Annotated in this window: 103 protein-coding genes (1 of these 103 only partly in view); 51 read left to right on the top strand and 52 right to left on the bottom strand. The window is 63.5% G+C overall.

Annotation, left to right across the window (positions count from 1 at the left end; translation table 11 throughout):
* Window positions 1-188 precede the first annotated feature (188 nt).
* A complete protein-coding gene (gene cbiB, locus NKH22_RS00005; RefSeq protein WP_023706117.1) occupies window positions 189-1,166 on the bottom strand; it encodes an adenosylcobinamide-phosphate synthase CbiB in 978 nt (325 codons plus the stop codon).
* Here cbiB and cobD point away from each other — a divergent pair.
* Both cobD and NKH22_RS00015 read left to right on the top strand, forming a co-directional pair.
* A complete protein-coding gene (gene cobD / locus NKH22_RS00010; protein ID WP_023707848.1) occupies window positions 1,165-2,220 on the top strand; it encodes a threonine-phosphate decarboxylase CobD in 1,056 nt (351 codons plus the stop codon). The two genes, cbiB and cobD, sit on opposite strands and share 2 nt — an antisense overlap.
* Complete coding sequence (locus NKH22_RS00015) at window positions 2,217-2,726, top strand: tyrosine phosphatase family protein (protein ID WP_023706115.1); 510 nt, start codon at window positions 2,217-2,219, stop codon at window positions 2,724-2,726. The genes cobD and NKH22_RS00015 overlap by 4 nt, the downstream gene beginning before the upstream one ends.
* 9 nt (window positions 2,727-2,735) lie before the next feature.
* Here the strand turns inward: NKH22_RS00015 and NKH22_RS00020 are convergent, their stop codons facing one another.
* Complete coding sequence (locus tag NKH22_RS00020; protein WP_023706114.1) at window positions 2,736-3,539, bottom strand: creatininase family protein; 804 nt, start codon at window positions 3,537-3,539, stop codon at window positions 2,736-2,738.
* Window positions 3,540-3,592: 53 nt separating this feature from the next.
* Window positions 3,593-3,976: a RidA family protein gene (locus NKH22_RS00025; protein WP_023670775.1), complete on the bottom strand. Its 384-nt coding sequence runs from the start codon at window positions 3,974-3,976 to the stop codon at window positions 3,593-3,595.
* A gap of 255 nt (window positions 3,977-4,231) precedes the next feature.
* Here NKH22_RS00025 and NKH22_RS00030 point away from each other — a divergent pair, with 255 nt between their 5' ends.
* From NKH22_RS00030 to NKH22_RS00060, 7 genes are all read left to right on the top strand, one after another.
* Window positions 4,232-5,236 carry an ABC transporter substrate-binding protein gene (locus NKH22_RS00030; RefSeq protein WP_023670774.1) on the top strand — a complete coding sequence of 335 codons (1,005 nt, stop codon included), beginning with the start codon at window positions 4,232-4,234 and terminating at the stop codon, window positions 5,234-5,236.
* Window positions 5,237-5,238: 2 nt separating this feature from the next.
* On the top strand, window positions 5,239-6,063 hold the full coding sequence (locus NKH22_RS00035) for an ABC transporter ATP-binding protein (protein ID WP_352908633.1): 825 nt from the start codon (window positions 5,239-5,241) through the stop codon (window positions 6,061-6,063).
* Window positions 6,050-6,901, top strand: a complete 852-nt coding sequence (locus tag NKH22_RS00040) for an ABC transporter permease (protein ID WP_023670772.1) — start codon at window positions 6,050-6,052, stop codon at window positions 6,899-6,901. The genes NKH22_RS00035 and NKH22_RS00040 overlap by 14 nt, the downstream gene beginning before the upstream one ends.
* 198 nt (window positions 6,902-7,099) lie before the next feature.
* Window positions 7,100-8,401 carry a cytosine deaminase gene (locus NKH22_RS00045; protein ID WP_352543077.1) on the top strand — a complete coding sequence of 434 codons (1,302 nt, stop codon included), beginning with the start codon at window positions 7,100-7,102 and terminating at the stop codon, window positions 8,399-8,401.
* Complete coding sequence (locus NKH22_RS00050) at window positions 8,401-9,804, top strand: FAD-binding oxidoreductase (RefSeq protein ID WP_352908968.1); 1,404 nt, start codon at window positions 8,401-8,403, stop codon at window positions 9,802-9,804. Before NKH22_RS00045 ends, NKH22_RS00050 begins: the two co-directional genes overlap by 1 nt.
* A 286-nt stretch (window positions 9,805-10,090) precedes the next feature.
* Complete coding sequence (locus tag NKH22_RS00055; RefSeq protein ID WP_023833852.1) at window positions 10,091-10,672, top strand: NAD(P)H-dependent oxidoreductase; 582 nt, start codon at window positions 10,091-10,093, stop codon at window positions 10,670-10,672.
* On the top strand, window positions 10,672-11,253 hold the full coding sequence (locus NKH22_RS00060; RefSeq protein ID WP_023818027.1) for an NAD(P)H-dependent oxidoreductase: 582 nt from the start codon (window positions 10,672-10,674) through the stop codon (window positions 11,251-11,253). The genes NKH22_RS00055 and NKH22_RS00060 overlap by 1 nt, the downstream gene beginning before the upstream one ends.
* 170 nt (window positions 11,254-11,423) lie before the next feature.
* Here NKH22_RS00060 and NKH22_RS00065 read toward each other — a convergent pair whose 3' ends face one another.
* From NKH22_RS00065 to NKH22_RS00085, 5 genes are read right to left on the bottom strand one after another with little or no spacing between them, the layout of a single operon-like run.
* Window positions 11,424-13,871 (bottom strand): GcvT family protein, encoded by a 2,448-nt coding sequence (locus NKH22_RS00065; RefSeq protein WP_352908635.1) that lies wholly within the window; start codon window positions 13,869-13,871, stop codon window positions 11,424-11,426.
* On the bottom strand, window positions 13,868-15,049 hold the full coding sequence (locus NKH22_RS00070; RefSeq protein ID WP_352908637.1) for a pyridoxal phosphate-dependent aminotransferase: 1,182 nt from the start codon (window positions 15,047-15,049) through the stop codon (window positions 13,868-13,870). Before NKH22_RS00070 ends, NKH22_RS00065 begins: the two co-directional genes overlap by 4 nt.
* Complete coding sequence (locus tag NKH22_RS00075; RefSeq protein WP_352908638.1) at window positions 15,049-15,948, bottom strand: homocysteine S-methyltransferase family protein; 900 nt, start codon at window positions 15,946-15,948, stop codon at window positions 15,049-15,051. The genes NKH22_RS00070 and NKH22_RS00075 overlap by 1 nt, the downstream gene beginning before the upstream one ends.
* The gene (locus tag NKH22_RS00080; RefSeq protein WP_023690994.1) at window positions 15,945-18,398 is read right to left on the bottom strand and encodes a GcvT family protein; all 2,454 of its coding nucleotides are present in this window, start codon (window positions 18,396-18,398) and stop codon (window positions 15,945-15,947) included. Before NKH22_RS00080 ends, NKH22_RS00075 begins: the two co-directional genes overlap by 4 nt.
* Before the next feature lie 16 nt (window positions 18,399-18,414).
* Window positions 18,415-18,957 carry a helix-turn-helix domain-containing protein gene (locus NKH22_RS00085; RefSeq protein WP_023690995.1) on the bottom strand — a complete coding sequence of 181 codons (543 nt, stop codon included), beginning with the start codon at window positions 18,955-18,957 and terminating at the stop codon, window positions 18,415-18,417.
* A 282-nt stretch (window positions 18,958-19,239) separates the two neighbouring features.
* On the opposite strand from NKH22_RS00085, the gene NKH22_RS00090 reads away from it, so the two are divergent.
* A complete protein-coding gene (locus NKH22_RS00090; protein ID WP_023690997.1) occupies window positions 19,240-19,944 on the top strand; it encodes a nitroreductase in 705 nt (234 codons plus the stop codon).
* 18 nt (window positions 19,945-19,962) lie between these two features.
* Here NKH22_RS00090 and NKH22_RS00095 read toward each other — a convergent pair whose 3' ends face one another.
* The 5 genes from NKH22_RS00095 to NKH22_RS00115 form a co-directional block, all read right to left on the bottom strand.
* Entirely contained in the window at window positions 19,963-21,405 is a 1,443-nt protein-coding gene (locus NKH22_RS00095; RefSeq protein WP_023690998.1) for an MFS transporter, read from the bottom strand.
* Between the two features lie 153 nt (window positions 21,406-21,558).
* Complete coding sequence (soxG, locus tag NKH22_RS00100; protein WP_050586999.1) at window positions 21,559-22,176, bottom strand: sarcosine oxidase subunit gamma family protein; 618 nt, start codon at window positions 22,174-22,176, stop codon at window positions 21,559-21,561.
* Window positions 22,169-25,180: a sarcosine oxidase subunit alpha gene (locus tag NKH22_RS00105; RefSeq protein WP_352908641.1), complete on the bottom strand. Its 3,012-nt coding sequence runs from the start codon at window positions 25,178-25,180 to the stop codon at window positions 22,169-22,171. Before NKH22_RS00105 ends, soxG begins: the two co-directional genes overlap by 8 nt.
* Complete coding sequence (locus tag NKH22_RS00110; protein ID WP_352908643.1) at window positions 25,177-25,473, bottom strand: sarcosine oxidase subunit delta; 297 nt, start codon at window positions 25,471-25,473, stop codon at window positions 25,177-25,179. Before NKH22_RS00110 ends, NKH22_RS00105 begins: the two co-directional genes overlap by 4 nt.
* 11 nt (window positions 25,474-25,484) lie before the next feature.
* On the bottom strand, window positions 25,485-26,744 hold the full coding sequence (locus NKH22_RS00115) for a sarcosine oxidase subunit beta family protein (protein WP_023670368.1): 1,260 nt from the start codon (window positions 26,742-26,744) through the stop codon (window positions 25,485-25,487).
* Window positions 26,745-27,062: 318 nt separating this feature from the next.
* Here NKH22_RS00115 and NKH22_RS00120 point away from each other — a divergent pair, with 318 nt between their 5' ends.
* From NKH22_RS00120 to NKH22_RS00185, 14 genes are all read left to right on the top strand, one after another.
* A complete protein-coding gene (locus tag NKH22_RS00120; protein WP_023700342.1) occupies window positions 27,063-29,552 on the top strand; it encodes a mechanosensitive ion channel family protein in 2,490 nt (829 codons plus the stop codon).
* A 144-nt stretch (window positions 29,553-29,696) separates the two neighbouring features.
* Entirely contained in the window at window positions 29,697-29,960 is a 264-nt protein-coding gene (locus tag NKH22_RS00125; RefSeq protein ID WP_023670370.1) for a hypothetical protein, read from the top strand.
* A gap of 206 nt (window positions 29,961-30,166) precedes the next feature.
* Complete coding sequence (locus tag NKH22_RS00130) at window positions 30,167-31,600, top strand: UbiA family prenyltransferase (protein ID WP_023691000.1); 1,434 nt, start codon at window positions 30,167-30,169, stop codon at window positions 31,598-31,600.
* 3 nt (window positions 31,601-31,603) lie between these two features.
* Window positions 31,604-32,956, top strand: a complete 1,353-nt coding sequence (locus tag NKH22_RS00135; protein ID WP_023706098.1) for an FAD-binding oxidoreductase — start codon at window positions 31,604-31,606, stop codon at window positions 32,954-32,956.
* A 124-nt stretch (window positions 32,957-33,080) separates the two neighbouring features.
* Entirely contained in the window at window positions 33,081-33,524 is a 444-nt protein-coding gene (locus NKH22_RS00140; protein WP_023700340.1) for an EamA family transporter, read from the top strand.
* On the top strand, window positions 33,521-34,528 hold the full coding sequence (locus NKH22_RS00145) for an NAD-dependent epimerase/dehydratase family protein (protein ID WP_023700339.1): 1,008 nt from the start codon (window positions 33,521-33,523) through the stop codon (window positions 34,526-34,528). The genes NKH22_RS00140 and NKH22_RS00145 overlap by 4 nt, the downstream gene beginning before the upstream one ends.
* 67 nt (window positions 34,529-34,595) lie before the next feature.
* Window positions 34,596-36,026, top strand: coding sequence for an aspartate aminotransferase family protein (locus NKH22_RS00150; RefSeq protein WP_352908970.1), 1,431 nt, complete (start codon window positions 34,596-34,598; stop codon window positions 36,024-36,026).
* A 33-nt stretch (window positions 36,027-36,059) separates the two neighbouring features.
* Complete coding sequence (locus NKH22_RS00155) at window positions 36,060-37,295, top strand: hypothetical protein (RefSeq protein ID WP_023822187.1); 1,236 nt, start codon at window positions 36,060-36,062, stop codon at window positions 37,293-37,295.
* Window positions 37,292-38,047: an FkbM family methyltransferase gene (locus NKH22_RS00160; RefSeq protein WP_023741594.1), complete on the top strand. Its 756-nt coding sequence runs from the start codon at window positions 37,292-37,294 to the stop codon at window positions 38,045-38,047. The genes NKH22_RS00155 and NKH22_RS00160 overlap by 4 nt, the downstream gene beginning before the upstream one ends.
* Window positions 38,048-38,202: 155 nt before the next feature.
* Entirely contained in the window at window positions 38,203-40,764 is a 2,562-nt protein-coding gene (locus NKH22_RS00165; RefSeq protein WP_023746831.1) for a GcvT family protein, read from the top strand.
* Window positions 40,765-40,854: 90 nt separating this feature from the next.
* Window positions 40,855-41,700, top strand: coding sequence for a DUF1194 domain-containing protein (locus NKH22_RS00170; RefSeq protein WP_023822188.1), 846 nt, complete (start codon window positions 40,855-40,857; stop codon window positions 41,698-41,700).
* A gap of 99 nt (window positions 41,701-41,799) precedes the next feature.
* Entirely contained in the window at window positions 41,800-42,750 is a 951-nt protein-coding gene (locus tag NKH22_RS00175) for an ABC transporter substrate-binding protein (protein WP_023688106.1), read from the top strand.
* 91 nt (window positions 42,751-42,841) lie between these two features.
* On the top strand, window positions 42,842-43,615 hold the full coding sequence (locus NKH22_RS00180) for an ABC transporter permease (RefSeq protein ID WP_023688107.1): 774 nt from the start codon (window positions 42,842-42,844) through the stop codon (window positions 43,613-43,615).
* The gene (locus NKH22_RS00185; protein ID WP_023688108.1) at window positions 43,612-44,409 is read left to right on the top strand and encodes an ABC transporter ATP-binding protein; all 798 of its coding nucleotides are present in this window, start codon (window positions 43,612-43,614) and stop codon (window positions 44,407-44,409) included. The genes NKH22_RS00180 and NKH22_RS00185 overlap by 4 nt, the downstream gene beginning before the upstream one ends.
* A 13-nt stretch (window positions 44,410-44,422) precedes the next feature.
* Here the strand turns inward: NKH22_RS00185 and NKH22_RS00190 are convergent, their stop codons facing one another.
* The 3 genes from NKH22_RS00190 to NKH22_RS00200 all read right to left on the bottom strand — a co-directional run bounded on the left by NKH22_RS00190 (window position 44,423) and on the right by NKH22_RS00200 (window position 46,394).
* Window positions 44,423-45,361, bottom strand: coding sequence for a GlxA family transcriptional regulator (locus NKH22_RS00190; RefSeq protein ID WP_348524244.1), 939 nt, complete (start codon window positions 45,359-45,361; stop codon window positions 44,423-44,425).
* Window positions 45,362-45,710: 349 nt separating this feature from the next.
* A complete protein-coding gene (locus NKH22_RS00195) occupies window positions 45,711-45,845 on the bottom strand; it encodes a hypothetical protein (protein ID WP_023681787.1) in 135 nt (44 codons plus the stop codon).
* 363 nt (window positions 45,846-46,208) lie between these two features.
* The gene (locus NKH22_RS00200; RefSeq protein WP_023681786.1) at window positions 46,209-46,394 is read right to left on the bottom strand and encodes a hypothetical protein; all 186 of its coding nucleotides are present in this window, start codon (window positions 46,392-46,394) and stop codon (window positions 46,209-46,211) included.
* A gap of 202 nt (window positions 46,395-46,596) precedes the next feature.
* On the opposite strand from NKH22_RS00200, the gene NKH22_RS00205 reads away from it, so the two are divergent.
* Window positions 46,597-47,496: a LysR substrate-binding domain-containing protein gene (locus NKH22_RS00205; RefSeq protein WP_023670389.1), complete on the top strand. Its 900-nt coding sequence runs from the start codon at window positions 46,597-46,599 to the stop codon at window positions 47,494-47,496.
* Window positions 47,497-47,620: 124 nt separating this feature from the next.
* Here NKH22_RS00205 and NKH22_RS00210 read toward each other — a convergent pair whose 3' ends face one another.
* The 9 genes from NKH22_RS00210 to NKH22_RS00250 form a co-directional block, all read right to left on the bottom strand.
* Window positions 47,621-48,586, bottom strand: a complete 966-nt coding sequence (locus tag NKH22_RS00210; protein ID WP_352908646.1) for an alpha/beta hydrolase — start codon at window positions 48,584-48,586, stop codon at window positions 47,621-47,623.
* A 250-nt stretch (window positions 48,587-48,836) separates the two neighbouring features.
* Window positions 48,837-49,004 carry a hypothetical protein gene (locus tag NKH22_RS00215; RefSeq protein WP_196813564.1) on the bottom strand — a complete coding sequence of 56 codons (168 nt, stop codon included), beginning with the start codon at window positions 49,002-49,004 and terminating at the stop codon, window positions 48,837-48,839.
* 186 nt (window positions 49,005-49,190) lie between these two features.
* Window positions 49,191-51,320 carry an ASKHA domain-containing protein gene (locus NKH22_RS00220; RefSeq protein ID WP_032902488.1) on the bottom strand — a complete coding sequence of 710 codons (2,130 nt, stop codon included), beginning with the start codon at window positions 51,318-51,320 and terminating at the stop codon, window positions 49,191-49,193.
* Window positions 51,271-52,245 carry a methyltetrahydrofolate cobalamin methyltransferase gene (locus NKH22_RS00225; protein ID WP_023670394.1) on the bottom strand — a complete coding sequence of 325 codons (975 nt, stop codon included), beginning with the start codon at window positions 52,243-52,245 and terminating at the stop codon, window positions 51,271-51,273. Before NKH22_RS00225 ends, NKH22_RS00220 begins: the two co-directional genes overlap by 50 nt.
* 80 nt (window positions 52,246-52,325) lie before the next feature.
* On the bottom strand, window positions 52,326-53,417 hold the full coding sequence (locus NKH22_RS00230; RefSeq protein ID WP_023744709.1) for a methylenetetrahydrofolate reductase: 1,092 nt from the start codon (window positions 53,415-53,417) through the stop codon (window positions 52,326-52,328).
* Entirely contained in the window at window positions 53,414-54,037 is a 624-nt protein-coding gene (locus NKH22_RS00235; RefSeq protein WP_023688112.1) for a methylenetetrahydrofolate reductase C-terminal domain-containing protein, read from the bottom strand. Before NKH22_RS00235 ends, NKH22_RS00230 begins: the two co-directional genes overlap by 4 nt.
* Window positions 54,030-54,332, bottom strand: a complete 303-nt coding sequence (locus NKH22_RS00240) for a virulence factor (protein WP_023670397.1) — start codon at window positions 54,330-54,332, stop codon at window positions 54,030-54,032. Before NKH22_RS00240 ends, NKH22_RS00235 begins: the two co-directional genes overlap by 8 nt.
* 188 nt (window positions 54,333-54,520) lie before the next feature.
* Entirely contained in the window at window positions 54,521-55,303 is a 783-nt protein-coding gene (locus NKH22_RS00245; RefSeq protein ID WP_352763513.1) for a formyl transferase, read from the bottom strand.
* A gap of 110 nt (window positions 55,304-55,413) precedes the next feature.
* Window positions 55,414-55,989 carry a DUF4893 domain-containing protein gene (locus tag NKH22_RS00250; RefSeq protein WP_023670399.1) on the bottom strand — a complete coding sequence of 192 codons (576 nt, stop codon included), beginning with the start codon at window positions 55,987-55,989 and terminating at the stop codon, window positions 55,414-55,416.
* Between the two features lie 11 nt (window positions 55,990-56,000).
* On the opposite strand from NKH22_RS00250, the gene NKH22_RS00255 reads away from it, so the two are divergent.
* Window positions 56,001-56,639 carry a hypothetical protein gene (locus tag NKH22_RS00255; protein WP_031198574.1) on the top strand — a complete coding sequence of 213 codons (639 nt, stop codon included), beginning with the start codon at window positions 56,001-56,003 and terminating at the stop codon, window positions 56,637-56,639.
* Window positions 56,640-56,654: 15 nt separating this feature from the next.
* Here the strand turns inward: NKH22_RS00255 and NKH22_RS00260 are convergent, their stop codons facing one another.
* Window positions 56,655-57,296, bottom strand: a complete 642-nt coding sequence (locus NKH22_RS00260; RefSeq protein WP_023822192.1) for a DUF1638 domain-containing protein — start codon at window positions 57,294-57,296, stop codon at window positions 56,655-56,657.
* 65 nt (window positions 57,297-57,361) lie between these two features.
* Here NKH22_RS00260 and NKH22_RS00265 point away from each other — a divergent pair, with 65 nt between their 5' ends.
* Complete coding sequence (locus tag NKH22_RS00265) at window positions 57,362-57,502, top strand: entericidin A/B family lipoprotein (RefSeq protein WP_023670401.1); 141 nt, start codon at window positions 57,362-57,364, stop codon at window positions 57,500-57,502.
* Between the two features lie 89 nt (window positions 57,503-57,591).
* Here the strand turns inward: NKH22_RS00265 and NKH22_RS00270 are convergent, their stop codons facing one another.
* Window positions 57,592-58,290, bottom strand: coding sequence for a cobalamin B12-binding domain-containing protein (locus NKH22_RS00270; RefSeq protein WP_023670402.1), 699 nt, complete (start codon window positions 58,288-58,290; stop codon window positions 57,592-57,594).
* A gap of 262 nt (window positions 58,291-58,552) precedes the next feature.
* Between NKH22_RS00270 and NKH22_RS00275 the strand changes: the two genes are divergently transcribed.
* The 7 genes from NKH22_RS00275 (at window position 58,553) to NKH22_RS00305 (ending at window position 66,416) form a co-directional block, all read left to right on the top strand.
* Complete coding sequence (locus tag NKH22_RS00275; protein WP_023670403.1) at window positions 58,553-60,127, top strand: trimethylamine methyltransferase family protein; 1,575 nt, start codon at window positions 58,553-58,555, stop codon at window positions 60,125-60,127.
* A gap of 89 nt (window positions 60,128-60,216) precedes the next feature.
* Window positions 60,217-60,903 carry a hypothetical protein gene (locus tag NKH22_RS00280; protein WP_023681775.1) on the top strand — a complete coding sequence of 229 codons (687 nt, stop codon included), beginning with the start codon at window positions 60,217-60,219 and terminating at the stop codon, window positions 60,901-60,903.
* A 104-nt stretch (window positions 60,904-61,007) separates the two neighbouring features.
* Window positions 61,008-61,745: a dienelactone hydrolase family protein gene (locus NKH22_RS00285; RefSeq protein WP_023691017.1), complete on the top strand. Its 738-nt coding sequence runs from the start codon at window positions 61,008-61,010 to the stop codon at window positions 61,743-61,745.
* Window positions 61,746-61,840: 95 nt separating this feature from the next.
* Window positions 61,841-63,019 (top strand): BaiN/RdsA family NAD(P)/FAD-dependent oxidoreductase, encoded by a 1,179-nt coding sequence (locus tag NKH22_RS00290; protein WP_023822193.1) that lies wholly within the window; start codon window positions 61,841-61,843, stop codon window positions 63,017-63,019.
* 215 nt (window positions 63,020-63,234) lie between these two features.
* The gene (locus NKH22_RS00295; RefSeq protein WP_023696454.1) at window positions 63,235-63,795 is read left to right on the top strand and encodes an RNA polymerase sigma factor; all 561 of its coding nucleotides are present in this window, start codon (window positions 63,235-63,237) and stop codon (window positions 63,793-63,795) included.
* A 2-nt stretch (window positions 63,796-63,797) separates the two neighbouring features.
* Window positions 63,798-65,909, top strand: a complete 2,112-nt coding sequence (locus NKH22_RS00300) for a vWA domain-containing protein (protein WP_352807327.1) — start codon at window positions 63,798-63,800, stop codon at window positions 65,907-65,909.
* Window positions 65,910-66,149: 240 nt separating this feature from the next.
* Window positions 66,150-66,416, top strand: coding sequence for a hypothetical protein (locus NKH22_RS00305; RefSeq protein WP_023724232.1), 267 nt, complete (start codon window positions 66,150-66,152; stop codon window positions 66,414-66,416).
* A gap of 8 nt (window positions 66,417-66,424) precedes the next feature.
* Here NKH22_RS00305 and bmt read toward each other — a convergent pair whose 3' ends face one another.
* Together bmt and NKH22_RS00315 are read right to left on the bottom strand one after the other, a co-directional pair.
* A complete protein-coding gene (gene bmt, locus NKH22_RS00310; RefSeq protein ID WP_023681769.1) occupies window positions 66,425-67,447 on the bottom strand; it encodes a betaine--homocysteine S-methyltransferase in 1,023 nt (340 codons plus the stop codon).
* Window positions 67,448-67,561: 114 nt separating this feature from the next.
* Window positions 67,562-68,419, bottom strand: a complete 858-nt coding sequence (locus NKH22_RS00315; protein WP_023681768.1) for a helix-turn-helix domain-containing protein — start codon at window positions 68,417-68,419, stop codon at window positions 67,562-67,564.
* A gap of 224 nt (window positions 68,420-68,643) precedes the next feature.
* On the opposite strand from NKH22_RS00315, the gene NKH22_RS00320 reads away from it, so the two are divergent.
* Together NKH22_RS00320 and NKH22_RS00325 are read left to right on the top strand one after the other, a co-directional pair.
* On the top strand, window positions 68,644-69,654 hold the full coding sequence (locus NKH22_RS00320) for a fatty acid desaturase (protein ID WP_031249048.1): 1,011 nt from the start codon (window positions 68,644-68,646) through the stop codon (window positions 69,652-69,654).
* A gap of 91 nt (window positions 69,655-69,745) precedes the next feature.
* Window positions 69,746-70,573 carry a phosphate/phosphite/phosphonate ABC transporter substrate-binding protein gene (locus NKH22_RS00325; RefSeq protein ID WP_023741575.1) on the top strand — a complete coding sequence of 276 codons (828 nt, stop codon included), beginning with the start codon at window positions 69,746-69,748 and terminating at the stop codon, window positions 70,571-70,573.
* On the opposite strand, the gene NKH22_RS00330 is transcribed toward NKH22_RS00325, so the two are convergent.
* The 5 genes from NKH22_RS00330 to NKH22_RS00350 form a co-directional block, all read right to left on the bottom strand.
* Window positions 70,538-71,845 carry a M24 family metallopeptidase gene (locus NKH22_RS00330; protein ID WP_352908971.1) on the bottom strand — a complete coding sequence of 436 codons (1,308 nt, stop codon included), beginning with the start codon at window positions 71,843-71,845 and terminating at the stop codon, window positions 70,538-70,540. The two genes, NKH22_RS00325 and NKH22_RS00330, sit on opposite strands and share 36 nt — an antisense overlap.
* A gap of 55 nt (window positions 71,846-71,900) precedes the next feature.
* Entirely contained in the window at window positions 71,901-73,430 is a 1,530-nt protein-coding gene (locus NKH22_RS00335; protein ID WP_023670415.1) for an ArnT family glycosyltransferase, read from the bottom strand.
* An 84-nt stretch (window positions 73,431-73,514) separates the two neighbouring features.
* Window positions 73,515-76,085 carry a GcvT family protein gene (locus NKH22_RS00340; protein ID WP_023741572.1) on the bottom strand — a complete coding sequence of 857 codons (2,571 nt, stop codon included), beginning with the start codon at window positions 76,083-76,085 and terminating at the stop codon, window positions 73,515-73,517.
* 18 nt (window positions 76,086-76,103) lie between these two features.
* Window positions 76,104-76,568, bottom strand: coding sequence for an endonuclease domain-containing protein (locus NKH22_RS00345; RefSeq protein WP_023688130.1), 465 nt, complete (start codon window positions 76,566-76,568; stop codon window positions 76,104-76,106).
* 152 nt (window positions 76,569-76,720) lie between these two features.
* Window positions 76,721-78,298 carry a trimethylamine methyltransferase family protein gene (locus NKH22_RS00350; protein WP_352497843.1) on the bottom strand — a complete coding sequence of 526 codons (1,578 nt, stop codon included), beginning with the start codon at window positions 78,296-78,298 and terminating at the stop codon, window positions 76,721-76,723.
* A gap of 271 nt (window positions 78,299-78,569) precedes the next feature.
* Between NKH22_RS00350 and NKH22_RS00355 the strand changes: the two genes are divergently transcribed.
* From NKH22_RS00355 to NKH22_RS00375, 5 genes are all read left to right on the top strand, one after another.
* Window positions 78,570-79,745 carry an MFS transporter gene (locus NKH22_RS00355; protein ID WP_352908651.1) on the top strand — a complete coding sequence of 392 codons (1,176 nt, stop codon included), beginning with the start codon at window positions 78,570-78,572 and terminating at the stop codon, window positions 79,743-79,745.
* Window positions 79,746-79,870: 125 nt separating this feature from the next.
* Window positions 79,871-81,031, top strand: a complete 1,161-nt coding sequence (locus NKH22_RS00360; protein WP_502900542.1) for an MFS transporter — start codon at window positions 79,871-79,873, stop codon at window positions 81,029-81,031.
* 98 nt (window positions 81,032-81,129) lie between these two features.
* Complete coding sequence (locus NKH22_RS00365) at window positions 81,130-83,199, top strand: prolyl oligopeptidase family serine peptidase (RefSeq protein ID WP_352908653.1); 2,070 nt, start codon at window positions 81,130-81,132, stop codon at window positions 83,197-83,199.
* Window positions 83,200-83,231: 32 nt separating this feature from the next.
* Entirely contained in the window at window positions 83,232-83,354 is a 123-nt protein-coding gene (locus tag NKH22_RS00370) for a hypothetical protein (protein WP_023670422.1), read from the top strand.
* Window positions 83,355-83,406: 52 nt separating this feature from the next.
* Window positions 83,407-84,786 (top strand): aspartate aminotransferase family protein, encoded by a 1,380-nt coding sequence (locus NKH22_RS00375; RefSeq protein WP_023821492.1) that lies wholly within the window; start codon window positions 83,407-83,409, stop codon window positions 84,784-84,786.
* Window positions 84,787-85,210: 424 nt separating this feature from the next.
* Here NKH22_RS00375 and mmsB read toward each other — a convergent pair whose 3' ends face one another.
* Entirely contained in the window at window positions 85,211-86,095 is an 885-nt protein-coding gene (mmsB, locus tag NKH22_RS00380) for a 3-hydroxyisobutyrate dehydrogenase (RefSeq protein ID WP_023821491.1), read from the bottom strand.
* 24 nt (window positions 86,096-86,119) lie between these two features.
* Window positions 86,120-87,286, bottom strand: a complete 1,167-nt coding sequence (locus NKH22_RS00385) for an isobutyryl-CoA dehydrogenase (protein ID WP_023821490.1) — start codon at window positions 87,284-87,286, stop codon at window positions 86,120-86,122.
* A gap of 148 nt (window positions 87,287-87,434) precedes the next feature.
* Here NKH22_RS00385 and NKH22_RS00390 point away from each other — a divergent pair, with 148 nt between their 5' ends.
* Complete coding sequence (locus NKH22_RS00390; RefSeq protein WP_023670427.1) at window positions 87,435-88,043, top strand: dimethylsulfonioproprionate lyase family protein; 609 nt, start codon at window positions 87,435-87,437, stop codon at window positions 88,041-88,043.
* A gap of 2 nt (window positions 88,044-88,045) precedes the next feature.
* The gene (locus NKH22_RS00395; RefSeq protein ID WP_352908655.1) at window positions 88,046-89,521 is read left to right on the top strand and encodes a cobyric acid synthase; all 1,476 of its coding nucleotides are present in this window, start codon (window positions 88,046-88,048) and stop codon (window positions 89,519-89,521) included.
* 149 nt (window positions 89,522-89,670) lie between these two features.
* Here NKH22_RS00395 and NKH22_RS00400 read toward each other — a convergent pair whose 3' ends face one another.
* The gene (locus NKH22_RS00400; protein WP_023821487.1) at window positions 89,671-89,841 is read right to left on the bottom strand and encodes a hypothetical protein; all 171 of its coding nucleotides are present in this window, start codon (window positions 89,839-89,841) and stop codon (window positions 89,671-89,673) included.
* A gap of 52 nt (window positions 89,842-89,893) precedes the next feature.
* Window positions 89,894-90,679 carry a TSUP family transporter gene (locus NKH22_RS00405; protein WP_023821486.1) on the bottom strand — a complete coding sequence of 262 codons (786 nt, stop codon included), beginning with the start codon at window positions 90,677-90,679 and terminating at the stop codon, window positions 89,894-89,896.
* A gap of 195 nt (window positions 90,680-90,874) precedes the next feature.
* Between NKH22_RS00405 and NKH22_RS00410 the strand changes: the two genes are divergently transcribed.
* Complete coding sequence (locus tag NKH22_RS00410; protein WP_023821485.1) at window positions 90,875-91,306, top strand: TerB family tellurite resistance protein; 432 nt, start codon at window positions 90,875-90,877, stop codon at window positions 91,304-91,306.
* A 115-nt stretch (window positions 91,307-91,421) separates the two neighbouring features.
* Here NKH22_RS00410 and NKH22_RS00415 read toward each other — a convergent pair whose 3' ends face one another.
* The 5 genes from NKH22_RS00415 to NKH22_RS00435 form a co-directional block, all read right to left on the bottom strand.
* Entirely contained in the window at window positions 91,422-93,044 is a 1,623-nt protein-coding gene (locus NKH22_RS00415) for an ABC transporter ATP-binding protein (protein WP_023821484.1), read from the bottom strand.
* Window positions 93,041-93,910: an ABC transporter permease gene (locus tag NKH22_RS00420; RefSeq protein ID WP_023691037.1), complete on the bottom strand. Its 870-nt coding sequence runs from the start codon at window positions 93,908-93,910 to the stop codon at window positions 93,041-93,043. Before NKH22_RS00420 ends, NKH22_RS00415 begins: the two co-directional genes overlap by 4 nt.
* Window positions 93,907-94,854, bottom strand: a complete 948-nt coding sequence (locus NKH22_RS00425; RefSeq protein ID WP_023691038.1) for an ABC transporter permease — start codon at window positions 94,852-94,854, stop codon at window positions 93,907-93,909. The genes NKH22_RS00420 and NKH22_RS00425 overlap by 4 nt, the downstream gene beginning before the upstream one ends.
* Window positions 94,855-95,188: 334 nt before the next feature.
* Window positions 95,189-96,664, bottom strand: coding sequence for an ABC transporter substrate-binding protein (locus NKH22_RS00430; RefSeq protein WP_023691039.1), 1,476 nt, complete (start codon window positions 96,662-96,664; stop codon window positions 95,189-95,191).
* Between the two features lie 121 nt (window positions 96,665-96,785).
* On the bottom strand, window positions 96,786-98,066 hold the full coding sequence (locus NKH22_RS00435) for an acetylornithine deacetylase/succinyl-diaminopimelate desuccinylase family protein (RefSeq protein ID WP_023691040.1): 1,281 nt from the start codon (window positions 98,064-98,066) through the stop codon (window positions 96,786-96,788).
* 223 nt (window positions 98,067-98,289) lie between these two features.
* Here NKH22_RS00435 and NKH22_RS00440 point away from each other — a divergent pair, with 223 nt between their 5' ends.
* On the top strand, window positions 98,290-98,721 hold the full coding sequence (locus NKH22_RS00440; RefSeq protein WP_023681747.1) for a L,D-transpeptidase: 432 nt from the start codon (window positions 98,290-98,292) through the stop codon (window positions 98,719-98,721).
* A gap of 13 nt (window positions 98,722-98,734) precedes the next feature.
* On the opposite strand, the gene NKH22_RS00445 is transcribed toward NKH22_RS00440, so the two are convergent.
* The 7 genes from NKH22_RS00445 to NKH22_RS00475 form a co-directional block, all read right to left on the bottom strand.
* The gene (locus NKH22_RS00445; protein ID WP_031208042.1) at window positions 98,735-99,742 is read right to left on the bottom strand and encodes a lipid A biosynthesis lauroyl acyltransferase; all 1,008 of its coding nucleotides are present in this window, start codon (window positions 99,740-99,742) and stop codon (window positions 98,735-98,737) included.
* A 4-nt stretch (window positions 99,743-99,746) separates the two neighbouring features.
* Window positions 99,747-100,775 carry a zinc-binding dehydrogenase gene (locus NKH22_RS00450; RefSeq protein ID WP_023706062.1) on the bottom strand — a complete coding sequence of 343 codons (1,029 nt, stop codon included), beginning with the start codon at window positions 100,773-100,775 and terminating at the stop codon, window positions 99,747-99,749.
* Window positions 100,776-100,811: 36 nt separating this feature from the next.
* The gene (locus NKH22_RS00455) at window positions 100,812-102,083 is read right to left on the bottom strand and encodes a beta-ketoacyl-ACP synthase (protein WP_023706061.1); all 1,272 of its coding nucleotides are present in this window, start codon (window positions 102,081-102,083) and stop codon (window positions 100,812-100,814) included.
* 42 nt (window positions 102,084-102,125) lie between these two features.
* Entirely contained in the window at window positions 102,126-103,319 is a 1,194-nt protein-coding gene (locus NKH22_RS00460) for a beta-ketoacyl-ACP synthase (protein WP_352908659.1), read from the bottom strand.
* Window positions 103,320-103,374: 55 nt separating this feature from the next.
* Window positions 103,375-103,656, bottom strand: a complete 282-nt coding sequence (locus NKH22_RS00465) for an acyl carrier protein (protein WP_010909964.1) — start codon at window positions 103,654-103,656, stop codon at window positions 103,375-103,377.
* Between the two features lie 209 nt (window positions 103,657-103,865).
* Entirely contained in the window at window positions 103,866-104,414 is a 549-nt protein-coding gene (locus NKH22_RS00470) for a histidine phosphatase family protein (RefSeq protein ID WP_352908661.1), read from the bottom strand.
* Window positions 104,415-104,513: 99 nt separating this feature from the next.
* Window positions 104,514-107,564 (bottom strand): caspase family protein, encoded by a 3,051-nt coding sequence (locus tag NKH22_RS00475; protein WP_352908663.1) that lies wholly within the window; start codon window positions 107,562-107,564, stop codon window positions 104,514-104,516.
* 145 nt (window positions 107,565-107,709) lie between these two features.
* On the opposite strand from NKH22_RS00475, the gene NKH22_RS00480 reads away from it, so the two are divergent.
* From NKH22_RS00480 to NKH22_RS00490, 3 genes are all read left to right on the top strand, one after another.
* Complete coding sequence (locus NKH22_RS00480) at window positions 107,710-108,660, top strand: AEC family transporter (RefSeq protein ID WP_023833822.1); 951 nt, start codon at window positions 107,710-107,712, stop codon at window positions 108,658-108,660.
* Window positions 108,661-108,911: 251 nt separating this feature from the next.
* The gene (locus NKH22_RS00485; protein ID WP_352908664.1) at window positions 108,912-110,369 is read left to right on the top strand and encodes an NAD-dependent succinate-semialdehyde dehydrogenase; all 1,458 of its coding nucleotides are present in this window, start codon (window positions 108,912-108,914) and stop codon (window positions 110,367-110,369) included.
* 189 nt (window positions 110,370-110,558) lie between these two features.
* The gene (locus NKH22_RS00490; protein ID WP_352908972.1) at window positions 110,559-111,584 is read left to right on the top strand and encodes an aldose epimerase family protein; all 1,026 of its coding nucleotides are present in this window, start codon (window positions 110,559-110,561) and stop codon (window positions 111,582-111,584) included.
* Window positions 111,585-111,588: 4 nt separating this feature from the next.
* Here NKH22_RS00490 and NKH22_RS00495 read toward each other — a convergent pair whose 3' ends face one another.
* Window positions 111,589-112,509 (bottom strand): sugar kinase, encoded by a 921-nt coding sequence (locus tag NKH22_RS00495; RefSeq protein WP_352908666.1) that lies wholly within the window; start codon window positions 112,507-112,509, stop codon window positions 111,589-111,591.
* Window positions 112,510-112,661: 152 nt separating this feature from the next.
* Between NKH22_RS00495 and NKH22_RS00500 the strand changes: the two genes are divergently transcribed.
* Both NKH22_RS00500 and NKH22_RS00505 read left to right on the top strand, forming a co-directional pair.
* Entirely contained in the window at window positions 112,662-113,105 is a 444-nt protein-coding gene (locus NKH22_RS00500) for a FixH family protein (RefSeq protein ID WP_352908974.1), read from the top strand.
* A gap of 4 nt (window positions 113,106-113,109) precedes the next feature.
* Window positions 113,110-114,309, top strand: coding sequence for a cytochrome-c peroxidase (locus NKH22_RS00505; RefSeq protein ID WP_027050313.1), 1,200 nt, complete (start codon window positions 113,110-113,112; stop codon window positions 114,307-114,309).
* 1 nt (window position 114,310) lies between these two features.
* On the opposite strand, the gene NKH22_RS00510 is transcribed toward NKH22_RS00505, so the two are convergent.
* A complete protein-coding gene (locus NKH22_RS00510; RefSeq protein ID WP_023681737.1) occupies window positions 114,311-114,763 on the bottom strand; it encodes an Lrp/AsnC family transcriptional regulator in 453 nt (150 codons plus the stop codon).
* Window positions 114,764-114,928: 165 nt separating this feature from the next.
* Between NKH22_RS00510 and putA the strand changes: the two genes are divergently transcribed.
* A protein-coding gene (gene putA / locus NKH22_RS00515) for a bifunctional proline dehydrogenase/L-glutamate gamma-semialdehyde dehydrogenase PutA (protein ID WP_023815476.1) crosses the window boundary here: on the top strand, window positions 114,929-114,978 show its 5' portion. The gene runs 3,559 nt beyond the window's last position; 50 of the gene's 3,609 nt are visible here — the first part of the coding sequence; its start codon is at window positions 114,929-114,931; its stop codon lies beyond the right edge, outside the window.

A 114,978-nucleotide genomic window follows, 5' to 3' on the forward strand; every position in this document is an offset into this window, starting at 1 on the left:
CTTGGGCTTTGGTTGTGGGTCCGGTTTTTTTTTATACCCCCCCCGCTTTTCCCCCCCCTCGGGGGGGGGGGGGTTGCCCCCCTCTGGTAGGGGGGGGGGGGGTTCTCGTAGTACGCAGTCCCCCACCCCGGCGCTTCGCGCCGACCCTCCCCACAAGGGGGAGGGTAAAGGAAGGCGACGGTAAGCTCTCAGAACGTCACCGCGATAAGCACCGCCGACAGCAACCCGAACAGCCCAATCAGCAGATAGTCCGCCACCTGGTACAATTTCAGCGCCTGCCTGATGTCCTGGCTTTCCGCCGCGCGCCTACCGCCTTCGCCCATATAGGCGTCCTCGATGATGACGCCGCCATAGCTGCGCGGGCCGGCGAGCGCCAGGCCGAGTGCGCCGGCCATTGCCGCTTCCGGCCAGCCGGCATTGGGCGAGCGGTGCTTTTTGGCGTCGCGCCGCACTGCTTGCCAGGCGTTGCGGGGATCGGCGCCGTCAACGAGAAAGGCGGCGGCAACGATCAGCAACGCGGTCAGCCGGGACGCCGGCAGGTTGATCCAGTCGTCGAAGAGTGCTGCCGCGCGGCCGAAGGCCTCGTGGTGCGGGGTGCGGTGGCCGATCATCGAATCGGCGGTGTTGGCGGCCTTGTAGGCCACGCCGCCGGCCAGACCGCAGACACCTGTCCAGAAGGCGGGCGCAACGATGCCGTCGGAGAAATTCTCGGCCAGGCTTTCGATGGCGGCGCGGCTGACGCCGGCATGGTCGAGCTTCTCTGGATCGCGACCGACGATGCGCGCAACCGCAATGCGGCCGAGCGCCAGCCCGCCGGTATCCAGCGAATCGGCCACCGCCTCGACATGTTCGGTAAGGCTCTTTTGCGACAGCAGCGACGAGGCCAGGATTGCCGTGATGATCATGCCGGCAGGAAAGAGCTGCCAGAGCAGGATTTGCACGATGAAGGCGATTGCCGCCGGCACCAGCACGATCACCAGCAGCGCCTGCACGCTGCGGCGGCGACGCAGCGCGTCGGAATCAGTGTCGCGGTTGAGCCTGAGGTCGAGAAAGGCTATCAGCCTGCCGAACCAGGTGACGGGATGGCCGACGGCACGGAACAGCCAGTCCGGGTAACCCAGGATGCGTTCGATGGCCAGCGACAGGAAAGCGATCAGGATCGACATGAAGCTTTCTGATGGAGCGATTACTGTGGTGGATCACGGTGGATCCCTTGGCCGGGCGAGGGCGCTCTTCCCTCACGCGCCACAACCTTTCGTCGATCTCTCGACAGGTATCAATCCGCACTCCTACCCGCTTTTCGAGCTGCCCGCCACCGCCCTGTCACGATTGCCGGAGGCCGCGCGCCTGTGTGAGCTGGCCAGGGTCGCGGCCGGCGCCTATGGCGCGCCTTCGGCCGAGAATGTGGCGGTCGCCCCGGGCACGCAGATCCTGCTGCCGCGCGTCGCCTCGCTGGTCAGCCCCGGCAAGGCGCTGGTGCTCGGGCCGACCTATGCCGAGCATGCCAGGGCCGCCGCGATTGCCGGCCATGCGGTGGCGGAGGTCGACGATTTCGAGGCGCTTGCGGGAGCCGAAATTGCCATCGTCGTCAATCCCAACAATCCCGACGGGCGCGTCGTGTCGCGGGAGAGGCTGCTTCGGCTTGCCGAGACATTGCGCGCCATAGGCGGTCTGCTGGTCGTCGACGAAGCCTTCATGGATGTCGGCCCGCACGCGGAAAGCCTGGCCGGCGATGTCGGGCGGGGCGGCATCGTCGTGCTGCGCTCGTTTGGCAAGTTCTTCGGTCTCGCCGGCCTGCGGCTCGGCTTCGCACTTTCCGATGCGGTGACGGTCGAAAGGCTTGAAACGCAATTCGGCCCTTGGGCGGTCGCCGGCCCAGCGCTCGAATACGGCATCCGCGCGCTTGCCGACAGCGGCTGGCAGGCCGGCATGCGGCGGCGGCTGGCGCAGGATGCGGCGCGGCTCGATGCACTGCTTTCGCGCTTTGGCGTTGCTGTCGCCGGCGGCACGACGCTGTTTCGCTATCTCCGGCTTGCCGATGCACCGGGGCTGTTTTCGACGCTCGGTGAGCGCGGCATATTGCTCAGGCATTTTTCCGAGCGTCCCCAGGTGCTCCGCGCGGGGCTGCCTGGAAGTCAGGAGGAATGGCAGCGGCTCGAATCGGCGCTTGCCGACTGGCACGCACGGCGCGACGATGGGTCGAAGGAGATCGCGCCATGATCCATATCTGTTCGCTGGCAAAGCTTGAGGAGACGGTGGCCAAAAGCGGCGCCGAGCGCGTGCTGTCGCTGCTCGCTGCCGGCACCGAGGTGACGCGGCCGGCCTCAATCGCGAGGGAAAACCACCTGCATCTGGTCATGCACGACATCGCGGTGGCGCAGGACGGCATGACCATGCCCGGCGAAGACCATGTGCGCAATCTGCTCGATTTCGCCCGGAAATGGGACCGCGCCAAACCCATGGTCGTCCATTGCTATGCCGGCATCAGCCGCTCGACCGCCTCGGCCTATATCATTGCGGCGGCGCTCGCCCCGAAGCGCGACGAAGTCGAACTTGCGCAGACATTGCGGAAGCTTTCGCCCTCGGCGACACCCAATCCACGGTTGATCGCCGTCGCGGATGCTCTGCTCTCACGACAAGGCCGCATGATCGAAGCGATCGAGGCGATCGGACGCGGCGCCGATGCTTTTGAGGGTACGCCTTTCGTGTTGAAGATCGACGGCTAAGGCGGCCCGCTATGCCAGCCAGTCGGCAAGCTTCGCCTTGCGCACATCCTTCAACAGGGTGATGAAGCCGTTGGCCTGATGCTCCGCCGTCAGTCGGCCTTTCTCGGCCGTGGCAATGCTGGCATCGCCGACCACGCCGTTGGGGTTGAGATCCCCAGCGATCCAGGCGAAAGCGTGCGTTCCGGTGTGGCGCAGCAGCGCAAATTCGGTTTCGGCGCGGGCGACCTTGGAGGCGAAATTGTCGGCCTTGGCCATGTCGACTAACTCCGGGCGAAAATGCAGCATCAACGAGGTCTCGACGTCGCCGCCATGGATGCCATGGCGGTCTTCCAGCTCGGTGTACATGCCGGCGGGGCGGCCGAAGCGCTGCCAGCTGGTCTTCACCGCCAGCATCCTCTCACGCACGCGCAGCTCGCGCGTGACGATGCCCATGATCTCTTCATTGCCGCCATGCGAGTTGACGACGATCAGTTTCCTTACGCCTGCGCGGGCAACGGACAGGCCAAGCTCGGTCCAGGCATCGACCAGGGTGGCCGCCGGCAGGGTGAGCGTGCCCGGCGCCTGCAGATGCTCGTTCGACTTGCCGACCGTTTGGACCGGCAGGATGCGGATGTCGAGATCGCCGGGCAGGCGGGCGATGACCGTCTCCAGCATGCCGTTCATGATCGAGGTATCGGTTGATACAGGCAGATGCGGGCCGTGCTGCTCGATCGCCGCCACCGGCAGCACGGCAATCGTCGCCTCCGGATCGATCGCGGCGTATTCGGTGGTCCGGTAGTCGCCCCACCAAACGCGTCTGTTTGCAACGGTCATGTCATGCCTCTTGACTGTGAGGGAGACCTAGCGCGCCAAACGTCGCCTGTCGATCACCCAGCCGCAATCGCCTCGACCTCGACCTTGAACTCCGGCCGCGCAAAGCCTGACACGATCATCAGCGTCGAGGCGGGCGCGGGGCTGGCAAACAAGCGGTCGCGGACGTCCATATAGGGCCGCAGAAAGGCGCGGTCGGTGACGTAGGCGTTTATGCGCACGATGTCGCCTAGCCCCAGCCCGGCTTCAGCCAGAATCGCCGCTATGTTTTGAAAGCAGAGCTCGGCCTGCGCGCCGGCATCCTCGGGGATCTGGTCGTCCGCCGTGATCGCGACCTGGCCGGAGCACAGAACCAGCCGCTTGCCTGGCGGCACCTCGACGCCGTGGCTGTAGCGGGCGAAAGGCGGCTTGATCGACTTCGGCGCGAGGTATCTGAACATGGCAATCTCCTGTCTGCGAGACCAGCCTAAGACGTGACCGATAGTACGTTCAAGATGTGGTGCATGGCACAAGGGCGATTGTGGACAGGCGTCCAAAAAATAGGCACGATGCCTCCCGCACAGCATGACCCGTCCGGTGTTGGCAGTGACTGCCGCGCAAGCAGGCGGCCCGGGCGGTGGCATGTGTCTTGCTTCTTGGATCAATGGTGTCGAGCCCGGCGCGTGACGCTCCGGAGCCAACAAAGGGTGGTGTCGATGTACGGAAAACAGAAGATTTCAGCGCTTGCGGTCGCGCTGCTTGGAGCCGGCACGTTCGGCGCGGCAGCAAACGAGAAGGTCACCTTCGGCACCAACTGGCTGGCCGAGCCCGAGCATGGCGGCTACTACCAGGCCGTCGCCGACGGCACCTACGCTGCATGTGGCCTCGACGTGACGATTTCGCAGGGAGGTCCGCAGGTCAGCGGGCGGCCGCTGCTGCTGGCCGGCAAGCTCGATTTCTACATGGGCGGCAATCTGCTGTCGGCTTTCGACGCCGTCCAGCAGGGCATCCCGATGCGCGTCGTCGCCGCCGATTTCCAGAAGGACCCTCAAGTCATCATGTCCCACCCGGGGCAGGGGCTGGACAAGTGGGAGGATTTGAAGAACGCCGACCAGTACATTCTCGGCGACGAGGGCGTCCAGACCTTCTTCCAGTGGATGGTCATCGAACTCGGTTTCGATGCCGCCAAGCGCGTGCCCTACACCTACAACACCGCTCCATTCCTGGCCAACAAGAAGTCGATCCAGCAGGGTTACGTCACCTCGGAACCTTTTGCGGTCAAGAAGGAAGGCGGCTTCGTGCCCAACCAGTTCCTGCTCGCCGACTATGGCTGGGACACCTATTCGACGACGATCGAGGTGATGCAGGACACGATCGACAAGCGGCCGGAGGTGGTCCAGTGCTTCGTCGATGGCTCGGCCAAGGGCTGGTACAACTACCTCTACGGCGACAACAAGGCCGCCAACGAGATGATCAAGAAAGACAATCCCGACATGAGCGACGAGCAGATTGCCTTCTCGATCGAGCAGATGAAGAAGTTCGGCCTGGCCGATTCCGGCGACACCGAAAAGCTCGGCATCGGCGCCATGAACGAAGACCGGATCAAGAGCTTTTATGATAAGATGGTCAAGGCCAAGGTCACGCCCGAGGGCATCGATATCAAGAAGGCCTATACGCTGGCCTTCATCAACAAAGGTGTCGGAATCGAGCTGAAGAAGTAATCGTGAAGCTGGAAAAGATGGCGCAGGCGCCCATGACGGCATCGGGTGAAGGCCCGATGCTGCTGACGCTGCGCCATGTCGGCAAGGTGTTTTCCAATGGCGTGACTGCATTGAGCGACGTCGATCTCGCCATCCGCGAGGGCGATTTTGTCAGCCTGCTCGGGCCGTCCGGCTGCGGCAAGTCGACGGCGTTGAGGCTGATCGCGGGCCTGTCGACGCCGACATCCGGTCAACTCGACTGGGGCGGTTCGATCGACCGCGCCAATATCGGCTTCGTCTTCCAGGAACCGACGCTGCTGCCCTGGGCCAATGTCTTCGACAATGTCTGGCTGCCGCTCAGGCTGAAAGGCGCGTCGCGCGCCAAGGCGGCGCCGGCGGTGACGGAGATGCTGGAGCGGGTGCACCTGACCGGTTTCGAAAACGCCGTGCCGCGCGAGCTTTCCGGCGGGATGAAGATGCGCGTCTCGATCGCACGCGCCATGGTGACGAAGCCGCGCATTCTGTTGATGGACGAGCCGTTCGCCGCACTCGACGAGATCACCCGCTTCAAGCTCAACAACGATCTTCTGGAGCTGTGGCAGGACGAGCGCTTCACCGTCGTCTTCGTCACCCACAGCGTCTTCGAAAGCGTGTTCCTGTCCAACCGCGTCGTCGTCATAGCGGCGCGGCCGGGCCGCGTCCATGCCGAGTTGGCAATCGATGCCGCCTATCCACGCGACGAGGTGTTTCGCACCTCGCCCGACTATGCCGCGCTCTGCCGCCAGGCCTCGGACATCCTGGTCAACGCCATCAACACATCAGCCGGACCGCACCATGACGGCCATTGATCAGAATGCCGCAACGCTCGACGCGGAAGAGGCCGGCCGCGTACGCCAGGAGCGGCTGGAGCGGATCGGCCGGTGGGTCTTGCCTTTGGCGATCATGATCCTGGCGATCTGGCTGTGGGACCGCATTTGCGTGTGGAACGCGATCCCGCAATATATTCTGCCGCGCCCCGGCGTGGTGCTGTGGACGCTCTATAGCGATGCCGGGCTCCTGTTCTCCGCGCTGCTGGTCACGTTGCGCATAACCTTTCTCAGCCTGCTGCTCGCGGTCGTCGGCGGCGTCGGACTGGCGGTGCTGTTTGCGCAATCGAAATGGGTGGAGATGTCGTTCTTTCCCTTCGCCATCGTGCTGCAGGTAACGCCGATCGTGGCGGTCTTCCCGCTCATCAACATCTATGTGGACAACCAGACGGTGAAGCTTTTGCTTTGCGCCTGGATCGTTGCGTTCTTCCCGATCCTGTCCAACACCACGCTCGGCCTCAATTCGGTCGACCGCAATCTGCGCGACATGTTCAAGCTCAACGGCGCGACGCGCTGGCAGCAATTGCGCTATCTCAGACTGCCGGCGGCCATGCCGTATTTTCTAGGAGGCTTGAAGATAGCCGGCGGCCTGTCGCTGATCGGCGCCGTGGTGGCCGAGTTCGTCGCCGGCGCGCAGGGGCAGTCGTCGGGGCTGGCGTCGCGCATCATCGAGGCCGGCTACCGCCTCAACGCGCCAAGGCTGTTCGCGGCGCTGATCCTGATCTCGCTCACCGGCATATTGATCTTCCTGGTGCTGTCGCTGGTGTCGCATCTCATCCTGCGCCGCTGGCACGAGAGCGCGCTGAAGCAGGAGCGGTAGGGGGTTGGGTGACGTGATTGAGATGCTGGCGCGAAACACCCCCCTCTGGCCTGCCGGCCATCTCCCCCTCAAGGGGGGAGATTGGACGTCATCCGGGATTTCGCCAATTATCGACGTTGGAAGACGGGTGCTGTCGGAAAAGCTGCCAATCTCCCCCCTTGAGGGGGAGATGCCCGGCAGGGCAGAGGGGGGCGGTCCTTGATACCGACCTCTGGCTCGTACCATCTCACCAACGTCCGCCTTCACCGGTCGCTGACATCAGGTCTTGCCCCCACTTACGACACCGACGGTTTCGCGCTGGCCGACATCGCCGTCGCCGACGGTAAGCTCTCCAGCATCGCCGCGCACAAGAAATCAAAAGCGCCAGCCACCGCCATCGACCTTGCCGGCCGCATCATCCTGCCGTGCTTCGTCGACTGCCACACCCATATCGACAAGGGCCAGATCTGGCCGCGCAAACCCAATCCCGACGGCAGTTTCATGGGCGCGCTCAATGCCACCAGCGCCGACCGTGCAGCGCGCTGGAGCGCCGAGGACGTGGCGCGGCGCATGGATTTCTCTTTGCGCTCGGCCTACGCGCACGGCACCAAGGCCTTGCGCACTCATCTCGACAGCGTGCCGCCACAGGAGGAAATCTCCTGGCCGGTGTTCGAGGCGATGCGGGAGAAATGGCGCGGCCGCATCGAATTGCAGGCAGCCTGCCTGCTCGGCATCGAAGGCGTGCGCGACAGAAAGTGGTTCGAGAGGCTGGCCAAGCGTGTGGCTGCGGCCAAGGGCGTGCTCGGCGTCGTCACCTATATGGTGCCGGATCTCGAAGAGCTTCTCGACAAGGTGTTCGCCGAGGCGAACAAGCACGGGCTCGATCTCGATTTCCACGCCGACGAGACCGACGATATCGCGGCGATCTCGCTGAAGAAGATTGCCGAGGCCGCACTCTGGAACGGTTTTGAGGGCAACATCCTGGTGGGACATTGCTGCTCGCTGGCGCGCCAGCCGGACCTCGACGTGCTCGACACGCTGGACAAGGTCGCCAAGGCCAAACTTGCCGTGGTGTCGCTGCCGATGTGCAATCTCTATCTGCAGGACCGGCGCGCCGACCAGACCACGCCACGCTGGCGCGGCGTGACCTTGCTGCACGAGATGAAGGCGAGGGGCATTGCGGTCGCGGTCGCCTCCGACAACACCCGCGATCCTTTCTATGCCTATGGCGATCTCGACATGCTGGAGGTCTACCGCATGGCGACGCGCATCCTGCATTTCGACCATCCGGTCGGCGACTGGCCGCAGACGGTGGCGGCGACGCCGGCCAAGGTGATGCGGCTCGACGGTGTCGGGACACTGGCAGCCGGTGGCAGCGCCGATTTCATCGTCTTCAAAGGGCGGAGCTGGACGGAATTGCTCTCGCGGCCCGAATCGGATCGCATCGTCGTGCGCGCGGGACGAGCGATCGACAGACAATTGCCCGATTACGCCGAGCTCGACGGACTGATGGTGGAATGATGGATGTTTCGGCGCTCAAACGCGATCTCGACGGGATAAAGCTCGACGACAATCCGGCCATCGTCCAGCAGAAGAGCCGCGACTTCTACTGGTACAGCCCGGTGCTGAAGCAGCAGCTCGACCACGTCACCGGCGACCTGATCGTGACGCCCAGGAACGAGGCCGAACTGATCCGCGTGCTTGCCGCTTGCCACCGTCATGGCGTTCCGGTGACGCCGCGCGGCAGCGGCACCGGTAATTACGGCCAGGCGATGCCGCTGTCGGGCGGCGTGGTTTTGAACCTTGCCGAGATGAACGAGATCAAGGCCATAGCGCCGGGCCGCGTCGTCACCGGGCCGGGCGCGATCCTCGCCGACATCGACAGAGCGACGCGCGCGCATTCCGGGCAGGAACTGCGGCTGTCGCCGTCGACCTACAACACCGCCTCGATCGGCGGCTTCATCGCCGGCGGCTCGGGCGGCGTTGGCTCGATCAATTTCGGCGGTCTGCGTGATTTCGGCAATGTGCTGCGCCTGCGCGTCGTCACTATGGAGGCGGAGCCGAAGGCGCTCGAACTCACCGGCGAGGACCTGCACAAGGTCACCCACGCCTATGGCACCAACGGCATCATCACCGAGGTCGAGATGCCGCTGACTGCAGCCTATGAATGGATCGACGTGATCGTCGGCTTCGACGCTTTCATGCCGGCAGCCCGCTACGGCAATGCGCTGGCACGCCAGGACGGCATCCTGACCAAGCTGATCACGCCGATCGCCGCGCCCGTGCCGCAGCTCTATTTCAAGCGCCACCAGAAGTTCTTCCGGGACGGGCAAAGCATCTGCGTCGTCATGGTTGCCCGGCATGGGCTAGACGCGTTCCTCGCCTTCACCCGCCGCGCCGGCGGCGAAGTCATCCTCAATGCGGCGACGGCAACGGACGAAGAGAAAAAGGGCCTGCCGCCGGGCTTCGAACTGGCGTGGAACCACACCACGCTCAGGGCACTGCGGGTCGATCCCGCGATCACCTATCTGCAATCGCTCTATCCGTTTCCCAACCAGCTGGCGCTGGTGGAGAAGATGGACGCGATGTTTCCGAACGAGGTCTTTTCGCATCTCGAATTCGTGCGCCTCGACGGCAACATCACCTGCTTCGGCCTGCCGCTGGTGAAATTCACCACCGAGGCGCGGCTCAACGAAATCATCCGGCTGCATGAGGAGAATGGCTGCCCGATCTTCAACCCGCACCGCTACACGCTGGAAGAGGGCGGCATGAAGCAGACGGATGAAATCCAGCTCGCCTTCAAGCGCGAGACCGATCCGCAAGGCCTGCTCAATCCCGGCAAGATGATCGCCTGGGAAAATCCGGATTACGACTATCGCTCGGGCCGGACTTTTTTGTTCAAGGGTTTGCAGAAAGCAGAATGAGCAGAGGTTTGAGCTTGAGCACCCCCCTCTGTCCTGCCGGCACAGGCCCTACGCTGCCGCTTCGGGCGTTCGTCGTTTGGAAAGCCAAGCAATTGGCTTCCCATCGGCTTCGCCGACCACTTCTCACCCCCCGCAAGGGGGGAGATTGGCAGCCTGAACGCCGCAGCCAATCTGACACGCTGACAATTAGTGAAAGCGATGCGGCAGTCCGATCTCCCCCCTTGAGGGGGAGATGCCCGGCAGGGCAGAGGGGGGTGCCTCGCGCCGACCCCGGCAATGCCTTCCCATGAAAGTCCTCGTCCTTTACGCACACCCGGTGGAGACCAGCTTCAATGCCAGCCTGCACCGCACGATCGTCGAGCGGCTGACGACCGCCGGCCATGAGGTCGACGATTGCGATCTCTATGCCGAGGATTTCGACCCCAGGCTGACGCGCGGGGAGAGGCTGGATTATCATAACCAACGCAGCCCTGCGGACCCGGCCGCGCCCCATGTCGAGCGTTTGCTGCGGGCTGAGGCGCTGGTGCTGTCATATCCCGTCTGGAACTACGGTTTTCCGGCCATCCTGAAGGGTTATTTCGATCGCGTGTTTCTGCCCGGCGTGTCGTTCAAATTGGCCGACGGCAAGGCGCAGCCGTCGCTCCACAACATCCGCAAGCTGACCGCCGTCACCACCTATGGCGGCAGCCGCTTCCGCGCCATGCTGATGGGCGATCCGCCACGCAGATTGGTCAAGCGGATGCTGCGCGCGACGATCAGGCCCGGCGCCTCGGTGTCCTACCTCGCTCATTATTCGATGAACCTGTCGACCGACGAGACGCGGGCAGCCTTCATCGCCAAGGTCGCGGCCGGGATGGATGAATTCTGATGCGCGTGCTGGTGGTCTATTGCCATCCGGTGCCCGAAAGTTTTTGCGCCGCGATCAGAGATACCGCCGTCGACGTGCTGAAGGCGCGGGGTTGGGAGGTACGGCTGCTCGACCTCTATGCCGAAAAATTCGACCCGGTGATGGGTAGCGAGGAGCGGCGCGCCTACAATGAGCGGGCGCCGGAGGATCCGGCCCTAAAACCGCATTTCGAGCATCTCGCCTGGGCTGAGGCGATCCTGTTCATCTATCCGACCTGGTGGTACGGGCTGCCGGCCATGCTGAAGGGCTGGCTCGACCGGGTCTGGGCGACCGGTGTCGCCTTCAAGCTGGGCAAGGGGCGCATCACGTCGCTGATGACACATGTCACCAGGGTCGGCGTCATCACCACCTGCGGCGCGCCGACCTGGTGGAGCGTCGTCGTCGGCCAGCCCGGCCGCAAGACCTTGCTGCGCGGTATGCGCGCGCTGTGCGCCCGCCGCTGCCGGACGTTTTTCCTGGCGCACTACCTGATGGACGCCTCGACGCCAAGGACGAGGGCGGCGTTTCTGGTGAAGGTGCGGGCGAAGCTGGAGCGGTTTTGAGCTTCTTCACCCTCGCCCTTGTGGGGAGGGTCGCGCAGCAAATGCCGCAAGGCGGCATTTGCGAAGCGGGGTGGGGGGTCTCGTAGGGCGCACCCCCACCCCGGCTCGCAATCGCCGCTTCGCTCCGACTGCGAGCCGACCCTCCCGACAAGGGGGAGGGTAAAAAGGTGCTACATCCTCGTCCGTTCCGCCTTGGGATCGTACATCGGCTTCAGCGATGCTTCCGCCGCAAAACGCTCGCCGGCGATCTCGATCTCGTAGGACGAGGCCAGCACATCCGCCTCGCTCTCGCCCTGGCAGGGCACATAGCCCAGTCCGATCGCGCCGCCGAGATGGTGGCCGTAATTCCCCGATGTGATCGGGCCGACGATCTTGCCGTCGCGCAGGATCGCCTCGTTGTGGAAGAGCAGGGGTTCAGGGTCTTTCAAACGGAACTGCACCAGCCGGCGCGACAGGCCGGCTTCTTTTCTCTTCAGCACCGCATCGCGGCCGATGAACTCGCCCTTGGCGGTTTTGACCGCAAAGCCGAGGCCGGCCTCCAGCACATTGTCCTCGTCGGTGATGTCGTGGCCGAAATGCCGAAACGCCTTTTCGAGGCGACAGGAATCCAGCGTGTGCAGGCCGCAAAGTTTCAGGCCGACATCGCCGCCGGCCTCGTCGATCGCCTCGAAGACATGAGCCGCCTGGTCGGTCGAGACATAAAGTTCCCAGCCGAGTTCGCCGACATAGGTGACGCGGTGGGCACGGGCGAGGCCCATGCCGATCTCGATCTCCTGGAAGGTGCCGAATGGATTGTTGTCGTTGGAGAAATCGTTGGGGCTGACTTTCTGGATCAGCTTTCGCGCATCCGGACCCATCAGGCAGAGCACGGCCTCAGCTGCCGTGACATCGGTGATGACTACGAATTCATCCCCGACATGCCGGCGCAGCCAGGCGAGGTCGCGTTGCAGCGTCGCGCCCGGCACGACGAGGAAGTAGGCGGTCTCAGATAGCCGCGACACCGTGAGGTCGCTTTCGATACCGCCGCGCTGGTTGAGCATCTGGGTGTAGACGATCTTGCCCGGCGCCACGTCCATATCGTTGGCGCACAGCCTTTGCAGGAAGGCACAGGCGTCGCGGCCTTCGACACGGATCTTGCCGAACGAGGTCATGTCGAACAGGCCGACCTTGTTGCGGACCGCCAGGTGCTCCTCGCGCTGGTTGTCGAACCAGTTCTGCCGCTTCCAGGAATAGCGGTATTCGCGCTCCTGCCCCTCTCGCGCAAACCAGTTGGCGCGCTCCCAGCCGGCGACTTCGCCGAACACGGCGCCGCGCGCCTTCAGGTGTTCGTGCAGGGGCGAGCGCCTGACATTTCTGGACGTTGCCATCTGCCGGTAGGGGAAGTGATCCGCATAGAGCAGGCCGAGTGTTTCGGAGACACGCTCCTTGAGATACCTACGGTTCTTCTGGAATGGCTGGGCGCGGCGGATGTCGACTTCCCAGAGGTCGAAGGGCGCTTCGCCGTCATTGATCCACTGCGCCAGCGCCATGCCGGCGCCGCCGGACGAGACGATGCCGATGGAATTGTAGCCGGTCGCCATCCAGTAGCCCGACAGCTCCGGCGCTTCGCCGAGATAGTAGCGGTCGTCGGGGGTAAAGCTTTCGGGGCCGTTGAAGAAGGTGTGAATGCCGGCGGTTGCCAGCATCGGCATGCGATTGACGCCCATTTCGAGGATCGGCTCGAAATGCTCCATGTCCTCCGGCAACTGGTCGAAGCAGAAATCCTCGCTTATGCCGTCCATGCCCCAGGGCTTGGCCACCGGCTCGAAGGCGCCGAGCATCATCTTGCCGGCGTCTTCCTTGTAGTAGGCGCACTCATCCGGCACGCGCAGCACCGGCAGCCGGCCAAGGCCGGGGATCGGCTCGGTGACGAGATAAAAATGCTCGCAGGCATGCAGCGGGATGGTGACGCCGTTCTGGGCGCCGAGTTCGCGCGCCCACATGCCGGCGCAGTTGACGACGATGTCGGCCTCGATCGTGCCCTGGTCGTCGCCTTGCGCCCACGACACGCCGGTGACGCGACCGGCCTTGGTGTGGACCTTGGTGACCTTCACATTCTCGACGACTGTGGCGCCGCGCTGGCGGGCGCCCTTGGCCAGCGCCATGGCGATGTTGGCCGGATCGCACTGGCCGTCGAGCGGCAGATGCACGGCGCCGACCACATCGGACACGTTGAGATGCGGGTACATCTCCTTGACTTCACCAGGCGAAATCTCGCGCACATCGACATCGAAGGCGCGGGCGAGCGAGGCCTGCCGATAAATCTCGTGCTTGCGCTCCTCAGTCAGCGCCACGGTGATCGAGCCGACCTGGCGCATGCCGGTGCCGACTTCCGTTTCGGCTTCCAGCTTGACGTAGAGGTCGGCCGAATATTTGGCCAGCCGCGTCATGTTCTGCGAGCCGCGCAGCTGGCCGATCAGGCCGGCGGCGTGCCAGGTCGTTCCCGAGGTCAGCTGCTTGCGTTCCAGCAGCACGATGTCGGTCCAGCCGAGCTTGGCCAGGTGGTAGGCGACCGAACAGCCGGAGACACCGCCGCCGATAATAACCGCGCGGGCCTTGGTGGGAATGCTTCTGGTCATGCGGCCTCGCGGCGATAGCCGGATGCGAAGCGGCGCAGGCGTTTTGCGGCTTCCTGAAGCACCGGCTCCGGTTGGCAGAGGCTGATGCGGATGTGGCCGGCAGCGGCCTTGCCGAAGCTGGAACCCGGCATGACGCCGACACTCTCCTGGTCGAGAAAGGCCCAGGCGAATTTCTCGTCGTCGGGCTCGACGGCGGAGATGTCGAGCATGACATACATGCCGCCCTCGGAGCCGTGCACGCTGATATTGTTCATGCCGCGCACGGCGTCGAGCAGGACGGTGCGGCGCGCCGCATAGCGTTCGGCGATCTCCCTGACGCCAAAGCGGTTCTCCAGCGCCTCGGCGCAGGCGATCGAGATGAAGGCCGGCAGGCCGTAGGTCGTCACCAGATTGAGATTGGTCAACAGCGTGATCATCTGCGTCGGGCCGGTCAGCCAGCCCATGCGCCAGCCGGTCATGCCATGGCTCTTGGACATCGAATTGATGACCAGCGTGCGCTCCGCCATGCCGGGCAGGCCGCGCGGCGAGATGTGCTCGCCGCCGCCGAGCGTCCAGTAGACCTCGTCCGACAGCAGCCAGAGATCGTGCTCGCGGCAGATCTCGGCCAGCTCTTCCAGACGCTCACGCGAATAGACGGCGCCGGTCGGGTTGTTCGGCGTGTTGATCAAAATGGCGCGCGTGTTGGGCTTGAGCGCCGCGCGGATCATCTCGGCGTGCGGCTGGAAACCGTCCTCGGCCGGCGTCTCGACGACGGTGAAGCTGGCGCCGGCGGCGCTGAACGTGTTGGGATAAGTCGCGTAGTAGGGCGCCACCACGATAGCGTGGTCGCCCTGGTCGAGAACGGCCTGCACGGCCGCGTAAAGGGCAGCCTGGCCGCCCGGCGTGGCGATGACTTGGTCAGGTGCCGTCTCGACCCCGGTGCAGGCGGTCGAGGCCGCCGCCATCGCCCTGCGCAGGCGCGGAACGCCGGGAAGCGGGGTGTAGTGGTGGTTGCTGCCGCGAACCGCCGTCACGCAGGCTTCGATGGTCTGGCTCGGCGTATCGAAATCATGGTCGCCGACCGCCAGCATGATGATGTCCTGGCCCGCCTCCTTGCGGGCCCATGCCTCGGTGTGGACCTCCCAGCCATCCTTGCCCGAAGGCACGATGCCGGAAATGCGCGATGATGGTCTGGGCATCAGGATACTCCCGAGATTTCGTGGCCGGCCTGTTCGAGCCGGTCGCGCAAGGCGGCGGTGTGGGCAGGGCCGACTTCGCAGCAGCCGCCGACGATGGTGGCGCCAGCGGCGACCCAGCCGAGCGCCTGGTCGGCATAGGCATCCGGATCAAGGTCGTGGCGTGCGTGCAGCACTTCCACCGTTCCGCCATGCTTGAGCGCTTCGACAGAGGTGAAGCCATTGGCATAGGCGCCGACCGGGCCGCCGAGAGCAATCAATTCGGGCAGTGCCGCGGCGATCGCTTCTGGCCGGCAGCAATTCACCAGGCGCGCTGCAACCGTCAGCCCGTCGAGGGCGTCCGCCGCTGCCGCTATTGTTTCGCCGCTGCGCAGCCGCGGCGCGCCGTGATCGGCGAGCGTCCAAGACACCCAGACAGGTTTGCCGCTTTCCGACGCAGCGGTAACGGCCGCACGGCCTTCGTCGGCTGAGGCCATGGTCTCGCACAGGAACAGGTCGACGCCGTCGGTCTGCTCGGCGACGATGCGGCGATAGATGTCCAGCGTCTCCTCGAACGATATGGTCAGCGCCGGCGCATAGCTGCCGAACAGCGGTGACAGGCAGCCGGCGATCGCTGCATCGCCTGCCTCCTCGCGTGCCTGTCTTGCCAATTCGATGCCGCGCTTCTGCAAGGGCCTGAAGAGGTCTTCTGCTCCTTCCCGCGCGAGCCGCTCCGGCGTCGCCGAATAGGTGTTGATGGTGATGACGCGAGCGCCGGCCCGGATGAATTCGGCATGCAGGCCACGCACCAGATCCGGCTCGTCGATCAGCACCCTGGCCGACCAGAGCGGCGTCGGCTCGGAGCTGCTGCGGCGGACCAGTTCCTGGCCCATGCCGCCATCGGTGAGAATGACTTTCTTCATGCTCTCAATCTTTCGTTTTTCGGATCCCACAGCGGCTCGTCTTTCTGCACGACCGCCCGAAAGCGATCGCCGAAGATTTCGATCTCGATCGCGGTATCGGGTTCAGCCAGGTCGGCGCGCAGTATGCCGAGCGCGATCGATTTGTCGATGCGATGCCCCCAGCCGCCGGACGTCGTCTCGCCGACGATCTTGCCGTCATGCCAGAGCGTCGACACCGACGGCGCGTCGCAATCGCCGGGGTTTTCGACCACCAGCGTGACGAAGCGCTTCTTTACGCCTTGCTGCTTTTCGTTCTGCAGGGCTGCCTTGCCGCGGAAGTCGGGCTTGTCCCATTTTACGAAGCGCTCGAGCCCGCCCTGCAGGACCGTATAGTCGGTCGACAGGTCGCCCTTCCAGGTCCGGTAGCCCTTTTCGAGGCGCAGCGAATCCAGCGCATACATGCCGAACGGTTTCAGACCGTGTTTTTGTCCCGCCGTCCAGACGGCGTCGAAGATGGCGGCGGTGTCTCCCACCTTGGCGTGGATTTCCCAGCCGAGTTCGCCGGCGAAGGATACCCGCACCAGCTTCGCCCAGCGGCCGGCGATGGTGGTTTCCTGATGCGTCAGCCAGGGCAGCGAGAGATCCGCGCCACAGACCTCGGCCAGGATCTTGCGCGAATTGGGGCCGGCGAGGATTTGCGTCGAATAGTCTTCGGTCCTGTCGGTGAGGGTGAAAGCTGCGTCCTTCGGCAGGCGCGACTTCAGCCATTCGAAATCGTGCCACTGCGCTACCGCCGCGGTGATCAGCGTCATCTGCTCTTCGCCATGGCGCACCACCGACATCTCGGTGACGATGCGGCCCTTGTCGTCGGCGAAATAGGCGAGGCCGATGCGGCCCGGCTTGGGCACCAGGCCGGTGACCTGCAGCGCCAGCCATTCGGCTGCGCCAGGACCTTCGAGGTTGAAGCGCGAGAAGCCGGGCAGGTCCAGAATGCCGGCGGCGTCGCGCACCGCCAGGCATTCTTCGCGCACGCGGTGCTGCCACGGCCCGTCGCGGCGGAAGGTGAGTGTTGCTTCTTCCGACGTGTCGTCACCGGGTTGCGCATACCAGGTGGCACGCTCCCAGCCATTATAGGCGTCGAACTGGGCGCCGAGCGCCTTGATGCGATCGTGGATCGGCGACAGCTTGCGGTCGCGCCCGGCCGGCCAGGCATGGCGCGGGAACTGGATGGCGTATTCGTTGCCGTAGATCTCCATGCCCTTGGCGACGCTATAGTCGGGGGCGGCCGCAAAGCTGGTGAAACGGCGCGGATCGCAAGACCACATGTCCCATTCGGTCTGGCCCTGCGTAACCCATTCGGCCAGCACCTTGCCGGCGCCGCCGCCCTGGGCGATGCCGAAGGTGAAGACACAGGCCTCGAACGCGTTGGGAACGCCGGGCATCGGACCGATCAGCGGATTGCCGTCCGGCGCGTAAGGGATCGGCCCGTTGATCACCTTGGACAGGCCGGCAGTGCCGAGAATCGGCACGCGGGCTACGGCATCGGCAAGGTAGTGCTCGAGACGGTCGAGATCGTCGGGGAAGAGCTGGAAGGAAAAGTCCTCCGGCATCGGGTCGTTGTGGGTTGCCCAATGCGCGCGGCAATTGCGCTCATAGGGACCGAGATTCATGCCGTTCTTTTCCTGGCGCAGATAGTAGGAGGTGTCGACGTCGCGCAGCAGCGGCAGCTTCTTGCCCTGCTCCTTCGACCACGCCACCAGTTCGGGGATTTCCTCGAACAAGATGTACTGATGGCTCATCACCATCATCGGGACGTCGCGGCCCAACATTTTGCCGACTTCCGCGGCTCGGTAGCCGGCGGCGTTGACGACGATTTCGCAACGGATCTCGCCTTGCGGCGTCTCGACAACCCATTCGTCGTTCTCGCGGCGCACACCTGACACCGGACAGAAGCGGACGATCCTGGCGCCCATGTCGCGCGCACCCTTGGCCAGTGCCTGCGTCAGCTGCGCGGGGTCGATGTCGCCGTCGTTTGGATCGTAGAGCGCACCTTTGAGGTCATGCGTCTCGATGAAGGGATAGCGGCGCTTGACCTCATCAGGGCCGACAATGGCGATGTCCATGCCCTGGTAGCGGCCCATGCCCTTGGCGCGCTGGAACTCCTGCATGCGCTCCTTGGTGTGGGCGAGGCGGAGCGAGCCAGTAACGTGGTAGTTCATGGGATAGTCGACCGCGTCGGCGAGACCGCGATAAAGCTCGGTCGAATAGCGCTGCATGTTCATCAGCGACCAGGACGACGAGAAGGTCGGCACGTTGCCGGCGGCATGCCAGGTCGAGCCCGAGGTCAGCTCGTTCTTTTCCAAAAGCACGCAGTCGGTCCAGCCGGCCTTGCAAAGGTGATAGAGCGAGGAGGTGCCGACGACACCGCCTCCGATGATCACCACGCGTGCCGTGGTCGGCAAACCGGCCATATTAGAAACCCCTCGTTCAGTAGACAGGCGGCGAAACCACCCAGATGATCACGGCCGGCTCGGTGCCGGGATTGCGCCAGCGGTACGGCTTGCGCTCGAAGCGGAAGGAATCGCCTTCGCCGAGCCGGTGCCAGACGCCGGCTATCTCGATCTCGAAAATGCCAGAGGCGATGTAGCCGGCTTCCTCGGTCGGCCGCAGCTGCTCGCTCTTCATCTCGGCGCCCGGCGCGAAGATCGAACGCACCATCTCGAAACTACCGCCGAGATCGGGCGACAGAAGCTCCTCCACCAGGCCGGATTCGCTTGTGCCAAGCGTGCGCCGGCTGCCGGCGCGCACGATGACGCCGCGCTCCTTCTCGATAGGCACGTCGTGGCTGAAGAACAGGCTGAGCGGCACGCCGAACAAATCGGCGAAGGCCCTGAGGTCGCCAAGTGAAGGGATAGACAGGCCGCGCTCGACCTGGCTGACCCAGCCGACAGAGCGGCCAAGCTTCAGCGCGATCTCAGCCAGCGTCAGCCCACGCGCCTTGCGTAGCGCACGGATGTCGCTCGCCAGCAGGCGCTCGTCAGGTCCCTGCAATGTTTTGGGAATAGCTGGGGGCAAAACGCTCACTTGATGAAAATCTGGAAATGAATTTCATGGGAGCTCATGTCCGTGAAAAAATCAAGCGAATTTTCATGGGCACACAAGATTTGCTTGCGCCATTTTGGCGGTTCATGCAAAGGCTCTGGCACGAGCGGCGGGTGTGGGAATGCGGGTCGGCGACCAAGGATTGAAATCTGCGCAAGGTCTTCTCCGATAGCCGGTTCGGCTTTCGAAGTGTGCGCAAAGGGACGGCCCATGCTGGAAAAAAACGGCCTGGCAGCGCATAACGCGGCTGTTGTCGACGAGGCGATCATCTCGCGCCGTTCAGTGCGCGCCTTCCTGCCCGACATGGTCGATGACGAGACGATCCGAGCCATTCTCGGCGTCGCCGCGCGCGCGCCTTCGGGCACCAATATGCAGCCCTGGCGGGTCTATGTCGTCAAGGGCGAGGTCAAGCAGCAGATCACCGATGCCATCCTGAATTCCGGTATCCGCGCCGAAAAGGCCGATTGGGACGAGTATCGCTATTACCCCACCCAGTTCTTCGAGCCGTATCTCACCCGCCGCCGCGCCAACGGTTTCGGGCTCTATGGGGCACTCGGCATCGGCCGCCGCGAGGTCGACAAGATGCGCGCCCAGCACGACCGCAACTTCGTCTTCTTCGACGCGCCGGTCGGCATGATCTTCACCATCGACCGGCGGCTGAACCAGGGCTCGTGGATCGACTACGGAATGTTCCTGCAGAACATCATGGTGGCGGCGCGAGGCAGGGGCCTGCACACCTGCCCGCAGGCCGCCTTCGCGCCCTATCACCGGCAGATCCGGCCGGTGCTCAACATCCCCGACGAGGAGATCGTCGTCTGCGGCCTGGCGCTAGGCCTCGAGGACACCTCCAAGCCCGAAAACGACTTCCGCACCGACCGCGTGCCGCTGGAAGAGTGGGTGACGTTCAGCGGCTAGGCCTCGGCTACCGGGGCCTTATTCCACGTTCATCTGCGCGCCATGGCCGCTGACATGGGCGCCGTCCTGCGGTGTCAGTCTGAGATAGGCGATCAGCGCGCACAAAGTGATGACGCCCTCGACCACGAACAGGATGCGGAAATCGTTGGTCACCGCCGGCCTGCCGCCAGCCAGGAACGACAACAGCGCCGCCGCCAGGCCGACGCTGATCGCCACCCCCAACTGCCACAGTATGTAGTAGAGCGCGCTGAAGCGGGCGAGCTGGTCGGGCGCGATGTCGGAATAGGCGAGATTGCCGGTCGAAGCCCACTGCGCCGAGCGCAGAACGCCGAAGGCAAAGATATAGGCTAGCACGATCCAGACCGGCGTTGTCGCCTCAATCAAGGCGAAGCCCGCTACCATGGCAGCAACGATCGGCGTGTTGACGACCAGCACGCGGCGAAAGCCGAAACGGTTGAGCAGGCGCGGCATGAAGACACGCATGATCAGCGAGCCGATTGCGGCGACGAAAGTCAGCGATCCCGCCTGCACCGCGCTCATGCCGAAGCCGAGCTGGAACATCAGCGGCAAAAGGAAAACGACCGAGCTCAGGCCGATCGTGTCCAGCCCACCACCGGTGAGGAATGAGATGCGAAAGGTGCGGATGCGCAGGAGTTTCAGGTCAAGCAAGGGGTTGCGGGCGCGCAGGCAGTAGAAGGAGGCAAGCGTCAGTATGACGATCGCCAGCGCCAGCTCGGCCGCGATCATGCTGCCGGCGGCGTCTTTGGCCGCAAGCGAATCCATGCCGAAGACCAGCAGGACCATGCCGCTGCCGACCAGCAGGAAGCCCGGGAAATCGAACGGCGTGCGCACCGGTTTGGTAACGGCCGGAAACAGCGACGCGGCAAGAACGGCCGCGGCCAGCGCGAACGGCACGTTGATGAAGAAGATCCAGCGCCAGGAAATGTAGGTCGTCAGCGCGCCGCCGACCAGCGGGCCGACCAGCGGTCCGGACTGGCCGGCCAGCGAAATATACATGTTGATCTTCAGCGTGCGGCTGCGCGGGAAGGTCGACAGGATGACGACCTGGCCGAGCGTCCCCATCAAGGCGCCGCCGAAGCCTTGCAGCGCGCGGGCGCCGACCAGCGTCCAGATGTCGTTGGACAGGCCGCACAGCGCCGATGACGCGGCGAACACCAGCAAGGCGAAGCAGTAGACATTGCGCAGGCCGAAGCGGTCGGCGGCCCAGCCGCCGAGCGGCATCGAGATGATCAGGCTGGCGACATAGACGGTGATCAACAGGCCGAGCTGGCTCGGCGGCCGGCCGAGGCTGTCGCTGATGCCGGGCAGGGCGGTGACCACGACATTCTGGTCGAGGCTCGTCATGAACACACCGCAGGCGACCGTCGGCGGCAGCAGGAGCAAGGCTCTGGCCGACACATCGGCGCGATCCGTGGCGCCGGCGGATAGTTCTGCGGTCATGGGGATGTTCGAACCAAACGACGATGCCGACTCTGAGACGGGAGCTTTTTGATCCCCTGGGCCGGTTGGGCCACGTTCCCCACCATGGGCTTCCATTGGAGCATTCTCTAGCGGCAGAACCGGCTGGCCTTGAGGCCAGAACGGCTGTCGGCCCTACTGAACCTCGTAGCCGACCTCCTCGCTGGCATGGCAGAGCGCCTTCCAGAACGAGCGGGCGAAGGAGCGGAAGACATAGATGTCGAACTGGTCGGCGCCGGTGCGCTGGATCTGCGCAAAGACGTCGTGATGGGTGGTCGAACGGCCGGAGCCTATGGGGAACGCGGGCAGCGCAAAGTCGATGGCGAAGAATTTCGCCAGCACCCATTCGGCCTTAGGGCCGGCGATGCGGATAGCGGTGCGGCCATGCGACAGGTCGGTGATCGTGCCGATTGCCGGGGTTACGTCCCCGGCAAAACTCACCGCCAGGCCCTCGGCATCGTCGACGACCGTGAATTTTCCAGGCGCGAAACCGAACACGGCCTTGCCGAACTTGGCGAGACCGCCGCCGGCACCGTCGGGCAAAGCGAGGCCGGTGACCTTGCCGATCGCCTCGATCAGCTGCTTTTCCGCGCCCGGCCATGCGGCCAGCTGCAGGATCGAGCCTGGCCTGGTCTCGGTCAGGATGACATCGACGCCATGCTCGAAATTGCCGTGCGAACCCGGATGGAACACCGGCTCGAGCGGCGAGAGGCGCTCGGGTGATTGGCGTTCGGTTGATTGGCGCTCAGCCATGCATGCGGCTCCCGTCCGGGTCGTAGAAATGGTTGGAGACGATTTCGACCGGCCCGAACCGCTTGCGCAGCGGATCGGAGACGAATGCCCGGGTGCCATGGCGCGCCTTGCCGCCCTCGACCAAAGCCAGCGCGATGTGCTTGCCCAGCGCCGGCGAGTAGCAGCAGGCGGTGATATGGCCGATGGAGTCGTGCGGATTGGCTTCGTCCAGTTCCTCGACGAGGTGGGCTCCGCCATTGAACGGCCGATTGTCGAGCGAGACCAGGCCGACCAGCTGCAGCCGCTCGGGCGCGATCAGGCCTTCGCGGTCCATCATCGCCGAGCCGATGAACGGCTTCTTCTTCGACAGCATCCAGTCGAGATGCAGGTCGCGCGCCGTAGTGCGCCCGTCAATCTCCGCGCCGGTGACATGGCCCTTTTCGATGCGCATCGTGCCCAACGCCTCCAGCCCGTAGGTGACCAGGCCGAACGGCTTGCCGGCTTCGATAAGGGCTTCCCAGACATGGGTGCCGTAGCCGGCGCCGCAATAGACCTCGAAGGCCATTTCTCCGGAGAAGGACAGCCGGCAAATCATCACCGGCACGCCTGATATCTCGCCGCGCACGATGCCCATGAAGGGCAGGGCTGTGTTGTCGACCGCGGTGCCGGTAACACAGGCGGCGAGGATGGCTCGCGCCTTCGGCCCGCCGATGGCCGCGCCCGCCCATTCGTCGGTTACCGAGGTGACATGCACTTTGAGTTCCGGCCAGATGACGTCGAGGAAATATTCCAGATGCTGCATCACCTTGCCGGCGTTGGCCGAGGTGGTCGTCATCAGGAAATCCTGTTCGCCAAGCCGCCATGTGGTGCCGTCGTCGAAGGCCAGCCCATCCTCGCGCAGCATCAGGCCGTAGCGGGCCTTGCCGACGGGGAGGGTAGAAAACATGTTGGTGTAGACGCGGTCGAGGAATTCACCGGCATCCGGTCCCTGCACGGCGATCTTGCCCAGCGTCGAGACGTCGACAATGCCGGCGCTTTCGCGCGTCGCCCTGGCTTCACGGACATAAGCCTGCTCGACCGTCTCGCCGGCAAGGCCGTAGATCATTGGTCGATACCAGAGGCCAGCGGAATACATCGTTGCGCCATTGGCGAGGTGCCAGTCATGCATGGGCGTCAGGCGCTCGGGTTTCAGATCGCCGAAGCGTTCGGCGGCAAGCGAGCCGATCGACACCGCGGAATAGGGCGGGCGGAAGCGCGTCGTTCCGACTTCGGGGATCGGTTTGCCCAACGCCTCGGCCATGATGGCGAGGCCCGGAACGTTGGAGTTCTTGCCCTGGTCGGTCGCCATGCCGAGCGTGGTGTAGCGCTTCAGATGCTCGACGGAGACAAAACCTTCGCGATGCGCCAGCCGTACGTCTTCGGCAGTCACGTCATGCTGGAAATCGACGAAGCTTCTGCCTTTCGCCCTGATCTCGATCACCGGCGCCGGATTGGGGTTTCCCAGGGCTGCTTCGACATCCGGCAAGGCTGCCGGCGCAGCCGCTCCGCCCGCTGCGGAAAGGCCGGCTGCGCGGCCCTCGGTGATCGCTTCGATGGTCGAGAAGCTTCCGTTGAAAGCACCCGCACCAATCCATTGCTGATTTGGCCAGCGCTGTTGCGTTTGCTTTGGCGGCAGGAAGGCTTGGCGGGCAGGGTTCCACTCGGCTCTCGCGCCAGCCTGGCTGGCGAGATGGATGGTCGGCGACCAGCCGCCCGACATCAGCAGGCTATCGGCGTGGATGCTGCGGGCGTCACCGCTCAGTGTGCCCGAATTCATGTCGAAGCGCTGTACCTTGAGGCCGGAGAGCGCCTTGCCGCCCTCGGTGGCGACCACGGCATGGCCGGAGAGGATTTCGGCTTCGGCCTCGGTGGCGAGGCTGCGCATCTCGGCCGAAAGCTCGGGGCGCACATCGACGATGGCGACAATAGCCGCCCCGGCCTTCCTCAGCGCCAGCGCCGAGCGATAGGCGCTGTCATTGTTGGTGAACAGCGCGATCCTGTCGCCGGGCAGCACGCCATAATCGTTAGCATAGCGCTCGGCGGCATGCGCCAGCATGACGCCCGGCCGGTCATTGCCGGGGAACACAAGCGGCCGCTCGAAAGAGCCGGTGGCCAGCACCACCGTCTTGGCGCGGATCGCCCAGTAGCGATGGCGCGGCTCGCCCTTGCCGGGCGTTTCCTTGTGGTCGGTGACGCGCTCGAGCGCGGCTAGCGTGTTGCCGTCGTAATAGCCCCACACCGTGGTGCGCGGCAGCAGGCGGACCGTGTCATGGCCTTCGAGCTGGCTGACGGCGCGCGCCGCCCAGTCGGCGGCCGGCGCGCCGTCGATGGCCTCGCCGGACCAGTTGGCCGAGCCGCCGAAACGCGGCTCGAGTTCGGCCAGGATGACGCGCGCGCCCTGGTCGGCAGCGGCCTTGGCGGCTGACAGGCCGGCCGGGCCGGAGCCGACCACCAGCACGTCGCAAAACGCGTTCATGCGCTCGTAGCGCGAGGTGTCGGCGGCAATACCGGCGCGGCCCAGGCCGGCGGCGCGGCGGATGAAATGCTCGCAGAACATCCAGAAGCGGGTGCCTTTCAAGGGGCCGAAGACAGGGCCCATGAAGGTCTTGTAGTAGAAGCCGGCGGCCAGGATCTTGCCGCCGAGCTGGTTGACGGCGTTGATGTCCCAGGCGAGCGAGGGAAAGCGGTTCTGGCTGACGGCCACCAGCCCGTCATAGATCTCGACCATGGTTGCGGCGATGTTGGGCTCGCGCACTTCGCCGCGCAGCACCGTCACCAGCGCGTTCGGTTCCTCGACGCCGGCCGAGAGCAGGCCGCGCGGGCGGTGGTATTTGAATGAGCGGCCGAAAAGCGTGACGCCGTTAGCAAGCAGCGCCGAGGCCAGCGTGTCGCCGGCATGGCCGGTGTAGGGCGTGCCGTCGAAGGTGAAGCGGATGGTGCGCAGCCGGTCGACGCGGCCGCCGGTCTCGGTGCGGCGCGGGCTCACGACTTGCCTCCGGCCTTGTGCCGGGCGGCAGCATTGTGGTCGCCGCGGGCGAAACCGGTGCTGGAAATCTCATGCGTGACCGTGTTGCGCACCATCCTCAGATGGGTGCGGCAGCCGCCCGAATGCTGCCAGATCTCATTGTGGTCGCCGGCCGGGTTCAGCCGATCGTAGACATAGGCGTTCCAGGCGTGGAGGTCCTGCGAGTTGGGCTGCGGGCGCTCGCGGTTGCCGTCGCCCTGATAGGTGAACTCGATGACGTCGCGCGGGCCGCAATAGGGACAAGTGATAAGCATTTGTTTGAACCCTAATGCAGCCGGGGCGTTGCGCCCTGGCCCTTGTCGTCAATCACCAGGCCGCGATAAAAACGGTCGAGCGTGAACGGCGCGTTGAACGCGTGCGGTTCGTCCTTGGCGATGGTGTATGCGAAGCACCAGCCCGAGGCCGGCGTCGCCTTGAAGCCGCCATAGCACCAGCCGCAGTTGAGATACATGCCGGGCAGCGGGCCGGTGGTGATGATCGGCGAACCGTCCATCGACATGTCGCAGACGCCGCCCCAGGAGCGCAGCATGCGTACACGCGCAAGGCCGGGAAACAGCGCCAGCATCTCGCTCATCACCTCATCGACGATGGGCAGGTTGCCGCGCTGAGCGTAGCTGTTGTAGCCGTCGATGTCACCGCCGTAGACGAGGCCGCCCTTGTCGGACTGCGACATGTAGAAATGACCCATGCCGAAGGTCAGCACCGTGTCGACGAAAGGTTTCAGCGATTCGGTGACGAAGGCCTGCAGCACATGGCTCTCGATCGGCATCCTGTCGATGCCGGCAAGCTGCATCACCCGTCCGGTGCTGCCGGCAACGGCCACGGCGACTTTCTTGCCGCGGATCTCTCCGCGCGTCGTCTGCACGCCGGTGATGCGGTCGCCGTCGCGCAGGAAGCCGGTGACCTCGCAATTCTCGACGATGTCGACGCCGCGTCGGTCGGCGCCGCGGGCATAGCCCCAGGCAACCGCATCGTGACGGGCGGTGCCGGCGCGCGGCTGCATCAGGCCGCCGACGATGGGAAAGCGCGCGGAGGCCGACATGTCCAGCGCCGGGACCAGGCGCGCGATCTCGGCGGTGCTCATCAGCTCGGCATCGACGCCGAGATGGCGCATGGCGTTGCCGCGCCTTGCCAAGTCGTCGAACTGGCCCGGCGTGTGAGCCAGATTCAGGCAGCCGCGCTGCGAGAACATGACGTTGTAGTTGAGGTCGTGCGAAAGGTTCTCCCACATCTTCATCGAATGTTCGTAGAAGCGGGTGTTGGACGGCAAAAGGTAGTTGGAGCGCACCGCCGTGGTGTTACGGCCGACATTGCCGGAACCCAGCCAGCCCTTTTCCAGCACCGCGACATTGGTGATGCCGTGCTCCTTGGCCAGATAGTACGCCGTCGACAGGCCGTGGCCGCCGCCACCGATGATGATGACGTCATAGGAAGCCTTGGGGTCGGGCTTGCGCCAGGCCGGCTTCCAGTCCTTGTTTCCCTTGAGCGCGTTCGTGAGAAGCGAAAGGGCTGAATATTCCGCCATTCTTCATGTCATCCCTAGAGCATGATGCCGAAAAGTGTGAAGCGGTTTTCGGACGACATCATGCTCTATATCTTTGATTTGTAGAGCCGGATGATTTCAGGTCCAACAGACCTGAAGCCATCCGGCTCGGGTGCGATGCGGCAGACTATAGAGCAGGCGGCGGGCGCAAAGCCAAGATTGCGCCATGGCTTTTCGACTGGCCGACTCCCGCAAGGCGCCCAACTGTCATGACTTCGCCACGACTTGCTCCACGGGATGAGCGTCTCTATCAAGGACCGCTTTAGAAGCGGCCTTGCCGCCCTTTGAGTCGCCACCATTATGCTTTTTCGCTTCTTTCGCCTGATCCTGGTCCTCGCGCTCGTTGCCTTGGCGCCGCATTCGTTCGGCGCGATGGCGCAGGGGCTGGGCCAGGCGCCTGCCGGGCTGGTCGCCGACCAGCAGAAAATCCTGCAGGGTTTGACGACGAAAACCGACGCTCTGGAGAAGAAAGTCCAGGAGGACGGCGTCGACGACACCACCCTCGTCGAGATCCGCCTGCAGCTGGAAGAGCTGTCGCGCGGTGCGCTGAACAGCGCGCTGGCGTTTCGTTCGCGGCTGGGAGAGATCAATTCGAGGCTCGAGCAGCTTGGCGCCCCGCCGGCTGCCGGACAGCCCCCTGAACCGGACATCGTGACCGGCGAGCGCCAGGCGCTGGCGTCGGAAAAGGCGGAGATCAACGCCGTCATCGCCGGGGCGCAGAACCTGTCGATTCGCATCAATTCGCTGATCGAGAAGATCGGTAATATGCGCAGCGAGCTGTTTCGCAGCGGCCTAACCAAGCGCTATGTGCTGTCCGATGCACTGAGCCCGCAGGTGTTTTCCGACGCAAGGGACGAATACGCCAATTTTTACAGGGCGGTGTCGTCGTGGCTGAGCTTTGCCTTCAAGTTCAAGTTCCAGGCGATGCTCGCGGCGACCCTCATGGCGCTTGCGTTGGCCGTGGTGCTTCTGGTCGGTGGGCGCCGCCTGTTTGGGCGCATCTTCGAGCCCGACGCGTCGGTTGAAGATCCGACGTATCTCAGTCGCCTGTCGGTGGCGTTCTGGTCGACCTTGCTGCCGACGCTGGCGGTCAGCGCCTTCCTCGCCTCGACGGTGTTCCTGTACAACTACTACAATGTGCTGCGCGGCGACATAGGCGTGTTCCTCAACGCTCTGGCAGCCGTCATCGCCATAGTGTTCTGTGTCAACCGCCTGACCAATGCGGCTCTGTCGCCCAGCATGCCGAACTGGCGTCTGATCCAGGTCGAGACCGGCCCGGCGCGTTGGCTGGTGCGGCTGACGACGGCCATGGCAGTCGTCATCGGCATCAACAATTTCCTGTCGATCGTCAACGACAAGATGGGCTCGCCTCTGTCGCTGACGGTGGCCAGGAGTTTTGTCGCCACCGTGATCGTCGGGGTCATCCTGATCCTGATGGCGCTGCTGAAGCCTTACAAGGACGTCGCTGGGCGCTGGCGCCGCTGGCCGGCCTGGCTGCGCTACACCTGTGTCGCGCTCGGCCTGTTCACGATTGCGGCGGCGCTGTTCGGCTATATCGGTCTTGCCATCTTCGTCTCGTTGCAGGTCGTGGTCACTGGCACCATCCTGCTCACCGCCTATATCGGCTTCCTGTCGGCGCGCGAGATCGGCGAGGAGGGTGGTTTCGCCGGCACGTCCATCGGGCGCTGGCTGAAGACCAATTCCAGCTATGAGGACACCGCGCTCGACCAACTCGGCCTCGTCGTCAGCGTCGCCATCAACCTGATGATCGTGCTGGTGTTCCTGCCGCTGATCCTGTTGATGTGGGGCTTCCAGCCCGGCGATATCCAGGCCTGGGGCTATAAATTGGCGACAGGCGTCACCGTCGGTTCGGTGACGATTTCGGTCACCGGCATCCTCACCGGCATCGTCGTCTTCATCATCGGCTATTTCCTGACCCGCTGGTTCCAGGGCTGGCTCGACGGCTCGGTTATGGCTCGCGGCAAGGTCGACACCGGCGTGCGCAACTCGATCCGGCTGGCGGTCGGCTATGCCGGCGTCGCGCTCGCCGGCCTGGTCGGCATCTCGGCGGCGGGCATCGATCTTTCCAATTTGGCGCTCGTTGCCGGCGCACTCTCGCTGGGTATCGGCTTTGGCCTGCAGAATGTCGTGTCCAACTTCGTGTCGGGCCTGATCCTTCTCGCCGAGCGGCCGTTCAAGGTCGGCGACTGGATCGTCGCCGGCGACACATCAGGCACGGTCAAGAAGATCAGCGTGCGCGCCACCGAAATCGAGACCTTCCAGCGGCAATCGGTGATCCTGCCCAATTCGAACCTCATCAACAACGCCGTCGGCAACTGGACGCACCGCAACAAGCTCGGACGTGTGGAGATCAAGGTCGGGGTCGCCTATGGCAGCGACGTCAAGCGGGTACACGCGGTCCTGCTTGAGATTGCGCGCGGCCATGCGCTGGTGCTGAAGAACCCGGAACCCTTCGTGCTGTTCACCAATTTCGGGCCGGCAGCACTCGAGTTCGAGATCCGCGTGTTCCTGGCCGATGTGCTGAACGGCGCCATCGTTCAGAACGATATCCGCTTTGCCGTTCTCGATGCTTTTGACGCCGAGCACATAGAAATCCCCTCGACGCCGCGCGCCGAGGTCAAGGTCAAGCAGACCGACGCATGGCCGATCGACGACGACAAGATCGAAGTCGAGTTCGCCGAGAAGGAGCAGGCGGAGGCCAGAGCCGCCACCGAGGCGAAGCGGCTGGCCAAAACTGGTCGCAAGGCCCGCAAACCCGATCCCAGCTAGGCCCCAAGCTCCTCCCAAACCGATTGCGGCATGAATGCGGCATTCAGTTGCGGTTCAGCTTGCATCTCATATAAGCTCACATGCAAAGGCGAGAATGCCTTGCGAAATGCAACAGAGGCGGTGTGGAAACACCGATATTGCAAAATGTGGAAGTCGCTCGTCGTCGCCATCGCTCTTACCGCAGCGAGTGGCTCGGCCTTTGCCGCCAGCGCGGTCAACAAGGATGCTGAGACCCGTACGCTGATCGTGACGGAAGGCGGCGGCAAGACGGAGTTGGCGCTGGCCGCTGGCGAAACCGTGGAATTCTGCCCGAACGGCTGTTTTGTCACCTTGCCCAATGGTGACCTCGAGGCCCTGACCGGCTCGGAAACGGTCGAAATCTCGGGTGGCGTTGCCCGCATCAAGTAAAGTCGGCAGGCAGATGTAGTAGAGGCCGGGCAATGCCCGGCCTTTTATTGTTCGCGGTAGCGATTGCTTAACAATGACGCGGGAAATATCGTGGCGCCTACCGGCTGCAACCGTGCGTTTTAACGTTCAATACGCCGTTCCGCCGCTATACCGGTGCGAAGACGCCGAAACACGGCGCAACCGGTTATGAATAGGGCAGAACGGACATGGATGCGCGGTCGGACAAGAACGCAATCCCGCTTGCGGTCGACCTCGACGGCACGCTGATTGCGACCGATCTTCTTTGGGAAGGCCTGTTCATCCTGCTCAAGAAGAATCCGCTCTATGTTTTCCTGGTTCCGTTCTGGCTGGCCGCCGGCCCGGCGCGGCTGAAACAAGCGATCGCAGACCGCATCGACATCGATCCGGCCTCGCTGCCCTATCGCGAAGCGCTGCTGCAGCGGCTGCGCGCCGACCATAGCGACGGACGCAAGATCGTGCTGGCGACCGGTACGCCACGCAAGTTCGCCGAGGCGATCGCCGCGCATCTGGGCGTCTTCGACTATGTGCTGGCGACCGACGGTCCCCACAACATGACCTCGGGCCGCAAGCGCGACGCGCTCATCGCCGCCTATGGCGACGGCGGTTTCGACTATGCCGGCAACAGCCGGCACGACCTCAAGGTTTTCGGAGCCGCACGCAACGCCATCGTCGTGGCGCCCGACCGCCATGCGAGGCGCTGGCAGGCCGCGCATAGCGCCGAAAGGATGCCGGCGCCGAAAAGGACATTGAAGACATTCGTCAAGATGCTGCGGGTGCATCAGTGGCTGAAGAATTCGCTGATAGCGGTGCCGATGGTGCTGTCGCATGAATACTTCAACATCAACATGATCTGGCAATGCCTGCTGGCGTTCGTCTCCTTCAGCGCCGTGGCTTCCGCCATCTACATCCTCAACGATTTCTTCGACCTTGCGCTTGACCGCAAGCACCCGACCAAACGCAACCGGCCTTTCGCCAGCGGCGCGCTGTCGATACCGTTCGGTCTCGGCGCGATGGCCGCTCTGCTGACGATCGGCATCGCCGCCGGGCTTCTGTTGCCGATCGAGTTCCTGGGCGTGCTCGCCGGCTATCTGGTGGTGACCACAGCCTATTCGCTGTCGTTCAAGCGCATGCTCCTGGCCGACGTACTGACGCTGGCGGGGCTCTACACAGTGCGTGTGCTGGCAGGTGCTGCGGCGACCGGGGTCGAAGTCTCGTTCTGGCTGCTCGCCTTCTCGATTTTCTTCTTCCTGTCGCTGGCGCTGGTGAAGCGCTATGTCGAACTGCGCACCACAGCCATTCCGGTGGGCGAGCGCATTGCCGGTCGCGGCTACCGCATCGAAGATCAGGAGATCGTCGCCCAGGCGGGCATGGCGTCGGCCTTCTCCTCGGCGCTGGTGCTGGCGCTCTACATGGACAGCGTCTCCGTGCGCGAACTCTATCCGCATCCCAGGCTGGTCTGGCCGCTGGCGCCGATCGTGCTGTATTTGACCATGCGGGTCTGGATCCTGGCGCGCCGCAACGAGATGAATGATGATCCGGTCATCTTCATCATTCGCGACTGGCGAAGCCAGATCGTCGTGGTGATCGGCGCCGCCCTTCTGGTCGCGGGAGGCTGGTAGGGCATGGCCGGCGAACGGTACCGGAGTTTTGGCCTCGCCACGCCGGCCGCAAAGCGAGCCATCGCGGCCGACGATGCCATCGCGCTGATGCGAAGCGGCAAGGCGACAAAGAACGCTCTGCTCGCCTATGGCAATGGCCGCTCCTACGGTGATTCCTGCCAGAACGGGCCAGGTGCGGTCGTGGACATGCGGCCGCTGAACCGCATCGGCGCCTTCAATGCCGAGACCGGCCTGCTCGAGGCGGAGGCCGGCGTGTTCCTCTCCGATATCATTGCGCACACTGCACCTTACGGTTTCTTTCCGACTGTCGTCCCAGGCACCCAGTTCGTCACCCTTGGCGGCGCGATCGCCAATGACGTCCATGGCAAGAACCATCACCGGCGCGGCACCTTTGGCTGCCATGTCGAGTCGTTCACGCTGCTGCGCTCGGACGGGCGGACCTACACCTGCTCGGCAACCGACAATGCAAGGCTGTTTGCGGCGACGATCGGCGGCATGGGGCTGACCGGCCTGATCCTGTCGGCCTCGATCCGGCTGATGCGGGTGCATTCGCTCGATATCGCCGAGAAGGTAACGCGGTTTGCCGATCTCGGCGAATTCTTCGAACTGGCCGAGGCCGCCGACCAGGCCAATGAATATGCCGTCGCCTGGATCGACCAGCTTGCCGGCGGCCATGGCCGCGGGCGCGGCCTGTTGTTGACAGGCAATCATGCCGAGTATGGCTCGCATGCGGCGTCTCGCGCCGGCTCCCGTTTTTCAGTGCCGTTCCAGCCGCCGTTCAATGTGCTCAACCGGCCGTTCCTCACCGCCTTCAACGCCGCCTATCGGTGGAAGAAGGGGCGCTCGCCGGGGCCGAGCCAAACCGGCTACCAGGGCTTTTTCTTTCCGCTTGATGGTGTCGGCGACTGGAATCGGCTGTATGGCCCGAAAGGTCTCTACCAGCACCAGAGCTTGGTGCCGGAAAATGTCGCGCGCCAGACCGTGCCGGCGCTGCTCGAGGCGGCGCGACGGGCCGGGCAGGGCTCTTTCCTCACCGTGTTGAAGCGCTTCGGCTCGATCCGCTCGCCGGGGCTGCTGTCTTTTCCGCGGCCAGGCTTCACGTTGACGCTGGATTTCCCCAATCGCGGCGACAGGACGCTGGCCCTGCTCAGCGAACTCGACGGCATCACGGTCGCGGCCGGCGGCGCGGTCAACCCGTACAAGGATGCGCGCATGGGCGCTGATACTTTCGCGGCCTCCTTCCCGAATTGGCAGCGGCTTGAAGCGCTGCGCGACCCGGCGTTCGTGTCCAGTTTCTGGCTGCGGACGGCGAAAAAGCTCAACGTCCGGCCAGGGCGTGTCGAGGCAGCTGAATAGGTACAATCCGAATAAGTCATGGTGAATAGATCGTAATTTCCGTGGTTTACTCAAAGCATTGTCGTGACTTCATGAAATGTTTGCAGGTTCGTAATACGACCGTTGCGAGTGGCGGGTGCAAAATATGAAATACATCGTCTTCATTCTGTTCACGGTCATGACCAATGCCGCCGCGCAGCTGATGCTGAAGCAAGGCATGATGTCACTCGGGCCGATTTCGTTCGAAGGCACCAATCCGCTGTTGAGGCTGTTGCAGGTCGTTTTCAGCCCATGGGTGTTTCTCGGCCTGTGCACCTTCGTCATCTCGATGGCTTCGCATCTCTATGTGCTGTCCAAGGTCGAGCTCAGCTTTGCGTATCCGTTCCTCAGCCTTGCCTATGTCGCGGTTGCGATCTTCGCCTATTTCATCTTCCGCGAGGACCTCAATGCCTGGCGCATTGCCGGCATCGCCTTCATCTGCGTCGGCACCGTGCTGATCGCGCAAAGCGGTCGAGACTTGGGCGGGCGCGGGCATGACGACCAAACCGCTTCCATCATCCCCAACAAGACCAGCGAGATCGTTCGATGAGACATGTTATTTTCGGCGGCGACGGCTTCGTCGGCCGTCATCTTGCCCCGAAGCTTGTGGCCGATGGTGAAGAGGTTGTCGTTGCCGACATCGTCAAGAGCGACCTGGCGCACTATCGCAACGTTCGCTTCGTCACCTGCGATGTCACGGATACGGCCTCGGTGGCCAACATCGGATTGAAGGCCGACGACATGGTCTACAACCTGTCGGCCAAAATGCTGTCGCCGATCCAGGTGCGGGCCAAGCGTCACGACTTCTTCTTTCCGGTGAATCTCCACGGCACCGAACACATCATGCAGGCGATGGACAAGGCCGGCGCGTCCAAGCTCGTCCACTACACCACGGACATGATCTACGGCCACACGGTCACCCAGCCGATGACCGAGGAGCACCCGGTCGCGCCGCTCGGCGAATATGGCTGGTCGAAGCAGAAGACCGAGGAGCTCGCCGCGCAATGGCGCAAGCGCGGCATGTCGATCTCGCTTTTTCGACCGCGGCTGATCATCGGTCCCGGCCGGCTCGGGATCCTGGAAAAGCTGTTCAAACTGATCGACTGGAATTTTCCTGTGCCGATGATCGGCTCGGGCAAGAACCCCTATCAGTTCATCTCGGTGTTCGATTGCGCGGAAGCTGCCCGCGCGGCCTGGAAGGCAGGCGTGCCCAACCAGGCCTATAATCTGGGCTCCCTCAATCCGCCGCCGGTGAAGAAATTGCTGGGCGACCTGATCAAGCATGCCGGCTCGAAATCGCTGCTGATCCCGACGCCGGGCTGGGCGGTCAAGCGCACCCTCGACCTGCTCGATCTCATGAACATGCCGATCATGGATCCCGAACAATATCTGATCGCCGATGAGGAGTGCGTGCTCGACGTATCCAAGGCCGAGCGCCAGCTCGGCTGGGTGCCGCAATATCGCGACGAGGACATGCTGATCGCCGCCTACAGCGAATACCGCGCCAAGAAAGACGGGCTTGCCGTCACCGCAAATCATGTCCCCGCCGAATAGGTGGGACGACCAGGAGAACTCCGAAATGACCGTCATTGCCAAGCCTGAGCAGACGAACGCGCGCACCATGGTCGGCGCGCCGGCGTTGTCGCCTACCGCCATCGCCAAGCCCGACCTGATCAGCGTCGAGCAGGCGAAGGCGATGGATGTTGCGCACATGACCGACTTGTTCAAGGCGCATCTCAATCCGGGCCAGCTGCATTTCATGAAGCTGCTCGGCTTCCACAAGATCAAGATCGAGCGTGCCGAAGGCATGTTCTACATCGACCAGAACGGCCGCAAGATTCTCGACTTCTTCGGCGGCTTCGGTTCGCTGGCCTTCGGCCACAACCATCCGCGCATCCTGGAGGCCCGGCGCAAATTCCAGGAGGAGAAGCGCCAGGAAATCGCCATCGCCTTCATGTCGCAATATGCATCGGCCCTTGCGCACAACATCGCCAAATGCTCGCCCGGCGATCTCGACATGGTGTTTCTGGGCTCGTCGGGTTCGGAAGCGATGGAAGCGGCGGTGAAGCTCGCCGAGCGCGCCGCCGGGCCTAAGAGGCCAAAAATCGTCTATGCCGAGAATTCCTTCCACGGCAAGACCAAGGGCGTGCTCGGCATTACCGATGGCCAGCTCTACCGCGCGGACTTCAAGATGGCTGAGAACACCGTGCGCATTCCGTTCGCCGATATCGAAGCGGTCGAGCGGCTGTTCCGCTCCGACCCGGAGGTCGGCGTCATCGTGCTTGAGACAATCCAGGGCGGCGGCGGCATCATCCAGGCAGAGGCGCAATATTGGCAGAAGCTGCGAGCGCTGTGCGACCAGTATGGCGTGCTGTGGGTGGCGGACGAAGTGCAGTGCGGCTATGGCCGTTCGGGACGCTTCTATGCCTTCGAGCATTATGGCGTCGTGCCCGATGTGACGGCGCTGGCGAAATCGCTCGGCGCCGGCAAGGCGGCGGTCGGCGCGATGATCGCCCGGCGCGAGGTCTATATGAAGGCCTATGGCACGCCGAAGACGGCGATGATCCATGCCATGGCCACCTTTGGCGGCATGGGCGAGGCCTGCGTCACCGCGATCGAGGGCATCAATGTGCTCTATGATGAGGGGCTGATCGACAACGCCGCCACTACCGGCGACTATCTGCTTCAGCGCCTGCAGGCGCTGAAGGAGAAGTACCCGAAGATCATCAAGGATGTGCGCGGCAAAGGCTTTATGGTCGGGCTCGAGTTCCACGACTTCTCGCAGACCTTGCCGATGGTGCTGCGTCCGATCGTCAGCGTCCTCGACGACAAGCTGAAGGGCTCGCTGTCGGGCTTCGTCGGCGCGCTGTTGCTGCGCGACTATGACGTGCTCGTCGCCTTCACCGAATACAACCGCAACGTCATCCGTCTCGAGCCGCCGCTGATCTGCCAGCGCGAGCATGTCGACCATTTCGTCGATGCCTTCGATAGCCTGCTGTCGCGCGGCATCGTGGGGATCGTGAAGGATTTCGTCAAAAGCCAAGTCCGTTAAAGAAGTCCGTTGAGCGAAGTCCCGAGTCCGACAATGCTGAGCAAGTCTCCCGCCCCGCAAAACACACTCGACCGGCTGACCGCGGCCGCTCTGGCGTGGGGCGAGGGGACTTATGCGCGATGGGCCGCGCCAATCGGCGCGATCGCGTTTTCGCTCTATATCCTGCTGACAGCGTTTACCGCCTGGACGATGCCCGATGCCAATTGGGACATGCTGCCTTATCTCGCAATCGCCGAGGAGGGCGCTTACCCAGATGCGCAGGCGCTGCATGACTATGCCTACAGGACGGTCCAGGCCGGCGTTTCGGCCGCCGATTACAAGGCGCTGACAGACGATGGCGGCGGCTTCCGCAGCCATATGGCGCAAAATGCCGCCGACTTCCACTCGCTGCTTGGCATGTACCGGATCAAGTTCCTCTATGCCGAGATGCTGTCGACGATGAGTTCGGTGATGTCGCCGGTCGAGGCGATGCGGGTGCTGCAGGTGGTCTCGGTGCTGCTGTTCGGGATGATCACGCTGCTGTGGCTGCGAACCGAAGGTGCGCTGGCGCTGGCGCCGGTGGCCGGCGCGGTACTGATCATGGCCGATTTCGGCGACGCGGCGCGCGCCTCGACTCCGGATCTGATGTGCTCGGCCCTGTTCCTCGGCGGGCTGTTTGCTTATGTGCGCGGCCGCGAGGCAGCGACCGCTTTCCTGCTTTTCATGGCCTTCATGGCGCGGCCGGACAACATCGTGTTCCTGGCCATTTTCGCCGTGCTGCTGCTGGTCTTCCGGCAGCGGGCGTGGGGCGCGCTGGCCGGCTTTGCCGCGTCCTTCGTCGCCTATTTCGCGATTTCGCACTGGGCCCAACATCCCGGCTGGTGGCCGCATCTGTGGTTCTCCAGCATCGAGCAGCACTACAATATGGATGGCTTCGAGCCGCCGTTCTCGGTTGGCGCCTATCTCAAGGCGTTTGCCGCATCCTTCATTCGCGCCATCAGCATCAACAGCTGGGTCGGGGTCTCGGTTCTGGCGCTGGCCGCGTGGTTTGCGCTCGGCCGCGCCGGCTTCCGGCTCGATCGTCGCGCCGGCATCCTGCTTGCAGCACTGGTGCTTGGCGTGCTGGCGAAATTCACCGTCTTTCCGATCCACGACACCCGCATCTACTTCCCGAACCTTCTGCCGCCCTACCTTTTGCTCGTCGGCCCGATCATGGCGCTGTGGGCGTCGGCAAGCCTGAATGGAAGGCGGCCCATCGCCTTGCAGGCCATACCTGGAGATAAGCCATGAGTTCCATTTCCGGCCTGGCGCGCATCGCCCTTTCGCTCGGCCTGCCCGCTGGTCTGCTGGATCGCGGGCCGGCGTTGCGCGGCACGAAATTCCTGGCCAAGGCTGCACTGAAGGCGCGGTTCAGCAGCGGGCAACCCTTCCAGATGGTCAATGTCGGCGCTTGCGACGGCGCGCTGTTCGACGACGTCACGCCGTGGCTGCACCGCATTCCGCGGGCGCGGGCCGTGCTGGTCGAGCCGATCCCGCACAATCAGAAGCGGTTGCGCGCCAACTATCCCGACACGGAACGCTTCGTCATCGAGCCGGTCGCGGTGACAAAAATCAAAGGCACGATCACCGTCCACACTTTCGATGCCGCGGCACTCGAGGCCGGCACGCTGCCGATCGAGTTCATCGGCTGCTCGTCGGTCACCGACACCAATCTGATGTCGGGCAAGAATGCCTGGGGCGAGGCCGACGTAAATTTCAACAAGTTCGCGCCGCACCTGAGGGATATCGAGGTGCCGTCGGACACGCTGCAGACGCTGCTCGACCGCAACGGCATCACGCATATCGACGCCTTCCTGGTCGATTGCGAAGGCGCCGACTGGATCGTCTTCGAACAGCTCGATCTCAAGCGCTATCGTCCGGGCATGATCAAGGTCGAGGTCGGCGCGCTGCCGGCCGCCGAAATCGGCCAGGTCGTGGTCAAGCTGAAGACATCAGGCTATCAGGTCGGCTTCCAGGCCGAGGACATCTGGGCCTTCGCCTGAGATAGATCGCCACTGGCGGCACGCCGGCGCGCCGGGTCGCGTCGCATCCGCGACGTGTCGCAAACAGGCGGTAGCTGCATCCACGTCCTCTGCATATTGTGCGCCATTCGAACGGGCGCGGACGCGCCCGCTTTATCCCCTTGGAGTCGCGGGCAATGGCAGAGTTTCCGAAACAGGCGAAGGTCGTCATCGTCGGCCTGGGTGGCATTGTCGGCGCGTCGATCGCGCATCATCTGATCGAGCGCGGCTGGACCGACATTGTCGGCATCGACAAGTCGGGCATCCCGACCGATATCGGCTCGACCGCGCATGCCTCGGACTTCTGCTACACCACGAGCCATGATTTCCTGTCGTGCTGGACGACGCTCTACTCGATCGATTTCTACGAAAAGATGGGCCATTACGCCCGCATCGGCGGTCTCGAAGTGGCGCGCGTCGGCGACGACAGCCGCATGGACGAGATCAAGCGCAAGATCGCCTCGGCCAAATCCTTCGGCACCCGCGCCCGGCTGATCGAACCGGCCGAGATCAAGGAAAAATTCCCGCTGATCGAAGAGTCCATGGTGCAGGGCGGCCTGTGGGATCCGGACGCCGGCCTGGTCATCCCGCGCTCGCAGACTGTCGCCGGCAAGCTGGTCGACCAGGCGGAAGCGTCGGGCAAGTTGAAGTCCTTCGCCAACACGCCGGCCAAATCTCTCATCGTCGAGGAGGGCCGCATCAAGGGCGTCGTCACCGACCGCGGCACGATCATGGCCGATTATGTCATCGTCTGCGCCGGCATCTGGGGCCGGCTGATCGCCGAGATGGTCGGCGAAGACCTGCCGGTCATGCCGATCGACCATCCGCTGACGTTCTTCGGTCCCTACAATGAGTTTGCCGGCACGGGCAATGAGATCGGCTGGCCGCTGCTGCGCGACCAGGGTAATTCGGCCTATATGCGCGACACCGGCGACCCCAGGACCGCCGAAGGCGGCCAGATCGAATGGGGTTACTACGAAGAGACCAATCCGCGTCTTTGCCATCCGCGCGATTTGCTGGAAAAGGATCAGGCGCGGCTGTCGCCGTCGCAGCGCGATCTCGACATGGAGCAGATCCTGGCGCCGCTGGAGCGCGCCATGGAACTGACGCCGATCCTGGGCGAACTCGGCTACAACGAAAGCCATTCCTTCAACGGCCTGTTGCAGGTGACCGCCGATGGCGGCCCGTCCATGGGCGAGAGCCAGAAGGTGAGGGGCCTCTGGTACGCCGTCGCCATCTGGGTCAAGGACGGCCCCGGCATGGGCAAGCTGATCGCCGACTGGATGACGGACGGCCGCACGGAAATCGACCATCACGCCATCGACTATGCGCGCTTCTATCCGCACCAGACGAAAGAGCAGTTCATCTGGGATCGCTGCACCGAGACGGCGATGAAGGTCTACAATCCGGCGGTGCATCCGCGCGAGCCGTTCTCCAAAGGCCGCAACATCCGCCGCTCGCCATTCTGGGAGCGCGAGAAGGAGCTTGGCGGTTACTTCATGGAGCTGGGCGGTTGGGAGCGCGCGCATGGCTATGCCGCCAACGAGCATCTGCTGGAGAAGTATGGCAACCGGGTTCCCATACGTGAGAACGAGTGGGACAATCGCCATTTCTGGCGGGTGTCCAATGCCGAGCACCTGGCGATGAGCGAGGATTGCGGCATCGTCAACCTCTCGCATTTCTCGATGTACGACATCGAAGGGCCGGACCATGTCGCGCTGCTGGAGTGGCTGTGCGCGGCCAAGATTGGTGGCGACAACAATATCGGCAAGGGTATCTACACCCACTTCCTCGACGAGGAAGGCATGGTGCGCGCCGACTTCACCGTCATCCGCATGGCCGACCGCTGCCGTCTGATCGACGGCGCCGACGCCGGTCCGCGCGACTTCCGCTACATGCAGCGCACCGCGCAGGACAAAGGCTTTGACGTCACCATCACCGACGTGACGGAAAAATACGTCACCATCGGCATCTGGGGACCGAACGCGCGGGCGACGCTGCAGAAAGTGGTCGAAAATCCGGATGGTCTCTCGCTCGAGAACTTCCCGTTCGCGGCGATCAAGCCGGTCAGGATCGGCGGCAAGGACGTCACCGCCTTCCGCATCTCTTATGTCGGCGAGCAGGGCTGGGAACTGCACATGCGCTACGAGGACGGCCTGGCCGTTTGGGACGCGCTGCGCTCGACCGGCGTCATGCCGTTCGGCGTCGAGACCTATGCCAACACGCGGCGCATGGAAAAGAGCCTGCGCCTGCAGAACGCCGACCTTCTGACCGAGTACAATCTGCTTGAGGCCGACCTTGCCCGACCGAAGGTCAAGGAGAACGATTTCTGCGGCAAGGCCAAACATGTCGAATACCGCGCCCGCGAGCACCAGCCGGCGATCCTGTGCACGCTGGTGATGACCGAGAACGTCGATGCGAAAGGCGTTGCCCGCTATCCCGTCGGCACCATGCCGGTGATGGATCCGAAGACCGGCGAGACGCTGGTCGACGAACTCGGCCGCCGGTCTTTCACCACGTCGATGGCCTATGGCCCGACCATCGGCAAGAACATCGGCCTCGCCTATCTGCCCTGGGCCCATGCCCAGGAAGGCCGCAAGTTCGCCATCGAATATTTCGGCGAGACCTACCCGGTCGAGGTGGCTGCCGTCGGCTACAAGCCGCTCTACGATCCAGAGAATCTGAAGCCGAGGAGTTGAGCTTCATCGGTTCCAACCAACATATCGAAAAGCCGGCACCTCGCCGGGCTTTTTGCTTTGTCAGCAGCCGGTTTTCGCTTACCTTCGGGTATGTCTGCTTTTTCTTGCGCACGACATTTCCTTTCAGGCAGCGCCGCGCTGGCGCTGGGGCTCTGGCTGGTGCCGCCGGTTCAAGCCGCCGAGCCGGTCGACGTCGAGCTGGTGCTGGCCGTCGACGTGTCGCTGTCGATGTCGCCGGGCGACCTTGAAATCCAGCGTCACGGCTATGCTGCTGCGCTGACGCACGACAATGTTCTGCAGGCCATCGCCGATGGCGCCTACGGCAAGGTCGCCGTCACCTATGTCGAATGGGCGGGAGCGACCACGCAGCAGGTCGTCGTGCCGTGGACGGTGATCGCCAGCCGGGCCGATGCCGAGCGGGTGGCCGCGCAGCTTTCCGCCCATCCGCCGGCCAGCGCCCGGCGCACCTCGATTTCCGGCGCGCTGGAATTCGGCAGCGATCTGTTCGCCGAAAGCGGTTTTCAGGGGACAAAGCGCGTCATCGATATTTCCGGCGACGGGCCCAACAACCAGGGCGCGCCCGTCGACATCACCCGCGACGCGGTGGTCAAGCAAGGCATCATCATCAACGGCCTGCCGCTGATGACGCGCGGCGGGTTCGGCGGCGCCTATGACGTCAACAATCTCGACCGCTACTACAGCGACTGCGTCATCGGCGGTCCCGGATCCTTCATGATCCCGGTCAATGACTGGACGCAGTTTCCCGAAGCCATCCGCCGCAAGCTGGTGCTGGAGCTGGCCGGCGCCGCTTCGCCGCAACGGGCGCGCGAGGAGGCCGGGCATCCGCCGGTGGTGCTGGCGCAGGACCGGCCGACCGACTGCCAGGTCGGCGAAAAGATGTGGCGCGACCGCAGCTGGATGTTCGATGCGCGTTAGCGTTCGCATCATCACGCTGCCGTGAAGGGCCGGTTTCATTGACAAGCCCATGGGCGTCTGTGACACAATTCGGCATCCGAAAAAACAAGGGGAACCGACATGAACAAGACCATCGTCGCTGCCGCGGTATTGGCGCTTGCGGCTGCAATATCCGTGCCGGCCGAGGCTGCCACATCGGTCACCATCGGCATCAGCGGATGGACCGGCTTTGCGCCGCTGACGCTCGCCAAGCAGGCCGGCATCTTCGAGAAGCATGGCCTCGACGTGACCCTGAAGAAGGTGCCGCAGGCCAGCCGGCCGCTCGCCATCGCCAGCGGCGATCTGCAATGCGCCGCCACCACGGTCGAGACCTGGCTGGTGTGGAACGCCAGCGGCGTCACCACCAAGCAGATCTTCCAGCTCGACAAATCCTATGGCGCCGACGGCATTGTCGTGCGCAACGACATCAAGACCGTCGCCGACCTCAAGGGCAAGAATGTCGCGTCCTCGGCGCCGGGCACGTCGCCCTATTTCATGCTGGCCTGGGTGCTGAACAAGAACGGCCTGTCGACCAAGGATGTGACCGTCGTCAACCTGGAACCGGATGCGGCGGCGCAAGCCTTCCTCGCCGGCCAGAACGATGCGGCGGTCACCTATGAGCCGTTCATCTCGGCGGTGCGCGACAAGTCCGATCAGGGCCACATATTGGCGACCACGCTCGACTACCCGATGGTGCTCGACACGGTCGGCTGCACGCCTGAATTCCTCACCGCCAATCCCGACGCCGCCAAGGCGCTGGCCGACAGCTATTTCGAAGCGCTCGACCTGATCAAGAGCGATCCGCAGAGATCCTACGAGATCATGGGCGCCGACGTGAAGCAGTCTGCGAAAGAATTCGAGGATTCGGCGAAATACCTGAAATGGGCCGACAAGGCGGAGAACAAGCAGTTCTTCACCAAGGAATTCCAGGACTTTTCCAAGACCGCCGGCGAGCTTCTGCTGCAGATGGGGTTGATCAAGGAAGCGCCAGACGTTGCCACGCTGGCCGACACCAGCGCGGTGGCGAACTGACAGGCCTCGCCTTTGACCATTGTGCGGCGGCGCCTAGGGCCGTCGCTCTCTCCTGGACAAGTGATGATTTGACGATGCGGACGATCTGAAGATGCGCCCCTTGCATCCGGTGTCGCCGGGCATTCGAACCGTGCTTGGCATTTCCTTCTTCGTGCTGTTCGTCGCCTTCTGGGCGTGGATCACGCTTGGCGGCCACGTCAACCGCATCTTCCTCGCCGACCCGCTGTCGATGCTGCGGGATGGTTGGCGGCTGCTGGTCGAGGACCGCTTCTGGCTCGACATATTGATCACCATCTGGCGGGTCTTCGGCGGGTTCCTGCTGGCGTCGATCGTCGCCGTGCCGATCGGCATCGCCATGGGCGCCTGGAAACCAATAGAGGCGTTTCTGGAGCCGTTCGTCTCCTTCGCCCGCTACCTCCCGGCTTCGGCCTTCATTCCGCTGCTCATCCTGTGGGCCGGCATTGGCGAGCTGGAAAAGCTGCTGGTCATCTTCGTCGGCTCGGTGTTCCAGATCATCCTGATCGTCGCGGTCAAGGTGGGCTCGACGCGGCGCGACCTGGTCGAGGCGGCCTATACGCTGGGCTCGACCAACAGCGGTATCGTCAAACGGGTCATCATGCCGGCCAATGCGCCCGAGATTGCCGAGACGCTGCGGCTGGTGCTCGGCTGGGCCTGGACCTATGTCATCGTCGCCGAGCTGATCGGTTCGTCCTCAGGCATCGGCTACATGATCATCAACAGCCAGTCGCGGCTGGCGACAGGGCAGATCATCTTCGGCATCATCGTCATCGGGCTGATCGGACTGTTGTCCGACTTCGCCTTCAAGGCGTTCAATCGCTGGCTCTTTCCCTGGAGCCTGGCATGAGCAAGTTGCTTATCGAAGGCGTCTCGCGAACCTTCGCCGGCGTGCGCGGCGGGCAGCCGGTCAAGGCGCTGATGCCGGTCGACCTTGCGGTCGCGGCCAACGACTTCATCACCATTCTGGGGCCGTCCGGCTGCGGGAAGTCGACGCTGCTCAGGATCGTTGCCGGCCTGGAAGCGCCGAGCGAAGGCCGTGTGCTGCTTGACGGCAAGGCGGTGACGCGGCCGGGACCGGATCGCGGCATGGTGTTCCAGTCCTACACGCTGTTTCCGTGGCTGACGGTGGCGCAGAATATCGCCTTCGGCCTGCGCGAACGCAGCATGGCCGAAAAGGAGCGAGACGGGATCGTCGCTTCCTATGTCGACCTCGTCGGGCTGAAGGGCTTCGAGAACCATTGGCCAAAGCAGCTGTCCGGCGGCATGCAGCAGCGCACGGCGATCGCCCGGGCGCTGGCCAACGATCCCGAAATCCTGTTGCTGGACGAGCCGTTCGGTGCGCTCGACAACCAGACGCGCGGACTGATGCAGGAACTGCTGCTCGGCATCTGGGAGCGGCGCAAGAAGACAGTGCTGTTCGTCACCCACGACATCGAGGAGGCGATCTTCATCGCTTCGCGGGTGATCGTGATGAGCGCGCGGCCAGGCCGCATCAAGTCGGATGTCGCCATCGACCTGCCGCATCCACGCCACTACACGCTGAAGACCAGCCCGGAATTCTCAGGCCTGAAGGCGCGGCTGACCGAGGATATCCGCGTCGAGGCGATGCGCACAGTACAGGCGCAGCCCGCCGAAGCCTGAGTGCGTTTTCGGATCAGGCCGCCAGCAATTGCTTGCGGTCGACGCGCTCCTGCTGCGGCGAGCGGGCATAGAGCTCGCGGTAGCATTTGGAGAAATGCGACGCCGAGACGAAGCCGCAGGCGACCGCCACTTCGACCACCGGCATCGACGACTGGATCAAAAGGTGTCGCGCGCGGTCGAGGCGGATTTCCAGGTAGTAGCGGGCAGGGGACCTGCCCATCTCGGTGCGGAACAGCCGCTCGATCTGGCGGCGCGACAGGTCGACGTGGTCGGCGATTTCGATCAGCGACAGCGGCTCGGAGAGGTTGCCTTCCATCAGTTCGATGATGGTCAGCACCTTGGAATTCTGCACGCCGAGGCGGGCGCGCAGCGGCAGGCGCTGGCGGTCGGTGGGGCTGCGCACGCGGTCGGTCAGCACCTGCTCGCACACGCGGTTGACCAGATTGTCGTCGAAATCGTCGCCGATCAGCTTGAGCATCATGTCGAGGGCGGCGGTGCCGCCGGCGCAGGTGTAGATGTTCTGGTCGATCTCGAAGAGGTCGGCAAAGACGTTGGCCTTGGGAAAGGCCTCGGAAAAGCCCGGCAGGTTTTCCCAATGGATGGCGCAGCGCTTGTTGGAGAGCAGGCCGGCGGCGGCAAGGATATGCGCGCCGGTGCACAGGCCGCCGACGGCGACGCCTCTGTTGTATTCCTCGCGCAGCCAGGCGAAGGCCGACCTGTTCTGGTAGCGCTCGACATTCATGCCGCTGCAGACGATGGCCATGTTCGGCCGATCCGGCCCGGCCATTTTCTTGCGCTCTTCCTCGAGCGAGGTGTTGACGGCGCATTCGACGCCGTTGGAGGCGCGCACCGGCTTGCCGTCGATGCTGGCGAGGCGCCAGCGATAGGCCTCATAGCCGAGCATGCGGTTGGCCGAGCGCAGCGGGTCGAGCGCCGTCGCAAAGGCGATCATGGTGAAGTCCGGGACAAGGAAGAATACAAACGATCGCTTGATCGGATGCTTTACGGCGTTCAAGGGAACCTCACGCGGCCATGGCGCGAACAGGATGTCGCGAACAGCACAGCGACATCAGGAAAAACCATTCCTGTCAATCGGCTAGGGGGCTAAGCGGAAACTATATTTGCGACATGGGTCGCAAATGAGCAATCGTCCGGGATGACAGGCACGGGCTGCCGACGGATTGGGCATGGTGGCGGCGGCATAGGTGCCAAAAATGAGAAACGCCGCTTCGGTCAAGCCGAAGCGGCGCTGTTATCGACTATCGGCAGCGGCAGGGAAGCGCTGAGCGCTAGCCGTTATCTCAGGCAACGAAACCGAGGCGCACCGCATTCATGGCACCGGTCTGGCCGGGCATGGTATTGGCAAGGCGCTGGCGCTCGAGAGCGGTCGTCAGGTTCATTTCGCGGCGGGCAAAGAGGCGGGCAAAAAGCTTCATCATCATCTCCTATCGGTTGCTCAGACGGGTCGCCTTCGCTTGATGGAGTGGGGCAGCTCGTTTGCTGACGGTGATATAGGCCTGCGTGAGCAGAAACTAAATCGCAAATGCGAAGCGCTTGAATGGAAATGCGACATCGTTTGCGACATTATTGGGCATGCTGCCCAAAATTTACGATTACTTACAGTGTGTTACCGGCGACATTGAGGCGCCATGCAAGTGACGCATATGCGCCATGCAGCGGCGACACGGCTCTGAAAATCATTTGAGTGCAAATAAGTTGGAGAAAGCCTGCAGGGCCAATAGAGAAGGCCTGCCGGGCTGGTCTGCGCGGCAGGCCTTCAGCACAAGGTACACAATGGTTTACTTTGCTCCAGCCCAGGATCCGACGCCGTGGCGTGCACCGGTCTTGGTGTCGGCAGCTTCAGGCCAGCCGATATCCTTCTGCAGTTCGATCGGCAGCGAGCGGATCGCACGTTCGGTCTGGAAGCGGGCGCGGGCCGCGCTCAATTCGGTCGCAAGCCGACCGATGGATGACAGGATAGACATTTCATTCTCCTTTGGTTGTGGCACGTCCCGCATGAACGCGTTCCGTCGCCTGGATATTCCGCATCGAGTGCAATTCCGTGTCAGGAGCGTTGGAGCCATGGCACGTCCTGCCTTCGATGGAGTTGACTATCCTCCCAATCTGATGTTCAATCAAACGAAATGGAATGATGCTTCACATCAGAAAAATTGAAGGTCGATCCCGATGAACGCCCCACTCAATCATCCGCTGCCGCTGCTCGATCTCGACGTTTTGCGCACCTTCGTGGCCATTGCAGAGACCGGCAGTTTCACCACGGCGGCCAATGCGGTGTTCCGCACGCCGTCGGCGGTCTCCATGCAGATCAAGAAGCTCGAGGACATTCTCGGGCGCTCTGTTTTCGCGCGGGATGCGCGCTCGGTGACGCTGACCACGGATGGCGAGATGCTGCTCGGTTATGCCCGCCGGCTGTTGTCGATCAACCGCGAGGTGGTGTCGAAGTTCATCATCCCCGAGATCGTCGGCGTGGTGCGGCTCGGCTCGCCGGACGACTATGGCGAGCGCGTGTTGCCGCATGTGCTGAAGCGTTTCGCGCAGTCGCATCCGTCGATTGCCGTCGACGTCACCATCGACCAGAGCAGCAATCTGCGCCGCCGCATGGACGACCGGGCGCTCGACATCACGCTGCTGACCAATTCCTACAAGACCAGCGCACTCGGCGCCGAGGTGCTGCTCACCGAGCCGATCGTCTGGGCCGGCGCCAAGGGCGGCAGCGCGCATCTGCGCGAGCCTTTGCCGGTGTCGCTGTGGGAAGAGGGCTGCGCCTGGCGGGCCGGCGCGCTCGATGCGCTGAGCCGTGAAGGCCGCAATTACCGCATCGCCTATATGAGCGCCCACACGGCAGGCCAGCGCGCCGCCATCATGTCGGATCTCGCGGTTGCACCGTTGCCGAAGTCGTTCCTGGGCAACGACATGGTCGAGCTTTGCCCGAAGGACGGCATGCCCGATATCGGCACCTACAATCTGGCGATGGTGGTGTCGCCGGATGCCAGCGCGCCGGTCAAGGCCGTCGCCGACCATATCCGTGCGACGTTCGAGCTTTTCCGCGAAACCGGCAAGTTCTAGAGCGGTTCACCGTTTCACGGAAACGGCGAGCCGCTCTAACTCCTTGTTTTGACTCAATTCCCAAGGGAAAGCGCTACACGCTTTCCCGGGAAAACCGTTTTACACTTTTCCTGGAATTGCTCTGCTATTCCGCTGCTTGGGCGGGGCGCGCCGCGAGAGCGGGTCGCGCCGTGCGCCGCGCAGTTGCGCGCCGCTTGGTGGGCTCACCTTCAAGGAAGGCGACGATGCTGTCCCTGGCGCGACGCGCCTCCGGCATCTCGATCAGCGGCCAGACGTGGAACATGCCTTCCTCATAGACGACGTCGATATCGACGCCGGCAGCGCGTGCCTTTTTGGCGAAGATCAGATTGTCGGGGCTGAGCAGGTCGTGCGAGCCGGTCAGAAGCAGGGTCTGCGGCAGCACCGAGAGGTCGCCATAGAGCGGACTGATATGCCAGTCCCTGCGATCGATGCCGGCACTGTACATGCGGATCGCTTCCAGCCCGCCGGAAATGCCGAGCCACGGATCGTTGCGTTCCGCCTCGAACACTTCGGGGTTGGACAGCGACATGTCGAGGCCGGGTGAAATCAGCACGTGGCGCGACGGCAAGGGCAGGCCTTCCTCAGCCGCCATCATGGTCAGCACGACGGCCATGTTGCCGCCCGCGGAATCGCCCATGAAGACGATGTCTTCAGCGTCGGTCTCATCCAGCATCTGCCGGTAGACGTCGCCGACCATGCCGAACATGGCGTGGAAATCATGCTCCGGCGCGATGGGATAGATCGGCACGGTGATGCCGAAACCCAAGCGCTCGGCCACCTCGGCGATCAACCCCCAATGATAGGATGTGATCTGGAAGACATAGGCGCCGCCATGCATGTAGAGGATGCGCCTGCGTTCGCCGGCCTTCGGCGCGATTTCATAGACAGGGAAGCCATCGACGCTGCGCTCGGTGATATCGAGCTGCTCCCGCAGCAATGCCGGGGGATGATGATCCTCGGTCTTGCGGGCATAGCCGATCCAGCGCTGCAGGTTTTCCGGGCTGGCAAATGCCTTCTTGCGGCTGTGCCGGAGGATGAAGGAAACGAGGTGGCTTTTGAAACTGGGCATTCGCGTACACAAGCTCGGCAGCAGCCGACTAAGAGAATTCCCCACTATCCCGAAGATCGTACCTCCAGCCGAAATGTCAAGATTCTGGCCCAAGCCAACACGGTTGTTTGATCAGCCACGTCCGCGGCTCTGCGCAGCGCGGCTCAGCGCCGGGGCAGCAGCGCGGCGCGCAGCTTGATGTCGGTCGCAGCCGGGGCCATGCGGCGGCCCCGGCGCTTGGTCAGCAATTTGCACTTGTCGGCGAAGGTCATCAGCGGCCCGAGCCCAGGATCAGACGCGACAGGTTGGTCTGGGCGTCGATGCGCGGCGACACGGGCCAGCCGATGTCCTTCTGGATTTCGGGTGGCAGGTTGTTCATGGCGCGCACGGCCTGTGCATTCTTCATGGCCGCACGAAAACGGCCGAGGGTCTCGAACATCTCTATTCTCCTTTGGAGCGTTGTGGCGGCGGAATAGCCCGGTCCGCCATTCGATGTCCGTTAAATGCTTCACGTCTGTATCGGACGTATTGCGCCAAAACAGCGTTTCGGTTTCCAGATCGGTGCGATCTGGAAACATTTGCATACAAATGAAATTGGGCGAATTGGCGGCCTTCGTAAGGCGGCTTATTCCCGGCTGCGCCTGGCGGCATGGCCTTCGCGCGAACGCCGTCGCGGGGCGGCGTCGCCGGCGACGCCATCCTCGCTGACGGTCTTGCGTGGCGGCAATTTCACCGCCGCCGACAGTTTCGGGAACGGATCGACCTTGTTGGGAAGCGCCATGGCGTAGACGAAATGCTCCTGGAATTTCGGCTCCAGTGCGGTCTCGATCTTCTCGATGTGGCTGACCGTGTCCTCGATCTCGCGGCGATAGCCGCGGTTGAGCAGCGCCATCCGCGCGCCGGCACCGGCGGCGTTGCCGACGGCCGAGACCTTGTCGAGGTCGCAGTCCGGGATCAGCCCAAGCACCATGGCGTATTTCGGATCGATGAACGAGCCGAAGGCGCCGGCGAAATGGATGCGGTCGACGTGTTCGGTGTTCTGCTTTTCCATCAGAAGCTTGGTGCCGGCATAGAGCGCCGCCTTGGCAAGCTGGATGGCGCGCACGTCGGTCTGGGTGATGGTGATCTTGGGTTCGCCTTCCTTCAAGACATAAGAGAAGGTGCGGCCGTTGACCGTGACGCGCGGCGACCGCTCGGCCAGCGACCCGTCGATCACTCCATCCTCGGAGATGATGCCGGCGAGGTACATTTCGGCCACGATCTCGATGATGCCGGAGCCGCAAATGCCGGTGACGCCGGTCGCCTGCACGCTGTCGAGGAAGCCGGGATCGTCGGACCAGAGTTCAGAGCCGATGACGCGGTATTTCGGCTCCAGCGTATCGGGGTCGATGCGCACGCGTTCGATGGCGCCGGGGGCAGCGCGCTGGCCGCCGGAGATTTCCGCGCCCTCGAAGGCGGGACCGGTGGGCGAGGAGGCTGCGACAACCCGCTTGCGGTTGCCAAGCACGATCTCGGCATTGGTGCCGACGTCGACGATCAGCATCATCTCGTCCTGGCGATGCGGGCCTTCCGACAGCGTCACGGCCGCCGCATCGGCGCCGACATGGCCGGCAATGCAAGGCAGCATATAGAGGCGGGCGCCCTGGTTGAGTTTCAGGCCGATATCGGAGGCCTTGATGCGCACCGCGCCCGAGACGGCGAGCGCGAAGGGCGCGCCGCCGAGTTCGGTCGGATCGATGCCGAGGAACAGATGGTGCATGATCGGATTGCCGACAAAGACGGAATCCAGGATGTCGTTGCGCTGGACATTACCTTCCGCGCAGACCTTGTCGACCAGGCCCGAGATCGCCTCGCGCACGGCGACCGTCATGCCTTCGCGGCCGTCCGGGTTCATCATCACATAGGAGACACGGCTCATCAGATCCTCGCCGAAGCGGATCTGCGGGTTGGAGGTGCCCGACGAAGCGGCGACGCGGCCCGACAGCAACGATACCAGATGCATGGCGATGGTGGTCGAGCCGATGTCGCAGGCCAGTCCATAGGCCTCGTTCTTGAGGCCGGGCCAGAGTGCTATGACGCGGGCGATGTCGCTTTCGGCATCCTTGTGGATGGCCGCGGTCGCGGTCCAGTTACCCTTGCGCAGTATGCCTTGCACCTGCGGCATCAGGTAGAAGTCGAATTCGAGGTTTTTAAAGCCCCAATCCTTCATCAAGGCGATCTTGAGGCGGTCGAGATCGCCCAGCGGCTTGTGCATGTCGGGCTCTTCGATCTCGACATAGCACATGCGGATCGCCGCATCGCGGGCGATGACGCGCGTGTCGGCATCCTTGCGGATGGTCTGGGCGTTGATGACCGTGTCCTGCGGCACGTCGATGACGAGGTCGCCGAGAATCTGCGCCGAGCAGGACAGGCGGCGCCGCTCGGGCAGGCCGCGGACGCGCTCATAGCGCTCTTCCTTGGCGCCCTTGGGCGAGATGTGGTCGTTGGACGAGACGATCTTGTGCTTGGCGAAATTGCCTTCCTGCACTTCGATCTGGCAGCGACCGCAGGTGGCGCGGCCACCGCAGACGCTCTCGACATAGACGCCGAGCTGACGTGCGGCATCGAGCACCGGTGTGCCGACGGGAAACCGCCCGCGCTTGCCTGACGGCATGAACAGCACGAGCGGATCAGTAATGTTTGCAGGCGAGTTCACGATTGCGCGCTTATCCCCTGGCCATGCGGGCTTCACGGCCGCCGCGACGGCGCCCGCCATTGCCGCCGCCTTCGCCCGGAGCGTTAACGGCGGTGGGCGCTGCGACCGCCTGGCCGCCTTCGGCCGGTTTGTAATCCTTGTAGGTGCGGATCCAGTTGGTGCAGTTCTCGTCGGTGCCGTTGAGCACGTTGGCGCCGCGCACGGCTTCCATTTCCTGCGGGCGCACCGGGTTCATGATAGCGCTCGTCATACCGGCGCCGATCACCATCGGGATGAAGGCGGCGTTGATGCCGTGGCGGTGCGGCAGGCCGAACGAAATGTTGGACAGGCCGCAAGTGGTGTTGACCTTGAGCTCTTCGCGCAGACGGCGCAGCAACGCGAAGACCTGGCGGCCGGCATCGCCGAGCGCGCCGATCGGCATCACCAGCGGGTCAACGACGACGTCATGCGCCGGAATGCCGAAATCGGCGCAGCGCTGCACGATCTTCTTGGCGACGGCGAAGCGCACATCCGGATCCATCGAAATGCCGGTCTCGTCGTTGGAGATCGCGACGACCGGAACATTGTACTTCTTGACCAGCGGCAGGATGGCTTCGAGCTTTTCCTCTTCGCCGGTCACGGAGTTGACCAGCGGGCGGCCCTTGGCGACCTTGAGCGCTGCCTCGATGGCGGCGGTGACCGACGAGTCGATCGACAGCGGCAGGTCGACCAGGCCCTGGACGATCTCCAGCGTCTGCACCAGCAGGCCGGGTTCGGTTTCGTTCGGATTAACGGAGGTGACGCCGGCATTGACGTCGAGCATGGTGGCGCCGCAGGCGGCCTGTTCCAGCGCATCCTTGATGACGGTCTCGAAATTGCCGGCGATCATCTCGGCGGCCAGCTTCTTGCGGCCGGTCGGGTTGATGCGCTCGCCGATGACGCAGAAAGGCTGGTCGAAGCCGATGATGATCTCTCGTGTCGCCGAGGCGACGATGGTCCGGGTCATGAAGTCTCTCCGCCTGATATAAAGATTTCTTTATATCGTTGTCTGGTTTCATTCAAGCAAATGGCTGGCCGTCCGCGCTGTCAGTGCGCGGTCTTCACCATATCCACCTGCGTTTCGGTAATGTCGTCGTGCAGTATGCTCTCGAGCCGGTCGGCGACCATCTGATCGTCGTGGCGGATCTCACGTTTCCATGGCTGGCGGCCTTTCAGCACACCCGATTCATCGACGATCTCGGCGACATATTCCTCCTGGCGGTAGGCCATCACATGGATGCCGGAGACACCAGGAATTTCCTTCACCTCGTTGATGATGTCGGTGCAGAGCTGCTTGCCTTCCTTCTTCTGGTCCTGCGCGCCTTCCAGCCGCTTGATGATGGTATCGGGAATATGAATGCCCGGCACGTTGGAGCGGATCCATTTGGCCGTCTTGGCCGAAGCCAGCGGGCCGACGCCGCACAGGATGAAAACTTTTTCCGTATGCCCCAAGTCCCGCGCCCTCTGCATGAAGGTTCTGAACATCGGCACGTCGAAGCAATACTGCGTCTGCACGAACTGCGCGCCGGCGGCGATCTTCTTGCCGAGATGGATCGGGCGGAAATCGAAGGGTGGCGCGAAGGGGTTGACGGCGGCGCCGAGGAAAATTTGCGGCGGCGTCGTCAACTTGCGGCCGGACAGGAACTTGCCGTTGTCGCGCATGATGCGGCAGGTTTCCAGCAACGACATGGAATCGAGGTCGAAGACAGGCTTGGCGCCGGGCTGGTCGCCGGCCTGGACGCCGTCGCCGGTGAGGCACAGCATGTTGGCGACGCCCATCGCCGCACCGCCCAGCACGTCGCCCTGGATGGCGATCCGGTTCCTGTCACGGCAGGCAATCTGCATGATCGGGGCATAGCCCATGCGGGTCAAAAGCGCGCAGATGCCGACCGAGGACATGTGGCAGTTGGCGCCGGAGGCATCGACGGCATTGATGGCGTCGACCCAGCCGTCGAAGATTTTCGCGCGGTTATAGACGTCTTCGGGATCGGCGCTGTCGGGCGGGTTGAGCTCGGTGGTAACCGCGAATTCGCCGCGCCGCAGCACACGCTCCAGTCGGCCACGTGAGGAGTGGCCGGGCAGGGGATCGAGCGGCAGATGGATGCCGGCCGGGTTTTCATCGCGCTGGCGGCCGATCACGCGGCCGCTCCAGTGTTGGCTTTGGCCGCTGCTTCACGGGCCGCTGCCGACTGCGCCGTCACCCGCAGCCAGGCCGAGGTTTCGCGCAGCGACTGGTCGACCGGCTTCTGCACGGTCAGGATCCTGTCGCCATGCTCCATGTTCCGCGAGCCTTCCCAGGCCTTAACCCAGACGCAAGGCATATCGGGCTCGACCTCGCAATTGCCGTTGGCGCGCACACCGCCGCAAGGGCCGTTGCGCAGCTGCTTGGGGCAGTTCATCGGGCACGACATGCCGGTCGAGGACAGGATGCACTGGCCGCACATGCGGCAGTCGAACATGAAGCCCTTGACGCGCCTTTCGACAAACTTGATCGGCGCCTCGACGCGCCCATAGCCGAGGCCTTTCCAAAGCGGATGAAGAAGCAGGAACATGTCGGCGAACCTGGAGTAGAACCATTCGAGCAATCGCGAGTGCCGAATGGACCACAGCCTGATGGCAAACGACCGCTGCACGCGCCGCTGCGGCGACACGTCGGCCGGCTTGTAGTCGGATTTCGGCGCTGCTTTCTTGACCTGAGTGGCCTGGGTAACCGGCTGGGTAACCCTTGGCCCCTCTTTGGCAGGAGTGGTTTCAGACATTTTCTTTCCCGCCCGCCTTGACCAGAGCGACCAGCCGCTCGCGGTCGTATTTCGCGTCGATGTCGCTGAATGCCTTCTCGACCTCGGCTTCGAGGTCGTCGCCGACCGGGATCGGATCGGCCTTGCGCCATTCGGCGAGGTAATCGTCGGTGCCGCCGGCGCCGGTGCGCATGGCGCACATATCGATCGCCTCGGTGAAGCGCAGCGGCAGTTCGCGCTTGGCGTTCTGCCGGCCCTTCTTGACGATGACCTGGGCGGGGATGTCGCGCCAATAGACGACGATCAGATCGGCCATGAATTCTCTCACTCCCTGTAGAGCGCCGTGCGTCCATGAGGGAAACGACGCTCCACCACTTTGTCCAGCAGGTGCGAGCATTGCCGGATGCGCAGTGGGGCTGCTTGTTATGGGACGACGCGCGCGCATTCAAAAGCGACGCTATTGAGAGTCGCAAAAAGAAAGGCGAGATTCCGAGGGAAGGCTGGCTACCAAACCCGCTTGGTCAGGCCGGTCCAGAGATAGAACCAGATCGTCGGGTGGTACCATTGTTTCGAGGGCAGGTCCGGCTTGATCGTGGCCAACTTTCCGTCCAAGGCGTCGCGGACCGCCTCGACGCAGATGTCGCGCGAGAACGCCGCCTGGCGCAACGCATAGCTCGAAATCGTGTCGCCGGGCTCCGGCTTGCCGCGCGCCTGTTTCAACACGCCGCCGGTGTCGCCGCCGGCGTCGACCAGATGCACGGTGGTGCCGAAATTCTGGAGATCGCCGGAGGCCAGCGCCCAGTAGCCGCCATTCATGCCGCGGTATTTGGGCGCGATGCCGGCGTGGTAGTTGAGCACCGGGCAGGGCATTTGCGCCAGCGTCTGCCGGGACAAAATCCGGCAGCCGGCGAGCAGCACCACGCCCGGGCGGATGTCGGCGACCGCCTGCAGGCAATCGGGCCCGTCGGCGGAGGAGACGTGGATGATCTTTTGTCCCGGCCTCGGCTCTGTCTGCAGTTTTTGCGCTGCGATCAGCCGCTCCGCGTGCCCGGCGAAGAAGCGTTTGCCGAGCCTGGTCAGCACCATCGTGCCAAGCTGGCCGATGGCCGAAAACAAGCCTTGGCGGCGCGCCCGGCCGAGCAGCAATTGTTTTTTGGATTCAGGGCTTTCGAGGATGACGCTGACAGGACCGAACTGGTCGGCGATGGCGTTGACGATGGCCCAGATGTGCGGCCCGCCTTCGGTGACGATGACGATCGCAGCACTTTTTTCAACCGCTGATGCCATGGCGCGCTTTCTTGCCGGCGCGCAACCATTTGCCGTGCGCTGCCCGGCTCAATTCTGTGCCGGGCGAGGTTAAATCTTGATGACCGCCCGGCCAGCGAGAGACCAACGGATCAGCGCTTGAACTCGATGATGTCAAGTTTCGATTCGTAGTAGGGCGCCGGGAATTCGATGCGCCATTCATTGGCGCTGGTGCGGAAGGCATAGCCGACCTGGTCGCTTTCCGGGCCGCTGCCATAGGGTTTTGGCTTGTTGTCATTGACATAGCCGGAGCCGAGATAGATCGCGCGTTTTTCGCTATCGTCGAAGAAACGGCCCTTGGTGCGTTGCGAGCCGCTGACCTTTTCCAGCTGCCAGCCGGAGCCATCGTCCGTGACCTTGCACTTGAACCAGCCATAGATGACCAGCGGGCCGGTCAGGCCCACCTTGATGGTTCGGCATTGCCAGTTGCCGCTCAGGTCCTTGTCGGAAAAGGCCACTATCGGCTTTGCCAGCAGCGCGTCGAGTTGGCTGACCTCAGCCGGGTCTCCCGCTTTTGCCTCGGCCAGCGCCGCCTTGCGGGTCTCGCCATATTTGTCGAGGCGAACCTTGTCGGCAGGCGTGATGATCTTCTGCACCTCGCCGTCGGCGCGAGCGGGCAAGACGAGGCAGAGGAGGCCAAGGGCGGCGAGCAGGACGCGAGGGGTCATCGGTGGTATCCATGTTGGCGCGGCTGGAGCAGCCGATTCTATCTTCCAGTGCACACTTACCCATTCGCGGCGGCCTGTCATCCGTGCTTAAACAGCGGTATGTTCCGCGGGAGGTGCGCGTGGGGGTTACAATCCATTTTGAGGGACAACTGCGCGGAGAGGAACAATATCTTGCGCTGTTGCAGGAAGTTGAAGCGCTTGCCATCGCTCGAGACTGGCGATTTCGGCCGATAGACGAGGCCGAAATGGTTCTCAACCGGGTCATCGACGAACGCAGCGTTGACTATATCGGCCCGGTCATGGGGATAGAATGCCTGCTGCATCCCAAGTCGGATCGCCTAAGGTTCGAGTTCGACAGGGACCTCTTCATGCAGCAATATTGCAAGACCCAGTTTGCGGGGTCGGAGGCGCATATCGAGATCATCGAGTTGCTTCGCAAAGTTGCTCCTTTTTTCGACAAGTTCGACGTCTTCGATGAAGGCGAGTACTGGGAACTGGGCGACCGCACAATTCTGCAGGTCAATCTCGACACAGTCGACGCTCTGCTTGCAGAGGCTTTGCGCAAGGATCCAACTGCAAGAGGGCCGATCCGGTTAGACAACGGCCGCGTTGTCAATTTCGTGTCGGATCCGCAACCGGAGAGCAAATAATCCGAAGTCGGGCGCCTAACGCAATTCTTCTGGATGTGCCGCCACCCGCGCCAATTCAGCCGTCAGGTCGCCATAGCCGGTCGAGCGGCGCTCATAGGCGAGGCCAAGCATCTTCGCGGCCTTCTCGGCGACCTTGTCGAGTTCCGGATCGTCGGTCTGGGCGATGTAGATCAGCTTCTGGTAGTTGCCGAAATAGTCCTTGATCAGCTCCGGGTGCTTGTCGAGGCCGAGCGGCTTCATGAAGAAGGCGTCGAACTGGCGGCACAGGAAATCGGTCATGTAGAACGACATCATGTCGTCGTCGGCGACCTTCGCATAGGCGTCCATGCCTTGGTAGAAGGCAAAGCAGTGCGGCCCGGCCATGCGCTCGACGCCGTGCTTCTCCAGGACCCGGTCGAGCATGCCGCCGGTACCGCAATCGGCATAGCCAACGAAGATGTTGCTATAGCCTTCCGCCTTGGCCTCTTCGATCGCCTTGTCCATCGCCGGTGCGATGCGGTCGGGGTAGAAATGGAACTCCGCCGGCAGGCAGGTCAGGTCGAGATGGTCGAGCTTGAGCTGCTCCTTGACGGCCAAAACTTCGCGCGCAATCATTCCACAGGCGATGACCAGCAGCCTGTCGTCTTGATTCGGTTTCGTTTTTTGCATTCTGGCCATGGAACCCGGTCGAAGCGGCCTTCGTTGCTGTGGGGCGAATCTATCGAGAGAGGGATAAACCGTCCATGAAACTGTTACGCGTTGCGCCGATTGCAATCCTTGCCTGCGTCCTGGCGCTTACGGCCTGTGCCAACACCGTCCGTGGTGTCGGCCGGGATATCAAATCGACCGCGAAAGCCGTCGACGACACCGTCACCAAACCCTGACGCAGCCATCCGTTCCAATAGCTGGGAACAAAAAAGCCGCGCTGCAAGGCGCGGCTTTCGATTGTGGGCCAGACGCCTTGCGGAAGAGATCAGGCTGAAGCGCGCATATTATGCTTGCGCTTCATGAAGTCCTTGGCGGTCTCGACCGCCACAGCCGCGTCGCGGCAATAGGCATCGGCGCCGACGGCCTTGCCGAATTCCTCGTTTAGCGGCGCGCCGCCGACCAGGACGACATAGTCGTCGCGGATGCCCTTTTCCTTCATCGTGTCGATGACGACCTTCATGTAGGGCATGGTCGTGGTCAAAAGCGCCGACATGCCGATAATGTCGGGCTGGTGCTGCTCGATGGCGTCGAGGTATTTTTCCACCGCATTGTTGATGCCGAGATCGATGACGTCGAAGCCGGCACCTTCCATCATCATGCCGACGAGGTTCTTGCCGATGTCGTGGATGTCGCCCTTGACGGTGCCGATCACCATCTTGCCCTGCTTCGGCGCGCCGGTGGCGGCCAGCAGCGGGCGCAGGATGAACATGCCGGCCTTCATGGCGTTGGCCGACAGCAGCACCTCGGGAACGAACAGGATGCCGTCGCGAAAGTCCTCGCCGACGATGCGCATGCCTTCGACCAGAGCTTCGGTCAGCACCTTGTAGGGCACCCAGCCGCGCTCGAGCAGGATGTTGGTGCCTTCCTCGATCTCTTCCTTCAGTCCGTCATAGAGATCGTCGTGCATCTGCTGCACCAACTCGTCGTCGGAAAGCTCGGAGAGGATGATCTCGTCGTCGGCCATTTTTCTCGGGCTCCTTGCCGCACGGGATGCGATCACGGCGGCTTAAAATAATCGCGTCAATACCTAACCCGGCGGGGGCAGGTATCCATAGCTGATTTGCGACTTCCCGCAAAAGGAAAGCGACCGCAAATCTATTGGAATTCTTGTCGATTTTGCGACAGGCGTTGGCGCTGGCGGGCCGTTTCGAATAGGGTGCATGACTACGATCCGGGCGAGAAGCCGCCATACGCGGCCGCAAACGGTTTTTAGGGAAAAAACGATCATGAGTGAAAACGCGTCAGTCGACCAGGAAGCGTCCAATGCGCGACGTGGACGTGCTGCCAGCGGCGGCGCGGCTGCAAGGCGGGCGGCGCGCTCGGGCGGCGGACCGGGCACCCAGCTCACCTATATCAAGCGCAAGATCAACATCTATGAGGTCCTCAACGAGGAAGGCCTGGCGATTATCGAAAACAACACCGATACGGTGCTGGAAGAGATCGGCATCATCTTTCGCGACGACGCCGAGGCGCTGCAGCTTTGGAAAGAGGCGGGCGCCGACGTCAAGGGCGAGCGCGTGCATTTTCCCAAGGGCCTCTGCCGCTCGCTGCTGAAGACCGCGCCGCCCATCTACACCCAGCATGCGCGCAACGCCGAACGTTCGGTGCAGATCGGCGGCAACGCCACGGTCTTCGCGCCGGTCTATGGTCCGCCCTTCGTGCGCGATCTCGACGGTGTCAGGCGCTACGCGACGATCGAGGATTTCCGGAATTTCGTGAAGCTCGCCTATATGGCGCCGTCGATCCACCATTCGGGCGGCACGGTGTGCGAGCCGGTCGATGTGCCGGTCAACAAACGCCATCTCGACATGATCTACAGCCACATCAAATATTCGGACAAACCGTTCATGGGTTCGGTGACGGCGCCAGAGCGGGCCGAAGACACCGTCGCCATGGCCAAGATCGTGTTCGGCGACGATTTCGTCGAAAACAACACCGTGCTGACCAGCCTGATCAACGCCAATTCGCCGATGGTGTTCGACGAAACCATGCTGGGCGCGCTGAAGGTTTATTCGCGTCACAACCAGGCTTGCATCGTCACGCCGTTCATCCTTGCCGGCGCGATGAGCCCGGTCACGGTGGCCGGCACGCTGACACAGGTTCTGGCCGAGGTGCTGGCCGGTGCCTCTTTCACGCAGTTGATCCGCCCCGGCGCGCCGGTACTGTTCGGCACCTTCGCCTCGTCGATCTCCATGCAGTCTGGTGCGCCGACCTTCGGCACACCGGAGCCGTCGCTGGTTTCCTACGGCGCCGCACAGCTTGCCCGCCGGCTCGGCCTGCCGTTCCGCACCGGCGGATCGCTCTGCGCCTCCAAGGTTCCGGACGCGCAGGCCGCCTATGAGAGCGCCAACACGCTGAACTCGACCATTCTTGCCGGCACCAATTTCGTCCTGCATTCGGCAGGCTGGCTCGAAGGCGGACTGGCGTCCTGCTACGAAAAATTCATGATGGACATCGACCAGCTCGGCATGACGCAAAAGTTTTCCGAAGGCGTCGACCTCTCGGAAAACGGCCAGGCGATGGACGCCATCCGCCAGGTTGGCCCGGGCAGCCACTATCTCGGCTGCGACCACACCCAGGCCAATTTCCAGACCGCCTTCTACCGCTCCAGCATCGCCGACAACAATTCCTACGAGCAGTGGCTGGCCGAGGGCGAGAAGACAGCGCCGCAGCGCGCCAACGAACTCGCCCGCCGCTGGCTGGAGACCTATGAGGCGCCGTATCTCGATCCGGGCATCGACGACGGGCTGAAGGACTACATCGCGACGAAGAAGGCGTCGATGGCTGACGCCTTCACCTGAAAGGAGCCCGAGTCAGGCGGGGCTAAAGTCGCCAACATCATCCACAAGGAAGTCTGGCGGAGCGCTTTCTCCGACCCGGACAAGAAGGGATGATTGCGCGGCGCCGGGCTGACGAGATAGCGGCCGCGCTTTCCGCCGACGGCCTCATCCTGCGCGGCGGCTTCAATTTCGCAACAAGCGAAACGCCGCCGCATGGCCCTTCAGTTGCCCCCGCCAAATCCGTGCTGTTGGTGGGGCAGGCGGGAGCGGCACCCTGGCCGCATTTCCTGCGCTGGCGCGACCGGCAACCGCAAACCATTGCTAATCCGCTCGACACATGGTCGCGCGCAGTGATCGGTGCGGTGGCGGAGAAATTCGGCGCGCGCGCCGTTTCGCCTTCGGACAGACCTTATCTGCCGTTCCAGCAATGGGCGATGCGAGCGGAGAGGCTGAGACCGTCGCCGCTGGGCATCCTGATGCATCCGCAGTACGGGCTCTGGCATGCCTATCGCGGCGCGTTGCTGTTCGAGGATGAGATCGCGCTTCCTGAACGTCGCGAAGCGATTCACCTTTGCGACGCCTGTGTTGCAAAACCTTGCCTGAAATCCTGTCCGGTTGACGCCTATTCCGCGGATGGTTTCGCTCATCAGGCTTGCCTGGCGCATGTGCGGGGATCGAAGGGCGAACCATGCCGCGGCGGCGGCTGCCTCGACCGCAACGCCTGTCCGTATGGCACGGCCCATCGCTATCCGCCTGAGGTTCAGGCCTTTCACATGACGGCGTTTGCCGGCCTGTAGCCGGGTCGAAAGCCCGCACAAAGTGTTGAACGGGATTGTCAGGGAACGGCTTGCCCTGACGGTGCCTGCTTATATGTATCGCACGACATTTAACGGAGCGGGCCATGGCGAAGCAGGACATTGAGATCAAGACCGGGGACGGCGTGGCGAAAGCCGGGCTGTTCCGCTCGGCGACCGCTTCCTCGTCCAGGGCCGGCATCATTCTCTATATGGACGCTTTCGGTCCGCGACCGGCGCTCGACGCAATGGCGGAACGGCTGGCAGGCGAGGGCTATGCCGTGCTGGTGCCGGATCTTTTCTATCGCAAAGCACCCTACGGGCCGTTCGAGCCCAAGACCGCTTTCGTCGTCGAGGAGACCAAGGTCGCGCTGACGGCGTTGGTCCACGGCACGACACAGGACATGACCATCCGCGACAGCAGGGCGTTCCTCGACACGCTTACCGCTGAAGGTGTCACCGGACCGGTCGGTGTCGTCGGTTACTGCATGGGCGGGGCGCGGGCTTTGAATGCGGCTGCAACCTATCCCGATCGCATCGTGGCGGCGGCGAGCTTCCATGGCGGCAATCTGGCCAGCGATGCCGCCGACAGCCCGCACCGCAAGGCCGCAATGATCAAGGCGCGCGTCTATGTCGGGACATCGGGCGTCGACCGCAGCTTTCCGCCGGAGCAGTCGGCGCGGCTGGTCGAGGCGCTGCGCGTGGCGGAGGTCGACCACGCCATCGAAAACTATGCCGGCATGGCGCATGGCTGGTGCGTGTCGGACCACAGCGTCTTCAACGCGGCCGGCGCCGAACGTCATTGGAAGCGACTGACGACGCTGTTCGCCGAGACGCTGATCTAACGAGGCGTTGCCTGAAGTCGCAACGAACGGGTAGAGACTGCACGATTGGCGCGGCCTGTTAAAACAGCGCCAGTCGAGCGGGAACGAACAGCCTGATGCAATCCTATGATGTCGTGGTGATCGGCGCCGGTGCGGCCGGAATGATGTGCGCCATCGAGGCGGGCAAGCGCGGCCGCTCGGTCCTGGTGCTCGATCACGCGGCAAAGCCCGGCGAGAAGATCCGCATCTCCGGCGGTGGCCGCTGCAATTTCACCAACATCCACACCAGCCCGAAGAATTTCATCTCCGGCAATCCGCATTTCTGCATTTCGGCGCTCAGCCGCTACACGCAAGGCGACTTCATCGCGCTCGTCGAACGCCATGGCATTGCCTGTCACGAGAAGACGCTGGGACAGCTGTTTTGCGACGGCTCGGCGCGCCAGGTCATCGACATGCTGGTTTCCGACATGCAGGATTGGGGTGTGGAACTGGCGTTGTCGACCGAGGTGAGGAACGTCAGCAAGACCGCGGACGGGTTTGTGCTGACGCTCTCCGCTGGCAGCGTCGCTTGCAGCTCGTTAGTCGTGGCTTGCGGGGGCAAGTCGATCCCCAAAATGGGCGCGTCCGGTTTCGGCTACGAGCTTGCGGCGCAATTCGGCCTTGCGGTGGTGGAAACACGGCCGGCGCTGGTGCCGCTTACCTTCGACGCAAGAACGCTCGAGCGGCTGGCGCCTTTGGCCGGCAATGCCGTCGATGCCGAAGTCGCCTGCGGCAAGACGCGGTTTTCAGAAGCGATGCTGTTTACGCATCGCGGCTTGAGCGGGCCTTCCATCCTGCAAATATCGTCCTATTGGCGCGAGGGCGACGAGATCCGCATCGCCATGCTGCCGGGGAGGGATGTGGCGGAACTGCTTCGCGCCGCCCGGCGCGTCAACGGCAGGCAAGCGGTGCAGACGGTGCTTGCAAACCATTTGCCGAAGCGCCTTGCGCAAGCAGTCGCCGAGCGCAGTGGGATCGATGGCAATCTCGCTGATTTGACAGACCTGCAAATGAAAACCGTCGAAGCCGCCGTCAACGACTGGCGCATCAAGCCGGCCGGCTCCGAGGGTTACCGCACGGCGGAAGTGACGCTTGGCGGTGTCGATACCAACGGGCTCGATCAGAAGACGATGCAGGCGAAATCCGTGCCGGGGCTGTTTTTCATCGGCGAAGTCGTCGATGTCACGGGCTGGCTGGGCGGCTATAATTTTCAGTGGGCTTGGTCGTCCGGCTGGGCCTCGGGCCAGGTGTGCTGATATTCAGGTGAGGCCGGCCTGCAAACGACGGCTTTCAGTGCTTCCGGTGCTCGCGTACCAAAAGTACGCTCCACTCCGGTTCTCGAAATCCATCGTTTTCGGCTCGGCCTCACCTGAATCTCAGCGCACCTGTTGCGCGTGCATCCGTCGCCTCGGAAAAAAATCTTTCCATAACCCCAAGGATTGGCCATTAGCCTTCGTCCAACAGGCAAATGATGGCGATGATGCTGGATGAAAGCGAAGCCTCCGACGCCGAATTGATCGGGCGGGCGAAGGGCGGAGACAGGGGTGCCTTCGGCAAATTGCTGGAGCGGCACTACGACTTCGTCTATCGCGCCGCCTATCGCTGGTGCGGAAAGAAGGCCGATGCCGAAGACATCGCCCAGGAGGTCTGTGTCCGTCTCGGCAAGGCGATCCGCGACTACCGCGGCGGCGGCGCGTTTACGACATGGCTCTATTCCGTGACGCTGAACGCGGCGCGCGACATGATGCGCAAGACGACGCGCGAAAACGTCAAGACCGAGGCTTTCGGCGCCTACAGCATGATATCGGGAGAGGCATCCGCCGAGCCCGAAGATCCGACTGAGGCGCTCTGGGCAGCGGTGCGGCAATTGCCGGACAAGCAGCGCGATGCAGTACTTCTGGTCTATGGCGAAGGTTTGAGCCATGCGGCCGCCGCCGAGGCGATGGCAATCTCGGAGACGACGGTTTCCTGGCACATCCATGAAGCGAAGAAACGGCTGAAGACGTTGATGCGTTCAGCCGGGGAAGTGTGACCATGGTCGACGACAACGAACTCAACAGGCTGCGCGACGCAGCAGTACCGGCGCCGGGCGAGAGCGCGAAGACACGCGCCTTCGAAGCCGCCATGCGCGCCTATGATCAGGAAAATATTTCTGCCGTCACCCAAGGATCGGTCGGCGGGCTTCGTCTCACAGAGCGAGCACAAAAGCTCTGGAGCGAGATCATGCAAAAGAAACTCATCGCCACGCCAGCCATTGCCGGGCTCGTCGCCCTGCCGATCGCCGGATACGCCACCTTCCACATCCTGAGGGAACAGCCGTTGCCGTTCGGTAGCGACGAGAAGATCACTGAGACGCTGGCCGACAAGCCGGCAACCAATGGGCCGGCGATCAACGCGCCGGTAAAAGAAAAGCAGGCGCCTGAAGGCGACAAGAAGGCCGACGCCGATGTGCGAAGCCGCGACACCACTACGACGCTTACGCCGCCCGCGCCGCCGAAGCCCGAATCGACCGTTGCTGTCGCCCCTGCGCAGCAGGATGCGCTGGGGCGCGGCGTGTTGGCCGAGCCTGCGCCAGTTGAGAGCCGCGAGTTTTCGCTTGACGGCACCGCTGCTCCGGCCGGCGGCGCGCGGGTCGACCGCATGGCCGGCGCGACCGAGTCCAAGTACCTGGCGCAGCCTTCGACGATGCCGGCCGACCAGATAGCGCCGCAGGAGCCAAACCGCGACCGCGTCGAGGATTTCAAGACCAATCCGGTGCATGCAGCCCTTCAGGATCCGGTCTCGACCTTCTCGATCGACGTCGACACCGCTTCCTATTCCTTCGTCCGCGGCTCGCTGAAGCAGGGCTACCTGCCGCAGGCCGACACGGTGCGCGTCGAGGAGATGGTCAATTACTTCCCCTATGACTGGAAGGGTCCGGACTCGGCTTCGACGCCGTTCAACTCGACCGTAAGCGTCATGCCGACGCCGTGGAACGGGCACACCAAGCTGATGCACGTCGCCATCAAGGGCTTCGACATCAAGCCGGTCGAGCAGCCGAAGGCCAATCTGGTGTTCCTGATCGACGTCTCGGGTTCGATGGATGAGCCGGACAAGCTGCCGCTGCTCAAGTCGGCTTTCCGGCTGCTGGTCAGCAAGCTCAAGGCGGACGACACCATCTCGATCGTCACCTATGCCGGTGACGCCGGCACCGTGCTGATGCCGACCAAGGTCACCGAGAAGGACAAGATCCTCAACGCTATCGACAATCTGCAGCCGGGCGGCTCGACGGCCGGCGAGGCGGGTATCAAGGAAGCCTACAAGCTTGCCCAGCAGTCCTTCGTCAAGGACGGCATCAACCGTGTGATGCTGGCCACGGACGGCGACTTCAATGTCGGCCAGACCGATGACGACGATCTGAAGCGACTGATCGAGCAGGAGCGCAAGACCGGCGTCTTCCTGTCGGTGTTCGGCTTTGGACGCGGCAATCTGAACGACCAGATGATGCAGACCATCGCCCAGAACGGCAACGGCACCGCCGCCTATATCGACACGCTGGCCGAGGCCGAGAAGGTTCTGGTCGAGGATGCTTCCTCGACGCTGTTCACCATCGCCAAGGACGTCAAGGTCCAGGTCGAGTTCAATCCGGACAAGGTCTCGGAGTACCGGCTGATCGGCTATGAAACCCGCGCCTTGAACCGCGAGGACTTCAACAATGATCGCGTCGATGCCGGCGATATCGGCTCCGGTCATTCGGTGACCGCCATCTACGAGATCACGCCGAAGGGCAGTGGCGGCGAGCAGATGGATCCGCTGCGCTACGGCCAGGCGACGGTCAACAATGGCGGTGTCGCCAATGCCGACGAATATGCCTTCGTGAAAATCCGCTACAAGCTGCCGAACGAAGACGTCTCGAAGCTGATCACCACGCCGGTGACGTCGGCCAACGAGGTCGCGTCCTTCGACCAGGCCAGCACCGACCAGCGTTTCTCCATCGCTGTCGCCGCCTTCGGCCAGAAGCTGCGCGACGAGGATGCGACCGCGAAGTTCGGCTACGACAAGATCATGGAGATTGCCACCGCCGCCCGAGGAGCCGACCCGTTTGGGTACAGGTCCGAGTTCCTTTCGCTTGTGCGCCTTGCCTCGGCGCTCGGCGGTAACCGGTAGTGGCAATACAGCCGGTTCCTTTCAGACGGGGGTCGTTCTGATACGGGGAACCGGCTACGGGCGGGTGAGGCAGGCCGGCGGGGGAAACCCTGCCGGCCTTTTTTCGGATCGATTGATCCGAAGCGCACAGATGATCCGCCTGATCGTTAAATTGCGCGGCTTTTCCGGAACGTCATCGCAATGCCCTGCTATTATTGCATGGGGTCGGGACTGGGCTTGGGGAGCCGGGAATTGCAGATCATGAACATTGGAAACACGACGCCGGCGGTGAGACACACGCAGGCGTCGGGAACGCTGTCGCCAGAATCCAGGCGCATCATGGATGACGTCGACGCAGCCCGGAATACCGCAAAGTCGGCGCTGACCAATGACCGCTTTCGCGTCATGCTGGAGCAGATCGGCAATCCGCAGTCGTCGGGTGACCTGGTGACGATGAATGAAAGCGCCGACAGCACCGCCCTGGATTTCACGACGGCGCTATCGCGTTACGCTGAAAACAGCGAATAAGTTCGATATCAGGCCCGGCTGCGGCGGCGTTCGCGGCGGGCTTCGCTGGTCTCGGCGGTGTTTTCCGTCGCCACCTTGTTGCGCATCGGACCGATGCGCTCGATGATCCCCGCGACGGTCGGGCGTTCGGATTTGGTGTGCGCGTCGAGCGCCTTGCGCATGGCGGCAAGGTGCTGGAACGAGGTGCCGCAGCAGCCGCCGATGATCTTCGCGCCGCCATCCACCGCCAGCCGGACATAGTCGGCCATCAGCTCCGGCGTGCCGGAATAATGGATCTCGGTGCCACGAAATTCGGGAATGCCGCAATTGCCCTTGACGATCACCGTCGCTTCCGGCTTCGCCTCGGTCATGTCGAGCAGCGAGGCCAGGATGTCGGAGGCGCCGACACCGCAATTGGCGCCGACACCGAGCGGCGTCTCTGAAAGTCCGTCGGCGACGCCGTGGATATCCCTGGGCAGCAGGCCCATCATGGTGCGGCCGGCAGTGTCGAAGGAGCCGGTATAGGTGTAGGGCAGGCCGACGCGGATGGCGGCTTGCGCCGCGGCGCGGATCTCGTCCGGCGCCGACATGGTCTCGATCCAGGCGACTTCGGCGCCGCCTTCCTTCAAGCCTTCGATCTGTTCGGCGAAGGCCTCGACCGCCTCGTCATAGGTCATGGCGCCGAGCGGCACCAGCAACTCGCCGGTCGGCCCGACCGAGCCGGCGACGATGACTTTCCTGCCGGCCTTGTCGGCGACCGCCCGGGCAATCTCTGCGGCGCGCTTGTTCAGCGCATGCACGCGGTCCTGCGCATGGTGCAGCTTCAGCCGGTGGCGCGTGCCGCCGAACGAGTTGGTGAGAATGATATCGGCGCCAGCGTCGACGAAATTCTGGTGCAGGCTGGTGATGGTATCGGGCGCTGTCTCGTTCAGCAACTCCGGCGCTTCGCCGGCCTCCAGACCCATGGCGAACAAATTGGTGCCGGTGGCGCCATCGGCGAGCAGCACGCCCTTTTCGGCCAGCAGAGCATCGATGGGATTGTTCGCGGTCATCGGATCGACTTTCAGATATTTGATTGGAATAAGGATATAAAGAAGTCTTTATGTCCAGTCAATGTGTTTGCAACCTGCAATGCCGCGCGGCGCACCTTTCCGGGGCGTTGGCGATCAGGCAGAACCCGATGGAAATGACGCGCCGGCCAGATTGCGCGCGTAGGCGGCGGCCTCATGCGGGTTGATGTCGGCGGCCCGGATCAGATTGTCGAAATGCTGGGTCAGCGCTTGGACCGGCTGGGTGGCGTTCAGCACGACATACATGTCGCCGACATAGATGGCGGCGCGGTAGGGACCGAAGATTGTCAGCGGGATCGAATAGCGCATGCGGCCGTCATAGAGGAACAGCCGGAAGGTGGGGTAGAGATCGTCAAGCAGCGTCGCCATATGGGCAAGCTGCTGCCGGCGGTCGGCCTCGGGAAAGCGGTCCCAGACGCCCAGGCCGCGGGCAAAGATCTCAAGCGTATGGCGCGGCATGCAGACCTCCATGTCGGTCTCAGGGCGCCGGTTGTACTCGATGCGGTACTGCGTCTCGCTGGCCTGCGCCAGACGGCTGCGGTTCGTGATGTTGGCTTCGTAGTCGACCAGCTGGCGTGTGCGCAGGAGATCGGGAATGCCGGCCGGCACATAGCGGATCTTGGTGCCTGCGGCCTCGGCGAACCATTTGGCGAGCAGCGTGCGGTCGAAGCCGTCGGGCGCCTCTTCGATCTCCAGGCTTTCGCGGATTTCGCCGGTGACGCCTTCGTCCTGGGAGAGGCCGAGCAGCCAGTCCAGCGAGATCTTGAATTCGGCGGCGATGTTGAGCAGCGTTTCGGCACGTGGCAGGCGCGTCGAGGCGCCGGACATCAGTTGCGACAGCGCCGACCGGTCGATGCCGACTGCTGACGCGAAGGCCGACTGGTTGAGATCGGACCGTGTCAGGAGCAGCTTCAGGCGCTCCCGGAAGATTGCCGAAAGGTCCCGTTTGTCCACTGTTCGTTCTCCGCGCTCTCTTAGGAAAAATTTGCGCCCGAGCCGTCGAATCAGCACTTCCAGCGTAAATGAATCCGTAGGGTTGTTTACAATGTATAACATCTGCGGTCAAAAATGCGCAATCGCAACATTTTGTACACTTTGTCTCGTTGAGCGGAATCGCTTCTCCTGACACTATGCTGTCAGGAACCAATTCCGGCGACTGAGGGGCAGTGGTCGATAGCATGACAGGCAAGCGCATCAAGCGACGCGACGCAGCGGCCATCGAGTGGCCGACCGTGGTCCTCGCTTTCTTCTGTTACGGAATGTGGCTCGCTGCCGGGCTCCTGCTCTGGCCCTCTTATCCGATCCCGGCACTTCTTCTCCTCGGCTTCGTCCTGGCCTTGCAGTCATCGATCATGCACGAAGTGCTGCATGGCCATCCGACGCGCAGCGCGCTCATCAACGAAGCCTTCGTCTTCCTGCCGATCGGCCTGGTCTGGCCGTTCCGTCGCTTCAAGACGCTTCATTTGCGCCACCACGCCGACGAGCGCCTGACCGATCCGCTCGACGATCCCGAGAGCTATTACCAGGCGCTGTGGATGCATGATGATCTGCCGCCGACGATGAAATTCCTGCTCAAGATAAACAACACCATGGCCGGCCGTTTCTTTCTCGGCCCTTGGCTGTCCTGCATCGGTTTCTTCGTCGACGACGCCAGGCATGTGATTGCCGGCGACAAGGCGATCGGCAAGGCATGGCTGCTGCATGCGATCGGCCTCGCCATCGTAGTGCCGATCGTGCAGTTCGGCTTCGGCATTCCCGTATGGCTCTACATTCTGGTGCCGGTCTGGCTCGGCCAGTCGCTGATCGCGGTCCGGACTTTCGCCGAACATCAGTGGTCCGAGCACCCTGAAGGACGCACGGTGATCATCGAGCGCTCGCCGCTGTCGTTCCTGTTCCTCAACAACAATCTGCACTTCGTTCACCACAAGACCCCGACCGTTGCCTGGTACAGGCTGCCAAAACTGTTTGCCGACCGCCGCGACGAGTGGCTGCGGATGAACAATGGCTACGCCTATCCGAACTATTTCGCACTGATCAAAGCCTACGCCTTCAAGGCCAAGGAGCCGATCGTGCACCCGGTGCTGCGCCGCCGGCCCGAGCCGGGCAGGGCGTTCAAGCCGCGCATCAGGGCGCGCAGCATCAGCGGGCTTGGCAGCGCGCCGGTTCCGGCCGAGCCGCCGAAGGAATAATCCCCGGACTTCCCGAACCCGTGTCGGCCAATTCTGATTGGACGCCGCGTTTTTGCGATCCTTTCCCGAGCCATGATGATTGAGTGTCGGCATGAGTGATTTGGTTGCGGCATTGCCGATGTATGACTGGCCCGAAGTGCGCGGCGAGGTCGACGCGCAATGGGCAGCGTTGCGCGATGCTTTTCGGCACAAGGGCGTCGATGGGCCGCAGACAATCGTGCGCCGCAATGGCGACCTGCCGCCGGTGCCGGGCGGTATCCACGACGCCGAGGGCAGACTGATCGCGCCCGATCCGGCGATACTGCCGCCGGACGAACTCGACCATCACCAGCTTTGGCTGCATCCGGCGCTGCTGTTCGCGCAGACCTGCTGGGGGCCGATGGAACTCGGCCTGAGCAAGCATGTGCAGGTGGTCGGCCAGCCGAGCTACGACGCTTACGAGGGCGGCGAAGGCGAACTCTATTCGAGCGCGCTGGTGATGCGGACGGGCGAGGGACCGGAGGTTCGCTCGCCCGCGGATGGCAAAGCCTCGCTGCCGCTCGATCTGATGCGCGGCAAGCGTTTTACCTACAACAGCCTCGATTCGATGTCGGGCATCATTGCACTGGCGCGCGACCTGCAGGCCGCCGGCGAAAGCCTGGATATCTTTTCCTCGCGCAGCGAAAGCGGTGGCCATCGCGGCTCGATCGTCGCGGTCGCCGAGGGCAAGGCGGATATAGCTGCCATCGACTGTGAGAGCTGGGCGCTGGCGCAGCGTTTCGAACCTGCGGCAAACGCCGTGAAGGTGGTCGGCTGGACGGCAAGGCGCAAAGGCCTGCCCTACATCACCGCCAGGACGACGCCGGAAAAGACGCTCAAGGCTCTGCGCGAGGCGCTTGCCGGATCAGCCGAGCAGCCTCGCATCCAACGGGTAGGTTGAAAGCTGCTCGTTACCGGTCTCGGTGATCAGGATCTGTTCCTCGATCTTGACGCCCTCATGGCCGCCGAGACGGCCGATATAGCTTTCCACGCACAGGACCATTCCCGGCTCCAGCACGCCGTCGGGCGTGTCCGGCGTCCAGTCGCTTGCATGCGGCAGGGTTGGATACTCGTCGGCGAGGCCGACGCCGTGATAGAGCACGCCGTAGCGCGCCGGGAAGCAATCTCCCGGCGGCACCACCGAGCGTTCGACCAGGTCGCGGAAGGATATGCCGGGCTGCATCAATTGCGTGTTGTGGGCGATCTGGTCGGCGGCGATGTGGAAGAGGTCCCGTTGCTCGTTCGATGGTCTCGCATCGCCGCAAAGCCAGGTGCGGGAGAGATCGGCGCAGAAGCCGTAGGGGCCGATCAGGTCGGTGTCGAAGGCGACGAGGTCGCCTGCTTCGATCACCCGTGATGAGCATTCCTGGAACCACGGATTGGTGCGCGGTCCCGAGGCAAGCAGCCGGGTTTCGATCCATTCGCCGCCGCGCGCAATGTTGCCGCGGTGGAGTTCGGCCCACAATTCGTTTTCGGAAATGCCCGGCGTCAGCGCCTTCTCCATTTCACCCATCGCCGCTTCGCAAGCGACGATTGCGCGGCGCATGGCGAGGATCTCGTCCGGCGATTTGATCAGCCGCGCATTTTCCATCACCGCTTCGCCATTGCCGATCGAAATGCCGAGGCGGGCGAGTTCCTCGACGCCTTCCGGGTTGATGTGGTCGACCGCAATGCGGCTGTTGCCGCCGCCATGCTCCTTGACCAGATCGGCGATGCCGGCCGCCCAGCGGCGGACTTTGTGCTCGGTCAGCTCGCCGCCATAGAGATACATCCACGACACTGCCGGCCGCACCTCGTCGACGACGCCGGAATGATCGGACAGATGCTCGCAAGAGAAATAGTCGAACAGCACCACGGGTCCCTCAGTGGCGACGAAGCAGTGGCGGGTCGGATTGTGCGCGACCCACAGCTGCATGTTGGTCGAATCGGTGGCGTAGCGGATGTTGACGGGGTCGTAGAGCAGCGCGCCGGCGTAGTTTCGGCGCCTCAGTTCGGCGCGGAGGCGCTCGAGCCGGTATTTGCGCATCGCGGCAAGATCGGGCGCGGCGATGCCTGCCGCTTGCCATTCGGCTTCAGCCAGCGCGCCATAGCCCAGCACATGCTGGTTCAGCGACGCCGCTTTCTGGCGCGAGGCGTCGCGCAAGGCTTCGACGGAGCCCGGCTCGAACGGCATGATCTTGCGGTGACGGCCGAACCCTTGTTTCTCCACCCGACGCCTCCCTGCCGACTTACTGTGGCGCTGCGCCCGCGGCCGCTTTCTTCAGCCGCGTGACCGTCAGCGTGCGGGTGGGCGGCTCGCTGTCGAACAGCATCGGGACGACCAACTGCTGCGGCGAGCCGTCAGCGACATAGCCGGCCTCGCTCAAGGCCCGCAGGATGCCCTCAGGAGGTTCCTTGTCATTGGCCATCACGAGCACCGCCGGCTCGATCAGCAAATGGCCGAAGTCCGGCATCTCGTCGTCGAGCACGACCAGATCGGGATCGACAAGACGCAGATTTCCCACCCAGTGCCAGCTCGATATCGCCGTGCGAACCGGACCGTTTGCCGTCAGCTGGCCATAGAGCGACTGGTAGTCGACACGCACGATGCTGCCGCGGCTGTCGCCGCCATTGAGGTGCGTGTACCAGGTCACCGGCAGCACGAGGATGGCAAGCGTTGCGCCGACAAAGACGACGACGTCCTGCACCTTCCTTCCCTTGTCGCCTCTGGCATCCATCCGCAAGGCCAGCGCGACCGGCAGCAACACAAGGATGGGAAGCATCCAGCGATCGCGAAATTGCGTCGTCCCGCTCGCCAGGACGAGCACGATGGTCATCGCCAGGGCAAAAGCGATGGTGCGCCACACCAGTTTCTCGGTCCATGGCGCCGGTTGCAGAGCCGGCGCCGGCTTTTTCCATGCGATGAGCAAAGCCGCGACGAATATGCCGGCCGGCAACACGGCGAAATACAGGATAGCCTTGCCCAGTCCGCGCATTCCGTAGAATGCGGTTTGTATGGCGCTTTCTCCTCTGCCCATGCCGAAGCCGCCGCTGTGCGACAGCAACTGGTCGGTGTAGGTCAGGTTCCAGTAGAGCGTCGGCAGGCAAAGCAGCACCGCCACGACAAGGCTGATCGAAAACCGGCGGTTGAGGATGACGCCGCGCGTTTCGCGCAGCGACAGGGTGGACAGCATCAGCGCGCCGAGAAAGATCGCGTTGTTGTATTTCGACAGGATGGCGGCGGCCATCGCCACGCCAAACAGCACATAGGTGGCCAGCGAACGCCGCTGCACCAGTTCAACGAGCGCAAGAAACAGCACCACTGAAAAACAGAAAGCGGCGATCGAGTGGGTGAGGGCGTGCTGCATCTCCCACACCATCTGCGGAAACAACAGCAGGCCGAACAATGCGGCGGCGCCAGCGCGGCTGGAATAGCCCAGGCGGCGGACAGCGATGAAAACCGACGCCAGCGCCGCTCCGATCAGCAGGTACTTCACGATCTTGAGCGCCAGGATGTTCGTTCCGACCACGGCGGCGACGAGGCGGGCAAGCCAGGTGTAGAGCGGCGGCTGCGAGCCGCCATAGCCAGCCCAGAGGTAGTGCATGTACATCAGCTGTTCGGAATCGTCGACGCCGACACCGGTTCCTACGACATGGGACAGCAGCGCCATCACCACGATCTGGACGACGCAATAGACCGCGACGCAGACCAGTGCGGCGTTGAAGGGACCGACCTTGCCTTCGCCGAGCCAGTCCGTCCATTTCTCTAGATACTGCAAGGGGATCGTCTTCTCATCGAGGGAAAATGCCTGCGGCCAACTGCCGAAGGCCCCTTACACGATCTCACGCTCCCTGTCGCCTTTTCAGGTCCGCATCTTCTCGCCGCTGGGGTCGAAGGGCGCCTCGACATTGACGCGCGCCGGACGCCGGTGGCCGAGGATCTCGATCTCGAACAGTCCGGCACTTTCGTCCTCGGCGAGTGCCGCCGGCACATAGCCCTGCGCCATCGACTTCTGCACATAGTGCGCATAACCGCCCGAGGTGACCCAGCCGACCACGCGCCAGTCGCCGTCGACGATGCCGCGCACGGCGGAAGCGCCTTCGGCAGCCTTCGAGCCACGCACTTCCTTGCCCGCCATGTCGAAGCGTGGCGCGCCATAGCCATGCGGCTTTTCCACCGTGCCATAGTCCTTGCCGACCTTGGCCCAGATCGGCTCGTCGCCCATGACATCGGCGTCGGCCGCATCGACGATAAAGGAAACGCGGCGCAGTTTCGGCCCTTCCGCCTGTTCCTTGGCGGCGGCCTCGCGACCGATGAAGTCGTTCTTCTCCAGCTTGATGAAGCGGTCCATCGCGCCTTCGAACGGCCCGTAGATCGGGCGCAGCTCGCGGTACCAGGTCGGGAAGTTCTTCTCCAGGCGCATGGAGAGCAAAGCGCGCATGCCGAAATCGACGAGGCCGAACTCCTCGCCGGCGTCCTTGATCGCCTTGTAGACCAGGCGCTCATAGGCCGGCGCCATCCAGATTTCATAGCCGAGATCGCCGGTATAGGTGATGCGGTTGACCATGCAGGGCGCGCCGCCGACCGCCATTTCGCGGAAATCCATGAAGCGGAAAGCTTTCGTCGAGATGTCGACATCGACCAGGTTCTGCAAGAGGTCGCGCGATTTCGGCCCGGCGATCGACAGGCCGACGAGCGTCTGATCGAAGCGGTGGATGCGCACCGAACCATCCTTCGGCAGGTGCTTTTCGAACCAGCGCATGTGGTATTTCTGCGCGGCGGAAGAGCCCCAGATCATAAATCTGTCTTCGCCTGCCTTGGCGATGGTGAAGTCGCCGATCAGCTTGCCGAATTCGTTGATCATTGGCGTCAGCACGATGCGGCCGATCTTCGGCATGCGGTTGGTCATCAGCCGGTTGAGGAAATCCTCAGCCGCAGGTCCCGACACTTCGTATTTGGCGAAGTTGGCGATTTCGGTGACGCCGACGCGTTCGCGCGTGGCGCGCACTTCCTCGCCGATAGGACCGAAATCGTTTGAGCGGTGGAAGGAGACGACGTCCTTCGGCTCCTTGCCCTTCGGCGCGAACCACAGCGGGGTCTCCAGGCCCCAGCTATCGCCCATGACGGCGTTGTTGGCGAGCATCGTGTCATAGAGCGGGGTGGTTTGTGCAGGGCGCGCAGCCGGCAGCTCTTCATTGGGGAAGCGGATGGAGAAGCGGCGCGAATAGTTTTCGCGCACCTTTGCGTTGGTGTAGCGCAGGCCGGCCCACTCGCCGAAGCGGGCGACATCCATGCCCCAGACGTCGAAGCCGGGATCGCCATGCACCATCCAGTTGGACAGCGCGAGGCCGACGCCGCCGCCCTGGCTGAAGCCGGCCATGACGGCGCAGGCGCACCAGAAATTGGTCAGGCCCTGCACCGGCCCGACCAGCGGATTTCCGTCGAGCGCGAAGGTGAAGGGGCCGTTGATGATCTGCTTGATGCCGGCTTTCTCGATGCCGGGGAAATGCTTGAAGCCGATCTCCAGCGACGGCGCGATGCGGTCGAGGTCGGGCGGCAGCAGTTCATGGCCGAAATCCCACGGCGTATTGACCGGCGACCATGGCTTGCAGGCCTTTTCATAGGTGCCGAGCAGGATGCCGTTGCGCTCTTGGCGGGTGTAGATCTCGCCCTTGAAGTCGAGCACGCCGATCATCTCGCGGCCGGTCGATTTGTTGAATTCCTCGACCTCGGGCATCGGCTCGGTGAGCAGGTACATGTGCTCCATGGCCAGCACCGGCAGTTCGACGCCGACCATGCGGCCGATCTCGCGCGCCCACAGGCCGCCGCAGTTGACGACATGCTCGGCGTGGACGGTGCCCTGTTCGGTGACGACGTTCCAGGTGCCGTCAACTTCCTGCGTCAAGTCGACGACGCGGTTGCGCAGCACGATCTCGGCGCCCAGCTTCTTGGCCGCCTTGGAGTAGGCGATCGTCGTGCCGGAGGGATCGAGATGGCCTTCGACCGGATCCCACATGGCGCCGACGAAATTGGTCTCGTCCATCAGCGGGAACATCGCCTTGGCTTCGGAGGGCGTGATCAGCTCGGTGTCCATGCCGAGATAGCGGCCCTTGGCGTGTGCCAGGCGCAGAAAATCCATGCGCTCGGGCGTATCGGCCATCATCACGCCGCCGGTCAGATGCAGCGAGCAGGACTGGCCGGAGATTTCCTCGATCTCCTTGTAGAGCTGCACCGTATAGGCCTGCAGTTTGGCGACGTTGGGATCGCCGTTCAGCGTGTGGAAGCCGCCGGCTGCGTGCCAGGACGAGCCGGAGGTGAGCTCGGACCGCTCGATCAGCATGATGTCGGTCCAGCCGGCCTTGGCCAGGTGATAGAGCACCGAGCAGCCAACGACGCCGCCGCCAATGACAACCGCTTTAACGTGAGATTTCATGAGAGATAGGTCCGTTTTTTAAGAGATTGAATCGAATGGGCGTGGCGTGAAAACAAAGCGGAGATCGGCCGCAGCGACGTTCTCGGCCAACCTGCCATCAAGCGCGGCAAGGATGGTTTCGCAGACGGAAGTGCGATGGTTCAGGACGTCATGGTTCCAGAGACGCAGGATCGAATGGCCTTGCGCTCGCATGAAATCGTCACGGCGACGGTCATAGGAGCTGCCGGCGTGTTGATGGCCGTCGATTTCCACGACAAGCCATTTTTCGCGGCAGGCGAAGTCTGCAAAAAAGGGTCCGATGGAAAACTGGCGGGTGAAGCGATAGCCGCCAAGCTTGCGCGCCTTCAATTCAAGCCATAGCAATGCTTCCGCCTGATTGCCGCCTTGCCTCAGCGTTCGCGCGCGTTGGGTGGTGCCCATCTTGCGGCGACTGCGGGTTTCATGAGCGCCGTCCCCCACTCCGTCGCCGCTTCGCGGCGCCACCTCTCCCCCCTCCGGAGGGAGAGGAAGGGAGCCAGCCCGCATAAATTCGCGCCCTTGCATAGGCTCGCGCCTTTCCTCTCCCCCGTCGATCGGGGGAGAGGTGCGAGCGAAGCTCGACGGAGTGGGGGTCGACTGTTCATCAACAACATTGATCAAAAATCGGTCGGCGCGCCGCCTTCGGACGTGCGCTTTTCGACGAAGTCGTTGAGCTCTTCGCGAATTGCCGGGTCCATATAGGGTTCCTCGTAGGATGCCAGCCGCTCCTTCCAGACCTTGTTGGCCTTTTCCAGCGCGGTCGGCGATCCGGCTTCGGCCCAGGTCTCGAAATTGCGCCAGTCGGAGAGGATGGGCGAGTAGAAGGCTGTCTTGTAGCGGTCCTGCGTGTGCTGGGTGCCGAAGAAATGGCCGCCGGGGCCGACCGACTGGATGGCGTCGAAGCCGAGCGCTTCGTCGGACAGGTCGAGCGGGGTGAGGAACTCGGCCACCATCTGCAACAGGTCAATGTCCAGCATGGTCTTCTCGTAGGAACAGCGCAGGCCGCCTTCGAGCCAGCCGGCGCCGTGCATCATCAGATTGCCGCCGCCCTGGATGGCGCCCCACAGCGAGAACACACTTTCATAGGCTGCCTGCGCGTCGACGGTGTTGGCGGCGCAGGTATTGGAGGTGCGGTAGGGGATCTTGTAACGGCGGGCAAGCTGGCCGCCGACAAGCTGCGCCTTCATATATTCAGGCGTGCCGAAGGCCGGCGAGCCCGACTTCATGTCGACATTCGAGGTGAAGCCGCCATAGCCAACCGGCGCGCCCTTTCTCACCATCTGGGCAAAGGCGATGCCGGACAGCGCCTCGGCATTTTGCTGCACCAGCGCACCGGCGATGGTCACCGGCGCCATCGCGCCGGACAGGGTGAAGGGCGTGATGACGACGACCTGACCCTTGCTCGACATCTGGATGATGCCTTCCATCATCGGCACATCCAGTTTCAGCGGCGAATTGGTGTTGATGATGGTGAAGACGGACGGCTCTTCGAGCATCTGCTCATGGCTGATGCCGCGGGCGATCCTGGCGATCTCGATGCCGTCGACATTGCGCTCCTTGCCGAGCGAATAGATGTGGAACACCTTGTCGGTCAGCGTGGCGAGGTCGCGGATGCATTCGAGGTGGCGCACGGAAGGATGGATGTCGGTCGGCTCGACCGGATAACCGCCGGTGCAGTTCAGGATGTTGTGCATCTGCGCCAGACGCAGGAAGTTGCGGTAGTCCTGCTGGTTGCCCGGACGGCGGCCGCGATCGAGGTCGGAGCAGTTCGGTGCCGACGCCATCATCGACAGGATCACATTGTTGCCGCCGAAGCGCACATTGTGCGCCGGGTTGCGGGCATGGAGCGTGAATTCCGACGGGCAGTTGGAGATGAGATCGAGGATCATGTCGCTGTCGAAGCGCACGCGCTCGCTGCCCTCGCGGACATCGGCGCCGTTTTCCTTCATCATGCGGCGCGCTTCGTCATGCAGCACGTCGACGCCTATTTCCCTCAAGACGCGCAGCGAGGCGAGGTGGATCGATTCCAGCTCGTCGTCAGAGACCAGCTTGGTCGGCGTTAGCGGATTTCTCAGTTGCCGAAAAGCCGGCTGTTCGAAGGCGGCCGAGCCGCCGGCGCGCTTGCCCGCACGGCCACCGCGACGGGCACGGTCGGTTGCCAAAGGCGGTTCGGCTGGATGCAGGGCGGCGGTCATGATGGTCCTCGTACGATGCTGGTAGCGGGCGGCATAATGGACCGGCGGCTGTCCGACCATTGCGGAGGCGGCGACCACTAGGACGATGGAAGCGACATGCCCGAACGGCAGTCCGATAGCTGACAACCTTGCCGGGGATTGGCGGACAGGACGCGCCCACTGCGGCTCTTGGCGCAAGGGGATTTCAGGCGCGGCCCTTCCTTTCCCTAAATCGAACCGCTAGCTCAGTGGTTTGCCGCTGGATGGGCCGGCAATTCATGTGGAAGGCATCATGGCTGCGACCGGTTCGAGCGATGGCGAAGCGGGGACGCAATGGGCGGCGCTTGCCGGCGTAACTGCCGCCCTCGCGATGTTCGGTGCGGCGCAAGGGCTGAGCTCGCCGCTGTTTACGCTGCTGATGCAGAAGCAAGGCATGTCGCCGGCGCTGATCGGCTTGTCGGCAGCGATGATGCCGCTTGGTCTGATCCTTTCGGCCTCGTTCGTGCCGGCAGCCGTTCGGCTGGTCGGCGCGCGCAACCTGGCTGTGGGTTGCTCATTGATTGGGGCGCTGTGCTTCCTCGGCATCGGCTACCTGCAGGACTGGGTGGGCTGGTTCGTCATCCGCTTCATCATCGGTATCGTCATCAACCCGCTCTATATACTGGGCGAAGTATGGGCGCTGTCGCTGGCGCCGCCGTCGCGCCGCGGCAGGGTGATGGGGGCATTCAACACCGTGCTGGGCGCTGGCTATGCTGCGGGGCCTTTGGTCCTGACCGCGGTAGGGATATCGGGCTGGGTTCCTTTCCTGGTCGGCATGGCCGGCTTCATCCTGTGCGCCGCGATCCTTCGTGCTGTTTCGTCAAGCCTCGCCGGCTTCGAGGATGACGGCCAATTGCCCGGCGGCTTTTTCGGTTTCGCCAGGCTGGCGCCGGCGCTGTTGTTTGCCGTGCTGGTTTCGGCGGCGGTCCAGCAGGGCACCTACGCATTGATGCCGGTCTTCGGTGCTGCCTATGGCCTGCCCGAAAGGACGCTGGCGGCCTTGGTGATGGCACTGTCGCTGGGAAACATCTTCCTGCAAATCCCGCTCGGCCTGCTTGCCGAGCGTTTCGGCGGGCGGGCGATGATCATCTTCTGTGCGTTGGCGACAACGGCCTGCGCGGTTTTGCTGCCGTTGTTGATCACGACGCCGGCGATCTGGCTCGTCCTTCTCGTCATGGGAGCGGTCGGCTATGGCGTCTACACCATGGCGCTGGTGGAGCTCGGCAGCCGCTTCAAGGGAACCGTGCTGGTCGCCGGTAACGCCGCCTTTGCCTTGATGTGGGGCGCCGGCGGCATTGTCGGCCCGCCCGGCGCCGGTGCGCTGATGCAGGTCATCGGTCCGCTCGGCCTGCCGGTGGTGATCGCCGGACTCGACGCGCTGCTGGTGAGCTTCGCGCTCTACCGATCGTTCAAGCGCCAAAACTCCTGACGGCCCAAAACTCCTGACAGGCCAAAAACTCCTGACAGGCCTTGTCTGGAGCAAACGGTTTTCCCCGGGGCGGGGCTTACCCGCGTCGGACAGAAAAGCTAGTCCTGAACCTGGTTTAGGTGCCAATGGTGAACCTGGCGGAAGCTGACAACGAGAAGATGCAGTGGGCGGCGATCAGCGGCGTGATCGCGACCGTCTCGGTGTTCGCCATCGCGCAAGGCCTGTCCTATCCGCTGCTGAGCTTCATCCTGCAACGCCAGGGCGTTTCGCCGGCCATCATCGGGCTCTCGGCGGCAATGACGCCGATCGGCTTCATTGTCTCGTCGCCGCTGATCCCGGCACTGGCGCGCCGGTTCGGGGCAGGGCGCACCGCGCTTACCTGCGCGGCGCTTTCGGCGATCGTTCTGGCGCTGATCGGGTGGACGCAGAATGTCTATCTGTGGTTTCCGCTGCGCTTCCTGATCGGGGTGGTGACCAATCCGCTCTATGTCTTGAGCGAAATCTGGGTCATTGCACTGGCGCCGCCATCGCGCCGCGGTCGCGTCATGGGTGTCTATTCAACCATCATCTCGGCCGGCTTCGCTGCCGGGCCGCTCTGCCTGCTCGCTGTCGGCACCGTGGGATGGCCGCCATTCCTGGTGGGGATCGCCGCCTTCATCTTTTGCGGCGCCTGCCTGGCGCTGGTGCTGCCGCGACTGCCGAAGGTTGACGAAGCCGGGCACAGGGTTTCGGTCATGGGCTTCATGCCCCTGGCATGGCTAATGCTGTCGGCGGTGGTCGTTGCCGCCGGTTTCGAACAGGGCGTGCTGGCGCTGCTGCCGGTCTACGGCACGCACTATGGCATCGCGGAAGCGCGCATGTCGGCGCTGCTGTCGGTGATGATCGCAGGCAACATCGCCATGCAGGTGCCGCTCGGCTTGCTGGCGGAACGGCTGACGGCGCGGCTGGTGCGATTCATCTGCGTCGTGGTGACGGTGCTGGGCTGCGTGCTGCTGCCGCTGCTGATCGAGACGCCGTTGATCTGGCCCTGTGTCTTTATCTGGGGCGCGGTCTCATATGGCATCTACACCATGTCGATCATCGAGCTCGGCGAGCGCTTTACCGGCTCGGCGCTGGTCGCCGGCAATGCCGCCTTCTCGCTGATGTGGGGCATCGGCGGCATCGTGGTGCCGCCGCTGGCGGGTGGCGTCATGGATGTGATCGGCGCCTCCGGCCTGCCGATCACGCTGGGCACGGTTTGTCTGGCATTGGCTGTGGCCACGGTCCTGCGCCGGCGGATGGTTTGAGGTCGCATTCCCCCGATGACCTGACGTTACCATCTTGAATAAAACCGCTTGCAACGCGATGTAGGCAGGGCTGCCCGCCAATAGCCTGGAGACCATGCGTGACCCAATCGACGACAAAACGCCAGACGGATGCCACCGTGGAGGACAAGTTCCTCTGGTTGGAGGACCGGGCCAGCAAGGAATCGCTCGACTGGGTGCATCGCCAGAACGAGATCACCGTGGCCGAACTACAGGGCGATCCGTCCTACCAGGCGGCCTTCGAGACGGCGCTCGACCTGATGACGGCCGAGGACAACATTGCGGTCGGTGCCGCGCTCAACGGCCAAGTCTATAATTTCTGGCAGGACAAGACCAATGTGCTCGGCCTCTGGCGCCGCACGACGGTTGCTTCCTACAAGACCGAGAAGCCTGTGTGGGAGACGATCATCGACTTCGACGTGCTGTCGGCCAAGGAGGGGGTGAAGTGGGTGTTCAGCGGCGCCAGCCGCCTTTACCCCGATTTCAACCTTTGCCTGGTGGCGATGTCGCCGGATGGCGGCGATGCCAGCGAGATGCGCGAATTCGACATCGAGACCAAATCATTCATCGAGGGCGGCTTCCGCGCTCCCGCCTCGAAATCCGGCTTTTCCTGGCTGGACAAGGACACGGTCATTGTCTCGGCTGCCTTCAATGAAGACGACAAGACCCAGTCCGGTTATCCGCGCGTCGTCAAGCTGTGGAAGCGCGGCACCCGGTTGGAGGAGGCGACGCCGATCTTCGAGGCCGAGAAGCAGGATCTCGCGGCCGGCGCGGGGGTCGAGCATGATGGCGACAGGCAGTATTTGTTTCTGGCCCGCACGATCGCCTTCTTCTCCTCGCACAGTTTTCTGCGCCTGCCGTCGGGCGAAAACCGGCGCATCCCGCTGCCGGACGATGTCACCGACACCGCGCTGTTCAAGGGCCGGTTCGTGTTCGGGGTGCGCAGCCCATGGACGGCGCCGGGCGGCACTGAGTGCTTGCCGGACGGCCTCTATTCCTTCGATTTCGAACACTGGATCGACACCGGCGACCTGGGCCCTGTTGAAACCATGCTCGCGCCAGCGCACCGTGTTTCGGTCGCCGGCATTGCCCGCACTCAGGACCGGCTGTTCATCAATCTGATGGACAATGTGCGCGGCAAGGTCGTTGTCGCCGAGCGCAGCGGCGACCGCTGGTCGCTGAAGCCGGTGGCGCTGCCCGAGAACGGCAATGTCGGCATCGCGCATGCCGAGCATTTCGGTTCCAGCGTCTCCTTCTCCTTCACCGATTTCCTGACGCCGAGTTCGATCATCTGGTCGGATGATAACGGGGCGACGCTGGCCACCGTGAAATCGCAGCCGGCTCGGTTCGACGCCGCGCCGCTGGTCTCCGAACAGTTCGAGGCGCGCTCGAAGGACGGCACAATGGTCCCGTATTTCGTCGTCAGGCGGCGCGACCAGAAGGGTCCGGTGCCGACGCTGCTCTACGGCTATGGCGGCTTCGAAATACCGCTGCTGCCCGGCTATGCCGGCGTGCGCGGCAGGCTGTGGCTGGAAAAGGGCAACGCCTATGTGCAGGCCTGCATCCGCGGTGGCGGCGAGTTCGGGCCGGCCTGGCATCAGGCCGCGCTGAAGGGCAATCGCCAGACTGCCTTCGACGATTTCGCCGCGGTGGCGCAGGACGTCGTCAGGCGCGGCATCGCCACCGCTGCTTCCCTCGGCATCCAGGGCGGCTCGAATGGCGGCCTGCTTACCGGCGTTTCCCTGACGCAGCATCCCGAACTGTTCGGCGCCGTCATCATCGAGGTGCCGCTGCTCGACATGCTGCGCTACACCGAACTGCCGCCAGGCGCCTCGTGGATCGGCGAATATGGTGATCCGGCAAAACCGGAAGAAGCCAAGTGGCTCGCCGCCTATTCGCCGTACCATCATGTCTCGGCCGATGCCGTCTATCCCCCGGTGCTGCTCACGACATCAACCGCCGACGACCGCGTCCATCCCGGCCATGCCCGCAAGATGGCGGCGAAGCTACAGGAAGCAGGTCACGGCAAGACGTTGTTCTTCGAGGAGACGGAAGGCGGCCATGGCGGGCGCGGCGACCGCCGGCCGCAAGCGGCGCAAACCGCCATGAAATACGTGTTCCTGCAAAGGGTATTGAGCGGCACCGCTTGAATTCCGGGCCTCGGGCGGCATAGACTGCCGCCATGGTCTACATGAGCACATCCGGCGCCTTCGGGGTCGCGGTGACACCGTCGCCGCGCACGCTGCGCGCCGAACTGCTCAGGCTGTGCGCCCGCATCGGCTATTCGCCGCCCGCCGTCCTCTGACGAAGTCGCCCCGGCAGCTTGCCGGTTTGATTCCAGAGGAAAGAGCAAACCCATGACTTACCAGAACTATTCGCTGAAGCAGCTTCAGCAGATTGACGCCGCGCATCATCTGCATCCCTTCACCGACCACAAGGAATTGCGCGAGACCGGCTCGCGCATCATCACCCACGCCAACGGCCCGTTCATCTACGATGCCGACGGCACCGAAATACTCGACGGCATGGCCGGGCTGTGGTGCGTCAATGTCGGCTATGGCCGCGACGAGCTGGCCGACGCCGCTTACGCGCAGATGAAGGAATTGCCCTACTATAATTCCTTCTTCAAATGCTCGACGCCGACGCCCGTGCTGCTGTCGAAGAAGCTGGCCGAGCTGGCGCCCAAGGGCATCGCCCAGGTGTTTTACGGCTCCTCCGGCTCGGAGGCCAACGACACGGCGCTGCGGCTCGTGCGCCACTATTGGGTGCTGGAAGGCAAACCGGAGAAGAACCGCATCATCTCGCGCAAGTCGGCCTATCACGGCTCGACCGTCGCCGGCACGTCGCTCGGCGGCATGGATTTGATGCACAAGCAGCTCGGCGGGGCGGTTCCCAACATCGTCCATGTGATGATGCCCTATGCCTATGAGTTGGCGCTGCCTGGCGAAAGCGACCATGATTTCGGCCTGCGCGCGGCCAAGGCGGTCGAGGATGCCATTCTGGAGGCCGGCGCCGACAAGGTCGCCGCCTTCATCGGCGAGCCGGTGATGGGAGCGGGCGGGGTGAAAATACCGCCGATGAGCTATTGGCCGGAAGTGCAGCGCATCTGCCGCAAATACGATGTGCTTTTGATGCTGGACGAGGTCATCACCGGCTATGGCCGCACCGGCGAATGGTTTGCGGCGCAGACCTTCGGCATCGAGCCGGACACCATCACCACGGCCAAGGCACTGACCTCGGGCTATCAGCCGCTGTCGGCGCTGCTGGTCGGCGACCGTATCGCGGCGACGCTGGTCGAAAAGGGCGGCGAATTCTACCACGGCTATACCTATTCGGGTCACCCGGTGGCCTGCGCGGTGGCGCTGAAGAATCTCGAGATCATGGAGCGAGAAGGCCTAGTCGACAGGGTCAGGAACGACACTGGACCTTACTTCGCCCAGGCGCTGCAGGAGCGCATTGCCGGCCACGAACTGGTCGGCGAGGTGCGATCGATCGGGCTGATGGGCGCGGTCGAGATCGTCAAGGACAAGGCGACCAAGGAGCGCTTCCTGCCGGCGGGCAGTGCCGCCGTCACCATTCGCGACCACGCCATCGCGCAAGGCCTTATGCTGCGCGCCACCGGGGACACGATGATCCTGTCGCCGCCGCTGATCTGGACCCGCGCGACGATCGACATGGCTTGCGATCGCATCGCCAAAGCGCTGGATCTGGCGCAAGCGGATTTGCGCAAGAAGTAGATGGAACGAGCGCCGGGCGCCTTGCAAACAGGGCGCCCGGACTGTGCGCCTGCTTATCGTCAGGGTCGACGGGGTCAGCGCACCGATCGTGCTGGTCAATGAAGACCATGAGGCAATTCCGAACGCTGCAATCGGAATATAATTCAGATCGAGCAGTATAGTACTGCAAGACGCAAAAACCGCGCTCCATGGGAACGCGGCTTTGCCAGATACGCATGGCATTTCGCCAACAATACACTTGCGAAACTTACGGGCTCCGGTACGCGAGACCTGATCCGGAGCGCCGGGCGGATGCGATATGTCCGCCTCGCCATCCGTTATATAGGCACATCGTTACCGCCGGGTTATCGAGAGCTTAAGCAAATCTAAATTTGCAATTTTTCCGCGCAATAAAAATCGAGAAAAGCGCTGCCAAATTCGAAACTTATAGAGAACTGCCGCGAAGGAAATTTATGATGCCGGAAAAATCCGATCCGCCATTTCCCTGGGCGTTGAACAGCGCATAAAGCTGGGCCGCTTCGGCCCCCATTGGCGTCACCGCGCCGGCGCTTTGGGCCGCCTCCTGCGCCAGTTTCAGGTCCTTCAGCATGAGTGCTGCGGCAAAGCCCGGCTTGTAATCCCGGTTGGCCGGCGATGCCGGCACGGGACCTGGCACCGGGCAATAGGTGGTCAGCGACCAGCACTGGCCCGACGAGGTCGAGGCGACGTCGAACAGGGCCTGATGCGAGAGGCCGAGCTTTTCGGCCAGCACGAAGGCCTCTGCGACGCCGATCATCGAAATGCCGAGCATCATGTTGTTGCAGATTTTGGCTGCCTGACCGGCGCCGTCGTCGCCGCAATGGACGATGCGGCCTGCCATCGGCTTCAGGACCGGTTCGGCCTTAGCGAAGGCATCCTTGGCGCCGCCGGCCATGAAGGTTAGCGTTCCCGCAGCAGCACCGCCGGTGCCGCCGGAGACGGGAGCGTCGATCGAATGCAGCCCTTGCTTCCTTGCTACGGCATGCGCCTTGCGGGCCGACTCGACATCGATGGTCGAGGAATCAATGAACAGGGCGCCTGGTTTGGCCTTGGATGCGATGTCCTCGTAGACCGAGAGCACGTGCTTGCCGGCGGGAAGCATGGTGATCACGACATCGGCGTCTTTCACCGCGACAACAGCATTCGCCATGACAATGACGCCATGCTCGCGGGCGACAGTGAGGTTTTCCGGCATCAGGTCAAAGCCGTGCACCGCGTGCCCCGCCTTGACGAGATTGGCAGCCATCGGGTTGCCCATATTCCCCAAGCCGATGAAGGCGATCGTCGTCATTGTTCTCTCCTGGTCTTGCTGGCTTCAGCGGCCAATCAACGCCCGCGCGATGATGACGCGCATGATCTCGTTGGTGCCTTCGAGGATCTGGTGGACGCGCAGGTCGCGCACCAGTTTTTCGATACCGTAATCATGAAGATAGCCATAACCGCCATGCAGCTGCAGCGCCTCGTTGGCGACGTTGAAGCCGATGTCGGTGACGAAGCGCTTGGCCATGGCCGACCATTTGCCGGCATCCGACGCCTTGCGGTCGAGTTTCGAGGCGGCGGCGTAGAGAAAGATCCGCGCTGCCTGCAATTCGGTCTCCATGTCGGCCAACCTGAACTGCAGCGCCTGGAACTGGTTGATCTTCGAGCCGAAAGCCTTGCGCTCGGCGGTATAGGACAGCGCCTTGTCGAGCGCAGATTGCGCGCCGCCGAGCGAACAGGCAGCGATGTTGAGGCGGCCGCCATCAAGCCCGGCCATTGCGATGCCGAAACCGGCGCCTTCGCCCGACAGCAGGTTTGCGGCCGGCACCTTGCAGTCCTCGAAGATCACCTGGCGGGTCGACTGCATGTGCCAGCCCATCTTGAGCTCGTTGGCGCCGAAGGAGAGGCCGGGCGCATCCTTCGGCACGACGAAGGTGGAAATGCCCTTCGGCCCGTCGGCGCCGGTGCGCGCCATGACGACATAGAGGTCGCTGTCGCCGGCCCCGGAGATGAACTGCTTGGCGCCGTTAAGCACATAGTCGTTGCCGTTCTTCACCGCGCGCGTCTTCAGCGCCGCGGCATCCGAGCCTGAACCCGGCTCGGTCAGGCAGTAGCTCGCCAGCCATTCCATCGAGGTCAGCTTCGGCAGGAAGCGTTGGCGCTGCTCGTCGTCGCCGAAGCGGTCGATCATCGACGCCGCCATATTGTGGATAGAGATGAAGGAGGAAAACGCCGGATCGGCGTGCGACAGTGCCTCGAAGATCAGCACGGCGTCGAGCCGGCCGAGCGCCGAGCCGCCGACATCGTCCCTGACATAGATGCCGCCAAGGCCAAGCGGGCCGGTCTCGCGGATTACATCGGCGGGAAAGTGTCTTGCCCGGTCCCATTCGAGCGCATTGGGCGCAACGCGATCGGCGGCGAAGGCCTGTGCCATCTCCTGGATGGCGCGCTGCTCCTCATTGAGTTCGAACTGGCTGGTGCTCGCATCGACCGCGGCGTCCATGGCGTGCTCCCTGTGTTCCCCAGCTGGGGTTGGCTTGCTGGCCTGTTGTTTTTGGCTTTGCGCGCCGCTCAATCTAGACCAATGATGCCGCCGCGCAACCCGGCTCGCCGCGCAGCCGCTGTGCATGAATGGATCAACGGAGCATTGCGTGCCGACATATTTCGACGAATTGCTCGACCGCTTCCATGCCTATCTCCGGGGCGTGGACAACGCGCTGGTGCGGGACGCCGTGACCCGGATCGGCTGGAATATGACGGCGCGCGTGCTCGAAGCGCATCCGCTGCCTTGCCTTGGTCTGCTCGACCGCATTGTCGAACTGGCGCCGCCGGACCCGCAGCCTCTGGTGCAACTGCTGGCGGAGCGTCGTGACGATCTGTGCTGGGGGCAGACCTACAACGCGAGCGATTTTGGTGAAGCGTTCTTGCAGAAATACGGCTGGCTGGAGGTGTTTGGCACGCGCGGCCATTTCGCCAATGAAGAGGTCGCGGCCGGATTGCTGATCCTGGGGCCCGGCATCACCTATCCCGACCATCATCACATTGCCGAGGAGATCTACATTCCGCTGACCGGCGGCACCGAGTGGCGCATGGGCGAAGGCGGCTTTCACACCCGCCAGGCGGGCGAAATTATCCATCACGCCTCCAATGTCAGCCATGCCATGCGCACCGGCAGCGAAGCGTTGCTGGCGCTCTACATCTGGCGCGGCGGGCCGCTGGCGCAGAAATCGACCGTTTCCGGCGCGCAGGGCAGGGGCTGAGCATGGCCAAGGCGATCATGCTGCAAGGCACGGGTTCGGATGTCGGCAAGACGGTGCTGGTGGCGGGGCTCTGCCGCGCGGCCAGGAATCGCGGGCTGAAAGTCAGGCCGTTCAAGCCGCAGAACATGTCGAACAATGCCGCCGTCGCCGACATTCCGGGCGACGACCGCCCCGGCGGCGGCGAGATTGGCCGTGGGCAATGGCTGCAAGCGCTGGCGTGTGGTGTTCAGCCGACCGTGCATATGAATCCGGTGCTGCTCAAACCCCAGAGCGACATCGGTTCGCAGGTGATCGTGCAGGGCAAGGTGTTCGGCGAGGCGCGAGCGCGCGACTACCAGACAATGAAAGCGGGGCTGATGGACGCCGTGCTGGAATCCTGGACGAAGGTCGGTGAGGGCGCCGATCTGGTCGTCGTCGAGGGCGCCGGATCGCCGGCCGAAATCAACCTGCGCAGCCGCGACATCGCCAATATGGGCTTTGCCACGCGCGCCGACGTGCCGGTCATCCTGGTCGGCGACATCGACCGCGGTGGCGTCATCGCTTCGGTCGCCGGCACGCATCTGATCCTGCCGGAGGAAGACAGGCGCATGATCGTCGGCTACCTCATCAATAAGTTCCGCGGCGATGTCTCGCTGTTCGACGACGGCATCCGGTCGATCGAAAGCTTCACCGGCTGGCGCTGCTTTGGCGTCGTGCCGTGGCTGAAGGCGGCGGCGCGATTGCCTTCGGAGGATTCGGTCGTGCTCGAACGCCTGGCATCTGGCGAGAAGCGGGCGTTGAAGGTCGCCGTGCCGATGCTTGGCCGCATCGCCAATTTCGACGACCTCGACCCGCTCAAGGCCGAGCCGCAGGTCGAAGTGGTGTTCGTGCCGCCGGGGCAGCGCTTGCCGGAGGATGCCGGCCTGGTGGTCATTCCCGGTTCCAAATCGACGATCGGGGATCTCATGAAGTTCCGCGAGAATGGCTGGGATCGCGATCTCCTCACGCACCGCAAACGCGGCGGCCATATCGTCGGCATTTGCGGCGGCTTCCAGATGCTCGGCCGCCTGGTGCGCGATCCCGATGGCATCGAGGGCAGCGTCACCGAGGCGGAAGGTCTTGGTCTGCTCGACATCGAGACGGTGATGGAACCGGAAAAGACGGTGCGCAATGTCAGCGCCCGCTCGGTGCCGTTTGGACTGGCGCTTGAGGGTTACGAAATCCATCTCGGCCGCACCACCGGGCCGGACATGGCGCGGCCCTCGGCTGTGATCGACGGCATCGACGACGGTGCCATTTCCGCCGATGGCAAGGTTTTTGGCACCTATCTGCACGGCCTGTTTTCCGCCGACGCTTTCCGGGCGAGATTCCTGGAAAGCCTCGGCGTGAAAGGCGGCGGCATCGACTATCGGGCGGACGTGGAAAACGCTCTGGACGAGATCGCAGCCGAACTGGAGCGCCATCTCGATTGCGATGCGATTTTTGGGTTAGCGAGGTAGGGCCGTCCACCGTTTCGTCATCCTCGGGTCTGCGCGTCCGCTTTGCTTCATGGCCATCCTTCCGCGGAAGACCCTAACAGACCATGCATCCAAAGCAAAAAGCGCCCGGCTTTTGACCGGGCGCTTCGAATTGCAGAGGTCGCGGGTGCCTAGGCGCCGCGCATCAGGCAGGCGGCGGCAAGCACGATGTATGCGATGAGGACAATCCACACCGCAGCCAGAGGAATGAACGCAAGAACGCCAAGCGCGGCGAGCACGCCGATGATGGCGACAACAAGGGAGATGATGAAAACAAGCTGAGTGGGTGCACTAAGATTCATGTGTGGTCCCTCCAACATGATTCGTACAACGGCACTCTATCAGGCGTGAGGCTTATACACCAATCAGCTGGCGCAATGGGTTCGCCGGGTCGGCCAGCAGCTTCACCGCCAGAGCCAGGCAGATGATCACCAGCAGCGGCTTGATCAGCCGGGCGCCGATGCGGATGGCAAGGCTGGCGCCGAGCCGGGCGCCGAGGAACTGGGCGACGCCCATCATCAGCCCGATCTTCCAGTAGACGACGCCGGCGACGGCAAAGACGATGAAGCCGCCAATGTTGGAGGCGAAATTGAGCAGCTTGGTGTGTGCCGTCGCCTTGAGCACGCCGAAGCCGGCAAGGCTGACGAAGGCCAGCATATAGAAGGAGCCGGCTCCCGGCCCGAACAGCCCGTCATAGAAGCCGACCAAAGGGGCGATGATCAGCCCGAACAGGAAGGGCGACAGGCGCTCGGCGCGGTCGACATCGTTCATGTTGGGTTTCACGGCGAAGTAAATCGCGATGGCGATCAAAAGCAGCGGCAGCAGCGCCCGCAGGAGATCACCTGGCACGAATGCCGCCAGCAAGGCGCCGACGGCACTGCCGGCAAGGGCCAGAAGCGCCGATGGCAGCTGTCGACGCAGATCGACATGGCCATTCCTGGCGTAGTGGATGGTCGCCGAAGCGGTGCCGAAAATGCCCTGCAGCTTGTTGGTTCCAAGTGCTGCGACCGGCGGGAAGCCGGCAAGCAGCAGGGCCGGGATGGTGATCAGCCCGCCGCCGCCGGCTATCGAATCGACAAAGCCGGCTGCAAAGGCGGCGAAGGCAAGCATGATGACGGTCTGGGTAGCGAGGTCGAGCATCGGGATTTTCTGAACATTCCGGCGGGAAAGGCGATGCCGCGCCTTCTCATGGCCATCCGGTTTGCGCAAGGCCGATTCCGCGCTACGTCCATCCAAGCGCGTTGCGCTTGGATTTCCTGTGGTGCATGTCATTATCCCAATACCGCTGGGCAGTTTTGGGTTTGCACTGGGCGGGCTCGGAAAAAAGGGACACTGTTGGCGATGGCATTGCTCGACCAGATACGCTCGATCTTCGATGGTGACCCCGGCGTGCGCAAGGTTGCCGACGACCCCGTGCTGTCGGCGGAACTCTTGATGCTGTTTCGCATGATCCTGGCCGACGGCTCGGTTTCGGAGAGCGAAATGGTCGCCTTCCGGCGTATCTGCAAGGACGCCTTCGGCATCCCGGAAACCAGCATCGACGCGGTCATCGAATATCTCAATGATTTCGGCTACGAGACCAACGGTTCGCAAGCCATTGCGCTGTTCCGCGATATCGATGTCGAACGGCGCAAGTTGCTGGCGCTCCACATGGCGGAGATCGCCAAAGCCGATTCCAAGCTGGCCGAGAGCGAAGTGCGGCTGCTGCGCCGCACGCTCGATTTGCTCGACATAAGCCCGGTCGATGTGGTGAAGCCGGAGGAGTGAGGCAGACCAGGGGCAACGGCCGCCCGGCCGGGTCCCCGCTGCTTCGCAGCGTCCCAGCGTTCGTGACCTTTCATCGTGCCACTGGCACGATGAATTCGCTCCGCGAACCGGTCACTCAGCCCTGTTCCTGCATACGGTGAGCGATCGCCCGATGCAGATCGGGCGCAGCCGCGACCAGCGCCCTGGCCGCCTCCGACTGCGGATGATCGAGCACGTCACCGGTCTTGCCGCGCTCGACGATCCTGCCGTCATGCATGACCAGCACCTCATCGGTGATGGCGCGGGCGACGGTCAAATCGTGGGTGATGAAGAGATAGCCGATGCCGAGCTTCTGGTTGAGCTCTGCGAACAGATCGAGGATCTGGGCGCGGATCGAGACGTCGAGCGCCGAGACCGGCTCGTCGGCGACGACCAGCTTCGGCCTGGTGATGATGGCGCGGGCGATCGACAGGCGCTGGCGCTGGCCGCCGGAAAACTCATGCGGATATTTGTCCATGTCGCTGGTGCCGAGGCCGACCTCGTGCAGCGCATGCGCCACCATCTCGCGCCGCTCAGCCGGTGTCGGCTTCGTCTCCAGTACATGCAGCGGCTCGGCGACCAGTTTTACGACCTTCTGGCGCGGGTCGAAAGAGCCGTAGGGATCCTGGAACACCACCTGCATGTCGCGCCGCGCGGCTTTGAGCTCCGCCTCGCTTTTGCCGGTGATGGTCTCGCCGCGAAAGCGGATCGTTCCCGATGTCGATTTGTCGAGCGCCAGGATCATGCGGGCAAGCGTTGACTTGCCGCAGCCGGAGCGGCCGACCAGCGCCACCGATTGGCCCGGCGCCAGCGACAAGGACACGTCGTCGACGGCGCGGATTGGAGCCGCTGACTTGAACAGGGAGGTGCGCCGGCCCGGATAGTCCCGTGTCACGCCTTCGACCTCAAGCAGCGGTTTGGCCGATCCGGTGGCGTGAACTTTGGCGCGCGCGGGCACGTGCATGGAGGCCAGCGCCAGCTGGCGCGTGTAGGGATGCAGCTGTTCCGACAGCGTGCGTGCGGTGTCGCCGGCTTCCATCACCTCGCCATTGCGCAGAATGGTGATGCGGTCGGCCATTTCGGTGACGACCGCGAGATCGTGCGAGATCAACAGCAGGCCCATTCGGTTTTCGCTGACAAGGCCGCGCAAGAGGTCGAGGATCTGCGTCTGCAGCACCACGTCGAGCGCCGTGGTCGGCTCGTCGGCGATGAGCAGCTTGGGTTTCAATGCGCAGGCAATGGCGATGACGACGCGTTGGCGCTGGCCGCCCGACAGTTCGTGCGGATAGCGCGACAGCGGGAATTTGGCCTCAGGCAGGCCAACGCGGTCGAGCATTTTGCGCGCCCGGTCTTCGGCGTCGGCACGGCTTGCCCTGGTGTGCCAGCGTATGCCTTCGGCGACTTGTTCGCCGATCGTCTTGACGGGGTTGAGCGCCGTCATCGGTTCCTGGAACACCATGCCGATGTCGTCGCCGCGCAACGCGCACATCTGGTCCTCAGTGGCCGCGAGGATGTCGATGCCGTCGAAGGTTACGCGGCCGGTGGCGCGCGCCGCATGCGGCAGAAGCTGCATGATGGTCAGCGCCGTCATCGATTTGCCGGAACCGGATTCACCGACCAGGCCCATCACCTCGCCGGGCGCGACGGAGAGCTCGACCCCTTTGAGGATCGGCGTGTCGCCGACCGCCAGCGACAGGTTCTCGATCTCCAGCAGGCTCATCGCTGCCGCCGCGATTTCGGGTCGAGTATGTCGGCGATGCCGTCGCCGAGCAGATTGAGCCCAAGCACGGTGATGACGATGGCCATGCCGGGGAAGATGGCCATCCACGGCGCCACCACCATGCGCGTCTGGGCGTCGAACAGCATGCGGCCCCAGCTCGGCATTGGCGGCTGGGCGCCGAGGCCGACATAGGAGAGACCGGCTTCGGCCAAAATGCCGAGCGCGAACTGGATGGTGCCTTGCACCAGAAGCAGCGTGGCGATGTTGGGCAGCACGTGCTCGATTGTAATCTGCGTCTTGCTCTTGCCGGCGGCGCGCGCGGCGAGGATGAACTCGCGCGGCCAGATCGCCAGCGCGCCCGCGCGGGCGACACGCGCAAACACCGGGATGTTGAAAATGCCGATTGCGATGATGGCGTTGATGGCGCCCGGTCCGAAGATGGCGGTGATCATGATCGCCGACAGCAGCGCCGGGAAGGCGAAGACAAGGTCGTTCAGCCGCATCAGCGCCTCGTCGACGAACCCGCCGCGCGCCGCGGCGAAGGCGCCGAGCGGCACGCCGACGCCCATGCCGATGCCGACCGCGACCAGCGCCACGGCGATCGAGTTGCGGGCGCCGACCATGATCATCGACAGGATGTCGCGGCCGAAATGATCGGTGCCGAACCAGTGCGCCGCAGAGGGCGCGAGCGTCTTGTCCGAGATCACCAGTTTGGTCACGTCGTAGGGCGTCCAGACGTAGGAGATGACCGCTATTGCAGCCACCAGCACCGTGATGGCGAAGCCGATGAGGAAGGAGCGGTTGCGGAAGGCCTTGGCCAGAATGCTGCCCAACGTCTCCTGCGGGATGTCGATGTGCAGCGTCATTGCCGGCCTCGAAGGCGCGGATCGACGATGGCGTAGGAGACGTCGACGACGAGGTTAACGGCAATGACGGCGACGACCAGCAGCATGACGATGCTTTCCACCACGATCAGGTCGCGCTGAGTGATCGCCTGGAACACCAGCCGTCCCAGACCAGGCAGATAAAAGACGTTCTCGATGATGATGGTGCCGGCGAGCAGGAAGGCGAATTGCAGGCCCAGAATGGTCAGAACCGGGATCATCGCGTTGCGCAGCGCGTGCCGCCACAGCACGGCGCGATAGGGCAGGCCCTTGGCGCGGGCGGTGCGGATATAGTCCTCGTTCAGCACCTCGACCAGCGCCGAGCGGGCAACGCGCGCCAGGATCGCCGCCTGCGGCAGCGCAAGTGCTACGGCCGGCAGCAGCAGCGATTTCAGCGCCGGCCAGGCGCCAGCGCTCCAGCCGGGAAAGCCGCCGGCCGGCACTAGCCGCAGCCAGACGGCAAAGAGGTAGATCAGCATCAGCGCGAACCAGAAGTTCGGGATGGCAACGCCAAGCTGGGCGGCGCCCATAGCGATCGTATCGCCGGCCCGGCCGCGCCGGCTGGCGGAATAGAGCCCGACCGGGATGGCAATGATGGTGGACAGCGCCAGCGCGATCAGCGCCAGCGGCAGGGAAACCGCCATGCGCTCGCGGACAAGGTCGATGACCGGCACCGAATAAGTGTAGGAGCGGCCGAAATCGAGGCTGAGCAGACCGCCGACCCAATGGAGGTAGCGCAGGAGAAGCGGCGCGTTGAGGCCCATCTGGTTGCGCAGGAGTTCGACCTGCTCGGCGCTGGCGTTGAGGCCCAGCATCAGCCGCGCCGGGTCGCCGGGCAGGATTTCGAGCACGGCGAAGACGACCATCGAGGCCAGGATCAAGGTGGCGACGGCAATGGCGAGGCGTTGGAGGAGGTAGGCGGTCATGGTGGAGGGAATGGTGCGTTGCCAAGTGCGATGACTGAGCAAAGGCAGCGTTCTGTCACACCCCCCTCTGTCCTGCCGGACCCGGCCCTTCGCTGTCGCTTCGGGCGTTCGTTGTTCGGAAAGCCAAGCAGTTGGCTTTCCGTCCGCTGCGCGGACCACTCCTCACCCCCCGCAAGGGGGGAGATCAGCAGTTTCCGTGTCGTCGACCAGCGTTCAACGTTCGCGATAGGCGAAAGCGGAGATGAGAGCCCAATCTCCCCCCTTGCGGGGGAGATGCCCGGCAGGGCAGAGGGGGGTGTGACGGAGCGCAAGCGCTGCGCCTTGGCCAGCCGCCTCAATCCGTCCACTTCACCTTGGTCAGATCATTCGCCTGGATCGGCGCATTCTCCCACAGGCCCTGCAGCTTGGCGTCCCAGACGCCGACCTTCGGCAGTTCATAGAGGAACCCCACCACGGCGTCGTCGGCCAGGATCTTCTGTGCTTCGCCGAGCAGCGTGTTGCGCTTGGCGTCGTCGGAGGTGAGGTTCAGCTCGGCGATGATCTTGTCGAAGGCGGGGTTGTCGTAGTTGAAGTAGTAGTCCTTGCGCGAATAGATATCGATGTCGTTGGGCTCGGTGTGGGAGACGATGGTCAGGTCGTAATCCTTCTTGGTGAACACCTGATCCAGCCACTGCGCCCATTCGACCGGAATGATTTCCAGGTCGATGCCGACATCGCGCAGCTGCGAGGCGATGATCTCGCCGCCAAGCCGTGCATAGGAAGGCGGCGGCAGTTTCAGCGTGGCCTTGATTCCGTTTTCGAAGCCGGCCTGCTTCAGCAGCTCCTTGGCCTTGTCGACATTGTGCGGGTACAGGCCGGTGAGGTCGACATAGGCCTTGCTGGCGGGCGACATGTGCGAGCCGATCGGCACGCCGAGGCCGGCCGAGGCGCCGTCGATGATCGCCTTGCGGTCGAGCGCGAAGGCAATTGCCTGCCGCACCTCGAGCTTGTCGAAAGGCGGCTTCTTGTTGTTGATCGCCAGAATGGTCTCGCCCTCGGTCGAGCCGACCACCACCTTGAAGCGCGGATCGTCCTTGACCTGCGCGACGCTGTCGGGATCGAAGAAAGGGAAAGCCTGGATGTCGCCCGAGAGCAGCGCCGGCACGGCGGCAGCGGCGTCGGGAACGATGCGGAACTCGGCCTTGTCGAGGAACACCGGGGCGCCCCAGTAAGTGTCCGATTTCACCAGCGTGATCGACGAGCCCTTGGCCCAGCTCTGGAATTTGAACGGGCCGGTGCCGATGGGCTTTTCCTTGTTGGTGTCTGCGCTCTCGGGCGCCACGATCACCGCGTCGCCCCAGCCCATATTGTAGAGGAACGACCCCTGCGGGTTCTTCAGCGTCACCTTGACCGTCGTCGGATCGACGACTTCGACCGTATCGATGGCTGCGAACAGGGCCTTTTGCGCGTTTACGGAATTGTCGGCGCGGGCGCGGTCGAGGGAGAACTTCACGTCGCCGGCGTCGAAATCGCTGCCGTCATGGAATTTGACGCCGGTGCGCAGCTTGAAGGTGTAGACCTTGCCATCGTCGGAAATGGCCCAGCTCTCGGCGAGGTCGGGCAGCACTTCGCCATTCGGGCCGATGCGGGTCAGGCCCTCGAAGACGTTGGCGTAGAGCACTTCGTCGATCGCCGCGGCAGCACCGGCGGTCGGATCGAGATGCGGCGGCTCGAGCGGAATGCCGATCACCAGGTCGGTGCGTGCGGCAAATGCCTGACTGCCGGCCAGTGCCAGCACCGTGGCGGCAAGAATGGTTTTCCACAATTTCATCGTGCAACTCCCAAATGCTCGAACCCTGGTGCGATAGAAGCGTGATTTCGAGGTGGAGTAAATTGCGTTTCGTGCTCCGCAGCGGCGCGGGGAGGCATGTTTTTTCAGCGAAGCCGATGGTTCAGTCCGCGGCCGTGCCCCTGAGCAGCACATTCAGCCCGATCGCCATCACCTTGGCCGACTCCACCATATCAGAGATACCGACCCATTCGTCGGGCCGGTGGGCGAGGTCCAAAATGCCCGGGCCATAGGCGATGCAATCATAGATGTGGCCGATGCGGGCGATGTGCTTCTGGTCGTAAGTGCCTGGTGAAATGACATAATCCGGCTCGCGGTCGAAGATCGCCATGATGCCTTGCGCCACCGCCTTGACCACCGGCGCGTCGCGCTCGGTCATCAGCGGCAGCACCTCCATCAGGTCGCGAATCTCGTAGTCGAACTTTTTGCGCTCGCGCTTCAGCCGGTCGAGGATATCGGTCACCTCGCTCTTGACCGTGGCAAGGTCCTCCTCGAGCAGGAAGCGGCGATCGATGGTCAGCCGGCAGGCGTCGGGCACGTTGGGTGAGGGCAGGCCGGGGCGGAAATCCTCGGTCTGGCCGCCATGGATCGAGTTGATGTTCATGGTCGAGCGCTTTGCGCCTTCGGGCACGACAGGCATGCGCGTCACCTTGCGGTCGAGCGCCGGAAACAGTTCATCCTCGAAGGCCTGCAGCACGGCGCCCATGTGGCGCACGGCATTGTCGCCGAGGAACGGCATCGAGCCATGCGCGATCTCGCCCTTGGTCTCGATCTCCGCCCACCAGACGCCGCGATGGCCAAGACAGATGCGGTCCTTGTTCAGCGGCTCGGGGATGATGACGTGGTCGACCTTGGGTTTCGAGAAATAGCCAAGCTTCGCCAGATGGGCGACGCCGCCGAAGCCGCCGGACTCTTCATCGACGGTGCCGGAGATTTCGATGGCGCCGGGAAAGTCGGGGAATACCTCCATGAAGGCTTCCGCCGCGATGATCGAGGCGGCCATGCCCCCTTTCATGTCGCAGGCGCCGCGCCCGTAGACCTTGCCGTCCTTCACCACGCCGGCAAAGGGATCGACGCTCCAGCCCTCGCCGGCTTCGACCACATCGATGTGCGAGTTGAAATGGACGCAGGCCCCAGGCGAGCGGCCGTCGAAGCGGGCGACGACATTGACGCGGGGATAGCGGTCGGTATCGCCGGGCGTGCCTTCGGCGCGGATGAATTCGGTTTCGAAGCCAAGCCTGCCTAGGCGCGCACCTATATATTCGACGCAGGGGCGATAGGCTTCGCCAGGCGGGTTGATGGTCGGGAAGCGGATCAGGTCGGCGGTCAGTGCGACCAAGTCATCAACACGGGCGTCTATCGCTTTGAAGAGTCGTTCGTTCATTCGCGGATTTGAGCAGGCAAGGGGGTGGTTTTGCAAGCATCGCGCCACTGGCGCCGAAACTTCGTGTCGCAGCGGCAACTATGGCGGGAAAATCGTTCAAATTCGCTGCTTTAGATTGGCGAATTTATCAAGGAGTGTGTGTTAGATCACTCACCTGTCGTTAAAAAGATGAAAAACCGCGTGATGACAGGGCAGGCAAGGGGCATCAAAGGGGTTTGATCTCATGACTAAAATCGTTCTCATGGCAGCTGCTTTTGCGGCGATGCTGTTCGGCACGTCCATCGAAAGCAGGGCTGCCTCGCTGGTGGCCAGCATCGACGTCTCGTCGCAGACCATGACCGTCAGCCAATACGGCCAGGTGCTTTATCGCTGGAGCGTGTCGACCGCCCGCAGTGGCTATTTCACGCCGCGCGGCACCTATCGGCCGCAACGCACGGCGCGGATGTGGTATTCGAAGAAATACCACATGTCGCCAATGCCTTACTCGGTGTTCTTCCATGGCGGCTATGCCATCCACGGCACCGGCGCGGTCAGGCAGCTAGGGCGTCCGGCATCGCATGGCTGCGTGCGGCTGCACACCGCCAATGCCGCGATGTTCTATGCGATGGTGCGCGAAGTCGGCTTCGGCAATACGCGGATCGTTGTGACGAACTGAGGCTTTCGACGACTTAAGATTGACGCTGCCCCTGGCCGGTGGCGTTGGCCTGTCCGCGCCGGCGGCGACGCCGGCCTGAGATTTCCCACCTTTTGTGGAACCACATCCACTGTCCCGGATCCTCGCGCACCCAGCGCTCGACCACGTTGGCGAGCAGTTGGGTGGTGGCCGCGACATCGACGCTGCCGCTTTCATTGCGCGGCAAGGTCAGCTTGTCCTCGATCTCGAGGCGGAAGCGGTTGCCGGGCAGCCGCACACATCGCGCCGGATAGACGTCGCAATCATAGTGACGGGCGAGCATGCCCAGAACCGGATTGCTCTGGCATGGGCGATTAAAGAAGATCGTCTCCAGTCCGCTGGAGAATTTCTGGTCGACCAGCACGCCGATATTGCCGCCTTTCTCCAGAATCGACGCCAGCGCGAAGGAGGCGCCGGTCGAAGACGGCAGCAAGGCGCCCATGCTCGAACGCCGCGTCGAATGGATATAATCGGCGAGGTAAGGATTGTTGGGCGGACGAAACAGCGCCGTGATCTTCATGCCGAACGTCGCGGCTGCCACCGGCAGCAGCTCGAAATTGCCGAGATGGCCGGTGAACAGGATATGCGGTTTGTCCTCGCCAGCTATCTGATGGAAATGATCGGCGCCACCGACTTCGACGCGGCCGGGCGTCGCTGCCTTCGGATCATAATCGAAGAGCGCGTCAAGAAAGATGTATTCGGCGGCGAGCCGGGCCATGTTGCCCCACATGTCGGAGGCGATGGCCTCGATCTCGACATCGCTCTTTTCGGGATAGGCAAGGCGCAGATTGTCGATGGCGACACGGTGGCGCCCGACCCGCGGACCGATGCGCCGGGCCGCGCGGTCGGCGAAATTGAGCGCCCTGTCCGCGGGCAGGAGGCGCAGCAGCGAGATGATCGTCATCGCCACGCGCGCCACCAGCCAGTGCTCCATCTGGCGCAGTCTTCGGCCATAGCGGAACATGAAGTCCCGGCGGGCTTTTTTTAACACCTTGCCGACCATAGTCCTAAGAAACGCGCAGGATGATCTTGCCGAACACGTCGCGGCCTTCCATGCGCTTCAGCGCGGCGTCGATGCCGTCGAAGCCGACCTCGGTGTCGATAACAGGTGCTACCTGTCCCGCCGCCATCTTCTGCATGGCGTTGGCCATGTTCTCCATGCGGCAGCCGAAGGACCCGAGCAGCTTCAGCTGCTGCTGGAACAGCTGCATCAGATTGATCTGCGTCGACACGCCGGAGGTCGAGCCGCAGGTGACCAGGCGGCCGCCGCGCTTGAGGCACAGCATCGAGGCGGCAAAGGTGTCGGCGCCGACATGTTCGAAGACGACGTCGACGCCCTTCTTCCTGGTGAGCTTGCGCACGACCCCTTCGAAACGATCGTCGCGGTAGTTGATGACATGGTCGGCGCCGAGCGCCTTGGCCTTGTCGATCTTGTCGTTGGAACCGACCGTGGTGATGATGGTGCAACCCATGCGCTTGGCCAGCTGGATCGCCGCCGAGCCGATGCCGGAGCCCCCGGCATGGATGAGGATGGTTTCGCCGGGCTGCAGCTTGGCATTGTCGAACAGCATGTGCTCGACGGTGCCGAAGGTGACGGGGGCGACGGCAGCGCCGACATCGGTCACGCCTGGAGGGGCCGGGACCAGCAGGCGCGCCGGCAGGTTGATCTTCTCCTGCGCAAAGCCGTCGAGATGGAAGCCGTGGACGCCCGAGACATGTTCGCAGAGATTGTCACGGCCTTCGCGGCAGGCGCGGCAAAGGCCGCAGGTGCGCGCGCCGTAGATCGACACCAATTGTCCGGGCAGCAGGCTGGAGACGCCGGGGCCGACAGCTTCGACCTCGCCGGAGGCTTCGGCGCCGACGACCAGCGGCAGCTTACGCTTGGCGAAGGCCATGCCACGCCAGCCCCAGACGTCGATATGGTTCAGCGCCACCGCCTTGATGCGCAGCGTGACTTCGCCCAATGTGGGGGGCGGCGGGGGCGGCAGGTCCACCGTTTCAAGACGGCGGTCCTCGATAAGTTGCAGTGCGCGCATGGAGCCTGTCAGTTCAGTCTGGCTGAAAAAGGTCGCTTAGACCGGTTCCCGCGCCATGACAAGGCAAGTGTTCTGGCCGCCGAAGCCGAACGAGTTCGAGAGCACGGTGCCGACTTCGGCATTGCGCTTCTTGTTGGGCACCACGTCGAGCACGATTGCCGGGTCGGGATTGTCGTAGTTGATGGTCGGCGGAATGACGCTTTCGCGCATGGTCATCAGCGAAAACGCCGCTTCGACAGCACCCGCCGCCGACAGCGTGTGGCCGATCATCGACTTGTTGGACGAGACCGGCATCGAGCCGATGCGATCGCCGAACACGGTCGACAGCGACAGATGCTCCATCTTGTCGTTTTCCGGCGTCGAGGTGCCGTGAGCGTTGACGTAGTCGATCTCGTCCTTGCTCAGGCCGGCATCCGCAAGGGCGGCGCGGACTGCTGCGATCGCCGGGGAACCGTCGGGCTTGGAACGGGTGCGATGGAAATCGTCGGCCTTTTCACCGCAGCCGCGCAGGATGCCGAGAACGCTGGCGCCCCGGGCAAGGGCTGCCTCAAGCGATTCCAGCACCAGAGCGCCGGAGCCTTCGGCCAGCACAAAGCCGTCGCGGTCCTTGGAGAAGGGTTTTGACGCCTTTTCAGGGATGTCATTGTGGGTCGACAGCGCCGAGAGCAACGAAAAGCGGATCAGCGCCTCGGCGGTTGCCGAACCGTCGGCGCCGATGGACAGCGCCCGGTCGCATTCGCCGCGGCGGATCGCTTCGACGCCGAGCTGGATGGCGGTGGCGCCCGAAGCGCAGGCCGTCGACAGTGTGATCGGCAGGCCGCGCGTGCCAAAGCGGTCGGCCAGCCGGTCGGCGATCGCGCCGAACTGCGTGCTTGCGAACGTATCTGTTTCCTTCAGCCCGCGCGCCACCCTGAGCAGCCTTTCGGCGCCGGCGCCTTTGCCGTCGGAATTGTAGAGCGCGAAGCGGTCGTGCCAGTCGAGTTCGACCGGCGGCGAGGCGAGGAACAGAGGCCCGCCAAAATCAGAGGAATCGAGGCCGGATTCGGCCACCGCCTCATTCGCGGCGGTTTCGGCCAGTTCGTAGGTCAGCAGGCTGGCGCCTTTCGAGCTTGAGTCGAGGAAATCGACCATGCCGGAGATGCGGGTGTTGAGGTGGTCGACGGGAAAGCGGGTGATCGGGTGGATGCCCGATTTGCCGGAGGTCAGTGCCGCCCAGTTATCGGCCTTGCCGATGCCGAGCGACGTTACCACACCGATGCCGGTGACGGCGACGATCGGCCTGCCCATGTGATCTCTGAGATTGGCCATCCGGAACCTCTTAACTTTGCAGCATGATCGCGCAGCGCTGCTTCAAGCAGCAGCGTTGACCAGAGCCATGCCCTCGAATTGGTGATAGCCGATCGCCGTTGCGAGCACGGTTTCGGGAATGCCTTCGAACGGCTTCTCGGCCGCGGCGTCGAATACGGGGTAGGCGGCCTTGCGGTCGACGGCCAGGGCGGCGAGGGCGACCGCGAATGGAAACTGCGCTTCCTTCATATGCCCGGTCAGCGTGGCGAAGCCGCGCGCCGATATCGCCGGATTGGCATCCAGCGCTGACTTTTCGGCTGACGTTGCGGTATGCGCCCCGGATGCGCCCGACAGGGCAAGCAGCTTGCCGCTGGGGAGAGTTGCCTGTTTGAGCAGTGTCGCGATCTCGGCGTCAAGCTCGCCGCGCGAACGCCGGGCGCGGCCTGAGACGACCGGTCCGAGCTCGGCATAGATTTTCCGCCCACGGCTTTGCGCGTGTTCGCGCTGCTCCAGCACCAGGAAGGCGCCACCGGAGCCGGAGACCAGGCCGCCGCCCTCGGCGCCCTGTCTCTGCCAGACCGGCTTCCATGGGCCGCGATGCAGATAGCCGGCCAATTCATAGCCGAGCAGCATGTCGGAATGTTCGGTCTGGAAGGCGCCACCTACCAGTATGTGGGTCGACTGTCCGGAGCGGATGCGCGCCGCGGCGGTCTCGACGGCGGCGACGCCGGCACCTTCCTCGCCCATGAAGGTCCTCGACGATCCCGTCACCTTGTGGACGATGGAGATGTTGCCGGCGAGCAGATTGGAGAGCTGGGCCAGGAAAAGCGTCGGCCGCAATTCGGTGGTCAGCTTCTCGTTGAGCAGCACGTCGCGGTCGTTGCGGCTCTCGGACGCGGCGAGGATGGCGGCATCGACCGCCTCGTCTCGCTCGCCGCCGCCGGCAGCGACAACCATGTCCATGGTCGTGCAGAGATCGTCATTGCCCTTGATGCCGGCGTCGTCCAGCGCCATGCCGGCGGCATAGGTGCCGAGCCTCTGCCATGTTTCCATCTGCCGCTGGTCGCCGCGCTTGGCGATCTGCAGGTTCCAGTCGATCTCCGGCAGTGGATGCACGGTGTAGGGCGCAAAGCGCGCGGCTTCGAGCACCGGCTGCAGGCCGGGCTGCGCCAGCTTCTGCCAGTGGGTATCCGGACCCTCTCCCAGCGAGGAGACAAGGCCGATACCGGTGATGACGACGTCGCGAGGGCTGCTCATGAGCGGCTTTGTGGGTCAGGCGGCGCAGCCCGTCAAGGCCGCGCGCCAGCCGATATCAGGCGGTCTTGGCGGCGACCAGCGCGTCGATCTTGGCGCACAGGTTCTTCATGACGAAGTAATCGTCGGTCGAAGCCTTGCCGTCATTGACTTCCTGGGTCCACTTTTCCAGCGGCACCTTGATGCCGAATTCCTTGTCGATGGCAAAGACGATATCGAGGAAATCGAGACTGTCGATGCCGAGATCGTCGATCGTGTGGCTCTCGGGAGTGATGGTGTCGATATCGATCTCGCTGGTGTCGGCAATGATCTTGGCGACTTTGTCGAACGTGGTGGACAAGGGCTCTTCCTTCGGTTGCGGGCGGAATCTGTCCGCATCTGGTTTGGGCGCTGTCTAATCGGTTTTTCCCGGCAGGAAAAGGCCTGATGCGCGGGGCGCAGATGGTATGGCCTTCCCATAAAGACAAGAAGGGCTGCCCGACAAGCCGGCGGCCCTTCCAGTTGACGTCACGTCAGATCAGTTTTTAGGGAGCTTGACCACTGGCTTTCTCAGAACGTGACGCGGCCGAGCACGCGAAAGCCATCGCCCTGCGGCTCGACCACCACCGCTTCGCCCTCGCGCGGCGAGACGCCGGTCAGCGCGACGATGTTTTCGAGATGCGTGACCATGACCAGATTGTCGGAACCGGTGTAGGCGCGGATTTCCTTCATCACCGCGTCGAGCTGCGCGGCCTTCTCGGTCGGATCGCTCTTCAGGAGGTCGAGCGGCGCAAAAAGCTCCGGCTCCGCTTCGAAGGCGATGCGGGCAGTGTCGAGGCAGCGGCAATATCGGCTGGACAGCACCCGCTCGATGGGGGCGGCGCGGGCGCCGAACAGCGCGCCGATCTTGCTCGCCTGCTGCTTGCCGCGCGCCGATAGATTGACCTGGGTGGCACAGTTGTCGATGACGAAATTGGCGGGGTCGGTGGTGCCGGTGACCAGTGCGTGGCGAAGCAGCACGACATGCCCGCCGTCACGCAGCAGCGCCCAGCCGGCGTCGGTCGCGTGGGCGACGGCGGGAACAGCAAGCAGGAACAGCGACAGCACAAATCGAATCATCGAAACCTTTCCGGGAGCCGGATGCCGGCTCCGGTCATTCTGATATAGGGATCGGAAAGCCGGCACAAAGACAAGCGAAAGGCGAACCCTCGGTTCGCTTCACATTTTCGCCATTTGCTTCTTCGCCAGCTCGATCTTCTGATCGGTGAGCGGGATAGGGATCGTGTAGCCGGCTTCGGTGAAGCCCTGCTTGGCGTTCTCGAAGAATTCGATCGCCTTGAGATATTCCGGCTTGCCCGCGCCATAGCTGGCGCGGTTCCAGTGGACGTCGCCGATATTGTTCTGCTCGAAGGCCCACTGCAGCGGCTGACTTTCGCGCGTAAACACCTTCAGCGCCGCCGTGAACGCCGCTTCGGCGTCGTTGAGATATTTGTCGGTCCGCTGGAGATTGCCGAGATTGAGCAGGCTCATACCGAGGCCATTTTGAGCGTTGGCCCAGTCGACCGGCGCGGCCTCGATGGTGAGTATTTCGAGCGCTGCCCGCCGCGCCGCAATCGAATCCTGCAGCATCTTGGCATCGCCATTGCTCATGCTCAACCAGTGCAGCGTCGAGCCCAGGCCGGCCTGGGCCATTGCCCATTGCCGCGGGTTGGTCTCGCGCTTGTACTCGCGCAACGCATTGCCGTAGGCGTCGACCGCCTCGCTGTAATGCTCGGGCTTGTCGGTGACGCCGCCGAGAAGCTGCAGCGTGTTGCCGAGATTGTAGTAGCTCATCGCCCAGTCCTGCGGGAACTTCCGCCTGACATAGACCTGCCGTGCCGCCTGGAAGGCTGCCGCCGACTGTTCCAGCTTGGCCGCATCACGCGTGCGCTGGCCCAGCGTCTGATAGATCGAGCCGAGATTGTTCTGGGCTGACGCCCAGTCCATCGGGAAGCGCTTGCGGGTAAACACCGTCAGAGCGTCGTCATAGGCAGCAGCAGCTTCTTCGAGCGTAGCCGTGCCCATATCGAAGCGGGCGATACCGCTCAGCGCATTGCCCAGGTTGAGGCGGCTGGTCGCCCAGGACACCGGGAAAGTTTCGCGGGTTCGCACTTCCAGCGCGGCGCGGAAAGCGTCGGCCGCCTCATTGATCTTGGCCTTGTCGTTGAGCTGGATGCCAAGCGTGACCAGCGTGTTGCCGAGATTGTTCTCGATCATCGCCCATTCTACCGGCATTTTTTCGCGCGTGTACTCCTCGAGCGCGAGCCGGTAGGCGGCTTCGGCCTGCTTCAGATGCTCGCCGGTGGGTTCGCGTTCGGAGAGCGCATAGAGGGCGAGGCCAAGATTGTTCTGCGAAGAGGCCCAGTCCAAAGGCAGCTTGTCGCGCGGGCGCTTCTCCAGCGTGGCGCGCATTGCCGCCACCGCATCGTTCAGGCGCTTGGGGTCGCTTTCGCGTTCGCCGATCTTAAGCAGCACATTGGCCAGGTTGTTCTGCGCAGCGGCCCAGTTGCGATCATCTTTCTCGCGCTCGAAAACGGCAAGCGAACCGCGGAAGATCTGCGCTGCCTCTTCCAGATGCGCGGTCTCGGTTTCGCGTTCGCCGATGGTTTGCAGCACGACCGCCATGTTGTTGCGAGTGATTGCCCAATCGCGGCTCTGTTCGCCATTGGGAATGAAGTTCAAGATGACATGATAGGCCTCGATGGACTGTTGTAGTGCATCGAGGTCGCCGGTGGCGTAGCCATGAGCGTTCAACGCCTCGGCCTCCTGGTTCTTGTAGTTCCAGCGCAGCTTTTCGTCCCACTTCTCGACCAGCGAATACGCCTTGGCATAGTCGTTGGCGGCGGATTTGTAGTCGAAGACCAGCGCGGCGGCGTCGGCGCGTTTGGCATAGATGGCGGCGTCGGCGATGCGCTTTTGCCGGAGCAGGTCCTCGGCCTCGTCGACCGCACCGCTGTTTTCCTCGATCCGGCCGACCGCGTCGTCGAGGAATTTGCGCGCCGTCACCATGGCGCCCTGGCCGATGGCTTTGTCGGCGGATGCGACGAGGCGACTGATCTCAGGATCGTCGGTGCGCAGCGCGGCGCGCTCGGCCATCATCTTCTTCAGACGCTCGGCCTGGCTGTCCAGCACCTTCTGCAGGTCGTTCGGGTCCTCCGGGATCTTTTCCGTGCCGAGCGCCTTGAGCACGCCGTAGAGAGCGTCAAGGGGCACGCCGTCCTGCAGAGAAGCCAACTCCACCTGAGCCCGCTTGGGATCGGGCAGGTCGGAAATGGTCAGCAGCAATTGCCGCCGCTCACCGGTGATCAGCCCGTCGTCGCCGGTCGGTTCCGGCGGCGCGACGCCGAAATAGAGCAGGCGACGCAGGCTCTCGCTGACCCAAGGTCGCTGCTTTGCCTTGGTGTCGAGATAGACCTCCTCGGTGACCATGCGCATTACCGAGCCGAATTCCGTGCCTTTCATCGCGGTGAGGTGGCGCAGCAGGGCGGCGGCGTAGGGGCTGTTTTCGCCGGCTGCGCCATCAAGCGCGGGTCGGCCCGGCTCGGCGGCGAAGCCGACGACGGTTCCCAGGCTGGCATCATCCACTGAGGCATCGGCGAGGGCCTTGGCGCCGCGCACCGGCTCCAGCCCACCGGCGCCGACAGGCTCGGCGGAAGCCGTCGGCCCGCGGCGCACGACCGCGTCCGGCGGAAACGGGTTGGTGCGGCAGGCGTCAAGCAGCACGATCGTCACCGGCACGGTCTTTTTCAGCTCGTCCATGACGGCTGAAATCGGCACCAGCGCCTCACCGGCATTTTTCAACGACGAGACGTCGGCATCGACCGGCACCAGATAATTCTCGCCGCCCGCCTCGATGCCGTGGCCGGAATAATAGATGAAGGCGACGTCGGCGCCTTCGGCGTCCTCGACAAACCGATCGAGATCGCGCTTCAGCTTGGCGGCATCGCGATCGGTGACGTTGCGGGCGTCGAAGCCGAGGTCGGTCAGCATCTTGGCCATGTCGCGGGCGTCGTTGGCCGGGTTGGCAAGGGCTGCGATGTGTTCGTATTTCGACTGGCCGATGATCAGCGCCACGCCCTTGAGACTTTTGGTCTCGGCGGCCTGGGCCTCAGATACGCCAAGGCAAAGCAGTATAGCGACGAAACCCGCAAGCCACCCCTGTCTGACCAGCCACACTTGTCTGACCAGCCACTCCCGTCTGAAATGACGCTGTTTCGGCGTCGCAACCATTCGCTGTGTGTCCGCCCTGATGATCCCAAGCCTGTATAGCGCTGCCACCCGACCATGATCAAATTCAGGCGCCGGGCGGATCGAGGAGCGGTTTCTGAAGATCATGGCGATTGCGCTGGAATCCGGGCTCGCCTATCCCTGAAAAATGTCTCCGCTCACCGAAACCGTTCTTTTCGTCTTCAGCCTCGTCGCGCTCGGCTATGTCACCGGGCTCACCGGCTATCTGAAACCGGCCAGCGGGGACGGCATCTCCGAATTCGCCATCAACGTCGCGATGCCGCTGCTGCTGTTTCGGACGATGGTGAATTCGGATTTCCACGGCGTGGCGCCCTGGTCGCTGTGGGGTGCTTATTTCGCGGCGGTTGCAATGACATGGGCCGCCGGCCATCTGGTGACGACACGGATCTTTGGGCGGGACGCGCGCACCGGCATCGTCGGTGGAGTGTCGTCATCCTTCTCGAATGTGGTGTTGCTGGGCATTCCCTTCGTTCTCGGCGTATTCGGGTCCAGCGGATTCGAAGTGCTGTCGCTGCTCGTTTCCGTGCATCTGCCGACCATGATGATGGCTTCGATCATCATGTTCGAGATATTTGGCCGCGGCGTCAGCGAGCCCGTACACCCGCTGCGCATCATCCAGAGCTTTCTGAGAAGACTGTTCACCAATCCGTTGATCATCGGCATCCTGGCCGGGCTGGCATGGCGCCTCACCGGCGCGCCGCTGCCGAACCTTGCCATGCGACTGGCCGATGCGCTGGCTAACACCGCCGGGCCGGTGGCGCTGTTCGCCATGGGGCTCAGCCTGCGCCGTTTCGGCATTTCCGGTAACATCCGACCGGCGCTGGCGCTGTCGACGCTGAAACTGTTCCTGATGCCGGCGCTGGTGCTCGGCCTGGTCTGGCTGTTTGGCCTGCCGCCCTTGACGGCCAAAGTTGCGGTCGTGGTGGCGGCGCTGCCGTCCGGCATCAATTCCTATCTCATCGCCGTGCAGTTCAACACCGGCCAGGCGCTGGCGTCGAACCAGATGACCATCGCCACGGCAAGCGCGGTTGTTACAACCGCCTTTTGGCTGACGGTGGTGGTGCATGTCTTTGGGTAGGCTTGGTCTTCTGTAAGGCTGGTCTTTGGCAAGGCTGGTCTTTGACAAGGCTGCGGCCCAAACTAATTTACATGTGAATTTTCTCTGGCGTTGGGCTGGCCCAAAGCCTATATGCCATCTTGCAATTGCTTGCCGGGCTTGCCCTAGGTAAAGAGCATTGGCTTCAGCGTGTCGGCTCCGCCGCCATTGTGCACGCTCGTTCAAGAGATCCAGGAAACCGGCCCGTCAGTGCGCCGAACGGAGGCTAGACCATGCTGCAGAAAACCAGCCATTTCATGCGCCAGGCCAATCTCATCAACGGCGAATGGGTGCAGGCCGACAGCGGCCAGACGGTCGACGTCAACAACCCGGCCACCGGTCTCAAGATCGGCACCGTGCCGAAGTCGGGCAAGGCGGAAACCCGCCGCGCCATCGAAGCCGCAAGCGAAGCCTTCAAGACCTGGCGCAAGACGACCGCGCTTGAGCGCTCGAAGCTGTTGCGCAAGCTGCATGACGCGATGATGGACAATCAGGATGTGCTGGCCGAACTGCTCACCATCGAGCAGGGCAAGTCGCTCGCCGAATCCAAGGGCGAGATCGGTTCGGCCGCCGCCTATATCATGTGGTTTGCCGAGGAAGGCCGCCGCACCTATGGCGATGTCGTGCCATCGCCATGGGGCGATCGCCGCATCCTGGTGACCAAGGAGCCGGTCGGCGTCATTGCCGCCATCACGCCGTGGAATTTCCCCTCCTCAATGCTTGCCCGCAAGCTTGGCCCCGCGCTTGCCGCCGGCTGCACCGCCGTGGTCAAGCCGGCCTCGCAGACGCCGTATTCCGGCCTTGCATGGGGCGCGCTCGCCGAGGAAGTCGGCTTCCCCAAGGGCGTCATCAACATCCTGACGGGTGCTGCCGGCGAAGTCGGCGACGAGATCTGCGCCAATCCGCTGGTGTCGAAGATCACCTTCACCGGCTCGACCGAGATCGGCAAGCTGCTGATTCAGAAGTCGTCCGTCACCGTCAAGAAGGTCTCGATGGAACTCGGCGGCAATGCGCCGTTCGTGGTCTTCGACGATGCCGACCTCGATCGCGCCGTCGCCGGCGCCATCACCGCCAAATACCGCAATTCAGGCCAGACCTGCGTGTGCACCAACCGCTTCCTGGTGCAGGCCGGCATCTACGACAAGTTTGTCGAGAAGCTGGCCGCTGCCAGCAATGCGCTGAAGGTTGGCTCGGGCCTGGAAGAGGGCGTGCAGCAGGGACCGCTGATCGACGTGAAGGCGGTCGAGAAGGTAGAGGAATTCATCGCCGACGCCACGTCGAAGGGCGGCAAGGTCGTTGCCGGCGGCAAGCGCCACGCGCTTGGCGGCTCATTCTTCCAGCCGACCGTCATCGCCGATGCGAAGCCTGACATGCGCTTCATGAAGGAAGAGATTTTTGGCCCGATCGCCCCGGTGTTCAAGTTCGAGACCGAGGAGGAAGCCATTGCACTCGCCAACGACACCGAGTTCGGCCTGGCCGCCTATTTCTATACCGGCGATCTCGGCCGCGCCTTCCGGGTCATGGAAGGCCTGAAATACGGCATGGTCGGCGTCAATGAAGGCCTGATCACCACGCCGGAAGCGCCGTTCGGCGGCGTCAAGGAATCGGGCCTCGGCAAGGAAGGCGGACACCAGGGCATCGAGGATTACCTCGACACCAAATATGTCTGCATCGGGGGTCTCGGCCTCTAAATCATTGACGGGGCAGGCCGCGCGCCTGCCCTTGCCAGACGACATTCAGCCGGACTGGAGCGGTTCAGCGTTTCACGGAATCGCCGAACCGCTCCAGTTCTTTGTTTTTTGCAATTCCGGACGGAAAACCGTTTCACACTTTTCCTGGAATTGCTCTAAGTCGATAGATCGACGAATTAGCATTTGGACATAGCGATGAAGGACGGCGAAGTCTTCGGCACGACGCAGGCAGGCGAATCCGTTCGCCGTTTCACCATCCGGGGCGGCGGCATCAGCGCCAACATCATCGGGCTCGGCGCAATCATCCAGGATCTGCGGCTCGCCGGCCACGATGCGCCGCTGGTGCTGGGCTACGATCGCTTCGAGCCTTACGAGACTGACCGGGCCTTCTTCGGCGCGGTCGTCGGCCGCTATGCCAACCGCATCCGCGACGGCCGCTTCACCATTGCCGGCCAGCGCTACCAGACCGAGCGCAATTTCCTCGGCAAGCACACGCTGCATGGCGGCTCGGAGGGCTTCTTCCACCGGCCGTGGACGGTTTCGCTGCACGGCCGGGATTTTGTCACGCTGACCCTGCACGATCCCGAGGGCACGATGGGCTTTCCCGGCGCGCTCGACGTCACCTGCACCTACCGGCTGAAGATTCCCGGCACGCTCTCGATGGAACTGACCGCCACTTGCGAGGAGCCGACGCTGTGCAATCTGGCGCAGCATTCCTATTTCAATCTCGACGATGGCGGCGCCGGTGACATTCTCGACCACCGGCTGATGCTGAATGCCGGCGCCTATACGCCGATCGATGGCGAGATGATCCCGACCGGCGTGGTCAAACCTGTCGACGGCACGCCCTTCGACTTCCGCCAGGCGCGGCCGCTGCGCATGGAAACGGAAGGCGAGCAGCTTCCCTACGACGTCAATTTTTGCCTGGCGTCAGCCCGGGGCCTGCTTCACCAGGTGGCGTGGGCGCAAGGCGCCAATTCCGGCGTCGAGATGGAGGTCTGGACCACAGAGCCTGGCCTGCAGCTTTACACCGGCCAGTATGTCGCGCCGACCTCGGGCGGCCTGGACGGACGGCGCTACAAGGCGTTTTCCGGCTTTTGCCTGGAAGCGCAGACCTGGCCCGACGCGCCGAACCGGCCCTATTTCCCACAGGCCACGCTGTGGCCGGGCCAGATCTATCATCAGGTGACGGAATATCGTTTCAGGCTTCCCTAAGGTCTTAGCCCTCGAAAGCGGTTCTTAGAACCTCGAACGGCGCCAGCGCGCCTCGCACCTGCACGACAGCGGCGGCGACGCGATGCGCGCGCTGCACGGCATCCGCCGGGGCATGGCCGGCAAGCCGGGCGGCGAGATAGCCGCCATTGAAGGAATCGCCGGCGCCGGTGGTGTCGACCGGGGTGGCCACATGCTGGGCCGGAACCGGCTGCAGGGCTCCGCCAGTGGCGATCAGCGCGGGTTCCTCGCCATTCTTGACGACGACTTCGCCGACCAGTTTTCCGAACCGCTCGGCGGTCGCTTGCGATGCCGTGTCGCCAAACAGCATCTGCTCGTCGGGAAAGGTCGGCAGCGCGATGTCGGTGACGGCAAGCGCGTCGAGGATCGCGGCTTGCGCCTCCTCGCGGCTCTGCCACAGGCGCGGCCGGTAGTTGGGGTCGAAGGCGACGAGCGAACCGGCAGCCCGCGCCTTGGACACTTCCGCCAGCAACGTCTTGCGCGCGGCGGCATCCAGAATTGCCAAAGTGATTCCGGAAAAATACACAAGAGCCTGGTTTTCAAGGCTTTTTGCCAAGGCGGCCGGGTCCGAGGCGAGCCGCCTGGCCGCCGCGTCGCTGCGCCAGTAGGTGAAGGCGCGTTCGGCGCCGGTCAAGGTGATGGCGTAGAGGCCGGGCCGCGCGCCTGGGATGACCGGGCTGGCGCCGATGCCGATGCCGTTTTCGGCGAAGAACGAAATCTGGCCCTGCGAAAACGGATCGTCGCCGAAGGCGGAGACATAGGTCGCCGACCGCTCGCCGCTCAGCGCATGCAGCGCCCACAACGTGTTGAACGTGTCGCCGGCAAAGCCCATGCGCCAGTTCGGCCCGGCCTGGCCGGACAGTTCGAGCATGCATTCACCGATCGAAGCGACGCCGTCTGCTGCCATGTATCTGTCTCCGGATCAGTTCGCTGCTGTAGCTTTTTGCGGCCGGCAGCGCCATGCTTGGCGGCGGCGGTTTTTTGCGCCAGAAGCGTTTTCCCACAGAAGCGGGGACGCGAATTGCTTCCCGAGACGTTATGCCCAGAAGAGGAACCGGTTTGGCATCGATATGGCGTTATCTTCTTGCGGGCGTTGGTCTGGCCGCCTTGCTGGCTGGCATATTGGCGATCGTCTATCTGACCGCGCCGCAGTCGGCGCCGGGCCCGGATATTTCGCGCTCGAAGAAGACGGCGAACGGCTTGTTTGTCGCCAGCATTCAGCCGGAACGCGGCGTTATCCGGCAAGGCGAACTGCAATCCTGGTTGCTGACCCTGAAGACGGTCAACGGCGATTCCGTGGAAGGTGCGGCGATCTCGGTGTCCGGCGGCATGCCGCAGCACAATCACGGCTTGCCGACCAGTCCGCAGGCGACCGACTATCTTGGCGAGGGGCGCTACCGGATCGAGGGGCTGAAATTCACCATGAGCGGCGTGTGGCAGTTGCGCTTCGCCATTTCGGCGGCGGCCGGTTCCGACACGGTCGTCTTCAACGTGGTGCTGTGAGCGGATGAACCGCCTGTTGCGCCTTCTGGCCTTGGCTGCGGTTTTGCTCGTTGCCGGCTGCGGCAAGCCGGACTTTTCCGATGCCGAGAAGAAGACCATCGCTTCGCTGGCGCTGAACACCTTGCCGGCGCTCAAACCAGACACCACCAACCGCTTCGCCGACGTGCCGGCCGCCGCCGCCTTGGGCTCCACTCTGTTCTTCGACCAGGGGATGAGCCGTGACGGGAACGTATCCTGCTCGACCTGCCACAAGATCGACCGGCAGTTCCAGGATGACCTGCCGCAATCCGTCGGCGTCGGCCGAACCAACAGGCGCTCGATGCCGCTGGCCGGCATTGCCCGCAATCCGTGGTTCTTCTGGGATGGACGGCGCGACAGCCTGTGGGCGCAGGCGCTGACGCCGCTGGAAAACCCGCTTGAGCAGGCGGGGAACCGCGCCGCCTTCGCCCATTACATCCAGAAGCGCTTTGGTGCGCGCTACGAGCGCATCTTCGGGCCACTGCCGGATCTTTCCGCCGTGCCGGCCAACGCCAGCCCGCTCGGCAACGAGGCCGAGCAGGCGGCATGGAAGGCAATGACCGCGGCGGAAATGGACGACGTCAACCGCGTCTTTTCCAACATCGGCAAGGCGATCGCCGCCTTCGAACGGTCGGTCGAACCGGCACAGACGCGCTTTGACCGCTTTGCCATCGATCTTGCGTCAGGCGCCAAGCCGAAAGCCGACGATGCCTTTTCGCCGGAGGAGATGCTCGGGCTGAAACTGTTCATCGGCAAGGCCAATTGCGTCACCTGCCATAACGGCCCGCGCTTCACCGACAACGCTTTCCACAACACCGGCGTGCCGCCGGTCAGGGATTTGCCATTGGATCGCGGCCGTTTCGATGCGGTGGCCCAGGTTCAGGCCGACCCATTCAACTGCTTCGGCGCCTTCCGCGATGGCGACGCCGGCGCCTGCGGCGAGCTGCGCTTCATCGTCAAGGCAGCACCCGAACTGATGCGCGCCTACAAGACGCCGTCGCTGCGGGGCGCGGCGACACGGCCGCCCTATATGCATGCCGGACAGTTCTCCACGCTGGAGGAGGTGGTGGCGCACTATGCGAAGGCGGAGGCGAGCGTCGAGGGCACCTCCGAGGTCCACCCGCTGCAACTGTCGGACCGCGAACGCGCGGCGCTGGTGGCGTTTTTGAAGACGCTGTCGGAGTGAGTCAGCGATCCTTCACCGTCTCCATGGCCACGAAGGTTGAAGTCTGCGCAACATGCGGCAATGCCGAGATGCGCTCGCCGAGGACACGGCGATAGGCGGCGATGTCCGTGGTGCGGACCTTCAGAAGATAATCGAAGCTCGACGCCATCATGTGGCACTGCTCGATCTCCGGCACGGCCTGCACCGCGCGATTGAAAGCATCGAGCGCGGCCGAGCGTGTGTCCGACAGTTTGACCTGGACGAAGGCGACATGACCTTCGCCCATGCGCTCGCGATCGATGATCGCCTGATAGCCCCTGATATAGCCGTCCTTCTCCAGGCGCTTCACCCGCGCCTGCACCGGCGTCTTCGACAGGCCGACCTTGCCGGCCAGTTCCGACATGGACAGCCGCCCGTCGCGCGCCAGCGCCGACAGGATGTTTCTGTCGATGCGGTCCAATTGGTCTTCTGTCACGGATATCACAGCCCATCTGATAACAATTGAGCCGCAATGATAGATCATTCGGCCTGCCATGTCGATTTCTTTGGACCGGCCGAAAATGCGGCTCTGTGCTAGCTTGCGCCATTCGGTCCGGCGACCGCCGGCCCGCTCCCAGATGCTTGCTCCGCAGGGACCGCCATGCCGCTCGACACCATCCGCCAGCAGATCCGCGCCAACTACCTGCCCGA

The organism is Mesorhizobium sp. M1252 (genome assembly GCF_040318265.1).
Classification (GTDB): Bacteria; Pseudomonadota; Alphaproteobacteria; order Rhizobiales; family Rhizobiaceae; genus Mesorhizobium.

Bases quoted from the DNA above. Each gene is read 5' to 3' on its own strand.
- NKH22_RS00050 (WP_352908968.1), top strand. From the start codon at position 8,401: ATGGATGTTTCGGCGCTCAAACGCGATCTCGACGGGATAAAGCTCGAC.
- NKH22_RS00180 (WP_023688107.1), top strand. From the start codon at position 42,842: ATGCGCCCCTTGCATCCGGTGTCGCCGGGCATTCGAACCGTGCTTGGC.
- cbiB (WP_023706117.1), bottom strand. From the start codon at position 1,166: ATGTCGATCCTGATCGCTTTCCTGTCGCTGGCCATCGAACGCATCCTG.
- NKH22_RS00155 (WP_023822187.1), top strand. From the start codon at position 36,060: ATGCTGAGCAAGTCTCCCGCCCCGCAAAACACACTCGACCGGCTGACC.
- NKH22_RS00170 (WP_023822188.1), top strand. From the start codon at position 40,855: ATGTCTGCTTTTTCTTGCGCACGACATTTCCTTTCAGGCAGCGCCGCG.
- NKH22_RS00405 (WP_023821486.1), bottom strand. From the start codon at position 90,679: ATGCTCGACCTCGCTACCCAGACCGTCATCATGCTTGCCTTCGCCGCC.
- NKH22_RS00425 (WP_023691038.1), bottom strand. From the start codon at position 94,854: ATGACCGCCTACCTCCTCCAACGCCTCGCCATTGCCGTCGCCACCTTG.
- NKH22_RS00385 (WP_023821490.1), bottom strand. From the start codon at position 87,286: ATGGACGCCGCGGTCGATGCGAGCACCAGCCAGTTCGAACTCAATGAG.
- NKH22_RS00275 (WP_023670403.1), top strand. From the start codon at position 58,553: ATGAGTGAAAACGCGTCAGTCGACCAGGAAGCGTCCAATGCGCGACGT.
- NKH22_RS00340 (WP_023741572.1), bottom strand. From the start codon at position 76,085: ATGAAATCTCACGTTAAAGCGGTTGTCATTGGCGGCGGCGTCGTTGGC.
- NKH22_RS00305 (WP_023724232.1), top strand. From the start codon at position 66,150: ATGAACATTGGAAACACGACGCCGGCGGTGAGACACACGCAGGCGTCG.
- NKH22_RS00110 (WP_352908643.1), bottom strand. From the start codon at position 25,473: ATGCTTATCACTTGTCCCTATTGCGGCCCGCGCGACGTCATCGAGTTC.
- NKH22_RS00495 (WP_352908666.1), bottom strand. From the start codon at position 112,509: ATGGCAGCAGACGGCGTCGCTTCGATCGGTGAATGCATGCTCGAACTG.
- NKH22_RS00290 (WP_023822193.1), top strand. From the start codon at position 61,841: ATGCAATCCTATGATGTCGTGGTGATCGGCGCCGGTGCGGCCGGAATG.
- NKH22_RS00375 (WP_023821492.1), top strand. From the start codon at position 83,407: ATGACTTACCAGAACTATTCGCTGAAGCAGCTTCAGCAGATTGACGCC.
- NKH22_RS00090 (WP_023690997.1), top strand. From the start codon at position 19,240: ATGCTGGAAAAAAACGGCCTGGCAGCGCATAACGCGGCTGTTGTCGAC.
- NKH22_RS00200 (WP_023681786.1), bottom strand. From the start codon at position 46,394: ATGTCTATCCTGTCATCCATCGGTCGGCTTGCGACCGAATTGAGCGCG.
- NKH22_RS00440 (WP_023681747.1), top strand. From the start codon at position 98,290: ATGACTAAAATCGTTCTCATGGCAGCTGCTTTTGCGGCGATGCTGTTC.
- NKH22_RS00255 (WP_031198574.1), top strand. From the start codon at position 56,001: ATGTTGGCGCGGCTGGAGCAGCCGATTCTATCTTCCAGTGCACACTTA.
- NKH22_RS00055 (WP_023833852.1), top strand. From the start codon at position 10,091: ATGAAAGTCCTCGTCCTTTACGCACACCCGGTGGAGACCAGCTTCAAT.
- NKH22_RS00030 (WP_023670774.1), top strand. From the start codon at position 4,232: ATGTACGGAAAACAGAAGATTTCAGCGCTTGCGGTCGCGCTGCTTGGA.
- NKH22_RS00420 (WP_023691037.1), bottom strand. From the start codon at position 93,910: ATGACGCTGCACATCGACATCCCGCAGGAGACGTTGGGCAGCATTCTG.
- NKH22_RS00250 (WP_023670399.1), bottom strand. From the start codon at position 55,989: ATGACCCCTCGCGTCCTGCTCGCCGCCCTTGGCCTCCTCTGCCTCGTC.
- NKH22_RS00450 (WP_023706062.1), bottom strand. From the start codon at position 100,775: ATGCGCGCACTGCAACTTATCGAGGACCGCCGTCTTGAAACGGTGGAC.
- NKH22_RS00065 (WP_352908635.1), bottom strand. From the start codon at position 13,871: ATGACCAGAAGCATTCCCACCAAGGCCCGCGCGGTTATTATCGGCGGC.
- NKH22_RS00150 (WP_352908970.1), top strand. From the start codon at position 34,596: ATGGTCGGCGCGCCGGCGTTGTCGCCTACCGCCATCGCCAAGCCCGAC.
- NKH22_RS00015 (WP_023706115.1), top strand. From the start codon at position 2,217: ATGATCCATATCTGTTCGCTGGCAAAGCTTGAGGAGACGGTGGCCAAA.
- NKH22_RS00220 (WP_032902488.1), bottom strand. From the start codon at position 51,320: ATGGCGGGCGCCGTCGCGGCGGCCGTGAAGCCCGCATGGCCAGGGGAT.
- NKH22_RS00075 (WP_352908638.1), bottom strand. From the start codon at position 15,948: ATGAAGAAAGTCATTCTCACCGATGGCGGCATGGGCCAGGAACTGGTC.
- NKH22_RS00140 (WP_023700340.1), top strand. From the start codon at position 33,081: ATGAAATACATCGTCTTCATTCTGTTCACGGTCATGACCAATGCCGCC.
- NKH22_RS00415 (WP_023821484.1), bottom strand. From the start codon at position 93,044: ATGAGCCTGCTGGAGATCGAGAACCTGTCGCTGGCGGTCGGCGACACG.
- NKH22_RS00240 (WP_023670397.1), bottom strand. From the start codon at position 54,332: ATGGCCGATCTGATCGTCGTCTATTGGCGCGACATCCCCGCCCAGGTC.
- NKH22_RS00485 (WP_352908664.1), top strand. From the start codon at position 108,912: ATGCTGCAGAAAACCAGCCATTTCATGCGCCAGGCCAATCTCATCAAC.
- NKH22_RS00445 (WP_031208042.1), bottom strand. From the start codon at position 99,742: ATGGTCGGCAAGGTGTTAAAAAAAGCCCGCCGGGACTTCATGTTCCGC.
- NKH22_RS00190 (WP_348524244.1), bottom strand. From the start codon at position 45,361: ATGATCGCCTTTGCGACGGCGCTCGACCCGCTGCGCTCGGCCAACCGC.
- NKH22_RS00040 (WP_023670772.1), top strand. From the start codon at position 6,050: ATGACGGCCATTGATCAGAATGCCGCAACGCTCGACGCGGAAGAGGCC.
- NKH22_RS00130 (WP_023691000.1), top strand. From the start codon at position 30,167: ATGGATGCGCGGTCGGACAAGAACGCAATCCCGCTTGCGGTCGACCTC.
- NKH22_RS00475 (WP_352908663.1), bottom strand. From the start codon at position 107,564: ATGGTTGCGACGCCGAAACAGCGTCATTTCAGACGGGAGTGGCTGGTC.
- NKH22_RS00400 (WP_023821487.1), bottom strand. From the start codon at position 89,841: ATGAATCTTAGTGCACCCACTCAGCTTGTTTTCATCATCTCCCTTGTT.
- NKH22_RS00195 (WP_023681787.1), bottom strand. From the start codon at position 45,845: ATGAAGCTTTTTGCCCGCCTCTTTGCCCGCCGCGAAATGAACCTGACG.
- NKH22_RS00185 (WP_023688108.1), top strand. From the start codon at position 43,612: ATGAGCAAGTTGCTTATCGAAGGCGTCTCGCGAACCTTCGCCGGCGTG.
- NKH22_RS00205 (WP_023670389.1), top strand. From the start codon at position 46,597: ATGAACGCCCCACTCAATCATCCGCTGCCGCTGCTCGATCTCGACGTT.
- NKH22_RS00350 (WP_352497843.1), bottom strand. From the start codon at position 78,298: ATGACCGCCGCCCTGCATCCAGCCGAACCGCCTTTGGCAACCGACCGT.
- NKH22_RS00295 (WP_023696454.1), top strand. From the start codon at position 63,235: ATGGCGATGATGCTGGATGAAAGCGAAGCCTCCGACGCCGAATTGATC.
- NKH22_RS00120 (WP_023700342.1), top strand. From the start codon at position 27,063: ATGCTTTTTCGCTTCTTTCGCCTGATCCTGGTCCTCGCGCTCGTTGCC.
- NKH22_RS00175 (WP_023688106.1), top strand. From the start codon at position 41,800: ATGAACAAGACCATCGTCGCTGCCGCGGTATTGGCGCTTGCGGCTGCA.
- NKH22_RS00280 (WP_023681775.1), top strand. From the start codon at position 60,217: ATGATTGCGCGGCGCCGGGCTGACGAGATAGCGGCCGCGCTTTCCGCC.
- NKH22_RS00395 (WP_352908655.1), top strand. From the start codon at position 88,046: ATGGCCAAGGCGATCATGCTGCAAGGCACGGGTTCGGATGTCGGCAAG.
- NKH22_RS00430 (WP_023691039.1), bottom strand. From the start codon at position 96,664: ATGAAATTGTGGAAAACCATTCTTGCCGCCACGGTGCTGGCACTGGCC.
- NKH22_RS00125 (WP_023670370.1), top strand. From the start codon at position 29,697: ATGTGGAAGTCGCTCGTCGTCGCCATCGCTCTTACCGCAGCGAGTGGC.
- NKH22_RS00300 (WP_352807327.1), top strand. From the start codon at position 63,798: ATGGTCGACGACAACGAACTCAACAGGCTGCGCGACGCAGCAGTACCG.
- mmsB (WP_023821491.1), bottom strand. From the start codon at position 86,095: ATGACGACGATCGCCTTCATCGGCTTGGGGAATATGGGCAACCCGATG.
- NKH22_RS00215 (WP_196813564.1), bottom strand. From the start codon at position 49,004: ATGTTCGAGACCCTCGGCCGTTTTCGTGCGGCCATGAAGAATGCACAG.
- NKH22_RS00505 (WP_027050313.1), top strand. From the start codon at position 113,110: ATGAACCGCCTGTTGCGCCTTCTGGCCTTGGCTGCGGTTTTGCTCGTT.
- NKH22_RS00145 (WP_023700339.1), top strand. From the start codon at position 33,521: ATGAGACATGTTATTTTCGGCGGCGACGGCTTCGTCGGCCGTCATCTT.
- NKH22_RS00460 (WP_352908659.1), bottom strand. From the start codon at position 103,319: ATGAGCAGCCCTCGCGACGTCGTCATCACCGGTATCGGCCTTGTCTCC.
- NKH22_RS00320 (WP_031249048.1), top strand. From the start codon at position 68,644: ATGACAGGCAAGCGCATCAAGCGACGCGACGCAGCGGCCATCGAGTGG.
- NKH22_RS00265 (WP_023670401.1), top strand. From the start codon at position 57,362: ATGAAACTGTTACGCGTTGCGCCGATTGCAATCCTTGCCTGCGTCCTG.
- NKH22_RS00070 (WP_352908637.1), bottom strand. From the start codon at position 15,049: ATGCCCAGACCATCATCGCGCATTTCCGGCATCGTGCCTTCGGGCAAG.
- NKH22_RS00080 (WP_023690994.1), bottom strand. From the start codon at position 18,398: ATGGCCGGTTTGCCGACCACGGCACGCGTGGTGATCATCGGAGGCGGT.
- NKH22_RS00360 (WP_502900542.1), top strand. From the start codon at position 79,871: ATGGTGAACCTGGCGGAAGCTGACAACGAGAAGATGCAGTGGGCGGCG.
- NKH22_RS00025 (WP_023670775.1), bottom strand. From the start codon at position 3,976: ATGTTCAGATACCTCGCGCCGAAGTCGATCAAGCCGCCTTTCGCCCGC.
- NKH22_RS00245 (WP_352763513.1), bottom strand. From the start codon at position 55,303: ATGGCATCAGCGGTTGAAAAAAGTGCTGCGATCGTCATCGTCACCGAA.
- NKH22_RS00370 (WP_023670422.1), top strand. From the start codon at position 83,232: ATGGTCTACATGAGCACATCCGGCGCCTTCGGGGTCGCGGTGACACCG.
- cobD (WP_023707848.1), top strand. From the start codon at position 1,165: ATGAAGCTTTCTGATGGAGCGATTACTGTGGTGGATCACGGTGGATCC.
- NKH22_RS00165 (WP_023746831.1), top strand. From the start codon at position 38,203: ATGGCAGAGTTTCCGAAACAGGCGAAGGTCGTCATCGTCGGCCTGGGT.
- NKH22_RS00325 (WP_023741575.1), top strand. From the start codon at position 69,746: ATGAGTGATTTGGTTGCGGCATTGCCGATGTATGACTGGCCCGAAGTG.
- NKH22_RS00095 (WP_023690998.1), bottom strand. From the start codon at position 21,405: ATGACCGCAGAACTATCCGCCGGCGCCACGGATCGCGCCGATGTGTCG.
- NKH22_RS00115 (WP_023670368.1), bottom strand. From the start codon at position 26,744: ATGGCGGAATATTCAGCCCTTTCGCTTCTCACGAACGCGCTCAAGGGA.
- NKH22_RS00470 (WP_352908661.1), bottom strand. From the start codon at position 104,414: ATGATTCGATTTGTGCTGTCGCTGTTCCTGCTTGCTGTTCCCGCCGTC.
- NKH22_RS00225 (WP_023670394.1), bottom strand. From the start codon at position 52,245: ATGACCCGGACCATCGTCGCCTCGGCGACACGAGAGATCATCATCGGC.
- NKH22_RS00285 (WP_023691017.1), top strand. From the start codon at position 61,008: ATGGCGAAGCAGGACATTGAGATCAAGACCGGGGACGGCGTGGCGAAA.
- NKH22_RS00355 (WP_352908651.1), top strand. From the start codon at position 78,570: ATGGCTGCGACCGGTTCGAGCGATGGCGAAGCGGGGACGCAATGGGCG.
- NKH22_RS00210 (WP_352908646.1), bottom strand. From the start codon at position 48,586: ATGCCCAGTTTCAAAAGCCACCTCGTTTCCTTCATCCTCCGGCACAGC.
- NKH22_RS00060 (WP_023818027.1), top strand. From the start codon at position 10,672: ATGCGCGTGCTGGTGGTCTATTGCCATCCGGTGCCCGAAAGTTTTTGC.
- bmt (WP_023681769.1), bottom strand. From the start codon at position 67,447: ATGACCGCGAACAATCCCATCGATGCTCTGCTGGCCGAAAAGGGCGTG.
- soxG (WP_050586999.1), bottom strand. From the start codon at position 22,176: ATGGCTGAGCGCCAATCAACCGAACGCCAATCACCCGAGCGCCTCTCG.
- NKH22_RS00260 (WP_023822192.1), bottom strand. From the start codon at position 57,296: ATGGCCAGAATGCAAAAAACGAAACCGAATCAAGACGACAGGCTGCTG.
- NKH22_RS00135 (WP_023706098.1), top strand. From the start codon at position 31,604: ATGGCCGGCGAACGGTACCGGAGTTTTGGCCTCGCCACGCCGGCCGCA.
- NKH22_RS00270 (WP_023670402.1), bottom strand. From the start codon at position 58,290: ATGGCCGACGACGAGATCATCCTCTCCGAGCTTTCCGACGACGAGTTG.
- NKH22_RS00480 (WP_023833822.1), top strand. From the start codon at position 107,710: ATGTCTCCGCTCACCGAAACCGTTCTTTTCGTCTTCAGCCTCGTCGCG.
- NKH22_RS00020 (WP_023706114.1), bottom strand. From the start codon at position 3,539: ATGACCGTTGCAAACAGACGCGTTTGGTGGGGCGACTACCGGACCACC.
- NKH22_RS00435 (WP_023691040.1), bottom strand. From the start codon at position 98,066: ATGAACGAACGACTCTTCAAAGCGATAGACGCCCGTGTTGATGACTTG.
- NKH22_RS00160 (WP_023741594.1), top strand. From the start codon at position 37,292: ATGAGTTCCATTTCCGGCCTGGCGCGCATCGCCCTTTCGCTCGGCCTG.
- NKH22_RS00455 (WP_023706061.1), bottom strand. From the start codon at position 102,083: ATGGCCAATCTCAGAGATCACATGGGCAGGCCGATCGTCGCCGTCACC.
- NKH22_RS00235 (WP_023688112.1), bottom strand. From the start codon at position 54,037: ATGTCTGAAACCACTCCTGCCAAAGAGGGGCCAAGGGTTACCCAGCCG.
- NKH22_RS00330 (WP_352908971.1), bottom strand. From the start codon at position 71,845: ATGCCGTTCGAGCCGGGCTCCGTCGAAGCCTTGCGCGACGCCTCGCGC.